This is a genomic window from Psychroserpens burtonensis DSM 12212 (assembly GCF_000425305.1).
GTDB classification, from domain to species: domain Bacteria; phylum Bacteroidota; class Bacteroidia; order Flavobacteriales; family Flavobacteriaceae; genus Psychroserpens; species Psychroserpens burtonensis.
In genome coordinates this window covers 1-115,343 of record NZ_AUDE01000020.1, presented here as the reverse complement: position 1 = coordinate 115,343, position 115,343 = coordinate 1, and the positions used below count along the sequence as shown (strand labels likewise).

The 115,343-nt window shown below is 33.1% G+C and carries 97 protein-coding genes, 2 tRNA genes, 1 other RNA gene and 3 pseudogenes; 74 read left to right on the top strand and 29 right to left on the bottom strand.

The window, feature by feature from the left end:
• The first annotated feature begins 264 nt into the window (after positions 1–264).
• From H593_RS0109800 to H593_RS0109760, 9 genes are all read left to right on the top strand, one after another.
• Entirely contained in the window at positions 265–933 is a 669-nt protein-coding gene (locus tag H593_RS0109800) for a LytR/AlgR family response regulator transcription factor (protein ID WP_245585033.1), read from the top strand.
• A gap of 276 nt (positions 934–1,209) precedes the next feature.
• A complete protein-coding gene (locus tag H593_RS0109795) occupies positions 1,210–2,478 on the top strand; it encodes a TolC family protein (RefSeq protein WP_245585032.1) in 1,269 nt (422 codons plus the stop codon).
• An 11-nt stretch (positions 2,479–2,489) separates the two neighbouring features.
• Positions 2,490–3,551, top strand: coding sequence for an efflux RND transporter periplasmic adaptor subunit (locus H593_RS0109790; RefSeq protein WP_028872293.1), 1,062 nt, complete (start codon positions 2,490–2,492; stop codon positions 3,549–3,551).
• Between the two features lie 5 nt (positions 3,552–3,556).
• Positions 3,557–6,604, top strand: coding sequence for an efflux RND transporter permease subunit (locus H593_RS0109785; protein ID WP_028872292.1), 3,048 nt, complete (start codon positions 3,557–3,559; stop codon positions 6,602–6,604).
• Between the two features lie 44 nt (positions 6,605–6,648).
• On the top strand, positions 6,649–7,032 hold the full coding sequence (locus tag H593_RS0109780; protein WP_028872291.1) for a lipocalin family protein: 384 nt from the start codon (positions 6,649–6,651) through the stop codon (positions 7,030–7,032).
• Positions 7,032–8,111: a DUF418 domain-containing protein gene (locus H593_RS0109775; protein ID WP_028872290.1), complete on the top strand. Its 1,080-nt coding sequence runs from the start codon at positions 7,032–7,034 to the stop codon at positions 8,109–8,111. Before H593_RS0109780 ends, H593_RS0109775 begins: the two co-directional genes overlap by 1 nt.
• 568 nt (positions 8,112–8,679) lie before the next feature.
• Positions 8,680–9,078 (top strand): lipocalin family protein, encoded by a 399-nt coding sequence (locus tag H593_RS0109770; RefSeq protein WP_028872289.1) that lies wholly within the window; start codon positions 8,680–8,682, stop codon positions 9,076–9,078.
• 2 nt (positions 9,079–9,080) lie between these two features.
• A complete protein-coding gene (locus H593_RS20000) occupies positions 9,081–10,154 on the top strand; it encodes a hypothetical protein (RefSeq protein WP_028872288.1) in 1,074 nt (357 codons plus the stop codon).
• 202 nt (positions 10,155–10,356) lie between these two features.
• Entirely contained in the window at positions 10,357–11,409 is a 1,053-nt protein-coding gene (locus tag H593_RS0109760) for an alpha/beta hydrolase family protein (RefSeq protein WP_028872287.1), read from the top strand.
• Positions 11,410–11,971: 562 nt separating this feature from the next.
• Here H593_RS0109760 and H593_RS19995 read toward each other — a convergent pair.
• Positions 11,972–12,943 (bottom strand): annotated as a pseudogene (locus H593_RS19995) (IS110 family RNA-guided transposase).
• A 441-nt stretch (positions 12,944–13,384) separates the two neighbouring features.
• On the opposite strand from H593_RS19995, the gene H593_RS0109745 reads away from it, so the two are divergent.
• The 3 genes and pseudogenes from H593_RS0109745 to H593_RS21610 all read left to right on the top strand — a co-directional run bounded on the left by H593_RS0109745 (position 13,385) and on the right by H593_RS21610 (position 16,444).
• Entirely contained in the window at positions 13,385–14,131 is a 747-nt protein-coding gene (locus H593_RS0109745) for an IS3 family transposase (RefSeq protein WP_028872284.1), read from the top strand.
• A 334-nt stretch (positions 14,132–14,465) separates the two neighbouring features.
• Entirely contained in the window at positions 14,466–15,269 is an 804-nt protein-coding gene (locus H593_RS0109740; RefSeq protein ID WP_245585031.1) for an adenylate/guanylate cyclase domain-containing protein, read from the top strand.
• Between the two features lie 167 nt (positions 15,270–15,436).
• Positions 15,437–16,444, top strand: a pseudogene (locus tag H593_RS21610) (IS30 family transposase).
• A 214-nt stretch (positions 16,445–16,658) separates the two neighbouring features.
• Here H593_RS21610 and H593_RS0109725 read toward each other — a convergent pair.
• Complete coding sequence (locus H593_RS0109725) at positions 16,659–17,411, bottom strand: LytR/AlgR family response regulator transcription factor (protein WP_028872282.1); 753 nt, start codon at positions 17,409–17,411, stop codon at positions 16,659–16,661.
• A gap of 4 nt (positions 17,412–17,415) precedes the next feature.
• Positions 17,416–18,486 (bottom strand): sensor histidine kinase, encoded by a 1,071-nt coding sequence (locus tag H593_RS0109720; protein WP_028872281.1) that lies wholly within the window; start codon positions 18,484–18,486, stop codon positions 17,416–17,418.
• Between the two features lie 264 nt (positions 18,487–18,750).
• On the opposite strand from H593_RS0109720, the gene H593_RS0109715 reads away from it, so the two are divergent.
• Both H593_RS0109715 and H593_RS21520 read left to right on the top strand, forming a co-directional pair.
• Positions 18,751–21,129 (top strand): TonB-dependent receptor, encoded by a 2,379-nt coding sequence (locus H593_RS0109715; protein WP_028872280.1) that lies wholly within the window; start codon positions 18,751–18,753, stop codon positions 21,127–21,129.
• Positions 21,130–21,963: 834 nt separating this feature from the next.
• Positions 21,964–22,416: a transposase gene (locus tag H593_RS21520; RefSeq protein ID WP_211224957.1), complete on the top strand. Its 453-nt coding sequence runs from the start codon at positions 21,964–21,966 to the stop codon at positions 22,414–22,416.
• A 477-nt stretch (positions 22,417–22,893) separates the two neighbouring features.
• On the opposite strand, the gene H593_RS0109700 is transcribed toward H593_RS21520, so the two are convergent.
• Together H593_RS0109700 and H593_RS0109695 are read right to left on the bottom strand one after the other, a co-directional pair.
• Positions 22,894–22,967, bottom strand: a tRNA-Arg gene (locus H593_RS0109700).
• Between the two features lie 8 nt (positions 22,968–22,975).
• A tRNA-Pro gene (locus tag H593_RS0109695) sits at positions 22,976–23,050 on the bottom strand.
• Between the two features lie 122 nt (positions 23,051–23,172).
• Here H593_RS0109695 and H593_RS0109690 point away from each other — a divergent pair.
• The 14 genes from H593_RS0109690 (at position 23,173) to H593_RS0109625 (ending at position 36,008) form a co-directional block, all read left to right on the top strand.
• Positions 23,173–24,279: a PQQ-dependent sugar dehydrogenase gene (locus tag H593_RS0109690; RefSeq protein ID WP_028872278.1), complete on the top strand. Its 1,107-nt coding sequence runs from the start codon at positions 23,173–23,175 to the stop codon at positions 24,277–24,279.
• On the top strand, positions 24,276–24,728 hold the full coding sequence (locus tag H593_RS0109685; RefSeq protein WP_028872277.1) for a c-type cytochrome: 453 nt from the start codon (positions 24,276–24,278) through the stop codon (positions 24,726–24,728). The genes H593_RS0109690 and H593_RS0109685 overlap by 4 nt, the downstream gene beginning before the upstream one ends.
• A gap of 51 nt (positions 24,729–24,779) precedes the next feature.
• Positions 24,780–25,388, top strand: coding sequence for a uridine kinase (gene udk, locus H593_RS0109680; protein ID WP_028872276.1), 609 nt, complete (start codon positions 24,780–24,782; stop codon positions 25,386–25,388).
• A gap of 2 nt (positions 25,389–25,390) precedes the next feature.
• Positions 25,391–25,693, top strand: a complete 303-nt coding sequence (locus H593_RS0109675) for an FtsB family cell division protein (RefSeq protein WP_028872275.1) — start codon at positions 25,391–25,393, stop codon at positions 25,691–25,693.
• Positions 25,686–27,047: a methylmalonyl-CoA mutase subunit beta gene (locus tag H593_RS0109670; protein ID WP_028872274.1), complete on the top strand. Its 1,362-nt coding sequence runs from the start codon at positions 25,686–25,688 to the stop codon at positions 27,045–27,047. The genes H593_RS0109675 and H593_RS0109670 overlap by 8 nt, the downstream gene beginning before the upstream one ends.
• An 11-nt stretch (positions 27,048–27,058) precedes the next feature.
• Positions 27,059–27,715, top strand: coding sequence for a hypothetical protein (locus H593_RS0109665; protein WP_028872273.1), 657 nt, complete (start codon positions 27,059–27,061; stop codon positions 27,713–27,715).
• 5 nt (positions 27,716–27,720) lie between these two features.
• Entirely contained in the window at positions 27,721–29,841 is a 2,121-nt protein-coding gene (scpA, locus tag H593_RS0109660; RefSeq protein ID WP_028872272.1) for a methylmalonyl-CoA mutase, read from the top strand.
• A 625-nt stretch (positions 29,842–30,466) separates the two neighbouring features.
• Entirely contained in the window at positions 30,467–31,231 is a 765-nt protein-coding gene (locus H593_RS0109655; RefSeq protein WP_028872271.1) for a ParA family protein, read from the top strand.
• The gene (locus tag H593_RS0109650; protein WP_028872270.1) at positions 31,231–32,130 is read left to right on the top strand and encodes a ParB/RepB/Spo0J family partition protein; all 900 of its coding nucleotides are present in this window, start codon (positions 31,231–31,233) and stop codon (positions 32,128–32,130) included. Before H593_RS0109655 ends, H593_RS0109650 begins: the two co-directional genes overlap by 1 nt.
• Positions 32,120–32,716, top strand: coding sequence for a DUF5683 domain-containing protein (locus H593_RS0109645; protein WP_028872269.1), 597 nt, complete (start codon positions 32,120–32,122; stop codon positions 32,714–32,716). Before H593_RS0109650 ends, H593_RS0109645 begins: the two co-directional genes overlap by 11 nt.
• Before the next feature lie 3 nt (positions 32,717–32,719).
• The gene (dapB, locus tag H593_RS0109640) at positions 32,720–33,421 is read left to right on the top strand and encodes a 4-hydroxy-tetrahydrodipicolinate reductase (RefSeq protein WP_028872268.1); all 702 of its coding nucleotides are present in this window, start codon (positions 32,720–32,722) and stop codon (positions 33,419–33,421) included.
• Between the two features lie 64 nt (positions 33,422–33,485).
• Entirely contained in the window at positions 33,486–35,060 is a 1,575-nt protein-coding gene (gene lepB, locus H593_RS0109635; protein ID WP_028872267.1) for a signal peptidase I, read from the top strand.
• Between the two features lie 19 nt (positions 35,061–35,079).
• On the top strand, positions 35,080–35,700 hold the full coding sequence (locus H593_RS0109630; protein ID WP_028872266.1) for a WbqC family protein: 621 nt from the start codon (positions 35,080–35,082) through the stop codon (positions 35,698–35,700).
• Positions 35,700–36,008 (top strand): DUF6122 family protein, encoded by a 309-nt coding sequence (locus H593_RS0109625; RefSeq protein WP_028872265.1) that lies wholly within the window; start codon positions 35,700–35,702, stop codon positions 36,006–36,008. Before H593_RS0109630 ends, H593_RS0109625 begins: the two co-directional genes overlap by 1 nt.
• Positions 36,009–36,259: 251 nt before the next feature.
• On the opposite strand, the gene H593_RS0109620 is transcribed toward H593_RS0109625, so the two are convergent.
• The 8 genes from H593_RS0109620 to H593_RS0109585 all read right to left on the bottom strand — a co-directional run bounded on the left by H593_RS0109620 (position 36,260) and on the right by H593_RS0109585 (position 42,879).
• Positions 36,260–37,282 (bottom strand): endonuclease/exonuclease/phosphatase family protein, encoded by a 1,023-nt coding sequence (locus H593_RS0109620; RefSeq protein WP_028872264.1) that lies wholly within the window; start codon positions 37,280–37,282, stop codon positions 36,260–36,262.
• 5 nt (positions 37,283–37,287) lie between these two features.
• Positions 37,288–38,163: a rhomboid family intramembrane serine protease gene (locus H593_RS0109615; RefSeq protein ID WP_028872263.1), complete on the bottom strand. Its 876-nt coding sequence runs from the start codon at positions 38,161–38,163 to the stop codon at positions 37,288–37,290.
• Positions 38,160–38,912, bottom strand: a complete 753-nt coding sequence (locus H593_RS0109610) for a rhomboid family intramembrane serine protease (protein WP_028872262.1) — start codon at positions 38,910–38,912, stop codon at positions 38,160–38,162. The genes H593_RS0109615 and H593_RS0109610 overlap by 4 nt, the downstream gene beginning before the upstream one ends.
• A gap of 6 nt (positions 38,913–38,918) precedes the next feature.
• Entirely contained in the window at positions 38,919–40,778 is a 1,860-nt protein-coding gene (gene mutL / locus H593_RS0109605; RefSeq protein ID WP_028872261.1) for a DNA mismatch repair endonuclease MutL, read from the bottom strand.
• Positions 40,778–41,065 (bottom strand): hypothetical protein, encoded by a 288-nt coding sequence (locus tag H593_RS0109600; RefSeq protein ID WP_028872260.1) that lies wholly within the window; start codon positions 41,063–41,065, stop codon positions 40,778–40,780. The genes mutL and H593_RS0109600 overlap by 1 nt, the downstream gene beginning before the upstream one ends.
• Positions 41,066–41,068: 3 nt before the next feature.
• The gene (locus tag H593_RS0109595) at positions 41,069–41,290 is read right to left on the bottom strand and encodes a hypothetical protein (protein ID WP_028872259.1); all 222 of its coding nucleotides are present in this window, start codon (positions 41,288–41,290) and stop codon (positions 41,069–41,071) included.
• A 298-nt stretch (positions 41,291–41,588) separates the two neighbouring features.
• A complete protein-coding gene (gene ribH / locus H593_RS0109590; protein ID WP_028872258.1) occupies positions 41,589–42,071 on the bottom strand; it encodes a 6,7-dimethyl-8-ribityllumazine synthase in 483 nt (160 codons plus the stop codon).
• Between the two features lie 34 nt (positions 42,072–42,105).
• Positions 42,106–42,879, bottom strand: coding sequence for a tetratricopeptide repeat protein (locus H593_RS0109585; RefSeq protein ID WP_028872257.1), 774 nt, complete (start codon positions 42,877–42,879; stop codon positions 42,106–42,108).
• Between the two features lie 120 nt (positions 42,880–42,999).
• On the opposite strand from H593_RS0109585, the gene recF reads away from it, so the two are divergent.
• The 11 genes from recF (at position 43,000) to H593_RS0109530 (ending at position 54,025) form a co-directional block, all read left to right on the top strand.
• Complete coding sequence (recF, locus tag H593_RS0109580) at positions 43,000–44,079, top strand: DNA replication/repair protein RecF (RefSeq protein ID WP_028872256.1); 1,080 nt, start codon at positions 43,000–43,002, stop codon at positions 44,077–44,079.
• A 162-nt stretch (positions 44,080–44,241) separates the two neighbouring features.
• Positions 44,242–44,679 carry a hypothetical protein gene (locus H593_RS0109575; RefSeq protein WP_028872255.1) on the top strand — a complete coding sequence of 146 codons (438 nt, stop codon included), beginning with the start codon at positions 44,242–44,244 and terminating at the stop codon, positions 44,677–44,679.
• A 51-nt stretch (positions 44,680–44,730) separates the two neighbouring features.
• A complete protein-coding gene (locus H593_RS0109570; protein ID WP_028872254.1) occupies positions 44,731–45,027 on the top strand; it encodes a DciA family protein in 297 nt (98 codons plus the stop codon).
• A 19-nt stretch (positions 45,028–45,046) separates the two neighbouring features.
• On the top strand, positions 45,047–45,859 hold the full coding sequence (locus H593_RS0109565) for a metallophosphoesterase (RefSeq protein ID WP_028872253.1): 813 nt from the start codon (positions 45,047–45,049) through the stop codon (positions 45,857–45,859).
• Positions 45,860–45,921: 62 nt separating this feature from the next.
• Entirely contained in the window at positions 45,922–48,336 is a 2,415-nt protein-coding gene (locus H593_RS0109560) for a penicillin acylase family protein (protein WP_028872252.1), read from the top strand.
• Between the two features lies 1 nt (position 48,337).
• Positions 48,338–48,691: a hypothetical protein gene (locus H593_RS0109555; protein ID WP_028872251.1), complete on the top strand. Its 354-nt coding sequence runs from the start codon at positions 48,338–48,340 to the stop codon at positions 48,689–48,691.
• 196 nt (positions 48,692–48,887) lie between these two features.
• A complete protein-coding gene (locus H593_RS21605; RefSeq protein ID WP_390620525.1) occupies positions 48,888–49,058 on the top strand; it encodes a DUF6090 family protein in 171 nt (56 codons plus the stop codon).
• Positions 49,059–49,861: 803 nt separating this feature from the next.
• Positions 49,862–50,560 carry a DUF2268 domain-containing putative Zn-dependent protease gene (locus H593_RS0109550; RefSeq protein WP_028872250.1) on the top strand — a complete coding sequence of 233 codons (699 nt, stop codon included), beginning with the start codon at positions 49,862–49,864 and terminating at the stop codon, positions 50,558–50,560.
• Between the two features lie 369 nt (positions 50,561–50,929).
• Positions 50,930–51,709: an alpha/beta hydrolase gene (locus tag H593_RS0109545; protein WP_028872249.1), complete on the top strand. Its 780-nt coding sequence runs from the start codon at positions 50,930–50,932 to the stop codon at positions 51,707–51,709.
• Between the two features lie 58 nt (positions 51,710–51,767).
• On the top strand, positions 51,768–52,220 hold the full coding sequence (locus H593_RS0109540; RefSeq protein ID WP_211224956.1) for a nuclear transport factor 2 family protein: 453 nt from the start codon (positions 51,768–51,770) through the stop codon (positions 52,218–52,220).
• 1,016 nt (positions 52,221–53,236) lie between these two features.
• Positions 53,237–54,025, top strand: coding sequence for a PhzF family phenazine biosynthesis protein (locus H593_RS0109530; protein ID WP_028872247.1), 789 nt, complete (start codon positions 53,237–53,239; stop codon positions 54,023–54,025).
• Positions 54,026–54,089: 64 nt separating this feature from the next.
• On the opposite strand, the gene H593_RS0109525 is transcribed toward H593_RS0109530, so the two are convergent.
• Positions 54,090–55,067, bottom strand: a complete 978-nt coding sequence (locus tag H593_RS0109525) for a hypothetical protein (protein ID WP_028872246.1) — start codon at positions 55,065–55,067, stop codon at positions 54,090–54,092.
• A 242-nt stretch (positions 55,068–55,309) separates the two neighbouring features.
• Between H593_RS0109525 and H593_RS0109520 the strand changes: the two genes are divergently transcribed.
• Complete coding sequence (locus H593_RS0109520) at positions 55,310–57,565, top strand: FUSC family protein (RefSeq protein WP_028872245.1); 2,256 nt, start codon at positions 55,310–55,312, stop codon at positions 57,563–57,565.
• Positions 57,566–57,788: 223 nt separating this feature from the next.
• On the opposite strand, the gene H593_RS0109515 is transcribed toward H593_RS0109520, so the two are convergent.
• Positions 57,789–58,208 (bottom strand): nucleoside-diphosphate kinase, encoded by a 420-nt coding sequence (locus H593_RS0109515; RefSeq protein WP_028872244.1) that lies wholly within the window; start codon positions 58,206–58,208, stop codon positions 57,789–57,791.
• Between the two features lie 273 nt (positions 58,209–58,481).
• Between H593_RS0109515 and H593_RS0109510 the strand changes: the two genes are divergently transcribed.
• Genes H593_RS0109510 through H593_RS0109500 form a run of 3 tightly spaced genes read left to right on the top strand, consistent with a single transcriptional unit; the run spans position 58,482 to position 61,274 of the window.
• Positions 58,482–59,498, top strand: coding sequence for a DHH family phosphoesterase (locus H593_RS0109510; RefSeq protein ID WP_028872243.1), 1,017 nt, complete (start codon positions 58,482–58,484; stop codon positions 59,496–59,498).
• Positions 59,498–60,040 carry a gliding motility-associated peptidyl-prolyl isomerase GldI gene (gene gldI, locus H593_RS0109505; RefSeq protein WP_028872242.1) on the top strand — a complete coding sequence of 181 codons (543 nt, stop codon included), beginning with the start codon at positions 59,498–59,500 and terminating at the stop codon, positions 60,038–60,040. The genes H593_RS0109510 and gldI overlap by 1 nt, the downstream gene beginning before the upstream one ends.
• A 34-nt stretch (positions 60,041–60,074) precedes the next feature.
• Positions 60,075–61,274 (top strand): peptidylprolyl isomerase, encoded by a 1,200-nt coding sequence (locus H593_RS0109500; protein ID WP_051229687.1) that lies wholly within the window; start codon positions 60,075–60,077, stop codon positions 61,272–61,274.
• Between the two features lie 82 nt (positions 61,275–61,356).
• Here H593_RS0109500 and H593_RS0109495 read toward each other — a convergent pair whose 3' ends face one another.
• Positions 61,357–62,820 (bottom strand): aminoacyl-histidine dipeptidase, encoded by a 1,464-nt coding sequence (locus H593_RS0109495; protein WP_028872240.1) that lies wholly within the window; start codon positions 62,818–62,820, stop codon positions 61,357–61,359.
• A 536-nt stretch (positions 62,821–63,356) separates the two neighbouring features.
• Between H593_RS0109495 and H593_RS0109490 the strand changes: the two genes are divergently transcribed.
• From H593_RS0109490 to H593_RS0109480, 3 genes are all read left to right on the top strand, one after another.
• The gene (locus H593_RS0109490; RefSeq protein WP_028872239.1) at positions 63,357–64,427 is read left to right on the top strand and encodes a DUF3810 domain-containing protein; all 1,071 of its coding nucleotides are present in this window, start codon (positions 63,357–63,359) and stop codon (positions 64,425–64,427) included.
• A 132-nt stretch (positions 64,428–64,559) separates the two neighbouring features.
• Positions 64,560–67,622 (top strand): amidohydrolase family protein, encoded by a 3,063-nt coding sequence (locus H593_RS0109485; RefSeq protein ID WP_037051973.1) that lies wholly within the window; start codon positions 64,560–64,562, stop codon positions 67,620–67,622.
• A 10-nt stretch (positions 67,623–67,632) separates the two neighbouring features.
• Positions 67,633–68,943, top strand: a complete 1,311-nt coding sequence (locus tag H593_RS0109480) for an amidohydrolase family protein (RefSeq protein WP_028872237.1) — start codon at positions 67,633–67,635, stop codon at positions 68,941–68,943.
• A gap of 83 nt (positions 68,944–69,026) precedes the next feature.
• Here H593_RS0109480 and H593_RS0109475 read toward each other — a convergent pair whose 3' ends face one another.
• Positions 69,027–69,830: a DUF6503 family protein gene (locus H593_RS0109475; RefSeq protein ID WP_028872236.1), complete on the bottom strand. Its 804-nt coding sequence runs from the start codon at positions 69,828–69,830 to the stop codon at positions 69,027–69,029.
• A gap of 116 nt (positions 69,831–69,946) precedes the next feature.
• Entirely contained in the window at positions 69,947–74,350 is a 4,404-nt protein-coding gene (locus H593_RS0109470; protein ID WP_028872235.1) for a DUF7619 domain-containing protein, read from the bottom strand.
• Positions 74,351–74,550: 200 nt separating this feature from the next.
• Between H593_RS0109470 and H593_RS0109465 the strand changes: the two genes are divergently transcribed.
• The 17 genes from H593_RS0109465 (at position 74,551) to H593_RS21245 (ending at position 93,607) form a co-directional block, all read left to right on the top strand.
• A complete protein-coding gene (locus tag H593_RS0109465; protein ID WP_028872234.1) occupies positions 74,551–75,351 on the top strand; it encodes a TrmH family RNA methyltransferase in 801 nt (266 codons plus the stop codon).
• A 184-nt stretch (positions 75,352–75,535) separates the two neighbouring features.
• Positions 75,536–76,768: a M48 family metallopeptidase gene (locus tag H593_RS0109460; protein WP_028872233.1), complete on the top strand. Its 1,233-nt coding sequence runs from the start codon at positions 75,536–75,538 to the stop codon at positions 76,766–76,768.
• Positions 76,769–76,874: 106 nt separating this feature from the next.
• The gene (locus H593_RS0109455) at positions 76,875–77,195 is read left to right on the top strand and encodes a hypothetical protein (protein WP_147231862.1); all 321 of its coding nucleotides are present in this window, start codon (positions 76,875–76,877) and stop codon (positions 77,193–77,195) included.
• A gap of 24 nt (positions 77,196–77,219) precedes the next feature.
• Complete coding sequence (locus tag H593_RS0109450; RefSeq protein WP_028872231.1) at positions 77,220–77,603, top strand: hypothetical protein; 384 nt, start codon at positions 77,220–77,222, stop codon at positions 77,601–77,603.
• A 48-nt stretch (positions 77,604–77,651) separates the two neighbouring features.
• Positions 77,652–77,972: a hypothetical protein gene (locus H593_RS0109445; RefSeq protein WP_028872230.1), complete on the top strand. Its 321-nt coding sequence runs from the start codon at positions 77,652–77,654 to the stop codon at positions 77,970–77,972.
• A gap of 30 nt (positions 77,973–78,002) precedes the next feature.
• Positions 78,003–79,151, top strand: coding sequence for a leucine-rich repeat domain-containing protein (locus H593_RS0109440; RefSeq protein WP_028872229.1), 1,149 nt, complete (start codon positions 78,003–78,005; stop codon positions 79,149–79,151).
• An 89-nt stretch (positions 79,152–79,240) separates the two neighbouring features.
• A complete protein-coding gene (locus H593_RS0109435; protein ID WP_028872228.1) occupies positions 79,241–81,445 on the top strand; it encodes a RelA/SpoT family protein in 2,205 nt (734 codons plus the stop codon).
• 108 nt (positions 81,446–81,553) lie between these two features.
• Positions 81,554–82,009, top strand: coding sequence for a Fur family transcriptional regulator (locus H593_RS0109430; protein WP_028872227.1), 456 nt, complete (start codon positions 81,554–81,556; stop codon positions 82,007–82,009).
• A gap of 7 nt (positions 82,010–82,016) precedes the next feature.
• On the top strand, positions 82,017–83,288 hold the full coding sequence (locus H593_RS0109425; protein WP_028872226.1) for an adenylosuccinate synthase: 1,272 nt from the start codon (positions 82,017–82,019) through the stop codon (positions 83,286–83,288).
• Between the two features lie 310 nt (positions 83,289–83,598).
• Positions 83,599–85,404: an OstA-like protein gene (locus H593_RS18850; protein ID WP_051229686.1), complete on the top strand. Its 1,806-nt coding sequence runs from the start codon at positions 83,599–83,601 to the stop codon at positions 85,402–85,404.
• Positions 85,404–86,585, top strand: coding sequence for an aspartate aminotransferase family protein (locus tag H593_RS0109415; RefSeq protein WP_028872225.1), 1,182 nt, complete (start codon positions 85,404–85,406; stop codon positions 86,583–86,585). Before H593_RS18850 ends, H593_RS0109415 begins: the two co-directional genes overlap by 1 nt.
• Before the next feature lie 169 nt (positions 86,586–86,754).
• Positions 86,755–88,161 (top strand): tetratricopeptide repeat protein, encoded by a 1,407-nt coding sequence (locus H593_RS0109410; RefSeq protein ID WP_028872224.1) that lies wholly within the window; start codon positions 86,755–86,757, stop codon positions 88,159–88,161.
• An 83-nt stretch (positions 88,162–88,244) separates the two neighbouring features.
• Positions 88,245–89,213: a DUF368 domain-containing protein gene (locus tag H593_RS0109405; protein WP_028872223.1), complete on the top strand. Its 969-nt coding sequence runs from the start codon at positions 88,245–88,247 to the stop codon at positions 89,211–89,213.
• Positions 89,213–90,229, top strand: a complete 1,017-nt coding sequence (locus tag H593_RS0109400; protein WP_028872222.1) for a DUF368 domain-containing protein — start codon at positions 89,213–89,215, stop codon at positions 90,227–90,229. Before H593_RS0109405 ends, H593_RS0109400 begins: the two co-directional genes overlap by 1 nt.
• The gene (locus H593_RS0109395; protein ID WP_028872221.1) at positions 90,226–90,966 is read left to right on the top strand and encodes a shikimate dehydrogenase family protein; all 741 of its coding nucleotides are present in this window, start codon (positions 90,226–90,228) and stop codon (positions 90,964–90,966) included. Before H593_RS0109400 ends, H593_RS0109395 begins: the two co-directional genes overlap by 4 nt.
• 79 nt (positions 90,967–91,045) lie before the next feature.
• Positions 91,046–93,313: a DUF349 domain-containing protein gene (locus H593_RS0109390; protein ID WP_028872220.1), complete on the top strand. Its 2,268-nt coding sequence runs from the start codon at positions 91,046–91,048 to the stop codon at positions 93,311–93,313.
• 144 nt (positions 93,314–93,457) lie between these two features.
• Positions 93,458–93,607, top strand: a complete 150-nt coding sequence (locus H593_RS21245; RefSeq protein WP_245585029.1) for a Cif family virulence factor — start codon at positions 93,458–93,460, stop codon at positions 93,605–93,607.
• Positions 93,608–94,101: 494 nt separating this feature from the next.
• Here H593_RS21245 and H593_RS0109375 read toward each other — a convergent pair whose 3' ends face one another.
• The 6 genes from H593_RS0109375 to H593_RS0109350 all read right to left on the bottom strand — a co-directional run bounded on the left by H593_RS0109375 (position 94,102) and on the right by H593_RS0109350 (position 99,742).
• Positions 94,102–94,650: a 1-acyl-sn-glycerol-3-phosphate acyltransferase gene (locus tag H593_RS0109375; protein ID WP_028872219.1), complete on the bottom strand. Its 549-nt coding sequence runs from the start codon at positions 94,648–94,650 to the stop codon at positions 94,102–94,104.
• A gap of 1 nt (position 94,651) precedes the next feature.
• A complete protein-coding gene (locus H593_RS0109370; RefSeq protein ID WP_028872218.1) occupies positions 94,652–95,734 on the bottom strand; it encodes an iron-containing alcohol dehydrogenase family protein in 1,083 nt (360 codons plus the stop codon).
• Positions 95,735–95,780: 46 nt separating this feature from the next.
• Positions 95,781–96,401, bottom strand: a complete 621-nt coding sequence (locus tag H593_RS0109365) for a CatA-like O-acetyltransferase (protein WP_028872217.1) — start codon at positions 96,399–96,401, stop codon at positions 95,781–95,783.
• A complete protein-coding gene (locus tag H593_RS0109360) occupies positions 96,401–97,105 on the bottom strand; it encodes an HAD family hydrolase (protein ID WP_028872216.1) in 705 nt (234 codons plus the stop codon). The genes H593_RS0109365 and H593_RS0109360 overlap by 1 nt, the downstream gene beginning before the upstream one ends.
• Entirely contained in the window at positions 97,106–97,834 is a 729-nt protein-coding gene (gene kdsB / locus H593_RS0109355; RefSeq protein WP_037051970.1) for a 3-deoxy-manno-octulosonate cytidylyltransferase, read from the bottom strand.
• Between the two features lie 480 nt (positions 97,835–98,314).
• Positions 98,315–99,742, bottom strand: coding sequence for an ATP-dependent DNA helicase (locus tag H593_RS0109350; RefSeq protein WP_028872214.1), 1,428 nt, complete (start codon positions 99,740–99,742; stop codon positions 98,315–98,317).
• 204 nt (positions 99,743–99,946) lie between these two features.
• Here H593_RS0109350 and H593_RS0109345 point away from each other — a divergent pair, with 204 nt between their 5' ends.
• The 5 genes from H593_RS0109345 to H593_RS0109325 all read left to right on the top strand — a co-directional run bounded on the left by H593_RS0109345 (position 99,947) and on the right by H593_RS0109325 (position 103,560).
• On the top strand, positions 99,947–100,687 hold the full coding sequence (locus H593_RS0109345) for a hypothetical protein (RefSeq protein WP_037051969.1): 741 nt from the start codon (positions 99,947–99,949) through the stop codon (positions 100,685–100,687).
• 4 nt (positions 100,688–100,691) lie between these two features.
• A complete protein-coding gene (locus H593_RS0109340) occupies positions 100,692–101,495 on the top strand; it encodes a DUF3822 family protein (protein ID WP_028872212.1) in 804 nt (267 codons plus the stop codon).
• Positions 101,495–102,028 carry an RsmD family RNA methyltransferase gene (locus H593_RS0109335; protein WP_028872211.1) on the top strand — a complete coding sequence of 178 codons (534 nt, stop codon included), beginning with the start codon at positions 101,495–101,497 and terminating at the stop codon, positions 102,026–102,028. The genes H593_RS0109340 and H593_RS0109335 overlap by 1 nt, the downstream gene beginning before the upstream one ends.
• Before the next feature lie 233 nt (positions 102,029–102,261).
• Positions 102,262–103,023, top strand: a complete 762-nt coding sequence (locus tag H593_RS0109330; RefSeq protein WP_157588811.1) for a hypothetical protein — start codon at positions 102,262–102,264, stop codon at positions 103,021–103,023.
• Positions 103,024–103,029: 6 nt separating this feature from the next.
• Positions 103,030–103,560 (top strand): nuclear transport factor 2-like protein, encoded by a 531-nt coding sequence (locus tag H593_RS0109325; protein ID WP_028872209.1) that lies wholly within the window; start codon positions 103,030–103,032, stop codon positions 103,558–103,560.
• 71 nt (positions 103,561–103,631) lie between these two features.
• Here the strand turns inward: H593_RS0109325 and rnpB are convergent.
• An RNA gene (rnpB, locus tag H593_RS20005) (RNase P RNA component class A) lies at positions 103,632–103,953 on the bottom strand.
• Positions 103,954–104,038: 85 nt separating this feature from the next.
• Between rnpB and H593_RS0109320 the strand changes: the two genes are divergently transcribed.
• The 5 genes from H593_RS0109320 (at position 104,039) to H593_RS0109295 (ending at position 108,010) form a co-directional block, all read left to right on the top strand.
• A complete protein-coding gene (locus H593_RS0109320) occupies positions 104,039–104,284 on the top strand; it encodes a hypothetical protein (RefSeq protein WP_028872208.1) in 246 nt (81 codons plus the stop codon).
• 192 nt (positions 104,285–104,476) lie between these two features.
• Positions 104,477–104,986, top strand: a complete 510-nt coding sequence (locus H593_RS0109315; RefSeq protein ID WP_028872207.1) for a hypothetical protein — start codon at positions 104,477–104,479, stop codon at positions 104,984–104,986.
• 126 nt (positions 104,987–105,112) lie between these two features.
• A complete protein-coding gene (dnaX, locus tag H593_RS0109305; protein ID WP_028872206.1) occupies positions 105,113–106,852 on the top strand; it encodes a DNA polymerase III subunit gamma/tau in 1,740 nt (579 codons plus the stop codon).
• A gap of 10 nt (positions 106,853–106,862) precedes the next feature.
• Positions 106,863–107,426 (top strand): hypothetical protein, encoded by a 564-nt coding sequence (locus tag H593_RS0109300; protein ID WP_028872205.1) that lies wholly within the window; start codon positions 106,863–106,865, stop codon positions 107,424–107,426.
• Positions 107,427–107,428: 2 nt separating this feature from the next.
• Positions 107,429–108,010, top strand: a complete 582-nt coding sequence (locus H593_RS0109295; RefSeq protein ID WP_028872204.1) for a MiaE family protein — start codon at positions 107,429–107,431, stop codon at positions 108,008–108,010.
• Between the two features lie 54 nt (positions 108,011–108,064).
• On the opposite strand, the gene H593_RS0109290 is transcribed toward H593_RS0109295, so the two are convergent.
• From H593_RS0109290 to H593_RS0109275, 4 genes are all read right to left on the bottom strand, one after another.
• The gene (locus H593_RS0109290) at positions 108,065–108,595 is read right to left on the bottom strand and encodes a porin family protein (protein ID WP_028872203.1); all 531 of its coding nucleotides are present in this window, start codon (positions 108,593–108,595) and stop codon (positions 108,065–108,067) included.
• A gap of 161 nt (positions 108,596–108,756) precedes the next feature.
• Entirely contained in the window at positions 108,757–109,662 is a 906-nt protein-coding gene (locus H593_RS0109285; RefSeq protein WP_028872202.1) for a Ppx/GppA phosphatase family protein, read from the bottom strand.
• A gap of 1 nt (position 109,663) precedes the next feature.
• Entirely contained in the window at positions 109,664–111,715 is a 2,052-nt protein-coding gene (gene ppk1, locus H593_RS0109280) for a polyphosphate kinase 1 (RefSeq protein WP_028872201.1), read from the bottom strand.
• A complete protein-coding gene (locus H593_RS0109275; protein ID WP_028872200.1) occupies positions 111,712–112,200 on the bottom strand; it encodes a SixA phosphatase family protein in 489 nt (162 codons plus the stop codon). Before H593_RS0109275 ends, ppk1 begins: the two co-directional genes overlap by 4 nt.
• Positions 112,201–112,683: 483 nt before the next feature.
• Between H593_RS0109275 and H593_RS18840 the strand changes: the two are divergent.
• Positions 112,684–115,343: pseudogene (locus H593_RS18840) on the top strand (hypothetical protein); the annotation flags it as partial.

The following is a 115,343-nucleotide window of genomic DNA, read 5'->3' as shown; positions in this document are numbered from 1 at the left end:
ATTTGCAAAAGAGTACAATTTCCCCACCTCAAGAAATAATAATATATTTACGACATCAAAAAGTAATTCATAAAAATTGACTTGAGACGAATTAGAAAATACATACAATCTGATATTGACATAAATTCTACAAATAGAAAATTTTATCTTGTTGCATTTTCTGTTTTTACAGCTTTTGTATTTCTCAATTTTTTTGAACCTTTTGGTTTATATTATGAAGAATCGACTACAAAGGAAGACGTCTTTATTGAATTATTCATAGCAATGACTTTAGCTTTTGTTGTATTGCTATTATCTCAATTTGTTGTTAGAGTTTTACTTAAACTAAATAGTTTTACTATTGTTTCCTTGTTTTTTTGGTTTCTTTTGGAAGCAGTCTTTGTTGCGTCAGTTTGGTTTGTCTTTGAAGTTTTAGATCAGGATTTTACAGGAAATCTTATAACTGTTTGGTTTGACAACCTTTTGGCTTATGTGTTAATTATGCTTCCACCTTATTTCTTATATGTTAGTTTCATTCACATTAAAGATGTCATCAAGAATTTAGAAAATGAAAATAGTACACATAAATCAGTAGAAAAAAATTTACCGGATATTACCCTTAAAGACGAAAACGAGATTATAAAATTAGTTTTAAAAACAGAAAACCTACTTTTTATACAATCTGCCGATAATTATGTAGAAATTAATTTTTTAGAAAACGGGGTACTATCAAAGTCTTTATTAAGAAACTCTATAAAAAAATTGGAACCTACTTTTATAAATACTCCTATTATTCGTTGTCATCGTTCATTTATTGTAAATACCAATAATATCGAACTTGCAAAAAAGACAGCATCAGGTTTTAATTTAAAACTAAATCAGGTTTCAGAACTAATAATTCCTGTATCGAAAAGCTACATTTCTGAATTTAATAAATGCAGCACAAAGCCGTAACTTGCTGTTTATCAATTAGTGGTGTAAATAACCTTTTGCCCCAACTAATGGGGTAAGCAATTAAATAGCCCAAAGATTACTTTCTTATCCCTGTATTTTAGCCTTAGACCCTTTAAATTTTTTTGTGCTTTTTTGCATTGCACCTTTGCATTGTTTTAAACTTAACAATGTGAACAAATGAAATTATTTAGTATTCAAGAAACCCTTAGTAAAAGCTTATTAATTTTTGCGATAAGTTTTATTTCACAGTTTTCTTTTTCGCAAAGCAATGTAACAATGTACAATTTAGAAACATTTGTGAATACAGTTCGTGAAAATAATCTGCAATTAAAAATCTCTAAAAATGAGAGTCGAGTTGCAGACTTAGCAATTAAAGAGGCTATGTCGGCATTATTACCACAAATAAATGGACAAACTGAAGTAAAACGAAATTTAAACGACCAATTCATCTTTTTTGAGGCTCCGGATTTTGGAAATATTGACCCTGTTACAGGGGAAGTTCCTCAAGTAATACAAAGATTCAAAACGAATTTTGATAACGAGTTTCAAGCTAATATTTTGTTAGAACAAAACTTATTTAGTCTTAAAAGTATTTACGATTTAAAATCTGCACGACAGTTTTCTAACATTGGGAGATTGCAAAACCAAGACAAGATAATTAAGATAATTGCAGAAGCTAAAAAAGCATTCTTACAAACTATATTAATTAAGAATGTGTATCGAGTGAGTCAAGAATCAGAGTTACTTGCCAAAGAAAACTACTTAGCGGCTAAAAATAAATTTGAAAATCAATTAATATCTGAATTGGATTTGTTACAAGCTAAAATACGCTGGGAAGAAGAGTTGCCAAAATTGCTACAAGCAAAAAGAAATTATTTAATCCTTTTAGGAAATTTGAAAATAATTGCAGGCATAAATCCAACAGACAGCTTTGTAATTGACTACGATCTAGTAGCTTATGAATTAAAAGAGGGCGCCGTAAATTCAAATGATGTAATTGGCAATAGGATTGACTACCAATTACTGGAGGCCAATAATTATCTGCAAGAATTAAATATAAAAAATAAGCAAGCGGAGTATTATCCAACATTAAACCTAAGAGCAGGTTACAGTTATTTTAGCAATGCAGATAATTGGTCCATTAACGATAATCAGAATAAAATTGTATACACAGCGGTAACATTTACGGTTCCAATTTTTTCGGGTGGTTTTAGAAAATCTCAAATAAGTAAGGCAAAGATATTATCCAATATTGCTTTACTAGAAAAACAAGAAGCCAAATTGAGTATGACCATCGAAATTCAAAATCTAGAATTGAAATTATCAGAAGAATACAAAACCATACAGGTGGCTACCTCTAAAGGAGAAACAGCAAAGAAAGCTTATGAAATCGCTGTTGAAACAGCAAAAAGCGGTTTAATATCTCAACTCGATTTAAGAAGAATAAGTAACGATTATAACAGGGCTGAAATACATTTATACAGCAGCATTTACAATTATAAGTGCACACAGATTGATTTTAACAACGCAATAGCGAACTACTAAAAAAATAACAGATGAAAATATTTACGTTAAAAACCTTTAATTCCGCATTGCTATTGCTTGCGATTTTTACAATATCTTCTTGCAATGATGTAAAAGAAGAACCGATAGCAGAACTAGAATTTCCTGTTGAAGTTGAAATTCTAAAAAACAAAGAAAGAGTTCGTCAGATTGAATATTTTGGAATAGTAAGCTCTAAAATAATGAACTACAGCTTTCTGACTCCAGGGAGAGTAAAGTCAATTTTTGTCAGTAAAAATCAATTTGTAAAAAAAGGCACTAAATTGATGCAATTAGAAACAAAAGGTTTCAGTTTAGCATTGAATGCAGCTAAGAACCAAGAAAAACAAGCTGAAAGTGCGTATTTAGAAGCAGAAAAATATTATCAAAATCTTCATAAAGTATTTAAATTAGGCGGGATATCGGGAACAGATATCGAAAAAGAAAAATTAGACCGTGATATAAAATATAAAGATTGGGAACAAAGTAAAATTAACATTGATGCAAAAAATGAAGATTTTAAACAAACAACACTTATTGCTCAAACCAACGGAATTGTTTCTGATATTTTACCAAAAGTTGGAGAACTTATTGATGCAGGAGCAGAAACAATAATTATTCAAGGCAAAGGATTATTTGCAGAAACGGCATTATCACAAAAAGATTTGGAGATTGTTAAAAAAGGCACAAAAGTAATTATTGAAATAAAAAACAAAAAAGTAAATGGCGAAGTAAATTATATCGCTACACTTCCCGATTTTCAGACTTTTAGACATACTGTTAAAATTGATTTCTTAAATAATAATTCCGTAAAAGCAAATATAGGGCTTACCGCAAAAATATATTTTGAAACCGACACACTTCAAGGAATTTGGATACCCATAAAATATATTTCAAATAATGGGCAAGACTTTGTGAATCTGTCAGAGAACAACAGGTTAAGAAAAAAAGTAATTCAAATTATTGATTTTTCTGGGGAGGAGGTTCGGGTTTCTGGCCTAAAAGAAAACGATAAATTAATTACTAAAGGTGCGGCAAGTATTAAAGAAGGTTACAAAGTAAAAATTGTTAAATAGAAATCATGAATAAAACAAATAAAAATTTAAAAACCTCGTTTCTTTCAGCTCCAATAAAACAGAGCAAGATTACCTTGTTTATTGCATTTGCTGTTGCCATTGTTGGCTTCTACTTTTACACTCTTTTACCAAAACAAGAAAACCCAGATATTGCAGTGCCTGTTGCCATGATTACGACCATTTACCCTGGTGCATCGCTAACAGATATTGAGCAACTTATTACAAATCCAATTGAAAATGCGGTTAATGAGATTGCAGGTTTTGATAAAGTGGAAAGTTATTCGTTTAATAGTGCCTCTATCGTTGTTGTATCTTTAACAAATGACGCTGAGGTAGAAAAATCGTGGCAAGAACTCAGAAGAGTTATAAGTGATATTGATAGTAGTATTCCGAAAGATGCGTATAAACCATATATAGATACAAAACTGATTGAAACCGCTGGAATGATCATCAGTTTTTCAGGCGAAAACTACAATTATGAACAATTATCGGCCTATGCCGAAGTTTTTCAGAAGCAACTCTCTAAAGTTGACGGAGTTACTCGTTTTGAACTGGTTGGGAAAATTCCACAAGAAATTGAAATTAAGATTGATATTGCTCAACTTCAGAAATATCCAATTTCGATAGAAAATATAGCAGAAATAATAAAAGCGCAGAATGTCTCCTTTCCGGCTGGAGCAATTAAAACCACAAATGGCCAGATAAACGTGAATATTACTAGCCCATACGGAATTGTAAAGGATATTGAAAATACTATACTCTATACGTCTACAGAAAATGGCAGTTCTGTTTGGCTTAAAGACCTCGCTACTGTAAAAATATTAGAAAGTAAAGATGTAAAATACAAAACCAAACAAAATGGAAAAAATGCGGTTTTACTGGCAGGTTTCTTCAAGTCTGGAAAGAATATTATTCCAATAGGTAAGGATGTGCGACAACGAATTGAAAGCACAAAACAAGATTTCCCTAATGATTTAATTATTGATGAAATCTCTTTTGAGCCAGAAAGTATCGACAAATCAATTACTGATTTTATGATGAATCTTTTGCAGGGTATTGCTTTTGTGATGATTGTGGTTTTTATTGCTTTGGGTTTTAGAAATGCAATTATTGTTTCGGTGGCTATTCCGCTTTCAATACTTATCAGTTTTATTGCCATGTGGGTTTTCGATTTAAAGGTTCATCAAATATCTACCACAGCTTTAATTATTGCTTTGGGTTTGCTTGTAGATAACGCCATTGTTGTGGTAGAAGCAGTGCAAGAACACCTCAATAAAGGAAAAGATAAATTACAAGCCGCATATCTGGGTGCAAAAGAAACTGCAAAACCAATACTTTCGGCAACATTAACTACTATTGCGGCTTTTTCACCTTTATTATTTTTACCAGGTGCTGCTGGGGATTTGTTAGGTGCCATACCAAAAATTGTAATTATTTCCTTAATTGCATCCTATTTTGTGGCAATGCTAGTCATACCAGCCTTAACCGTATTATTTGCACGAAAGTCTAAAGAGAAAAAAGTAAGAAAAAATTATTTGCGAATGTTTTTTATTAGTTTTTTAGACAAAGCTTTGACCTATAAAAAGGCAACACTTACCATTAGTTTTGTAGTATTAATGTTAGCTTTTATATCCGTGCGGTTTCTTAATGAGGAATATTTCCCGCCAGCAGATAAGCAAACGCTTTATATTGATATTTCTGGTGAAAGTTTCAGTCTTGAAAATACAGAAAATATTGTTGAAAAAATAGAACATATTATACAACAACAACCCGAAACAAAATCATACACTTCTTCTATAGGCAAACCTTTACCCCGCTTTTATCAACTGATGGAAGTAAATGTGCAATCGTTGGAATATGCACAAATTAAGGTTGATTTTGATATGGATAAGAGCGAAAATTTTACCAACAAAAAAGAATTGGCAGCCTATTTACAAAATCAATTTAACGAAAAAATTATAGGAGCTTCTGTGCAAACCCGCTTATTAAGCTTGTCGGGTTCTGGGGGTGGCGCGGTGCTACTCGATATCTCGAGCGATAATATTAATAGAAATATTGAAGTTGCAAAAATGATAAGAGACACAATTCGAAACCTTGAAGGAGCCTATAAAATTGGGACGAGCGTAAGTAATGCGAAATACGAATATGTAGCCGATATTGATTTCAATTTAGCAGCGTCGTTAGGTTTAAGCCAATACGACATTCAAAAGCAGATTAATTTGGCGCTGATGGGCAGCGAACTGACAAAATATAGGAAAAACGGAAACGAATTCCCTGTGAACATCTCAGGTGATATATCTTCTATCTCCGAGCTTGAGAATTTGGGAATTGTCTCGTCACAAACACAACAAAAAATCTTGCTAAAACAAATAGCAGATATCAAAATTGAGAAGAAATATCCTGTAATTAGACATACTAATAAGGAACGAAACATAAGCGTGTTTTGCGATGCAAAAGAGGGCTATAGTCCTACCGAAATTGCTGATATAATTGAGTTTGAAATATTACCAAAACTAGATACAACCGGAACGGATATTACCTTTAACGGAGAGCGAGAAGCATCAAAAAAAGATTCTGGAAATATGGGCTTTGCTGCACTTGCTGCAATATTCCTTGTCTATATTATTTTAATGATTGAATTTAATTCATTTGCACAACCTTTTGTAATACTACTCACTTTGCCATTGGCATTTATTGGTTCAATTGCAGGTTTGCTTGTTACTAGTCAGCCCTTTTCGTTTACCGCAATTTTAGGAATTGCCAGTTTAATAGGTATTGTTGTAAACGACGCCATATTGCTCATTACATTTATTAACAGAGCCAAAGAGCAAGGAATGAGTATTATCGAAGCGAGTAGAGATTCATCTAATCAGCGATTTGTTCCAATTATGGTCACAACCGCAACTACCGTAATGGCGCTGATTCCACTTTCGCTATCGGGCAACGAAATGTTTGTTCCTTTAGCAGTAGCACTTATGTTTGGTTTAATTGTAGCAACAATTTTAACATTGGTGGTGATCCCTGTTTTATTTACCGTTTTAATTAAGAAATAGACGCATCGAGCTATTGCATACAAATCTTTTATAAATCTTATATAATGAAGAAAATACTATTAACACCTGTACTCCTTATCTTTTTACATATCAGTGGGTTTTCGCAAACTGTAAACAAAGAAACACTTTCTAAAAAGTGGTATCTCGAAAAGTATGAAGTTATGTGGGTTGATTACCAACCTGATGAAAAAGAAAAGAAGGATTATATTTTGCTGAAAAGCGATATGACTTATGTGAGTGTGGATGAGGGGACAAAAACAGTAGGAAAATGGACATTCAATACTGAGAAAAACTACTTTACTATGTATAACAATAAAGGAGATGGCATAAAAGTCATTGTTGATAAGTTATCAGTGAATAGGATGGTTTTGAATATTGACATTAAAGAAATGGACGGTGTAGATATTCATTATACAACAAAAGAATAATGGCAAGAGAAACGCAGCGCATTTTAGGGTACGATTTTGCAAGAGGCCTTGCTATTATTGGAATGATATTTGTGAATTTCAAAACCGTAATGGTCGCCGAAACTGATGCTTATTTGTATCAGTTGGTAGCATTATTATCGGGCAAAGCAGCGGCTCTTTTTGTAGTGCTTGCGGGCGTTGGTATGACTTTAATGTACCGAAAAGCAAAAAACGATGCGGGCAAAATAAGAAAAGCAAAAATAATCCTACTAAAAAGAGCTGCATTTCTGTTTATTGTAGGTTTGAGCTATTATTCTATTTGGCCTGCTGATATTTTACATTATTATGGTCTTTATGTACCAATAGGAGTTTTGTTTTTATCAGTCTCACGCAAATGGCTGATAATAATAAGTTTTCTGTTAATAATAGCTTATTCTGCTTCCGTGTTATTTTTTAATTATGATACAGGTTGGGACTGGAATACTTTAGAATACACAGATTTTTTTACCGTAAACGGATTTTTTCGCAATTTGTTTCTGAACGGCTTTCATCCGGTTTTCCCTTGGATTGCTTTTCTACTAACAGGGATTTGGATTGGAAAATTAAATTTTAATAATACAAAGATAAGAAAGCGAGTAACCCTATTTTCTTTTACGCTATTTGTTGTTTTTAAAAGTATTTCAATATTTTTAATTGACGCTCTAAATCAATTATGGCCAACACAGGCCTCCAACATAACTCATCTTTTAGGAACAACACCAATGCCACCGCTGTTTTTTTATATGATTACAGCTTCTAGTTTAGCAGTTTTTATTATTTCAATATCAATATACATTTGTAATAAATTATCACATACCCTTTTTATAAAGCAGATGGTAAGCACAGGACAGCTTTCATTAAGTAATTACTTCTTTCACGTTATCATAGGAATGCTTGCTATAAAATTGTTTTTTAAAAAATTAGAGGCTGCATTTTCTATTGAATTTACCGTGGTTTATGCGATTGTTTTTAGCGTTGTAATTATATTTTTTTCTCATATTTGGCGCATGAAATTTAAAAAAGGCCCTCTGGAGTATATCATGCGGAAAATTACAGGATAAAAGCTAGTTTACTGCCAATGCTTTTTTTTAATCTAAAAAACTTCACTTGCTAGTCTTCGGTTGTTGCGTTCGTATTTTGCTCGAAAGTGAGTGAATGAATCGAGAACACTAATAAACCTCATTATATTCTCGGAATATAATGAGGTTTTTTTCAGGTGTTAGTATTCATTCTTTTTCAATGATCACGTACCATACGCTATTAATGATTCCTTTAGCCACTAAATTTTGAACAGGCTCGTTTTCGCGATTAAAATATCAGAAACTATAAATTTAAAATATCCAGCATGCTCTTTTTAGATTTTATCTACTAATTTTTTACAAGAAAAGTAGTAATCACGATAGTGTTAGATAGTATACAGAACTCGTTTATGTATAATTAATTATTTTAAGGTATATTAAATAAAAAACCTTTGTTAACAACTGTTTATGAGTATATTACATGTATTAAGAGTGTGTTCCCGATAAAGGAAGACACTTTTTTTTGCTTCACATTATAGGGAGAATCACTTTATTCTTTATTGCAAAATATCTTTGCCCCACAATTCGTAAACAAATAAAAACAATACCAATGAAAATTTATATCTGGACGCTTATCATTACTAACTTTTTAATACTGTCTATAGTGGACAAAACACCCATTCAACAGAGTGAAACAAATATGCTATTCAATACCTGGTTTCTAGATACCTATAAAATCGAAAGCATGGAGTTCCCACCCAACAAAAGGGAAAAAGGCGATTATATTCTTTTTAAAGAAGACATGACGTATACATCAACATCAGAAGGCAAAGAAGAAGAAGGAACTTTTATCCTAAATACAAGCGGTGGTTATGTGTTAATGATCGATGAAAAAGGGGATAAGATTAAAGCTTACATCATCTCAATATCAAAGAATTCCTTAGTACTGAAGTATGATATTGATGAAATTAGTGATGTCGAAGTACATTATAACAATTTAATAAAATAATTATGAAAAAAATAATAAACATTTTAGTAGTATTTTTTAGTTGTGCCGTTTGTTTTTCGCAGACAACTATAGATTTAAAAAAAGTTCCATTCGAGATTGCAAATCAGGATTTTTATATAGATAAGGTTATCGATAATCGTCTGGAGCAAGACCTTGGAGTTATAGAAGAGAGTTCTAATAAGAAAGTGAAATTGCGTTTTGAGAATGGTACTGCAACAACAATCCAGAACTTTATGGATGTCGTCCTGCCTAAAACAGGTGACAGAGCTCCGATTACTTTAAAGGTTAATCATTTGAAAATTGAAGAAGCACAAACAAGTATAGAAAATAGAAAGGCAAGAGTTTATGTTGAACTCTATTTCTATGCAGAAAACGGAGAAGAACTTTATAAAATCGCTCATTATGAAGAACAGGATTTTCCAGTTTCGGGTTTAACGGAAATCTTTGAAACCCACGAACAAAGAATCCGAGCAGCATTGGAATATTGCTTATGGAGCTACATCAATGCACAAAAAGAAAATACAACTGATAGTTTTACAGAAGATGGAATGCTAGATAATGCGAGTTCCCCTAAGGACGCATCCACTTTTGAAACCTATGTTCCTTTAGGTAAGTGGTTCAATATGCTAACCTATAAAAGAATGACGGATAAATATAATGAGGGTTGGAATGTTTCATATACTGGATTTTCAGATAATGAAAAAGACTTTATTATTCCTTTTGTAATCGGTTTTGGTCAATCTAGGGCTAAATCAAATATAGTACGAGAGCGTGGGTATAGCTTTGCTGATTCGTATGTCTTAGGTTTTGGATTCAATGGTTATATCAAAATAACACCTGGTGTTTATTTCGATCTTGGTCTAAGTGTACCTGTTGGAGTGGAAGTGTTAAGAGATTTAGAAAACAGAAAATCAACTAATTTTTTAATAGGTCTTCGTGCTAATCAAGGCGTGAAGATAATTCCTTGGAAAGAGTATGGAATCGTTATTGGAGCTGGTCTCTTTCAACAATGGCAGACGTCTAAAGTGATCAATAGAAACTTTGGGTTTGCATTGGAATTAGGAGTTAATTTTTAATTGAATTGTATTTCAGAACGCAAAAGTAGCAATACACAACTAAAATTAAAACAATCATACAATGAGTTTAACAAGATTAATATCCTTATTTAAAGGTTCTCAAAATACCTACTTAAGCCAAAACCAAACTTTAGCCACAAGCAGAAGAATCACTTTAAATGAGTGCTCCTAAAAAGTTACATTTATTACTTAAATTTATACAATGAATAAAATATCAAAAATAATTATCGTCATAATTTTACTCCTAGTTGCCACTAATTTATTGTGGGGGAAAACGAATTATCAAAGTCAAGTTATCCATTTTCAATTTCAATCAGACACCATTGAAGGAGTCGTGAATTTACCCAAGAAAAAACACACCCTTGGAGAGAAAACCCCATTGGTTATCTTCGTTCATGGCGACGGAGAACTAGGACGTGATGCCTACGGCTATTACGAACATATTTGGAATGAATTAGCAAAAAAAGGGATTGCAAGTATGTCTTGGGATAAAAAAGGGATCGGGCAAAGTACAGGGAAATGGCTTAATCAATCTATGGAAGACCGAGCAAATGAAGTAATTGCCGCTATTGACTTTATCAAAGCAGATCCTCGTTTTGATTTTTCTTCTATTGGATTAATAGGCTTTAGTCAAGCAGGATGGGTAATGCCGAAAGTGGCTAGCTTATCAGATTATCCTGATTTCATTATTAGCGTTTCCGGCGCAATTAACTGGAAACGACAAAGCAACTATTTAACTCGAACAAGAATGGAGTTGGAAGGTGCTAATAAAGAGGCGATTGAAGTAGGGGTAAGACAAAATGAAATTGATTTTACTATTTTTAATGCTACGAGTACGTATTCCGACTATGTAGCATACCAGAAAGAAAAATGTAAAAATGAACAAGAAGAGGACTGTGACTTTATGAACGAAGAGCGATTTTATTTTGTCAAAAAAAATATTTCAAGTGATGCAGAGCAAGATTTAAAAAATATTCGATGCCCCATTTTTGGTGTATTTGGTGCAGAGGATTTGAATGTTGACTTTGAAGAATCTTATCAAACTTATGAGCGTATTTTTTCAACAAATAATACTGATAATTACCAATTAAAAATATATCCAGAAGCAGAACACGGCCTATTGAAAAGTAAGCACTTTAGTGCTATGCATCCAGGGATTGGTTTTTTAATTAAATTAGAATTATTTGGAAAGCGGGCATTCGTCAAAGATGTTTTAAGTGATATTAGTGCGTTTGTAATTCATAATTCGAAGTAATATTTGAGGAGCATATATAATTAATATTTTTATCCAGGGGATCTTATTTGAAATGACGAACTATTTTCAATCTAAAATATAAGTTTAAACTGCTATTCGAAACATTTTTAAAATAATTAAGTAACCTAGTTCTCCTAGGTCACTTTTTATTTTTTTACCGATAAGTTTCAAGTGTTTTTTAATGGTGTAAGCAACTGCTGATAAGTACATTTGCTTATTGTGCAAGCAGTATTTTTAGTCATCGGAATAAACTATTTAGTATAAGGAATCTGTTTACAATAAATGGTTCTATTTCATTAGCTGTTTGTTTTGATAATTACAGTATGGATTTTCTTTAAAAAATAGACTTGGGAAAGTTTATAAAAAACGAACAGTGTGTGGAGTTTTAAAAAATGCGGAATTACTCAATCAATGGGGATTGAAAAACTTTGAGTAGTAAAACAGAGGAGAAATTTACTCAAAAACTGTAATACACAAAATGGGATTTTGCCGAATAATAGAATCTCTGAAAAAACAACGAAATACTAACAAAGTACTGTGCTAAAAAACAAGTAAAAATCCATTAATTTTTCACTAACGTACTTTTATATGTTGCATCAAATATTAACCCTGATTTAGCAATTGCAAAGGCCTGTTTTAATAGCTTATTGCATACCGCAATTAATGCTAGTTTTTTACGCTTTCCTTTGGCTACTATTCGATCATAAATATCTCTGCAAGCTTTGTTATATTTACAAGCTGTAAAACTGCACATAAATAATAAATTCCTAAGTTTTTGATTCCCCATTTTACTAATGCGAGGTCGTCCTTTTACGCTACTTCCACTTTGTCTAATCACTGGTGTTAGACCTGCATAACTACACAATTCACTAGCACTTGAAAAACGCTCAAAACCACCAGTTAAAACGATTAACATAATAGATGTTTTTCTACCGATTCCTGGTATCGTTTTTATGCGAGTGAATAAATTTTTATGTGTCTCTTTTACTAAAAATAACAACTTCGCTTCTAAGTTTTATTTCTCTTTATCGAGTTGTTTTAAACTACGATTTAGGGACCTAACAACAGCTTTACTTGGCTCTCCTAAAACAGATTCACCATGTAGTTTATTCTTTAGCATAGTGCTCTGCTTTGTATACACAGAAAGGACTCTGGTGATTTGAAGACACTCTTGTACTTCTTTAGAACTACCTTGCCAGAGCTTTAATTCTACTTGCTCTGCGTAAGCGCAAATAAGTTTAGAATCGCTCTTATCTGTCTTTATCTTAGAGAGTCGCATTTGAATAAAACGTTTTACTGACAATGGGTTTTCTACTGACACTTTTTTACCGTTTTCAAACAAGTAATAAGCTAACTGATAGTGATAATAACCTGTAGCTTCCATAACACAATGACTATTACAATTCAAGAGTTTTAAAAACTGCTTAAAACCTGATAACTTGTTTTTAAACTGATAATAGTTTCCTTCTGAATCTGTAACGTCAAAAACCAAATGACTAATGTCAATACCAAAATATTTAATATCTTTATTCATAACAAAATGTTTTTAATGAAAGGACATACTACGCGAGTTTCAACGACTTAAAATCGAGGTCTAAAAGCCTCACAGAACTGTACGAAATCTGTGTAGAAAAGAGAGGGGATTTTCAATGTTGACGAGATCTAAAGTCTTCACGGACTTCCTACCTTTGATTTATTTGCTAACTTTAGTGCTTAAACCACGCAACTCCTATGTTTGTAAAAGAAGTTAATTCATATATAAATTTAGCAATAATAAAGTGAAAAAGTGAGAGTACACACAACTAAATAACTCTAGAAGTATATTGTTGGTTAGAAATCACCTCACTTTTTTTATATCTTTTAGAGTTTGAACAGAATGTAAGGAATAATTTTAAAAAGTTATATCCAGAATATCCAACTAGGAGAAAAAACGAGGAAAGATAGTCACTTTATATGCTATAAAAAATCATGTAAAATGAAAGAAGTGGAACAACAAGTTATGAATATCGTAAAGAAAAGACGCAAATCCCTTCCTAGAGAAGGTGTAGTACTTAAGCTAATGAAATTCTTAAAACAGGACTTTGAAAAACAACAAGTAAAAGTGGGACGAGACTTATTATTTAATATCCTTAGAGAGCATAATATGTTAACCCTTAGAAAGAAATACAGTGCGAGAACAACTAACTCGCACCATCGTTTTTATAAGTACAGTAACATTATTAAAGATTTAGAAGTTACAAGGCTTAACCAAGTTTGGGCTTCGGATATTACCTATATCAGAACCATAAAAGGATTTTGTTACCTGGCTCTCATTACTGATATGTATTCAAAAAAAATTGTTGGATACGACCTAAGTGATAGCCTGGAGTTAAAAGGATGTCTGAGAGCGCTTAATAAAGCTATATATCAAGCCAAAGACATTAAAGGACTCGTACATCATTCGGACAGAGGAATACAATATTGTAGTAATGTATACACACAAATACTCAAAAGAAAAATGATTAATATAAGTATGACTGAAGAGAACCATTGTTACGAAAACGCAATGGCTGAACGTGTCAACGGGATATTAAAAGATGAGTTTTATATCGACCAGGCCTTTATGAACGTAGCACACGCTAAAAGAGCAGCAAAAAATGCAATCAAATTATATAATGAAGTAAGATTACACTTATCTTTAAACTTTAAAACACCTAATATGGTATATAAATTAACAGTGTAAATTCAATTTTAACCTGTAGCCGTATTTCAGGGCAAGACATTAGATGAAATTATCCCCACAACTAAAGATGAACCTCAACAAAGTAGCCGTAATTACGGTTGGCTACACTTTAATAAATATATTCATCTTTTTTTTTAATTATGCATTAATCAATTCCCCATATTCCCTCGGTCCTTCACCTCTATTCAATTTTAAAAGTTATTTTCTAGCAAACATATTAGTCGGGCTAATTGCCGGAGTACTTGGAGGGATCATACTTGTTTCTGTAAATAGCCAATTGTTCAGGAGAAGATCTTTCAAGTTTGCCAATCTCACAACGCTCGCGGCTTATGTCTTGATCTTTGCTCTAGTTAACGTGGTTACCACATTTACAACTGTATTAGCAGAACATGGATTCTCTGGAGTTTCATATGACGCAATAAAAACAGCTTCGAGATTCATTCTTAATCCGACCTTAATTACAACTTTTATTTTGTGGGGTGCTGTCACACTTTTAACCGTATTCCTATTAGAAGTCAATGATAAATTTGGCCCTGGTATATTATTAAAATTCCTCTTAGGAAATTACCACCAACCAAAAAAAGAGGAAAGAATTTTTATGTTCATGGACATGCGTTCTTCAACTACTATTGCTGAGGAAATAGGCAATGTGAAATATTTTAATTTACTGAATGATCTATTTGCTGATGTGACCAATACGATTCTTAATAATGAAGGGGAGATATACCAATATGTTGGAGATGAAATTGTAATCTCTTGGTCGATGAAAAAGGGTGTGCGAAAGGCAAATTGTCTTAATTGTTTCTCACAGATTCAAGAAAAACTTGTTGATTTAAGGCCTATTTACGAAAAGAAATATAATGTTATGCCAGAATTCAAGGCAGGTATTCATTACGGCTCTGTCATGGCAGGTGAAGTTGGTGTTATTAAAAAAGATATCATCTATTCTGGAGATGTACTAAATACCGCTGCCCGAATTCAGGAACAATGCAATAAATACAATGTAGACATCTTGATTTCTAAGGAGACTTTTGATCTTATTTCTGATACTGACAGATATCAACTAATCCCTTTGGGAAATATTGAGCTTAGAGGGAAGAAGAGAAATATAGACTTAAACACCATAAACATAATCTGATTCTTAAATTTGGAAATACAGAGGTTAACATGATGTATAAGCAATGGCCCAAATATCGGATATGAATAAGGGCCACTAACCATGCGTTTATCATGACAAATAATTTAAATAAAAATAGCTGAATTCAAGAACTTAACGCAACAAATCTAAAATTATAGATTTGTAAAATGGAAGTAAAAAAACATAGACGAATTACCCGTAAAGAAAGAGTGCAAATTGAGACGCTGTTAAATGAAAAAAAAAAATCAAAATCCTACATTACTAATACACTAAAAAGAGCGCGTTCAACAATCTCCAGAGAAGTGAATAAATGGGTGCAAAGTAAAGAAGACATTTAAGAGGCTGACCTAGCATATTGGTGTGCTAAAGAAGATTATTTGAACAAGAGAAACCTTGATAAAATAAGCACCTATTCTTTACTGAAGTTTTTGTTTATAAAGGACTTTTATCCAATTGGACTCCTGAACAAATATCTGGAATACTTAAATAACTTTACCCAAATGATCCGATAATATCGATTTCACATGAAGCTATTTATAGACATATTTATACTAGACCACAAGCAAGCCTAAATAAAAAACTAATGAAACTTCTAGTACGTAAAAAAAAAACAAGACGCAGACCCTCTAGAAAAAGTCATGATGGCGGATCTAGGATTATAAACCAAGTTAGTATTGACAATAGACCAGCGCATATTGAACTAAGAAATGAAATTGGACATTGAGAGGGAGATTTAGTCATCGGAAAAAACAATAAAAGTGCAATTAGAACTATTGTAAAACGTAAAACTAGATTCACTTTAATCATTAAATTAGCATTTAAAAAAACAGATGAAGTAGCTGAATAATTTTCTAAAAAAATAAATAAATTGAATCCTATGTATAAAAAACCATGACTTACGACAACGGTATTTAAATGACTAGACATGAGAAAATTACTAAAAATACAGGTATATAAATATACTTTGCGCACACGTATTCTTCTTGGGAAAGAGGAACAATGAAAATACATACAGACTCATTAGAAGGCACTTCCCAAGAGGAACTAATTTTAGCAAAATTGACTTAAAACAACTACAAACTATTCAAGAAAAACTCAACAATAGACCACCTAAAATTATAGGGTATAAAACACCCAAAGAAATGGTGGGTATTGAACTGAAAATTGTAGTGTAATAACATCAAAAAACACAAACGCTTTATTACGTTAGAGCATTGAATCCAAGCTAATCTTCTTTTATTTTTTCCTTCTAAAAATTTTCTTTAAAATGTAATGGAATGCGCTTTGCCCGAAGCGACGATAGGAGTGAAATTGCAATATGTATGAAATGGAATTAACTTTTAATTTTATTCATATTTTATGCTTTTTAATTGTGAATAAATTACTTTTTTAAGTGTCTAACCATTTTTTAAAATTGGTTGTTCGTTCTCTTGAAACGATTATTTGTTCTTCTTGGTTCGGTATTATTTTTATTGATAATCTACTATTAAAATAGGAATGAATTTCTTTAACAGCTTCAACAGAGACCATATATTTTCGATTTATTCTAAAAAAATGAATAGGATTTAATATCTCTTCTAATTGATCTATAGTGTATTCAATAGGGAATTTTCTACCTTTTTTATTTAGTAAAAATATGACTCCATTATCTGCCATAAAATAGGCAATATCTTCAACATTAAAAGTGCTGAACTGATTACCAACCTTAACCATAAATCTTCTCTTATATTCTTTTTTAAATAAGTGCCTTATCGCTTCAATATCGGTTAACCTATTGTTGCTTTTTTCTATTGTATTGGTGTATTTCTGAAGTGCTTTTTGAAGTTCTTTTTTATCTATCGGTTTTAACAAATAATCAAGTCCGTTATATTTAAAACCTCTAATGGCATATTCATTATAAGCGGTTGTGAAAATTATTGGTGGATGATTTTCTAACTGATCAATAATATCAAAACCATAACCATCATTTAACTGAATGTCTAAAAAAATAAGATCAGGTAATTCATTATTTTTAAACCATTGATGGCCACTTTCTACAGATGAAATTTGTGCTAATATTTCACAGTTAGGAGCTAATTCCTCAATTAAATTTCTTAAACGTCTAGAGGCGATATCTTCATCTTCTATAATTACGGCTGTCATAGTATTAAATAGTTAAAGTGGTTTCTATAGCTTGTTTCAAATCTCCAGAAAGTAAGGGCATGCTTACTTTAAAAGTATGATTACTATTCTCAATAATTACTTTCTCTCTGGTATAAAAAGCATATCTGTTTTTAATATTTTTAAGACCGAGCTGTGTTGATTCTTGAGAATCTAGTCTTTTTTTAAGATTGTTTGTAATTAGTATTCTATTGTGATCTATATAGATTTCAATTTTTATAGGTTTTTCTTTAGAATAGTAATTATGTTTTAAGGCATTTTCTACCAGCATTTGTATCGATAAAGTGGGTATCAATTTTGTAAGGTGTATTTTATGTATATCTGTGTGGATAGTTATGGCCTCATTATGTCTTACTTTCATCATAAAAATAAAAGAATCTAAAAACTGCATTTCTTTATCTAATGTTACTAAATCTTCTTCTTTATTATCTAGAATATAACGATAACAAGAAGCTAATCCACTAACAAAATCTGATGCTAAATCTCTATCTTCATAAATTAATGATGTTAACGTATTTAAGCTATTAAAAAGAAAGTGTGGACTTATTTGACTTTTAAGAGATGAGTATTTAGAATTTATTACCTCTTTTTTTAAAGCCAACATAGAAAGTTCAAGTTTTTTTTTATCACTAGATATCCAAAAAAACTGGTTTAATCCTGCAAAAACAACCGTCAACCCAAATGCTCTGAGCATGTCTATTTTAAAAACACTCCAAGGCTCTTCTGTTTCAATATTATAAAATATATTGATTTCAAAAAGCCATACGTAGTAGATAATACCAGAAATTACAATCAAAACTAAAACCGTAATTATTAGTATTTTACCGTGTATTAATAGCTCATTGGTGATTTTTTTTTTTTTTGCTTTTCGTATCAAGTAGTCATTTGTTTCCCATATAGACATAAACAATACAAAAGAGGAAACATAATAAAAACCTCTTTTGATATTTATTAAACCATCAGTAAATGCATTATCAATAAATAATAAAATAATGAGAAAAACAATGTTAACCACTAAAAACCGTACCCCTAATTTCTTTAAATAACCTTTAGACATTGTGTGTGTATGTGTTTCATTTTTGGTTGCTTTCAAATATAAGACAAATGCTAGATACTATTTAATCATAAATATTTAGTTGTTAAAGTTCCCTTCAAACTGATGAAATCTTTAGTTCAGTTGATTTTTTGTTAAAATAAACACAAGAACTTTATTAAAAGGGTAATTCTACAATCCAAATCAAAAAAGTTACACTTCATAATTATTGTCTTTATTATAGCATAGAAACTTCGGAGATTTGAAAAAAATAAAAATAAAAAAATAATGAAATTAATTAAGTTTTTAGCATTGATGATATGCGCTGTATCATTTGCACAATCAGGAGTCATTAAAGGACGTATTTTAGATAAACAATCAGAACTTCCCTTGATGGGAGCTAGTGTAGAACTATTGGGGTCTGAAACACCTAGAGGTGTAATTACAGACTTTGACGGGTATTTTACATTAACTGAGATCCCTGTAGGTAGAAAAGCCATAAGAGTAAGTTACATTGGCTATGAAACCAATACAATTCCAGATATTGAGGTGAGTACAGGAAAAGATGTAGATATTACTGTTGCACTAATCGAGTCTTATGCCAAACTTGATGCTGTGGTACTCACTAGCAGTACAAACAAAATAAAATCTTTAAATAAATTTTCGGCAGTCTCAGCACGTCAATTTGGTGTAAAAGAAGTTGGAAGATATGCTGGTGGAAGAAGTGATGTTGCACGATTGGTAAGTAATTTTGCAGGTGTAGCTTCACCAGATGATAGTCGTAATGATATCGTAGTTCGTGGTAATTCTCCTACGGGGCTTTTATGGCGCGTAGAAGGTATTCCTATTCCAAGTCCCAATCATTTTTCGGCCTTAGGTACTACAGGAAGCCCAGTATCTGCATTAAACCCCAATCTTCTTAAAAATTCAGACTTTATAACCTCTGCATTCCCTGCCGAATATGGTAATGCAATTGGAGGTGTTTTTGATTTGGGTTTTAGAAATGGAAATAAAGATGAGTATGAGTATTCTTTTCAGATGGGAGCATTCACTGGTTTAGAAGCAACGGCAGAAGGGCCTTTGAATAGAAAAAATAACGGCTCGTTTTTGGTGGCTGCAAGATACTCGCTTATCGGACTTATAGGAGGAGCAGGTACAAGCGATACACCTAATTATAGTGATATTTCATTTAATCTTAATTTAGGAAAAAGTAAACTTGGTACGTTCTCTATATTTGGAATCATGGGTACATCAAGCATCGATTTAATTGGTGAGGATTTTGATGAAGAGGACCTTTTTTCAGCAGAAGATGAAAACTCTTATGTGTCTTCTAACATTGGTGTTTTAGGAGCTAAGCATTTACTGAGCATTGGCGAAAAATCGTATTTAAAAACAGTCATTGCAGGCGCATCCAATAGCAGCGATTTTGAAGAAGACCGTATTATTGATTTGAATACCGATAATGAAAGGATTATAAGATTTGCAGAAAATAACAATGAAGAAACTAGATTAACATTTTCAACATTATTCAATACTAAAATCAACAATAAATTAACCCTTAGAACAGGGGTATTATTAGAGAATTTCTCAGCAGATTTAGATAGAAAACAGAGAGATGAACAAGAAGATTTAAACGATGATGGAGATCCTGATTTAGTAACCATTAGAAGTATTAACGGTAGTTATAATGTATTTCAACCCTACATTCAAACGAAATACAGATTGACTGAAAAATTGACCCTAAATACAGGAATACATGCCATGTATAGTGATCTTAATAAACAGTTTGTTGTAGAACCAAGAGCATCTATGTCTTATAGAATACACCCTAAACATACAATAAATTTAGGGTACGGTCTTCATCATCAAAATATAGCCACACCATTATTATTTCTAAATGAAGAAGTAAATGGAGTGATCACAAACCCTAATGAAAATTTGGATTTTGTGAGAAGTCAGCACTATGTTTTAGGCTATGATGTTAAAATTGCACCTAACTGGAGAGCAAAAATAGAAACCTATTATCAAAAAATAGATAATGCTGCTATAGACGAATCCCCATCTAGTTATTCTTCGTTAACTGAAGGAGCAGACTTCACCTTTTCATCGGATAATACAGATTTAGTTAGTTCAGGAACTGGAGAAAACATAGGACTGGAACTAACCTTAGAAAAATCATTTAGCAAAGGATATCATGCCATGATAACAAGTTCTTTGTTTGAGAGCACCTATAAAGCTAGTGATGGCATCGAACGAAGCACCCCTTTTAATAGTGGTTACATCGTTAATTTTTTAGCAGGAAAAGAGTTTAAATTTGGAGAGAATAAGAAAAATATTTTTTCTATCGATGCTCGTTTTGTGACCTCAGGAGGAAATCGTTTTACTCCTGTTAATTTATTAGCTTCGCAGAATGAAGGGTCCGAAATTTTACAAGATGATTTAGCGTTTAGTGAGCAATATGAAGATTACCTGAGACTAGATTTAAAATTTGGAGTAACGTTTAATAGTAATAAGAAAAAAACATCTCATAAATTTTACATAGACTTCCAAAACCTTACCGATAGAGATAATGTTTTTGTTAGAAGATATAATAGAGGTACTAGTAACGTTGAACAAATAAATCAAATTGGCTTTTTCCCTGATTTTGGTTATCGCTTTCAATTTTAAAAACTTTAGTGTCCGATTAAACATATTTAAAAGCGGGATTTCTTAAAAATATTTCCCGCTTTATAGTACTTTGGTTTTGCTACAAAACCAAGGCTATGAATAAAAGCACTCACTTTAGCGTACAGCACATAATAAAGCAGTTATTAAACTTGATTCCTGCAAAAATAATTAGTCGGACAGCTGAATCCTTTGACAGTGATCGCTACTAAAAGACCTGTAAAACCCACGAACATCTAGTTCCCATACTATACGGTGTATGAAGTGGTGTGAGTTCACTTCGAGAGCTATCAACAGTGATGCTTGCGTGTGAGGGCAAACTCAGTCATCTCAACCTTAAAAGTTTTCCAAAGTGAAGTACATTATCCGATGCCAATGCAAATCGCAATAGAGAAGTCTTTGCAAGTAGCTATTATACACTACTGGGTAAGTTTGCAAAAGATTTATCGGACAGTAGCTCGCTTCGTTTGCCTATTAAACCTCTCAAAATAGTTGATTCTACCACCATCAGTCTATTTGATAATATTTTGAAAGGTGTCGAGCGTAACACTATAAATGGTAAAAAGAAAGGTGTATTAAAATACATACAATGACCAACGCAATGGAAGACGTTCCTTGTCTGTTACGTTTCAGTAGCGTGTCCACGCATGACCGTACATTTCTTAAAGAACTCGACTTAAAGAAAGGGTCATTTGTTGTTTTGATAAAGCTTATGCTGATTATAAGCAATACTTTGAATGGACATGCCAAGACATTTATTTTGTGATACGTCAAAAAGAGAACGCCTTCTATAAAAGCATATCCGAGTTTGACCCACAGCAAGGTACGTGAGACAATATACTTAAGGATGAGACTATAACCGTAGAGAAAAATGGACAGACCATAGAACTACGCCGCATAGCCTATTGGGATGGCATAAAGAAAAAGATATATGGATTCATATCAAACTACTTTCTTTTGAGTCCGGAAAAAATATGTGATATCTACAAGTACAGATGGCAGATTGAAATGATATTCAAGAGACTAAAGCAGAACTTTCTACTGAAATACTTCTTGGGAGACAACCAGAACACCTTAGAGATACAGATATGTGATGGACTGACCTTACAGTTATTGATGATTGTAGTACAAAAACAGGTGAAAAATAACAGGGCATACTCAAATATGATCTCGATGGTAAGATTACACCTAATGAGCTATATTGAACTGTTCAGTTTTATGGAAAACCCAACTCAAAAGTGGGATGATCTAACCAATAAACCACCAGATATTCAGTTGAATCTTTTCTGATAGACACCATGCTATTTTAAAACAGAAAATAGTAACCTAAATATAAGCGATACAATAGCAAAAAGCTAAATGTTGTATTTTTGTCGGACACTAATATTTTAAAAACTTAAAAAATGTACAAGTAGGGTATTTCATTTTTCAAACAATTTATAGACCTAGAAGAAAAGGATATTCTTCTTATTAAAAAGTTGACAACAGTAAAACATTTTTCGAAAAATGAATTTATTTTAATACAGAGAAAGGTATGTGATTTTGTTGCCTTTATAAATAAAGGAGCGTTATACTAATTTGATTAAAGACAAACCAAAAGTGATACAGTCTATACCTCAATATATGATTGCATCTTATTTAGGCATTACTCCTAAGACTTTGAGTGGAATGCGAAGACGTTTAGGAAAAACTTAATGACTAAAACTATAACTGTTATAAGTATCTCTAAACAACAAAACCCAGCGTTACCGCTAGGTTTGTGAGTTGTGAGCCCTGCAGGATTCGAACCTGCGACCGCCTCCTTAGAAGGGAGGTGCTCTATCCAACTGAGCTAAGAGCCCTCAAAAAGTCGGGGTGGCAGGATTCGAACCTGCGGCCTCCACGTCCCAAACGTGGCGCGATAACCGGGCTACGCTACACCCCGAATTGGTTATCTCATACTTTGCGAATAATGATAAGTTCCCAAAATTTCGAGGTGCAAATATATGTATTTTCTTTAAAATTTGACAACTTTTATTACTAAATTTATACATAAAATTTTTTTTGATGAAATTTCTACTACAATCGGTATTCATTAGTGCTTTTCTAAGTTTTTTTGCTTGTGCACAAGACAAAAACCCAATTAACAACGAACATTCTTACGAACTCATTGTATCAGAATTAATTAACCCTTGGAGTTTTGTTTTTTTACCAGATGGATCTATGTTAATTAATGAAAAAGAAGGGCAGATTATTCACTTTGAAAACGGAATAAAAACGGATATAAAGGGAGTTCCTAAAGTTTATAATCGTGGCCAAGGTGGATTGCTTGATATAAAATTACATCCTAAGTATGAAGACAATCCTTGGGTTTACCTCACCTACTCGTCTTCTGAAGGTGAAGAGAAAGGTGGTCATACAGCTTTAATGCGTGCAAAACTTAGTAAAGATTCTTTAGTAGAAACACAAGTACTCTATAAAGCAACTCCAAATACTACAAAAGGCCAGCATTTTGGTTCTAGAATTGTATTTGATGATGATGGATATTTGTTTTTTACAATCGGAGAACGTGGTAATCGAGATGAAAATCCGCAAGATTTAACGCGAGACGGTGGTAAAGTATATCGCTTAAATGATGATGGAACCATCCCAAATAATAATCCGTTTATTGCTGTTGAAAACGCAAAAACTGCAATTTATTCTTATGGGCATCGAAATCCACAAGGGATGGTAATTCATCCCAAAACTAGAGAGATTTGGACGCATGAGCATGGCCCTAAAGGTGGAGATGAAATTAATATTATAAAACCGGGTAAAAACTACGGTTGGCCCATAATTACTTACGGTATAAATTATATTGGAACAAAAATCACTGATGAGACCAGCAAACCAGGAATGGAAGACCCTTTACATTATTGGACGCCTTCCATCGCTCCAAGCGGAATGGAGTTTATCTCTAGCGATAAATACCCAGGCTGGGACTACAATCTATTAGTTGGGTCTTTGAAGTTTCAGTATTTAGATAATTGCTATATAAAAGATGGCAAAGTTGTTAAGGAAGAGCGCCTATTAAATGGATTAGGTCGCGTGAGATCAATAAACCAAGGACCTGACGGCTATATTTATGTTGGCATAGAAAATTTAGGAATCGTAAAACTTATTAAAACAAAATGATGAGAATAACATATATCATAATAGCACTTCTACTGGTGTCTTGCAATTCTTCGGAAAAAAAGGAAGAGCTGTCAAAAGTTACTATTTCCGAAGAAAAAATCACGGTACAAAACTCTGCTCTTAAAGAAAGCATGACTCGTGGGGAAACTGTTTACTCTAATTTTTGCATAACTTGTCATTTACCTAATGGTAAGGGTGTGGCTAAAATATTTCCGCCTTTAGCAAAGTCTGACTACTTGATGACTAAACGTAGGGCTAGTATAAAGGCTATTAAATATGGTCAGTCTGGAGAAATTATTGTTAATGGTCAAAAATATAATAATGTGATGTCTCCACTAGGGTTGGAAGACGATGAAATTGCAGATGTTATGAACTATATTACAAATAGTTGGGGTAATTCTAACGATAAATTAATAACTGAAAGTGAAGTTTCTAAAATTGAACCTTGATATTATATCATAATTACTAAATTTGCTCTATTAAAAATAGTCTATAAAAATATGCTTATTATTGGAATTGCAGGTGGAACGGGTTGTGGAAAAACAACAGTTGTAAATCAAATACTTAACGAATTACCTGAAGGTGAAGTTGGTATAATCTCTCAAGACTCGTATTATATGGACACTTCACATTTGAGATACGATGAACGGGTGAAAATTAATTTTGATCACCCAAGGTCTATCGATTTTGAATTACTTGAGAAGCATCTAAGAGAATTAAAGGCTGGCAATTTCATAGATCAACCAGTCTATTCATTTGTAAAGCATAATCGTACTGGAGATACAATTAAAACGAACCCTAGAAAAGTAATGATTGTTGAAGGTATTTTAATACTTACAAATCCCGAGTTACGTAAAATGTTTGATATTAAAATTTTTGTTCATGCAGATAGTGATGAACGTTTAATTAGACGTTTAAAGCGCGATATAACCGAGCGTGGACGAGATATAGATGAAGTGTTAACACGTTATCAAACAACCTTAAAACCCATGCATCAACAGTTTATTGAACCAATGAAAGAGTATGCAGATATTATTATACCAAACAATAAGTACAACACAGTAGCTGTAAATATAGTGAAGACCATTATCAACGAAAAACTCAATTAACGATCAAAAAGTTTAGAAACATATTTGTCATTGTATTTGCCATTTTCGCCGTATGGATGCTTTTTTTTGATTCAAACTCATTATTGATTCATCAAGAACTTAATGAAGATATTACTGATCTTGAGGACGAAAAAGACTATTACAGAAATGAAATACAAAAAGATGATAAGGCCATTAAAGAATTAAGTACCGAAGAAGGCATTGAGAAAATGGCTCGAGAGAAATACTACATGAAGAAGGAAAATGAAGACATTTATATTATCGAATATGAAGACAGTCTAAAATTAAAAAGGAAGGATGAGTAAAATACTATTCAACAATTTTAAAGAGGTGTCCTCTAAACAGTGGAAACAAAAAATCCAAGTTGATTTAAAAGGGGTAGATTATAATGATACACTAATTTGGTATACAACCGAAGGTATTGACGTAAAACCATTTTATCATGCCGATGAGTTTGAGCAAAAATTTAAACCGTCAAATACAAAAGCTAGTGAGTTTAAGATTTGTCAGTCCATTTTTGTTGCTCATGTAGAAAAATCTAATGCCAAGGCTATAGATGCCATTTCTAGAGGAGCAGAGACTATAGAATTTATTATTCCTACGGAAGATGTTTCAACTAAAGACCTTCTAAAAGGCATAGACCACGCTTCTACTCCAATTAATTTTAAGTTGCTTTTTTTATCTTCGGAATATGTAAAATCCATTCCAACAGATCATAACATAACAATCCAAACCGATATTATTGGTCATCTTGCAAAAACAGGAAATTGGTTTAAAAATATTAAAGACGACCATGAACAATTTGAAGCTATCGTAAAATTGACCCATTCATTTTGTGTTCATAACAGTTTGTATCAAAATGCTGGAGCAACAATGGTACAGCAACTAGCTTACGCATTAGCGCATACCAATGAGTATTTTAATTATTTAGATCCTATTTTAAGTGAAACTGATAAAAAAAATGTGACGTTGACGTTTCAGGTATCGGTTGGAACTAATTATTTTTTTGAAATCGCAAAACTAAGAGCGTTACGTGAACTCTATCAATCGCTTTCTAATGAATATGGTTTTAATACTAATTGTGAAATTAGTGTAACGCCAACGAAACGTAACAAAACCATCTATGATTACAATACTAATATGTTGCGCACAACAACAGAGTGTATGAGTGCAATATTAGGTGGTGCCTCTAGCATAACAAACTTAGCTTACGACAGCCTTTATCATAAAGACAACGAATTTGGAGAGCGTATAGCAAGAAACCAATTACTTGTTTTAAAAGAAGAAAGCTACTTTGATAAGGTTGACAATCCTGCAGATGGTGCTTATTATATTGAATCTTTAACCACTCAATTATGCGATAAAGCTTTAGAATTATTTAAAGATATTGAAGCAAATGGAGGGTTTCTATCACAACTGAAAATAGGCACTATCCAGAAAAAAATAAAAGAAAGTGCGACTAAAGAGCAAAACCTTTTTGATTCTGGTGACACTGTTTTATTGGGTACAAATAAATACCCTAATCCTAAAGATAGAATGAAAGCCAATTTAGAAATATATCCTTTCGTAAAAACGAATCCAATTAAGACATTAATAGAACCCATTATAGAAAAGCGTCTAGCCGAAACATTAGAGCAAGACCGATTAAAAAACGAATAAATAATACAATCATGACATATAAATTAGTACTACTAGCCTTATGCTTATGCCTATTTAACTGTAAAGAAGAGGCAAAAACAGAAACAAAAGTAGTAGATTTTGATTACAAATTTCCAAGTGTACAAAAGCTTGTTGACTGTGAAGGCGTTGACCATGCTTTATTCCAAGAAGCTATGCAATCTTTTGAAGAAGACATTGCGAATTTCTATACTCCAGAGCAACCTGTCATGTCCCGTGCATACAGTCTGTTTGTGAGTCAGGCAATTTCTAATAAAGCAGATTACTCAGCAATGGTTTCAGATCATTCTAAAACAGTACTAGAAGCTTTAAAACAAGATAAAACGCTCTGGATCACAAACCCAGATGGTAGTAAAGTAAATTTTAATCATCCTATATTTGATTGCATTGGTAATCAAATTAAAGATGAGCCTTTGCGTAAGACATTCAAGGCCTTGATAGACACAAACAGCATGAGTTTAAGGATGTTTAGTGGTCAACTAAGACGTCAAACATTTGGAATGAAAGATGACAAATATTTAGCAACATATGTAGCTTTAGAATTATTCTACGGAAAATTTTATGACAGCGATTTAAGTGCTGATGTATCAAAAAAGGCTGACACTCCAATAGAAAACGAACATTCAGAAAATGATGGTCATAACCATTAATATTTATGCGCAAAAACATACAACATATAACTATAAAGTCAGCTCCTACAGATCCCAAGTCAACATCTAAAACGACTTTTAAAACGGCAGAAAATATTGATATAAAATCCTCATATTCAAAGGAAGACATTTTAAATTTAGAGCATTTAAATTTTGTTGCAGGTATTGCACCACACCTTCGTGGACCTTATTCTACGATGTATGTTCGCAGACCTTGGACAATTCGTCAGTATGCAGGTTTTTCTACTGCCGAAGATAGTAATGCCTTCTACAGAAGAAATCTTGCTGCTGGTCAAAAAGGATTATCTGTTGCGTTTGATTTAGCAACTCATCGAGGTTATGATTCAGATCATGAACGTGTTGTAGGTGATGTTGGTAAGGCTGGAGTAGCTATAGATTCGGTTGAGGATATGAAAATTCTCTTTGACCAGATTCCACTAGATAAAATGTCAGTGTCGATGACTATGAATGGTGCTGTTTTACCAATTATGGCGTTTTATATTGTTGCTGCAGAAGAACAAGGCGTTGATCCAGTTCTTTTAGCTGGAACAATTCAAAACGATATCCTTAAGGAGTTTATGGTGAGAAACACATACATCTATCCTCCTTCACCTTCTATGAAGATTATCTCAGATATTTTTGAATATACGAGTAAGAATATGCCAAAATTCAATAGTATTAGTATTTCAGGATATCACATGCAAGAAGCTGGTGCAACTGGCGATATTGAACTGGCGTATACCTTAGCTGACGGACTTGAGTACATTAAAAAAGGATTAGAGGCAGGCATGGATATCGATACCTTTGCTCCTAGATTATCTTTCTTTTGGGCTATCGGAATGAACCATTTTATGGAGATTGCTAAAATGCGTGCAGCAAGAATGTTGTGGGCCAAATTAGTGAGTCAGTTTAATCCTAAAAACGAAAAATCATTAGCATTGCGAACGCATAGTCAAACTTCAGGCTGGAGTTTAACCGAACAAGACCCCTTTAATAATGTAGCTAGAACAACAATCGAAGCTACTGCTGCTGCTTTTGGTGGCACACAGAGTTTGCATACAAATGCTTTAGATGAGGCCATTGCATTGCCTACAGATTTTTCTGCACGTATCGCAAGAAACACACAAATATTTTTGCAAGAAGAAACAGGCATAACTAAAACAGTTGATCCTTGGGCTGGAAGTTACTACGTTGAAAAACTAACCCATGACATTGCTCAAAAAGCCTGGTCTTTAATTGAAGAAGTTGAAGAGCTTGGCGGAATGACCAAAGCCATAGAGGCAGGAATTCCTAAGCTAAGAATTGAGGAAGCTGCAGCTAGAAAACAAGCACGAATAGATTCTAATCAAGATGTCATTGTTGGCGTCAACAAATATCGATTAAAAGAAGAAGATCCTATATCTACTTTAGAAGTGGATGATCAAACTGTTAGAATCGGGCAAATTAAACGCCTAGAACACATAAAATCAACAAGAAACTCAGGCGCTGTTAGTGATGCACTTTTAAAATTAACTAAAGCTGCTCGCTCAGGACAAGAGAATTTATTAGCTTTAGCAGTAACTGCAGCGAAAGAACGTGCCACTTTAGGAGAAATTAGTGATGCTCTTGAAGACGTATTTGGACGCTACAAAGCACAAATAAAAACATTTTCGGGAGTGTATAGTAAAGAAATTAAAGACGACAAAAGCTTTAAAAAAGCAAGAGAGCTTGCAGACCAATTTGCAGAACAAGATGGTCGAAGACCTCGTATAATGATTGCTAAAATGGGACAAGACGGTCATGATCGTGGTGCAAAGGTTGTCGCTACTGGTTATGCAGATGTTGGCTTTGATGTTGATATTGGCCCCTTATTTCAAACACCCAAAGAAGCTGCTAAACAAGCCGTAGAGAATGATGTTCATATTCTAGGCGTATCATCCTTAGCTGCAGGACATAAGACATTAGTACCTCAAGTCATAGAAGAACTTAGAAACTATGGTCGTGAAGACATCATGGTGATTGTTGGAGGTGTCATCCCAAAGCAAGATTATCAATATTTATTTGATGCTGGAGCGGTTGCTGTTTTTGGACCTGGAACTAAAATTAGTGATGCGGCGATTAAAATTTTAGAGATATTAATTGATTAGTTATCCAATGAATGCATCAATACCTGCGAGAAGGTAATGCACTCGCTTTATTTGTAAAACCCTCTGCTGTTTTTATGAGATTACTCATGTTTGTTTTGAGCTTCTCACTATTAATTTTGCCTATTGGAGGAATGATAAATTATCATTTCTGAAGGAAAAGGAATCCATGTAGGCTATTTTATGACTATTTTCGTCTTTGGCTTAATGGGTTTTTATATATTATGAATTGCGCTTTGGAATACCTATGGTAGAGAGGAAATTATAATATATAAAAATAATTGCTCTTATGCCGCAAACTACGGTTGGTTTAAAGATGGGATAAAAACTAAGTATTTCAATGCCATTAGTTTTGCAAAAAAACCAACTGGTCATATTGAAGATAATACGTATACACTTATAATTAAGGACGTTGACACATAAAATGATATGATGTATGTCACAAAAATGCCAAAAGAATAATTAGAAAAATTAATTCCTGAATTAAAATTGAACATTCAATTCTTGTTCAATTTCAAAGTCAAAATTTGAAGAACTATTAACAACTTCAATTTTCAAAACTCACAAATAATCGTATTTTTACGTCGGGGATATTTTAAATCTCTATGTCATAAAACCAAATCAATTAATGGGTAAGATCATTGCAATTGCCAATCAAAAAGGAGGTGTTGGTAAAACAACAACTTCTGTGAATTTAGCAGCATCGCTAGGGGTTCTAGAAAAGAAAGTATTACTTATAGACGCAGATCCTCAGGCCAATGCTTCATCTGGTCTTGGTATTAATGTAGAACATGTTGAAGTTGGCACCTATCAATTATTAGAACATACCGCCACTGCAGAACAATGTATCATTGCAGCAAATTCACCAAACGTAGATATTATTCCATCTCATATTGATCTTGTCGCGATTGAAATAGAACTTGTAGATAAAGAGGAACGCGAATACATGCTTAAAAAAGCAATTACGCACCTAAAATCATCGTATGATTATATTTTAATTGACTGTGCGCCTTCTCTTGGATTACTTACCTTAAACGCTTTAACTGCAGCCGATTCTGTAATTATTCCTATTCAATGTGAATATTTTGCATTAGAAGGCCTTGGTAAACTTTTGAATACTGTAAAAAGTGTTCAAAAAATCCATAATAAAGATTTAGATATTGAAGGGATGTTATTAACCATGTTTGATCAACGTTTACGTTTATCTAATCAAGTGGTAGAAGAAGTTCAAAAACATTTTAGCGATATGGTGTTTGATACCATCATTCAAAGAAATGTACGATTAGGAGAAGCTCCTAGTTATGGAGAAAGTATCATCAAATATGATGTTAGCAGTAAAGGCGCCACAAATTATTTAAGTTTGGCTAAAGAAATCATAAAGAAAAACGCATAATGGCGAAGGCAACAAAAAAACAAGCACTTGGTAGAGGTTTATCAGCATTGTTGAAAGACCCTTCTAATGACATACAGTCTGCTCAAGACAAAAACGCTGATACCATTATTGGTAACATCGTAGAATTAGATTTAGGTACTATAGACCTCAATCCATTTCAACCACGTACCAATTTCAATGAAGAAACGCTAAGAGAACTAGCCTCTTCTATTAAAGAACTTGGTGTCATACAACCCATTACAGTACGTAAATTAGAATTCAACAAATTTCAATTGGTATCTGGTGAGCGACGTTTTAGAGCATCGAAACTCATTGGGTTAACTACAATTCCTGCCTATATAAGAATTGCTAATGACCAAGAGTCGTTAGAAATGGCATTAGTAGAAAACATTCAACGCCAAGATTTAGATCCTATAGAGATTGCACTCTCTTATCAGCGTTTAATTGATGAAATTGCTTTAACTCAAGAGCAAATGAGCGAGCGTGTTGGTAAAAAACGGTCAACAATTGCAAACTACCTGCGTTTATTAAAGTTAGATCCTATCATTCAAACTGGGATGCGTGACGGATTCATTTCAATGGGTCATGGACGAGCTATGGTCAATATTGAGGACCCGAATAACCAATTAGATATCTACGAGAAAATAATTGCAGATAAATTATCGGTTAGAGCAACAGAACAACTGGTTAAGAATTACCAGAATCCGTTAGCTAAAAAAGCGACCGAAGCTCAAGAGCTACCTAAATTTGTTAAAAAAGGCATAAAGGAATTTTCAGAATACTTTGGGCATAAAATTGGCGTTAAATTGTCAAAGAATGGTAAGGGACAAATAACAATTCCGTTTCATTCTGAAGAAGATTTTAACCGTATAAAAAAACTAGTTGAAAGTGCTAAATAAATTGGTCTATAGCAGTCTTTTCTTTCTCTTTTTCAGTAGCATAACATTTGCACAGGACGACAAAAAAGCTGAAGACGTAGATACAGGCTTAATGGTTGTTCAAGATACTATTAAAACTAAAAGACGAGCTTTCGATGTACTGGCACCGTCAAAAGCGGCCTTCTACTCTGCTATTTTACCCGGTTTGGGTCAAGCTTACAATAAAAAATATTGGAAGGTTCCTTTGGTCTATGCTGCTATTGGTATTCCTACCTATCTATTCATTACCAATGATCGAGATTTAGGCTTATATCGTGATGAATATAAAAGACGTTTGGCAGGATTTGATCAAAGTAGGGACGGTGCACCTTATCCCAATGTTTCAAACGATGGTCTAATACGTGCTCAACAACAATTGAGGCGCAACAAAGAATTAGCCTTACTTATAGCTATTGGTATGTATGCCTTAAATATTGTAGATGCCAACGTTGATGCACATCTATTGCAATTTAATGTGGACCAAGATTTATCATTGCGTCCACATTTTAAGTACAATGAAATGGAAAACAACACCAATTTAGGTCTAACTCTTAATTTCAAATTCTAAAGTATGAGAATTGCACTCTTAGGCTATGGAAAAATGGGAAAAGCTATAGAAACTATCGCTATACAACGTGGTCATAGTATTACGCTAAAAATGTCTAGTGCTACGGAAAGTTTTTCACTCCAAGATTGTGATATCGCCATAGACTTTAGTCTCCCATCTTCAGCAGTAGCAAATATTTCCAAATGTTTAGAGGCAGGAATTCCAGTGATTTCAGGAACTACTGGTTGGCTAGACGATTACGACAAAATAGTTTCTCTTTGTGAATCTACTAAAGGCACCTTTTTATACGCCTCAAACTTCAGCTTAGGTGTCAATATATTTTTCGAACTCAATAAAACTTTAGCGGCATTAATGGCTAAGCTTCCGAAGTATAAGGTAACTGTTGAAGAAATTCATCATACTCAAAAATTAGATGCGCCTAGCGGAACTGCGATTAAACTCGCTAACGGAATAATAGGTAAAACTAATTACGAAAAGTGGACATTAGATACGCCAAAACAAAATGAGATTGGTATTTTAGCAAAACGTATTGAAAATGTTCCAGGAACCCATGAGATAATTTACAAATCTGAAGTCGATAGCATTCAAATTAAGCATACTGCACACAGCAGAGAAGGTTTTGCTTTGGGAGCTGTAATTGCTGCAGAATTTGTACATGACAAAAAAGGAATATTCACAATGAAAGACGTCTTAAATATTAGTTAATATCACAGATTGATGTAACGTTTTCGAAGACTTTTCAACTCATTAAAGAAATTAAACTATAGACATGACAATGACACAATGGTTAATATTTATTCTAGTCGTCCAAATCCTTCATGGACTTGGGACTTGGAAACTATACGTTAAAGCTGGACGTCAGGCATGGGAAGCGTTTATTCCTGTGTATAACGCGATTATATTAATGAAAATAATTCATAGATCTTGGTGGTGGACGATTTTATTGTTTGTTCCTATTGTTAACTTAATCATGCTCCCTGTAGTTTGGGTTGAAACAGCTAGAAGTTTTGGAAAGAATCAATTCCTTGATACTTTTTTAGCAGTTATTACTTTAGGTTTTTATAATTTTTATCTCAATTATGGAACAGAGGTCAAGTACGTTGCCGATAGAGATATTAATCCAAAATCAAGTTCTGGTGACTGGACAAGCTCTATATTATTTGCTATTGTTGCAGCAACCATAGTACATACGTATTTTATTCAACCCTTTACTATTCCAAGTTCATCTTTAGAAAAATCATTATTAGTGGGTGATTTTTTATTCGTAAGTAAGTTTCATTATGGTGCAAGAATACCAATGACAACAGTTGGAACACCTATGGTTCATGATACGATTCCTGTAGCCAATGTTAAATCATATTTGTTTGATGACAATTTTGAAAAGCGCAGCACCTCATGGAAAAATAAATTACAGTTGCCTTATATGAGGATTCCTGGATTTGAAAATATTGAGCGTAACGATATTGTTGTTTTTAATCAACCTGCAGATACGCTTCTAAATATGAACGATTTTAATCCAGATCGTAATTATTATAAGCCAATAGACAAGAAAACAAATCTTGTTAAGCGCTGTGTTGGTGTTCCTGGAGATTCACTAGAAGTTAGAAATGGATATGTCTATATCAATGGCAAACGAAACGAATTGCCAGATCGTGCTAAACTTCAGTTTGCTTATCAAATTGAATTAAAAGGAACTTATAGTGGTGAACAAATTTATGATGGTTTAAAACGCTATGATATTACAGATGTCTATCAAATTGGTCAAACTACGTTGCTTATAGAAGCTACAGTTGAAGCTGCAGCAAAAGCCAAAAATCATCCAAACGTTGGAAGTATCACAAGAAGCGAAACTCCAAGAGGTATTGACTACAAGTCCTTGTTCCCGAGGGCTGCTGGTTATGACTGGAGTTATGATAATTTTGGACCTATTTATATTCCGAAGAAAGGAGAAACTGTAGAATTAACAATGGAAGTACTTCCCTTGTATAAGCGCCTCATTGGAGAATACGAGAGAAATAGCGTTGTCACTAAAGGTAATCAAATAATCATTAATGACCAACCCGCAACATCCTATACATTTAAACAAGATTATTATTGGATGATGGGAGACAATAGAAATAATTCTATTGATGCTCGTGCTTGGGGTTACGTTCCTTTTGATCATGTCGTAGGTAAACCTGTATTTATTTGGATGAGTTGGGATGGTCTTAAAAATCCACGCTGGAAACGTTGGTTTACGACTGTTGGTGGATCTGGAAATCCCGTGTCTTATTTAATTCCTTTTTTAGTTTTATTAGCTGCTTGGTTTGGTTTTAACACATGGAGAAAGAAAAAGAAAGCATAAATAGCTTTTTTAATTAAAGATGAAAACATTAATTCATCCTACATATCTTCCAAACGTAGCGCATTTTGTTGCTATGATGAACGCTAGTGAGCTTGTATTTGAAGTTTGTGATAATTATCAAAAGCAAACGTATCGCAATCGTGCTTCAATTTATGGCGCCAATGGAAAATTAGATTTAAATGTCCCTGTTATCTACACACAAAAAAACCGACAACTTTATAAAGACGTTAAAATTTTCAATATTGACGACTGGCAAACCCAACACCTAAAATCTTTAGAGTCGGCCTACAGAACATCCCCTTTTTTTGAATTTTATATTGATGATCTAATGCCTCTATTTACTTCGGAAGCTGACACGATTATGGATTATAACTTTACATGTTTAGAGCTTATATTTGAGTGCTTGCAACTTCCGCTTGAGTATAAAATTACAGAAGAATTTGAACCAGAACCAAAATATGTCATTGACGCTAGGTTGCTAGCAAATAGTCGCAAGGAGATACCGCAGAAATTCAAGCCTTATGCACAAGTATTTGACAATAAACACAAATTTTTAAATAATCTAAGTATTCTAGATGTCTTATTTAATGAAGGTCCAAATACTGAATTATATCTCAAATCTCAAACTATTGATTTGTAATGCTACAAACGACCATACACTATAGCATCCATTTCTTAGTTCCTATCCTTATAGCGCTACTCTTTTTTAGAGAACATTGGAAAATAGCGTCAATAATTATGTTAAGTGCTATCATAATTGATCTCGATCATTTACTCGCGAATCCTATTTTTGACCCAACACGATGTAGCATTAATTTTCACCCACTTCACTCCTATTATGCCATTGGTATTTACATCATTCTAACGTTTATAAAGAAAACAAGAATTATTGGTTTAGGGCTACTTATTCATATGCTGGCAGATTGGGCAGATTGTTTAATGATGTAAGACTATGACCTACTTGGTATTAGTTATTTATACAGAGGCTCAAATAATATCATAAAATTTCATAAAGAGTATGGGTTACTTTTAGAATTGACTAACACAAAAGGTTTAAAATTTCCGAAGGACATATTTATATGCAATGGAACGTACTTTCGGGTAATATTTAAATGAATAGGTGATACAACTCCGCAAAACAAATACCCAACGAAACGTTTTAACGTGCAAGCGTAAAAACTAAAATCTGCGACCGCCAACTATTTAACCTTCACTTTTGCCATCACAGGATAATGGTCACTATACTTAACATCAAATGTTTTAAAGGCATTGATTTCAAAGGTATCGTCGACTAATATAATATCAATACGAACAGGGAAAAATTTAAAATCAAACGTTCTTCCAAAACCATTTCCTGCGTGTTCAAAAGCATCTTGCATATCACCTTTAATCTCGTTATAAATATAAGAATATGCTGTATTATTAAAGTCTCCAGAAATGATTGTTTTATACAGACATTTATTTTTGTGAACTAAAAACTGCTCTGCTTGTGACTGTTGCTTTTTAAAGGTCCAGCTTACCCGTTTAAATAAGTTCTGTGAATTTTCTTTTGAGAATTCCTCAGCATTTGGATCAATACGAGAAGACTCTAAGTGCAGATTATAAACTCTAATCGTATCTATTCCTTTTACGATATCTGCAAAAATAGCGTTGTTTGATGTATTAGGAAATTCTATGGACCCAGAGTTAATGATTGGAAATTTGGTATAAATCGCCTGACCATTCCTAATCTTCTTTCCTGATAGTTCAATGTGTTTATAGGGATACATCTCTAAGTCTATCTCCTCATCAGGTCTGAATTCCTGCATACAGAGTATATCTGGACTATTTTCTAAAATAAATGAAGACATATTCTCTTTTAAATTGGGATCATCGATCCAATCAAAAAGATTAAATAAGCGCACATTATAATTCATTACAGAAATATTCTCGCTATCGTCCACATTTTTAGAAGATGTGAACTTATATAACGACAACACATAATTATAACCAATAGCCAAAACTAGAAGCGATAGTAATAGTTGTTTTTTGACTTTTAATAACCAATAAATAAGAAATAGAATATTAAAGATTATTAAAAACGGAACTGCTAGGCTTAAAACGGATAGGAATGCAAATTTTTTAGGCTCAACATAAGGTAAAATATAAGATAAGAGTAATGCAAATGCTATCAATGAATTGATAAGGAATATGAACTTCTCAAATAGCTTAAGTTTACCCATAGACGTTATTTCTTCCCTGCATTAAATAAAAATGATTTCTCTTCTTTAGTTAAACTTTCATAACCACTTTTACTTATTTTATCTAAAATGAGATCTATTTTCTTTTGTGTATTAAACGCGTCAAAATCTTGCTTCTTGTGACCCGCAAAATCATTTTTCTTATTTCTATGTACTGTTTTTAAAGACGTTTTATTATTAAACATATCAACAATACGATCTGTGAATTTCATAAATCCAGAGCCAATATCATTGCCTTTTAAGAGTTGTGTAGCGTAAAGGTAACCTAATAAACTGCCTCCTAAATGCGCGACCTTACCGCCTTGATTAGCTCCAAATAAACCAATCACATCAAATAATACAATAGCAGCCCCTATTTGCCACAGCTTTATAGATAACGTAAAGAAGCGTGTTTCCCTATGTGGCATATAGGTACATAAAAAAATCAAAAGCGCGTTTACTCCTGCAGATGCTCCTACTAAAGAGCCAACTGTTGAAGACCACGACTCAGGTAGAATATTGTACACGACTAAAAATGACAACCCTCCTGCTAAGATTCCTAAAAAATAAATATTAAGAGATTGTTTAGATGGAAACAAATTAACCATGCTACGAGACACAAAATACAAGACAACCATGTTAAACAACAAATGAAAGAAATCATAATGTGTAAATCCATATGTAAAAATAGACCAAGGCGTCACAATAAAGTCAAGGAAACCTTTGGGTAACTCTAACCACGATAATGTATAAAATCTTGGGATTTTAAGAATCATTTGTAGTAACCAACCAATGAAGAAAACCAAAACATTAACTGCCATGATTTTTTCAAAAACATTTAGGTTTTTGAGTTTGTCTTTAAAGTCGTTATTTAATGAAGTCATCTATCCCAACGGTTTTTATTAAACTGTGTTTTTTTCCAGTACCACATGATAAGGAAACCTGTAATCGCACCACCAACATGAGCCATATAAGCTGTATTACTTGGACTAAAGAAAGACTGTCCAGAGACTGCAGAAATAATATCAAGCAGTATAATCCCAGGAATAAAGTACTTTGCTTTTATAGGTATAGGCAGAAATATCATCATCAACTTAGCATTGGGATTCATCATCCCAAAAGCTGCTAAAACTCCCATGATACAGCCCGAAGCGCCTACCATACTGGCATTGTAAGCACTATAAGCACCTCGAAGTAAATTCAATTGAGAACTAGATACTTGAACTACTGACTTATTGGTTGTAAACATTTCAATTAACTGACCGTCAGACAAACCAGAAGCTATTAATTCGGAGTACGCAGGTAGATAATTAAAATAGTAATAGCCTAATTGAAAAAGCATTGCTCCTAAACCTGCCGATATATATAGAAATAAAAAGTTCTTGGACCCTAATTGTGTTTCCACAGCTGTACCAAACATCCACAAAGCAAACATATTGAATAAAATATGAGTTACGCCACCATGCATAAACATATGTGTAATTATTTGCCATGGCTTAAACAAATCGTTCTCTGGGAAATATAGTGCGAACCATTGATAAAATAACTCACCTCCACCAATAGCGAGCGTACCAATAAACATCACTACATTTATAATAATCAAATGCTTTACTGTATCTGTAATACCTCTCATCATAAGTTATATAAATTTTTTATCAAAGTCATCTACACTCATTGTGATAAACGTGACTTTATTAGTAGGAGAAACCGTTGGTTCTTTACAAGCAAATAAACTATTTACTAAATGTTCTTGTTCTAAACGTGATATGCTTTGTCCTGTTTTAATAGCCAAACTCTTAGACATTGATTTTGCTAACAAATCTGTTGCACTAAAATTACTATCTGGTACCTCTTGCTCAACATCACTTATAAGCTGCTCTAAAATAATAGAGACTTCACTTTCAGGAACATTGATTGGCACTCCCGTAATCTCAATAATAATATCTTTAAATACTGAAAACACAAATCCTGTATGTTCTAAATCTTCTTTTAAATTTTGTAGTATTTCCATTTCCGTAGAAGAAAATTCTAAACGTAAAGGAAACAGTAGTTGCTGACTTACAGCCTCTTTTACCGTGAGATGTTTAAGAAACCCTTCATACAAAACCCGTTGATGCGCACGATGTTGATCTAAAATCATCATCCCAGATTTTATAGTACTAATAATATATTTATTGTGTAATTGATATGTAGTTTGTTTGGTCTCTAATTGCTTATCATCATCAAATAAAGACGGGGTCTCCGGCTGACTTTCAAACTGTACTTCACTAAAATCGTTTTCGGTTTTTGTGCCTTTAGATTCTAATCCAACATACAAACTTTCCCATTGTGAAGTAGGTTCCTTTTTATAACTTGACGACAATCTATTAGACCTGCTCTCTATTTTTTCTGCTTGAAATGGGTTAAAAGAACGATCGACTTCTACCGTTGGAGTGGATGCTCTTTTGTTTTCAAAATTATAAGGTGTATCTAAGTTTCTATCGCGATCAAAGTCTAAAACAGGTGCAATATTAAACTGTCCCAAACTATGCTTAACAGCAGAGCGTAAAATGGCATACAATGTATGTTCGTCATCAAACTTAATTTCTGTTTTTGTTGGATGGATATTAATATCTATACTTTTAGGGTCAACGGTTAGATTTAAGAAGTAAGTAGGATGACTTCCTTCTTTCATTAGGCCTTCAAAAGCAGAGTTTATAGAATGATTAAGATATGGACTTTTTATAAATCGGTTGTTGACAAAGAAAAATTGTTCAGTTCTAGTACGTTTCGCGAATTCGGGTTTACCCACAAATCCCGAGATTTTTAAAACCTCTGTTTCTTCTTCAACAGGAACCAGTTTTTCGTTTCTTTTATTTCCGAAGATATTTACCACACGTTGTCTATAATTACTTTTTGGCAAGTTAAAACTTTCGCTACCGTTATGATACATTAAGAATTCAATATCTGGATGCGCTAAAGCTACTCGATGAAATTCATCAACAATATGTCTGAGCTCTACATTATTAGATTTCAAAAAATTACGACGTGCAGGAATATTAAAAAATAAATGCTTTACACAAAGTGAAGTACCTGTTGGTGTCACTGTGACCTCTTGATTTTTTATCTCACTACCTTCAATTTCTATAAGTGTTCCAAGTTCATCTTGCTCTTGTTTTGTTTTTAATTCTACATGAGCAATGGCAGCAATACTAGCCAAAGCCTCACCTCGAAACCCTTTGGTATTGAGACTGAACAAATCTTGGGCAGAACGTATTTTGGATGTCGCATGACGTTCAAAACTCAATCGAGCATCTGTGGCTGTCATGCCCTTACCATTGTCAATGACCTGTATTAAGGTCTTGCCGGCATCTTTTACAATAAGTTTTATAGTTTTTGCATCGGCATCAATAGCGTTTTCAAGTAATTCTTTTGCAACCGATGCTGGTCGCTGCACAACTTCACCTGCTGCGATTTGATTAGCAACATGGTCTGGTAACAATTGAATGATGTCTGCCATTAGCTTTCAATAGAGAATATTGATAAATCAAAATCTATGATAAACAAAAAGACGAGAACTAATGCAGCAATTATATATAAGATACGACGGTTAGCACCTGTTTTATCACCATTATATTTAAAATCGTCAATTGCACTTCCAAATTTATTTTTTAAACCTTTATTATCACCAACTGTGACTCTGTAATCGTCAAACTTGTGTTTTAATTCGAAAGGATTTCCTTCGCCTTTATAATAACGTGGCTGATAACTATATTTTTTATTCTTCCGTGTGTTTAAAACTCCCATAATCTATGCTGTTTCGTATTGAGTTAGAAAATATAATAATGCAACTATCATACCTAAAAAAACGAGTAATAAAGGTAACGAAATTACCCGCTTACTTTTATGCTTGCCTTGCCTTTTAACAGATTCCCACTTCATTTTAAGCTGAACATCATCAATAGATGAAACTTTTTCGCTTCTTGGCGTGTAATTAAAACTTCTACCTTTACGTTGCTTAAATAAACTCACTACTTAACTTGTCTTAGTTTGTCAAAAGTACAGAATTTACTAGGAAAATAGGGATTTGGAGTGCTAAAAATTGTTAATATTTGCTTCGTAAATTTTAAATCAATACACGACATCAAACCACGTGAGACCTAGCTGAGATATTAATTATAAAATCATGTAGACTATTTAAAATAAAGACACTTTCAGCCTAATAGTAGCGTTAGCATCTCATTGACTTTGCCAGAAAACTTGAGAGTTAGAGTGATTTCATGTATAGAGTAAGAGTGAAAATCTGAAAACCGCGACTGAAAACGAAGTACTACCTTCCGCGTAATTCTGCCATCTTTATAGCAGCAATACCAGCTTCTGTTCCTTTGTTACCATGCTTACCTCCAGAACGATCTAAAGATTGTTGCATTGTATTATCAGTAAGCACACAAAAAATAACTGGAGTATCAGAGTTTAGATTGAGTGCTTTGATACCATGAGTCACACCTTCACAAACAAAATCAAAATGCTTGGTTTCACCTTGAATCACACAACCAATGGCAATAACCGCATCGACGGTTTGCTCGATCATTTTTTTACTTCCGTAAATCAACTCAAAACTCCCAGGAACACCCCATGTGATAATATTCTCTGGTAAAGCACCACAATCTATTAAGGCCTCTTGTGCTCCTTTTAAAAGTCCGTTGGTGACGGTATCATTCCACTCAGAAACAACAATCCCAAACCGAAAGTCTTTCGCGTTTGGGACTGTGTTTTTATCGTAATGAGATAAATTATGATTTGCAGTTGCCATAGTGCATTCTCCGTAACATCGGAGCTCTATTTAATTATTTACTCGATTCTGCTCTACCAATAAAGGTATCAATATTTTTTGCTTGATCTGACGTTTTAAAATCAGATTTAATTCTCATGTAATATTTTAAAGCTTTATCACTTTTACCTAATGATTGTGCAACATTCGCCGCTTTTAAAAGATACATTGGTGTTGTATAGTCATTAGTTGATGCAGCGATTGCCTTTTCATAATATTCTAAAGCTTCTGGTAATTGTTCTAATTGAACAAAGGCATCTCCCATTCCTCCTTTAGCAATTGGTCCAAGAACGGCATCATCGGTACTAAAATCACCTAAATACTTAACAGCATTCGTATAATCTTTAGTATTTAAATATGCCATACCAGCATAATAGTTTGCTAAATTTCCAGCAGGAGTCGTTCCATATTGGTCAACGATATCTGTTAAACCTAATTTTCCACCACCACCTGTAAGGGCTAAATTATATAAAGAATCTTTGCCTACTCCATCCACAGCTTCATCAAAATATTTTTGAGAAGAGTACATTTCATTCATTGCTTCTTCAGCCTTAGGCTCAGCAATAAACTTATTATATCCTAAGTAACCTAGCATAATCACTGCTGCTACACCAATAAGGATAAAAATTCCTTTTTGATTTCCAGCAACCCAATCTTCAGCTTTATTAGCTCCTTCATCCAGTGTATTAAACACTTCTGCTGTTGTAGAATCTTGCTCTAAAGCATCTAACGTTTCACCTTTTTCTTTGGTAGCTTTTGGTTTATATCCTCGTTTCTTATATGTTGCCATGGTTGTTTATTTGTGGCGCAAAAATAAAATTTTTATTGGGATTTAAAAGGTAAATTATTTGTTATTTTTACTTCCGCGTATATTTAGGACGCCCAAATACCCATATTCCCCTTTACTTTTATGATTTTAAACACTTTAAGCTTAGTTAATTATAAAAATTTTGAACAACAGAATTTCGAATTTGATGCTAAAATTAATTGCTTTGTCGGTGCTAACGGTGTTGGTAAAACAAATGCCCTTGATGCAATCTATCATTTATCCTTCGGAAAAAGCTACTTTAACCCTATTGCATCTCAAAACATTAAACATAACGAAGACTTTTTTGTTGTAGATGGTATTTTTGATAAAAACGACAAAACCGAAAAGGTTGTCGTGTCTCTAAAACGTGGACAAAAGAAAATGATCAAACGCAACGGAAAGGCGTATGAAAAATTTAGTGATCATATTGGTTTAATTCCTTTAGTTATAATTTCACCTGCAGATCGTGATTTGATTATTGAAGGTAGTGAAACACGCCGAAAATTCATTGACAGTGTCATATCACAAAGTGATAAAGTCTATCTCAGTAATCTAATTAATTACAATAAGATTTTATCACAACGTAATGCCTTATTGAAATATTTTGCACTTAATAACACGTTTAATGTACAAACACTTGACGTTTATAACGAACAACTGCACACTTATGGAAGCGAGATTTATAAAACCCGCGACGAATTTTTAAATACATTCATTCCTATTTTTAAAGCACGGTATAAAGCTATTAGTAATGATAATGAAGAAGTCAATTTAAATTACAAAAGCGATTTGTTTGACGATGATTTAAAAAGCTTATTAGCAAAAAATATTAATAAAGATAAAGCCTTACATTATACAAGCGTTGGAATTCATAAGGATGATCTTAATTTTGAAATTGAAACCTATCCTATTAAAAAGTTTGGAAGTCAAGGTCAGCAAAAATCATTTTTGATTGCTTTAAAACTGGCACAATTTGATTTTATAAAAGAACAAAATGGTGTTACTCCTCTCCTATTATTAGATGATATTTTTGATAAACTAGATGAGAATCGCGTTGCTCAAATAATTAGTTTAGTTGATAATGAAGATTTTGGTCAATTATTTATCAGTGATACTCATGCCGAACGTACAGAACATGTGATAAAGCAAATTCACCAGTCTTATAAAATATTCAAGCTTTAAAATTTAAAAATTTCGATATAAAAATTCCAAAGGCTTATTGAGATATTATTGTATTTTGTTTTTTAACTTTGGACTGTTAATATATCTTATAGATGTAATTTCTACAGATACCGTTCTTGATGGCGCACGGAATTTGTACTTTAATTTTTGAAATTTGGTGATATGATGTACAAAAGACTTTCTTTACTAGTTATAACATTACTGTTATTTAGCTGCTCAAACGATCCTAATACAATGATAAATCATCTTAATGGGTATTGGGAAATTGACGAAGTAACTTTGAGTGATGGCACAAAAAAAGACTATAATTTCAATGATACGATAGATTATATTGAGGTTTCAGATAGTTTGTCTGGTTTCCGAAGAAAACTAAAACCAAATTTATTTGGAACTTTTGAAACGTCTAGAAGTGAAGAAAATTTCAGTATAAAAATAGATGATGACAGTCTTAATATTTATTATACAACACCTTATTCAAAATGGAAAGAAACCATTTTAAATGCCAATGAAACCCAATTGATAATACTCAATAACACCAATAAAGACGTCTATATTTATAAACGTTACGAATCTTTAGATTTAGATTTTGATACCAAATAACAATTTTTTAGTAATGAATAATAAGATTTCCGATAACTTCGGAAAATGAACATGGCAAAGCGACACAACGAAAATTTACCAATTAGCGATATCCTCAAAGAGTTTGTAGAGAAAAATAAATTACAATCTGGCTTGGACAAAGTAGATGTTAAAGATGCCTGGGCAAAAATGATGGGAAATGGTGTGAATAATTATACTACAGATGTTTCATTGGACAGAGATGTTTTATATGTGGCTTTAAGTTCTAGCGTACTTCGTGAAGAATTAAGCTACGGAAAACAAAAAATTGTGGATATGCTTAATGACGCTATCGGTAAAAAAGTGGTGAGTAAATTGGTGCTCAGATAAAGCTATTTATTTTTTATAAATGTCAAAATTATCCAGAAGAAAATTTGTTAAAAGAACGTTACTAGCAACTATCGGTTTAGTCTTTTTAGACGGCTTTTGGTTTGAAAAATATGTTATCGATTGGAACTATTTCGATATTTCTAAACCTAAAAATAACAAGATAAAGATTATTCAAATATCAGATTTGCATTTTGAGACACTGCGATATTTCCACAAATCAATAGCAAAAAAAATAAATGATCTAAAACCTGATCTGATTTTTATAACTGGTGATTCTGTTAATAACACAGATAAAATTGACGCTTTAGATACGTTTTTGCAATTAATCGATAATACTATTCCAAAATATGCGATTACAGGCAATTGGGAATATTGGGGAGAAGTTGATTTAGTTAAATTGGAAACTATGTTTTCAAAAAATAATTGTGAGCTTTTAATTAACGAGAGCCGAAGTATCACTATTAAAAATCGTACAGTTTCAATTATTGGTATTGATGATTTTGTTGGCGGTTATCCTGATTTCCAAAAAGCGGTCACCAACTTAAAAAACACTGAAACTAATATTGTCTTAACGCATTGCCCACAACACAGAGATACGATTGCGGTTGAAAAAGCAGACTTACCTATTGATCTTGTTTTATCAGGACATACACACGGAGGGCAAATTTCTTTCTTAGGTTTTGCTCCAATTACACCTCAAGGTAGCGGTAGATATCTAAAAGGGTGGTATACTGAAAATGAACCTATAATGTATGTTTCAAAAGGAATTGGAACAAGTGCCATACCAATTCGATTTGGTGCTAGAGCTGAAATGGTTGAGATTGATATCTAAACCTTAAATAACAACAATAATAATCGTAAATATCAGTAATTTAGTAGACTAACCCCAACCATATGAAATACCTCAAACTCGTCATAACTTTTGTAGTCACAATTGTTATTTTCTATGTATTTAACACAAAATTAGGTTCGATCCCTCCTATTGGTAAATTCTTAGATCCTGCAGGTGGAGTTTGGCAAAATGATCAAGAAGAAACTATCGACGGAAATGTCAATATCCAAGGTTTGTCTGCTCCAGTAACCATTCATTATGATGAACAATTGATTCCTCATATTTTTGCTCAAAACGATTTAGATCTATACAAAGCACAAGGCTATATCACTGCAAAACATAGGTTATGGCAAATGGAATTTCAAACACATGCTGCTGCAGGACGTGTCTCAGAACTTATTGGAAGCGCAGGCTTAAATTATGATCGTAGTGAACGCAGACGAGGAATGGGATTTGGTGCAGAAAAAGCACTAGAAAAAATGCGAGAAAATCCAGAGGCTATAAAGTTCTTAGAAGCCTATCGTGATGGTGTAAACAGTTATATAATATCCTTAGATGCTAAAACATTTCCTGTAGAATATAAGCTATTAGATTATGAGCCAGAAGCTTGGACCACAAAAAAAACCACGCTACTATTAATGTATATGACAAAGATGTTAGCTGGTGGAGACAATGATTTAGAATACACGAATATGTTGCGCAAATTCGGAAAAGAGCGTTTTGACTTACTATTTCCAGATTTTTTTGATGTTAATGATCCCATTATTCCAAAAGAAACCGATTGGAGTTTTATTGATGTAGAGATCACTAAAACTCCTGAAGGAGAACTACCGTTGGATACCATACCGCAAACCATAGAAAAACCAAATCCAGATAATGGCAGTAATAATTGGGCAGTTTCTAGAGCAAAATCGACTACTGGAAATCCCATTCTTGCCAACGATCCACATTTAGGCTTAAACTTACCTTCCATTTGGTTTGTTATGCAGTTGAGCACACCAGAGTATAATACTATGGGAGCGACGTTACCAGGTGCTCTAGGCGTTATTTCAGGATTTAATAATCATATAGCTTGGGGAGAAACTAACGCGACTCGGGATGTTTTAGATTGGTACAAAATTGAATTTAAAGACACCACTAGGACACAGTACAAATATGATAATCAATGGAGAAACACATCAGTGCGTATTGAAGAGATTAAAGTAAAAGGTGCTGCAACGGTTATCGACTCTGTAATTTATACGCATCATGGACCTGTGACTTACGATCATAATTTCATGAGTGATAACGAAAAATCTGGTTATGCTATGAAATGGGTTGGTCATATTGGAGGCAATAATCAGGGTGCCTTTTTAGCGTTGAACAAATCAAAAAATTATGACGATTATGTCAACGCATTAAAAGGATATACAGCACCCGCTCAAAACTTTGTTTTTGCCTCTACGGAAGGTGATATTGCTATTTGGATTCAAGGTCTTTTTCCTAATAAGTGGAAAGGTCAAGGTAAATTTCTATTGGATGGTTCTAATCCAGAACATGATTGGCAGAGTTATATTCCGCAGGCATTTAATGCACACACTAAAAATCCAGAACGTGGTTTTGTGAGTTCGGCTAATCAACATCCTGTTGATAAAAACTATCCGTTTTATGTATTTAATGACGGTTATGAAACCTATAGAAATCGTGTGATTAATGATTTCTTTAATTCAAAAGATAAATTTTCAATAGATGATTTTAAAGCGCTTCACAATAATAATTATAATTTAAAAGCCGCTGAGTTATTGCCTTTTATGTTTGATTCGATGGACGATAGTTTAATGACCTCCGAAGAAAAGGAGATTTATACCCAAATCAAAGCTTGGGATTTTAATAACGATATAGAAAAATTAGGTCCGAGTATTTGGTCAAAATGGTACTCCAAATTATACCATTTAACTTGGGATGAATTTGATACCGAAGAGGAAGCATTGATGTCACCATATGCCTATCAGACTATTTATTTGATGAAAACAAAACCGGAGAATGAATTTATGGATATTGTAGAAACTCCAGAGAAAGAAACGGCTCAAGATTTGTTTTTATTGTCATTTAAAGATACTGTAAAAGAGCTCATGGAATGGAAAGCTAAAAATGGTGACTATAATTGGCAAGCTTATAAAGGCACTCATGTTGGTCATCTACTTCAGGGTTTACCTGCTTTTTCGAGATTTGATTTACCTATTGGTGGTGATCGCAATATTGTCAATGCGGCTTCTGCAACTCACGGACCATCGTGGAGAATGATTGTAGAAATGAGTTCGCCTCCTAAAGCTTTCGGGATTTATCCTGGTGGACAATCTGGTAATCCAGGAAGCGCCTATTACGATAATTTTATTGATGATTGGGCAATTGGCAAGTATCATGAATTAAACTTCTTGCACGATGCTAAGGCTACAGATCAAATTATAGGGACACAAACGTTAACACCAAGTAAATAATATGAAGACTAACATTATAAACTTTGTCATCACAATAATTTTAGCAGTACTCCTATCGCTCTATTTACCTTGGTGGTCTGTTATGGTTGCAGGATTTGTATCTGCACTATTTTTTAGTCTGAAAAAGGCTGCTGTATTTTTTGTGCCTTTTCTAGCTGTATTTTGCTTTTGGGCAATCTATGCCTTTATCGTAAGTAGTGCTAATGATTTCACTTTGGCTAAGAAGATAGCCGTACTCCTTCCTCTTGGTGGTAATCCTCATGTATTGATTTTGGTGACTGGATTAGTTGGTGGATTGGCCTCTGGTGTTGCTGCAGTGTTTGGTAAGCAACTTGTTGGTTTGGTTAGGAAGTGATTGAAAAAGACAATCATCACTTCAATAAATCATGTGTAAAAATCAAAGATTTATTATATTAGCGTCCTAATTTGGATATTTACAGTTGGGTATATCCGATTGTTAGCCTTCACTAAGACTAACTAATAAGATTCCCTCGTTCCCGAGAAATAAATATGATAAGGCTAGTAAATATGTGCTTTATGCTATTGGATAAATTTTTCTTGTAGTTACCAAAATTTTTATAGCACTTCACATAAGTAATTGGAATACTGATCATAAAAATGAGGCCATTCAAAACTCATTACTTAAGAAATTAGATATAGAACTGCAATCAAACATCTACCGCTTAAATTTTATGTCTGTTAAATTTGAAACTATTTTTTAAAATAACATGACACATTATTGGCCAGTATTAATGCGTAAAATGTTGAACTATATTTAAAAGAAGATTATTATTCATAAAGTACATTTAACTTTAGCAGTTCTGCTTATGAGCAAATGAAAACTACAGAAAAACCCTAGGCCCTAAACTCTAACTATTTGCCAAATACCATTACGCCTAATTACAAACTTTACGAAAGATGAAATTACTATATACTGATAGGAAATGATTAGGTGAGAAGTAATATTATTAGTGATGTCAATGAAGGAATCACAAAAGACAATTCATCTTTGTACAAAAAAGTTTAGAAAACCTTATAAGACGTATTGATGCTATTAGTATTAAATCAAACAATTTGAAAGACTGAATTAAGAAGGGTTTAGAGAAATAAAAAAATTAAGATGATTTGAACATATAATGCTTTATGGCCAAATTACGAGCAGTATAAAGAAAAGCCAACAACCTGTATAATCAAATGCTTGTTAAATGTGTACTCTTAAGATGCTATCAAATTCACCTCTGGTTAATTTTATTTTACTAATTTAGATGCTAGCCAGGGCAACTAAACGTAAACCACACGTTAATCTCACTTGTAACAATTCAACGAATCAGTCATCATCTCTTAAAGCAATAATTACCCATGAATAAAAGTAGTAAAATCATTTTATTGACATTTACATTGTTGTCCAGCTTAGTTTCATGCTATGGACAAACAACTTCAGACAAAATTATTTTCCTAACAGACTACTATGAAACTTTCGTTGACGAATTAAATGCAGACGATAAAAAAGTTGACAGCATTTATAATGAAAAGGTACTCACTCCTAATCTATAACAAATACTTTAAGAAAAGTGAGTATTCTGCCATTTTTAAGGACTTTATCGCCTCTCCTATAAACAACTTCTTCGAACTAAAACAATCAATTGATAGAATTTCGATAAACAAAACAACAATTGAAAACAAAATAATTGGGGCAATAAATAAGAGTCGACTATCTATTTTCAACGAAAGTTTGACCATTTATGTCCTTCCTGTAAACCCAAATTTTAAGCAAGTCGTAGCAGGAATGAGTGGTATAATAGGTTTGATGGCAGGTTCAAAACAAATCATTTTGACAATTGAACCAGATATTTTAGGATGGGAAAGCATGCTTGAATATGCAGTTGCTCATGAATTTAACCATGCATACTGGACAAACTTAAATTTTGGAAAATCAACCAATTGGACACTGCTTGACTACTTGGTATTTGAGGGAAAAGGCGACTGTTTCGCCCACTCACTTTACCCTAGTGTAATAGCTCCTTGGACCATGGCATTAACTGAAAATCAAATTTCAGATTTATGGAATACTATTGAGCCAAACTTACAAAGCAAAGATATTGGCCTTCAAACGGAGATTATGTTTGGATCAAACAATTACCCTGTTTGGAGCGGTTATTCTGTTGGCTATGATATTGTGAGAACAGCCTTAGAAAACAATAAAAATCTTAAAGCAGAATATTGAACTAATCTTGAAGCTGTCAATATTTTAAGAAAAAGTAAATACAAATAGAAACAACCACTAACAACGTGAATATTTAATTGCTTGTTATGCGTATACTCGAAAAATCCTCCAGATTTCCCTATGATTCATTTTCTTTGACTAATTTAGTTGCTAACCAAAGCAGCTAACCATACATCATACGTACTAATTTCTCTTTTTAAAGGAAAGTAAATAATTACTTTATGCTGACATTTAGTTAGCGGATAAAAGACTATAACAAATGATTTAATACATTTGTTATCAATATATTACAAAAATATTATTCAGAATTGGATTAAGCAACAGAGTCCTTAAATGATCAACAGAGGAGTAACAAAAAATTAAATTCAGATGAAGGCATTTTTAAAAATTTTGACACTTGCGATACTTTTTGTTTCTTGTAGTTCTAATAATGAAGGAATAAACAGTAACTCTTTAACAGAAAGTTTCCTTTTAAAAGGAGTACAATATGGCTCGGAATCTAGACAGTTCCTTGATATCTATAAAGCTGAATCAGATTGTTCAACGCCTGTTTATTTTGATGCTCATGGAAATGGTGGCAATACCTATATGCCAAACTCAATAATAGAAGATTTGAATGCCCAAGGTGTCTCTGTTATTGCATGGGAATCTCTAACTTCAGTAAATACACCAAGCGAAGTAGAAACGGGATGGAATGATGCAGAACTTATGTTTGAATGGGTTATAAATAATGCTGAAGAATTCAACCTCGACACGTCCAACTTTATTATTGGAGGTTCTTCTCGTGGAAGCATTATCAGCTGGAAATATGGACACCAAGAGAGCCCAAATATTAAAGGGTTTTATTTTTATAATGCACTTCCTGATGGTACTTGGACAGATCCTAATTGGTGGTCTCCAACAGACGAAGTAAATATATCATCAGCACCAATTTACTTTGTTTATGGTAGAGAACCAGGATCATCCGAGAACCCAATAAACCCAGATGCACATGACCCAGAAAACGGTATAATAATTATAAACAAGTATCAAGCCTTAGGCATCGGAGACAGAACGGCGCTAGTGCACAGTATAGGTGATAGTAACAATACAGATAAATATCAATTTCTTGTTGATTTCGCATTGTCTGTTATCAGCTCTTGCCCATAATTGACTCTAAAACATGGCTAAAATAAATAAAAACGAGCACCAACAAAGTATAGAATAAATGAAAAACACGAAACACCTCCTTTTTATAGTTCTTTACCTTTTTATGTGCACATCAGAACTATTATCGCAAACTAATGAAGAGCAAATATTAGCAATTAGAGAGGCTTCAAATCTAGCTCTTAAGTCACACAACGAAGAAGTAGTGCTTTCATATCTAACAGATGACGTTTTGACAACAACGGGAAATGGAAATTTATTGTCTGGAAAAAAAGCATTAGAAAAATATATTTTAGATGGCGGAAAAAGTAAAATATATCTGGTTCGCGAAACAAAAGAACTTATAGTTAATGAAAAAATAGGATTGGCTTGGGAAACTGGAATTTGGAATGGATACCAACCAGAAAAAAGTGATGAATCTTTAGTCAATGGGAAGTATTCAGCCATGTGGATTAAAACGTCTAATGTATGGAAAATAAAATCTCACCTATTTGTGACGCTAGGTTTAAAGTAAAGCATTATCATCTGAAATAATATTAAGTTAATGGCTTAAAAACGCAACAAACCATTCACCAATAATTATAATCCCGACTTACTACTTGAAAACTAATAACTAATATTAGTGTTTCTTGTAGCCATAAATTGATTCGAAATTAAGAGATGAATAATTTATCCTGTTTTAGGTACTCCTATTAATTAGCATCGATGACGAAAAAAAATTAATTAAATACCTTCTCGAATTTGCAGTAATTATTCTTAGTATTAAAGAGTCCTTCTGGCTAAATCTAAAAAAATTGCTATTGGAGCAATTCCGAAGAACATTCCAATGTGCTTCCCTCTAAAGTTTCAGTGTTTGACCAGTTTACCTCCTCGCCCAAAAGCGTCAATAATGGTCTATTTAATTTCAGTAAAGCCAGTCAAATAGTTTAAGTGGTAAGCTTTGCACTCATCAATTCCAGCCAGATTAACTTCAACTGTTACTATAACAATATCCTTAGTAAAGTTTTGTTAATTCATTACAGATGTATCTCCACCTAAATAGGAGGCCCCTTCCTTGTGATGCATTTTTAAATCTCTTTCGAGCTATTTATCAGCATCAATTACTTGTTTTTCACCACCGTTTTTCGAAGTACAGTCGGCAACCATAATGACCAGAAACAAGAACAATATATTTTAATTATTAACGCCTTAAATAAAATTAGAAATAAAAATAGCTCCCCTCTACGGAATTATAAAGTTAAGTTTATACATCATATAAGTTAACAACTTTACTTTTGTAAATTAACAATTAAGTGATGAAGAAATGATCTAGATGTTGGGAGAAAAGAAGAAAAAAGATAAGCAACTATCGAAAATCATTAAGGATGCAACTATTGACGGGGTACATATTCATATAAGTTTATAATTTATTACTAGTTTTAGCCTGCTTGGAAAACTTCTTTGGAATTCTCTTTGGTTAATTCCATTTTAGCTAAATTAGTTGTTTAAACAACTACCAAACGCGAACTACAATTACGACCTTCACGAGACATGAAATTAGACCTTTATCAAATAGACGCATTTACTAATACTGTTTTTGGTGGAAATCCAGCTTGTGTAGTGCCTTTAGACGAATGGTTATCAGACGACTTACTTTTAAAAATAACGAGAGAAAATGCGGTTGCAGAAACTGCATTTTATGTTGACAAAGGAGATAAAATACATTTACGATGGTTTACTCCAGAAATTGAAATGGATTTATGCGGTCACGCAACTCTTGCAACTGCCCATTGTTTAAAATCAATTTTAAATTATCCTAAAGACAAAATTATATTTGAAACCTTGAGTGGAGACCTCACTGTTTTCATGCAAAATGATTTCTATTTTTTAGATTTTCCATCAAGAATGCCCTTGATTTCTAAACTACCTGAAATAATAGAAAAATCACTAAACATATTACCAAAGGAGGTATTTAAATCAAGAGATTACGTCTTAATTTATGATTCTCAAGAAGATATAAAAAACATCAAAATTGACAGACAAACATTTGACCAAATAAACCTAAATCCAGGTGGTGTTATTGTCACGTCTAAAGGTAATGATTGTGATTTTGTATCACGGTTTTTTACACCTCAAGCCTTAATTTTAGAAGATCCAGTGACTGGTTCAGCTCATTGCTCTTTAATTCCATTTTGGTCAAAGAGACTTAACAAAAAAGAACTTTCTGCTATGCAAATCTCTGATAGAGTTGGAACATTAAACTGTCAAGATAAAAACGATAGAGTCATCATTAGTGGTCAAGCGAAAACGTATTCAATAGGCACTTTTTGGATTGACTAAAAACCATAACTAATTTGCGTTAGATCATAATAGTGCTGCTAATTCTTTTAGGCTTGATACATTATTAATTAGAAATTACTTTTAGCACTTTTCTTTTATTAGAGCTTTCGATAATAATAAATTGTAATTTATTATCATTAAGCTCTAATGGTATTGGTAAGGCGTCTTGGATTTCATACTGATTTCTAAATAGTTCTCGACCTTGTAAATCATAAACACTAATTATAGCTAACTCATTGATGCCTTTTATAAACAACTGACCATTTACATAATAACTAGTAATCATACTAAATGACTTAGCTAATGTACTTAGTACAGCGTCACAACCAGGTAAAGTGAGGTAGCCCGTAAATGTTATAGCATCAGAACCTTCTGTTCCAATAGCAATTCCTTCACCATAACCTTCGTCTGAGGAATACGCTGTATTACTAACATAAAGTCCTACAAAATTGAACTCATTTGGACTAGTTAGTCCAAGATCTTCCCAATTAAAACTGAACTCGTAAAAAGATTGTGTATTCGATTCTAAAGTAGAGTTAACAGACGTCACAAACTCTAATTCTCCTTCTCCTACAGCGCCTGTACTTGGTATGGACCACAAACCGCCAGAATTCATATCTAAAGCCACAGCATAAGAAGCTTCAAAACCAGCTGGAAAATTGACAATACTTCCATTACCAAAAGCATTACTATTTGATATTGCAATAGTTTGGTCGTTGGTGTCATCATCAACTGTAAGATCAATTTCATTGCGCCCAGGGGCACCTGTATCTATATATAAAACGAAAATATCGTTTATTTCATTACCGCTAGTAGTCATGGCAAATATTATTGGATTACTGAATTCGCCAGTGAATAAAAAATGGCCTTCGCCCACAGCTCCTCCAAATCCTGAATTTCCGTTTGCTTCGCATGTTGGTGGTGGTTGGGAAAACATAGAACTAGCTATCAATAGGGTTAAAACTATTATAATTTTACCATTAAAACCATAATTATGTTGAGAGAATAGTTCCTGCCAAATACGTCTAAAAACTTTGATCATAAATAATTAATTATAATTTTAAAGATACACAATTAATAAACCTTAAAATTCCTTACTAAAAAAGTGATTCATTCTCCTAATAGCTTTCCGGATCAAAAAGACAAAACTTAAGAAAGCTTCTACAACATAATTTCACACTAGACATTTTCTTAAATATACAACTCAAACCACAACTAAAACAATTTTAGTAGACCGTACTTTAGCTCAATTACTCTAACTTTGCAATCAAATTGTAAATCCAATTGAGAGAAAAATTAAAACAGTTAGAATTATTTTTAAAAAGTTCCAACTTTGATCGAGGTATTCGACTTGGTGTTGGTATTGTTGTACCCTTTGGTGTCTTATATTTTTTAGGCTATTTCGAATATGCTCCTGCTGTTGTTGTCGGTACTTTTTTAAATGCACCAGGCGATATTCCTGGAAGTATCAAACGTAAGGTCAATGCTATATTAATCAGTATTGGTTTAACGATGGTTATTACAGCGATAATACTATTCTCAAAACCTTTCCTACTTCTTCTGCTAATCGCTCTTATAGTCATTTCCTTTATCGTATCCCTAATTTCTGTTTATGGTTTTAGAGCGTCTTTAGTTTCCTTTTCTGGCTTGTTGGCCATGGTATTGGCATTTGCTATTCAAAAAGAAACACCACAAGAGATTTTAATTCAGGTGGCACTAATGGGCGTTGGTGGTCTTTGGTATTTAGTCGTTTCCTTTGTTTTTCAAAAATTAGCGCCTAAAAAAGATCAGAATCAATTATTGTCTGATACGCTCCTACTTATTGGTGAATATTTAAAATTACGTGCCAAATTATTAACAAAGAAAACCAAGCGTGATAAACTTCTCAAACAAATTTTCGTACTTCAACACCAAATCAATGAGAAACACGAGACACTTCGAGAAACTCTATTTACCGAACGCAAACGCTCAGGACGTTCTCGTTACGAAGAAAAGCAACTATTAATTTTTCTCTCTTCTATCAATATCTTCGAATTGATAGAAGCAACACATTTGGATTATAAAATGATCGATGAGATTTTTGGCCATCGAAAAGAATTCCTAAAAGCTTCTAAGACGCTAAATAAACTTATGGGTAACCATCTTATACGTTTATCTGAATTATTGATTCAAAATGATAAAATACCAAACAATGATACTTTAATAAAAGCATTATCAAGAGCCAACGAATCTATCACAAACTATATCAATACTGTCAAATTACCTAAAGCTCGTGAAGGTGCCTTATTATTAAAAAACCTATACGATTATCAAGAACAATTACTTCTAGAAATAAGAGCTATTAGACGTGCTATGGAGAATGTCAAAGAAGCCTCCAAAATATCTTTAAGAAGACAAGATTCGAGTCAGTTTTTAACGCTCCAAGAATACAGATTAAATGTGTTTATTCAAAATTTAAGCTTGGATTCTAAACTATTTAGACATTCATTGCGCTTTACCATTGCTATTATCTTTGCATACCTTCTAGGCTTCTTTTTTGATATACAAAATACCTATTGGATTCTGCTAACCATTGTTGTAATTATGCGACCAAGCTATGGTTTAACGAAAGTGCGCTCTAAAGATCGTATTATCGGAACATTCATTGGTGCCGCTGTTGCAGTTGGTATTGTGCTGATTACTCAAAATGTAGTGGTTTACTCCATATTAGCGATAGGTTCATTGGTATTGGCTTTTTCACTGATACAGCAAAATTATAAATCTGCCGCTGCATTAATCACCATTAGTATCGTCTTTGTATATTCCTTTATCAATCCCAATGCCTTTGAAGTCATTCAATATCGCGTCATCGATACGATCATTGGCTCTACTATCGCTGTCGTTGCGAACTATGTACTTTTCCCAAGTTGGGAAGCTGATAATCTAACTCAGGTGCTTCTCAATGCATTAAAAATGAACAGAAAATATCTTTTGGCAACCCGAGAGTTATATCAAGATACATCTAAACATAAACTCTCTTATAATGTGGCTCGGAAAGATGCTTTTCTTGCTATTGGTAATTTGAATGCTGCCTTCCAACGTTTAACTCAAGACCCAAAATCAAAACAGAAAGAGTTTCAGCTCATTTATGAAATTGTAACGCTTAATCAAACTATGATTTCGGCAATCGCGTCTATAGGTAATTTTATAATCAATCATAAGACTACTCCTGCTTCAAAAGAATTTCATGTCCTTATCGAAAAAATTTCTAATACGCTCCAAATGTCGTTCGATAGTGTTGACCCATCTCACATAAAGACAAAAGACGCTGAACAAATTGCTGAAAATGCACAAGAGAAGTTGTTAAGTAAATACCAGCAATTATCAAATTTACGAGATGAAAGTATCAGACAAGGTAACATTGAATTGGATACTGAAACACTTCATGGTCTTCAGGAAGCCTTTTTAATTGCCAACCATATGAATTGGTTACAGTCCCTCTCAAAAAACCTAAAGAAAACGACGGAACGGTACCGCATCTCTTTGGTTGATGGACAGTAGCAATTTTAGCTTTGATTTCAATAAATTGATTTGGCCTAATAAGTAGTTCAACATGTGTTTGTAAGTTGTTTAGATATTCTTATTTCCCATACTGAAAGCTTTAGACTAAAGAATCAAGTAGTTTTTTATACTGAAACTACATTGTTTTTGAGAACCGCTAAGCCTTGAACAAAAAAAGCGCAACCAAGGGTTGCACTTTCAATATAGTATAGAAAACTTCTAATTAAAACATCTCTCTACCAGCAAAATGGAATGCGCCTTCAATAGCTGCATTGTCATCACTATCACTTCCGTGAACTGCATTTTCTCCCATAGAAGCTGCGTATAATTTTCTGATTGTACCTTCTGCTGCATCTGCAGGATTAGTTGCACCAATAAGCGTTCTAAAATCTTCTACTGCATTATCTTTTTCTAAGATAGCGGCAACAACTGGTCCTCTTGTCATGTACTCAACTAATTCACCATAAAAAGGTCTTTCGTTGTGAACCTCATAAAATGCTTGAGCATCTTGGGTTGTCAAATGCGTTAATTTCATTGCTACGATTCTGAAACCAGAAGCAGTGATTTTTTCTAAAATTGCACCAATATTCCCCTTTTCAACAGAATCTGGTTTAAGCATTGTAAATGTTCTATTTGTAGCCATTTTAATATTTTAAATTTTGTGCAAAAATAAGGTATTTGTTTATATACACAAATCAAAGTTAGAACTCATTCATAATTTAATTAAATGACGACCTCACTTCGTACTAAAGTCTATTTTCTTTAAAAAATAAATGCATAATTCGTCTTAAAAAATCCAGATTGTCTTAAAGACACCTGTGATATTTTTGAAACCTAGCAGGATAACTATTCATTTTTCACGGAAAACGGACATAGGTTAAGAAACCTAAACTGAAAAAACCTATTTTTGTATTCTATGAATAAAGAAGACATCAACAGTATAAAAGAACTCTTAAGTTCACCAAAACAAATTGTAATAATTCCTCATAAAAACCCAGATGGAGATGCTATTGGCTCTACACTTGGTCTTTTACATTATTTAAAACAATACAATCATAACGCCCTAATAATTGCCCCTAATGATTACCCTGATTTTCTAAAATGGATGCCAGGAGAATCTTCTATTCTAAAATATGATCATCAAAAGGAGGCCTGTGATGCACTGCTCATTTCCGCAGAAATAATTTTTACTTTAGATTTTAATTCTCTAGGAAGAATTGGTAGTATGCAAGACGCCGTTACTGCTTCTAAAGGTTTAAAGATTATGATTGATCATCATCAACAACCAGATGATTATGCAACCTACACCTATTCTGATGTTGCCATGTCTTCAACTTGTGAAATGGTATATAATTTTATTGCTATGTTGGATGACACTGATACAGTGAATACTGATATTGCAACCTGTTTATATGCAGGAATCATGACAGATACCGGTTCATTTAGATTTTCATCAACGACAAGCGCAACTCACAAAATCATTGGAATTCTTATTGAAAAAGGTGCAAATAACGCTCAAATTCATAATAATATTATGGATACTAATAGTTATGAACGTTTGCAATTATTGGGCAAAGCACTAAGTAATTTAAAAGTCATTCCAGAATACAAAACGGCGTATATTACATTAACTCAAGAAGAACTTAATACCTTCAACTTCAAAAAAGGAGACACCGAAGGTTTTGTAAACTATGGTTTGTCTCTAAAGGGTATTATTTTTGCAGCTATTTTTATTGAAAGTCACCAAGATGATATCATCAAAATCTCGCTACGTAGTAAAGGTGATTTTTCGGTTAATGAATTGTCTAGATCACACTTTGAAGGTGGAGGACACACCAATGCTGCAGGCGGAAAAAGTGATTTAAATATGAGAGACACCATTGACAAATTTATTAGTATCTTGCCTCAATATAAAAAAGACCTCAAAGCCTAATGAAGTATATAATTCTTCTCATAATCAGTATTACATTTAGTAGTTGTAAAACTCCAGAAGCTCGCAAACCAGAATCGGTTCAATCTGGTTCTTTCTATAAAGAGTCTGCTGCTCGAAGTAAAAAGTTGAACGCAAAAGAAAGTGGCAAAATCGAAGCTATAATGTCTCAAAATCCTGAATATGATTATGTGGCTTCAAATAGCGGGTTTTGGTACAGATATCATACTAAAGTAGAAATAGACACCACTACTGCTAGTTTTGGAGATGTAATTGATTTTAATTACAATGTGAAAGACCTCGACGGTAATACCATTTATTCTGAAGAAGAGTTAGGCGCACAACAATACGTCATGGATAAACAAGAAATCTTCACAGGTTTACGCGAAGGTTTGAAACTAATGAAACCAACAGAGACTGTAACTTTTCTATTCCCATCACAAAAAGCATATGGCTATTATGGTGACAAGAATAGAATTGGAACAAACATCCCTTTAATAGTAAAAGTAACCGTAAATAATATAACACAAAAAACCAGTAATTAGAATGAAATTGATTAGCAAAACACTCCAAATTTTTATGCTATGTTTAGTAGTAACTTTGGTCTCATGTAAGGAAGAGTATCCTGATCTAGAAGACGGACTCTACGCGGAAATAGTTACCAGTAAAGACACGATGATCGCTAAATTATTTTACGACAAAGTGCCTGTAACTGTTGCAAACTTTGTAGCATTAGCAGAAGGTAACCATCCAATGATGGGTGACGAATTTAAAGGAAAACCATATTATGACAGCCTAACATTTCACCGTGTTATGGATAAGTTTATGATTCAAGGCGGTGATCATACTGCTACAGGTGGTGGAAACCCGGGATATAAATTTACAGCAGATTTTGACGCTTCATTAAAACATGATAGAGGCGGACTTTTATCTATGGCAAATAGTGGTGGGTTTAACACCAACGGAAGTCAGTTTTTTATAACAGAAGTACCTTACCAAAGCTTAGATGCTTTTGATGACGATGGAGAATTGAAACCTTGTGATCAACCAAGAGTAAGCTGTCACTCTATATTTGGAGAACTTGTTAAAGGAATTGAAGTTCAGGATGCCATTTCAAATGTAGCGGTTGATCCTAGATCTAAAAAACCTCTTGAAAATGTTTACATCTTAAAAGTGAATATTATTAGAAAAGGTTCTGCTGCAAAATCATTTAATGCTCCAAAGGTATTTGAATCAGAATTACCAAATGTAGAAGCAGAAATCAAGCAAATACAGGACGATAAGAAAGGAAAACTTGAGCAGGAGAAAAAAGAGCGTGATGAGAAAATGGCAACTGCTTCTGCGGAGACAAAATCAACTTTAAATGAATACACTACAAAAACTATTGCATTGGCTTCTGGTCTTAAAAAACATATATTAACAGAAGGTACTAACGCAAAACCAAAACCTGGAGATTCTGTAAGAGTATATTACGAAGGGTACTTCACAGATGGTCGTTTATTTGATAGTGACAGAGTTGAAATCTCAGAAAAGTATGGTATGTTTAACCAAAGACGTGCAGATGCTAATCAATATGGTCCAACAGCAATGTGGGTGAGTCCTAATGCTCAAATGATACCTGGTTTTAAAGAAGCTTTAGCAACTTTAAATATTGGTGAAAAAGCATTCTTTTACTTACCATCACATTTGGCTTATGGAGAGCGGGGAAACAGAGGTATTCCTCCAAATACAGATTTAACCTTTATCGTTGAAATGGTTGATGTGATAGAGAAAAAATAATAGTATAAATCACCCATACATTATATTAAAAAAGGCGGTTTCAATATTGAAATCGCCTTTTTTAATATAATAGATATACTTATTATTTCTTTGGAATGTTCTTCAATATCTCAAGAACAAATGTCCAATACTTTTGAGCCGAAGAGATCTGTGCACGCTCATCTGGTGAATGTGCTCCTTTGATATTTGGTCCAAAACTAATCATATCCATATCAGGATAATTAGTCCCTAGAATACCACATTCTAATCCTGCATGACACGCAGCAACATGCGGCTCTTCTCCTCCATTCAAGTCTTTGTAAATTGGCACTAATACTTTTAAGATATCAGAATCCATATTTGGTGTCCATCCGGGATAATCACCAGATAATTCTACTTCACACCCTGTTAATTCAAATGTAGCACGCAACATATTTGCTAAATCCCATTTAGAACTCTCAACAGAACTTCTGGTTAAACATCCAACCTTAATAGCTCCATCTTTTACAATCACACGCGCCACATTATTTGACGTTTCTACCAAATCTTTGATATCAGCACTCATGCGGTGCACACCATTTAAAGCTGCATACAATGCTCTAGTCAATCCTTCTTGAACTCCTAAATCCATGATTTGCTCTGGAGTCTCAATTTGTGACACTTCAATAACCATATCAGGTTCCATGGTTTTGTATTCTTTTTTAATTTCGTTAGCTAGATCATTTATTTCAGCAACAAAAGAGTCTTTATGAATAGAATCAACAGCAACTATCGCATTACTTTCTCTAGGAATCGCATTGCGAAGACTACCACCATCAATTTCAGAAATACGTAAACCAAAATTCTCAAAACCATCAAACAAAACTCTGTTCATGATTTTATTAGCATTTGCTAAACCTTCGTGAATTTGCATTCCACTATGGCCACCTTGTAAACCTTTTACAGTGACTTTAAAACCAATTTTAAACTCAGGCGTTTCTTCTTGCTCATACGTTCTAGTCGCAGTAACATCGACACCTCCAGCACAACCTACACCAATTTCATCATCTTCTTCTGTATCTAGATTTAAAAGAATTTCACCGTTAAGTAAACCTCCTTTTAATCCCATGGCACCAGTCATTCCTGTTTCTTCATCAATAGTAAACAACGCCTCGATAGCTGGATGAGCAATGTCTGTACTTTCTAAAATAGCCATTATGGTTGCAACACCTAATCCGTTATCTGCTCCCAGTGTAGTCCCTTTTGCCTTTACCCAATCACCTTCAACATGCATATCAATACCTTGAGTATCAAAATCGAAAACAGTATCATTATTTTTTTGATGCACCATATCTAAATGCGATTGCATCACGATTACTTTTCTATCTTCCATACCTGCTGTCGCTGGCTTTCTAATAATGACGTTTCTTACGTCATCCTCCATCGTTTCTAAACCTAAGCTTTCTCCAAAGTCTTTCATGAATTTAATCACGCGCTCCTCCTTTTTAGAAGGTCTAGGAACTGCATTTAAATCTGCAAATTTATTCCAAAGGGCTTTTGGTTCTAGTTGTCTTATGTCTTCGCTCATATAAAATATATAGTTTAAAATTAAGTAAGATTTTAAGTTTTTTCACTTCGGAAACATCAACTCAAACATCTATTTTGCAAAGTTACGAATTGTAGTTCAACTAGACTAGTTTGAGTTAGCTGGTTTTAGAATCTTATTGTGGGAGATTAGTTTACAAGTCAGCTAATATGAGCATATGTTCCGTAAAAAATGAATTGAAGCGAAGGGTTAAACAAAAATCGTAACAAGATTAAATGATTTCGAAATTAAAAAACACACGGTGTTGACAAGATCAATCTAATTACCCTTACTTCTTATTTTCGTGCCAAAGTGAAAGAAGTTTTTAGGAATATGCGGTTCCGTTTTAATTTTTTTGGTTCGTTTTTTTATCAAGAAAAAATGAATGCAAGAAATTAGATCACTAAACAAAACAATCACTCTAGCTACTCCTGATTGCAGTGATATCCTTTTGGTACAAAAGATTAAGCGAAAAGCAGGAAAAAAAAATCGTTAAAAACTACAGGGATAAGGTTCTAAAAAATACCTATTTTTGAATCATGCTCAAATACAAAAAGCTCATTATCGCCTTTTCTATTATTCCTCAGATTTTCCTTCTGAAAATTTTAGCACACTACCCTAATTTTGTGGAGTCTGTCTATAGTCATGGAATTTATGTTTGGATTTCTAAAGCGATGCGCTATGCCTTTGGTTGGTTACCTTTTTCGGTTGGCGATGTGTTATATACGCTATTGGGTTTGTATATTTTGAGATGGTTGTATTTAAATCGAAAACGAATTATCAAGGATACCAAGCGTTGGATGTTGGATATACTATCTGTAATTTCGATTGGTTATTTCGCTTTTCATATTCTTTGGGCTTTTAACTACTACCGTTTACCACTCCATAAATCTTTGGGAATAGATCAAGAATATAGCACCATCGAATTGGTAAATTTAACGAAGCAACTCATAAATAAAACCAATACCCTACAATTACAACTCGCTAAAACAGATTCTACTAAAGTGGTTATGCCCTATTCTAAAACTAAGATTTTAAAAATGGTGCCTGATGGTTATGATCTACTTTCAAAAGAATTTCCATATCTAGAATATCAACCGAGAAGTATTAAACGATCGTTATATAGTATACCGCTAACATTCATGGGTTTTTCTGGATACTTAAATCCGTTTACCAACGAAGCTCAAGTTGATGGGTTGATTCCTGCCTATAAATTCCCAACAACTGGAAGCCATGAAGTCGCACATCAATTAGGTTATGCAGCCGAAAATGAAGCAAATTTTATTGGTAGTATGGCTGCAATGCATCATCCAGATGCTTATTTTAATTATTCTGGATATGCTTTTGCTTTGCGTCATTGTTTAGGAGAATTATACAAACGAGACCTCACTTTATATGAAGAATTATTGCCCCAACTTCATAAAGGGATTTTAAAAAACTACCAAGAAGTAAGAGACTTTTGGGATGGCTACGAAAACCCCTTAGAACCCCTTTTTAAAACGACTTATGACAGCTTTTTAAAAACCAACAATCAAGCAGGCGGTACGGAAAGTTACAGTTATGTTGTTGCCCTTTTAGTGAACTACCATAAAGAGCATCCTATGAAGTAATACCCTATCTACTGCGATTGTTTTAAAGTGGAGGTGGTCTATGACTTCGGAAATGTTAAAACTTTATATTTTGTCTATTGATATGTTGTTAATTTTTATCTTTAGAAAGAATTATTAATCAACCACCTTTATATGAATAAAATCAAGTACGCAATAGCGTTATGCTTTTGCAGTTTTGCATTATTTGCACAAGACTATTTCCCCAAGAACGATGGTGTAAAAACCAAAAACACAAGCTATCAAGCCTTCACAAATGCCAAAATTTACGTGACTCCAACTCAAATTATTGAGAATGGAACACTATTAATTAAAGATGGTAAAGTCGTAGCTTCTGGTAATGAAGTGAGTATCCCTAAAAATACAATTGTAGTAGATTTAAAAGGTAAAAGTATTTACCCTTCATTTATTGATATGTACTCTACATTTGGTGTCAAAAAGCCAGAACGTGCATCTGACCAAGGTAGAAGCCCACAATATGGCCCAAGTAGATCTGGATTTTATTGGAGTGATCACGTCATGCCAGAGAACAGCGCTATTGATAAATTTGAATTTGATGGGAAAATAGCAAAAGAATTAATGAAAGCTGGTTTTGGTGTCGTGAATACTCACATTGAAGACGGTATCGTTCGAGGAACAGGAACTTTAGTTGCTCTTAATCCTGACGATGGAAACGGATTTCGAATTATAGATCCAAAGTCGGCTCAATACTTTTCATTCAGCAAAAGTGTTGCTTCCAGGCAATCATACCCTGGTTCTATTATGGGAAGTATGGCTTTGCTACGCCAAATGTATAATGATGCAGATTGGTATGCTAAAGGAAACAGTAAAACCAAAGACTTATCTTTAGAAGCCTTGAACTCTAACAAAAGTTTGGTTCAGATTTTTGGAGCTGGGAGTCGCTTGAATGCTATGAGAGCCGATAAGGTTGGAGATGCATTCGGGATTCAATATGTTATCCTTGGTGGTGGCGACGAATATGAACGTATCGCAGATGTAAAAGCAACAAACGCATCTTATATCATTCCTATAAATTTTCAAAAGGCTTACGATGTAGAAAATGCTTTTTTAAGCAGATCTTTATCAATAAGTGATATGAAAGCCTGGAATCAAGGGCCTGCAAATGCAAAGATATTAGCAGAGAACGGAATAAAATTCACGTTTACATCTCATGATTTAAAGTCCCCTAAGACATTCATGCCTAACCTTATTAAAGCTGTTGAATACGGTCTTTCAAAAGAAAAAGCATTAGAAGCGTTAACGACTGTTCCTGCACAACTATTAGGGAAATCTTCAGAAATTGGTTCACTCCAAAAAGGGTCTTATGCAAATTTCTTAATTACATCGGGTGATATTTTCGAAAAGAAAACCAAGCTTTATGAAAACTGGGTTCAAGGACAAAAAACAGTTCTTGAAGATATGAATACTCAGGATCTCACAGGTGACTATGAATTTAATATAGCAGGTGAAACCTATAAAATGACCTTAAAAGGAACACCTAGCAAATTGAAATCTGAAATTACTAGCGACGGACAAAAAAGAGGATCTAAAGTGTCTTATGCCGATGATTGGATCAATATTTCAATGACGACAAAAGATTCTACTGAACAAAAATTCATTCGATTAATAGCAAATGCTTCCAACGGAAACACACTCAACGGAAAAGCAGTCTATCCAGATGGTAATGAAATGACATTCTACGCTAAGAAAATAGATAAACCAGAAAAGTCTTCCAAAGAAAAAGAAGAAAAAACTAATAGTGCTGTCAATACTGCTGATGATGCTGATGCTGCTGATGCTGCTGATGATGAAAAAGAAGTTGACGGTGAAGAATCAACGACTGCAAAAGAAATCATGCCTATCACCTATCCAAATATGGCATACGGTTTTGCAGAACTTCCAAAAGCAGAAACTTTACTTTTCAAAAATGCTACCGTATGGACCAATGAAAAAGATGGTGTTTTAGAAAATACAGATGTGCTTATTAAAAATGGAAAGATTTCAAAAATTGGTAAAGATCTTTCAGATGGAAACGCTATAGTTATTGATGCTACAGGTAAACATTTAACGTCTGGTATTATTGATGAACATTCGCATATTGCTGCCTCTTCAATTAATGAAGGCGGACACAACTCATCTGCCGAGGTCTCTATAGAAGATGTAATCGACGATGAAGATGTTGATATTTACAGAAACCTTGCAGGTGGTGTAACTTCTATTCAAATACTGCATGGATCCGCAAATCCTATTGGTGGACGTTCTGCTATTATTAAATTGAAATGGGGAGAATCTGCTGAGAATTTAATTTATAATAACAGTCCAAAATTTATAAAATTTGCTTTAGGTGAAAACGTGAAGCAATCCAATTGGGGAGACAACGCGAGAAATAGATTTCCACAAACAAGAATGGGAGTTGAACAGTTATATATCGATTATTTCACAAGAGCAAAAGCTTATGATGCTTTAAAGAAAAGCGGAAAACCATATCGTAAAGATATTGAAATGGACGTTATTTCTGAAATTCTAAACAGCCAACGTTTTATCTCTTGTCATTCTTATGTACAAAGTGAAATCAACATGTTAATGACAGTTGCCGATAAATTTGATTTCAAGATTAACACCTTTACACATATCCTGGAAGGTTATAAAGTAGCAGATAAAATGGCTAAACATGGTGTAGGTGGATCAACCTTTAGTGATTGGTGGGCTTACAAATATGAAGTTAATGACGCCATTCCATATAATGCTGCTATTATGCATAATGCTGGTGTTGTTGTTGCTATTAATAGTGATGATGGTGAAATGTCTAGACGTTTAAATCAAGAAGCTGCAAAATCTGTTAAATATGGAGGTGTTAGTGAAGAAGATGCATGGAAATTTGTGACCTTAAACCCTGCTAAATTATTACACATAGACGATCGTGTTGGAAGTATTAAAGTTGGTAAAGATGCCGATGTTGTTTTATGGACAGATCATCCAATGTCAATTTATGCAAAAGCTGAAAAAACCATTATTGAAGGTGTGACTTATTTTGATTTAAAACGTGACGAAATGATGCGTTCTCAAATTAAGAAAGAGAAAAGTGAACTCATCAATGGTATGATGAAAGCTAAAAACAAAGGCTTAAAGACACAACCGATTAAAAAGAAAGAAAAGGATCAAATGCATTGTGATTACTTAGACCATGCACAACACTAAATCAAGACCTATGAAAACACTCAATATAAAATTATTATACTTTACTTTACTTAGTTTTTCTGTAAGTATTGCACAACAAACACCAGCTCCTAAACAAAGCAAAACTATTGCAATAACAGGCGCTACAGCTCATATTGGAAACGGCACTGTCATTGAAAACAGTATTATCATTTTTGAAGATGGCACCCTTAAAACTGTTACTGATATGACACTAGTTAAAATGGACCTTACTGGTATGGAAGTCATGGCTGCCAATGGTAAACATGTCTATCCTGGATTTATTGTACCAAATTCCACATTAGGATTAGTAGAAATAAGTGCCGTGAGAGCTACAGATGACGTTTCTGAAATTGGATCATGGAATCCACATATAAGAAGTTTAATTGCCTATAATACAGAATCTAAAATCGTTGAATCTATGAGACCTAATGGCGTTTTATTAGGGCAAATAACACCTCGTGGTGGACGTATTTCTGGAACCTCTTCTATCGTTCAATTTGATGCTTGGAACTGGGAAGATGCGGTTGTAAAAGAAGATGACGGTATTCATATGAATTGGCCAAACAGTTTTTCTAGAGGTCGATGGTGGTTAGGAGAAGATCCAGCGATGAAAGTGAATGACAAATATGACGAACAAGTCACTGAAATTAAAGATTATTTTAACGCTACAAAAACGTATATGGTTGGTGATAAATCGGCAACACATTTACCTTATGAGGCTACTAACGGATTATTTAACGGTTCTAAAACCTTATACATCCATGTAGATGACGAAAAAGGAATAACAGATGCCATTAACTTTTCTAATGCTAATAAGGTGTCTAAAATGGTTATCGTAGGTGGTTATGAGGCCCACAAAGTTGCTGATATGCTTACACGTAATAATATCGCTGTTTTATTGCAACGTGTGCACAGCAGACCAAGTCTAACCGATGATGATTATGATATGCCTTTTAAATTGGCAAAATTATTAACAGATAAAGGTGTGACTATTGCTTTAGAAACTAGCGGACAAATGGAACGTATGAATTCCCGTAACCTTCCTTTTTATGCAGGAACGACTGTTGCTTATGGCTTAACTAAAGAACAAGCACTGCAGCTCATTACCCAAAACCCAGCTAAAATTTTAGGGATTGATGACACCTATGGAACTTTGGAGGTTGGAAAAAGCGCTACCCTATTTATTAGTGAAGGAGATGCATTAGATATGAGAACCAATATCTTAACCCACGCGTTTATTGATGGGAGACTACTGAGTCTAGAGACACATCAAACCGAATTATGGAAACGTTATTCTAAAAAACTAGAAACAGAGAATTAAAATTAAATTATTTATTAAAAAACCTGTCAAGTTTAAACTTGACAGGTTTTCTTTTATGAGTTACAATATCTCTAAAACGAACTCTATTTTATTCGTTCTGCATTTGCAGGCATAGCAAAGGATGACGCACCTTTTGAAGATTGCGTTAATACAACGTTTGTAAAATCTAAATGGTTACGTTTTGTCGTTGGTAAATTATTTTCAACATTATACCAAGTCAAACGTTTTGGTAATTTTAATCCGTTGACTGTTTGCCAATCACTATATTTTATGAAATGCCATTCCTTACTTTTTTCACTAGTAAAGAAAGTCACTGTATATCCCAACCAAGCCATTTCTCCAGTAGTTGGATTGTAATATAGAATATATTCATCTTCTGGTGATTCTCCTACTCCACCTTCATAAGAAATTTTAATTCCAGGATATGCTTTACCTTCAAACCTTAAGGGATCAACATCCTCATAGATAATACCATCGTCTGCTAAAATAAAAGGCATTGCATAGAAATAAAACATCAAATTATAATAAAACTTAGGGTTCCCATCATAAGCCGTTTTATCCTTATTCTGTAACCATACAACTTCTCCATCATACCCAATAGTATGCTTTGGCATTTCAATTATAGAATATCTATTATGTAAATCTGTAGTCGTGATTTCATCACCTGTTTCTTTAGACATTGTGAATTTTAAGGTATTCATTTTTCTCCAAGGGTCAATTCCACCATGTGCATTCATTACATTGGTAATATTTTCTGGATAAGCACTTGTAGTGACATCTAAATTCTCTTTAGAATAATCTATGAATTCAACGGTTTCTGGAGTTTTATTGTCTTTGCAAGACGTAAAAACTATGAATGCTACTATTACTAAACTTTTAAATGTCATTAATCGTGTGTTTTTAGTTGTTTGTTATTCCCTAACAGAAGACGAAGATAACAAGAAATGCTTACAAAAAAAGCCTCAATAATTTCCTGAGACTTTCCTGAATTAATTGCACTAGCTTATTCTATAATCAATTTTTTAACTCGGCTTTTATTATTTGTATTTAGTTTCACGAAATAGAGTCCGCTTTGTAAATCTGTAATATCTAATTCGAGATTATTTCCTTCGGAAATGTACTGTTCTAAGATTCGCTTTCCTTGGAGATCAATAATATGGACTGTTACATTTCCGAAGTGGTTAGCATTTAAGCGTATCGTCACTTTATCTTTTGCAGGATTTGGGAACATATCAAATGCCATGAAATTTGCATCTCCAACAGATAAATTATCTTCTACGAATACGGTATCAAATTGATTGGTAATTACAGGTGCATTAAAGTCAAAGAAAATGGCTGCTGTATTTGGGATGATATCTCCAATACTATACCCTGGATTTGGCTTAATTCTAAAGTAAACAAAACCTTGACTACCTTCTACATCATCTTGCTCTGCCGGTAAGTTGATATCTTCAAAGAACCACTCTAAATCAGTATCTGTTCTTGTGACCACATAATCATGACTTGATCTCAACATCTGGAATGTTGCTGCATCTAATTGACTATTTAAAGCATCATCTATTCTAACAAAATCTGCTTCAAATGTTCCTAAATTCTGGAAACGAATAGTATAATACAACCACTCATCTGATGCTGCAAAATCATCATAGTTTACTCGAGGACCATGAGATTCTCTTTTATCGTTTGGATCCCAAGAACCAACAACCAACTCAGATAATGTTGAGTAGTTATTGCTAGCCACTAAATCATTTGTATCTGTAACATAGTTTGCAGTATTAGTTACAATCTCACCTAGTTCTACTTCTGCAGGGCTAGTAAATGAAATCTGAATAAACTCTGCCTCTCCAGGTAGAAGGTTTACAAAATCTACTGTAAAACCTGTGGTTGTAGTGTTAATAACATAGTTAGGATTAACAAATGCTACACCATTATAAATAAGTTGCGGATCTGCAGTAAATTCTATACTACCAGAAACTATTGTTGTAAAGCCTAAATTTTCAAATACTAAATAATTAATATGATTAAATCCTGGTCTTGGTGGTGCTCCAAAGTTAATAAGATAAACCGCTAAGTCTTCACAACTTTGTTCTTCTACAACCGCAAAATCTAAAACTTCGGTAGTGCCATTAGCGACACTAATATTATCAAATACACTTGTTGCAATATCATAACATGGTAAAGACTCTTCATATAAATTAAATGTAATATCGTATAGATCTGTCTCACTAGTACTCAATATTTGAAATGAGCCAGTTGAAGAATTTACGGTATTGATATTTCCGTCGTTATTCTTTTCGTAAGTAAAGTAGCCGTTAGAGAAACTAAGCTCTAATCCATCAAAAATGGTATTTGCATTAGCATCTACAAAAGCGTTTACTTCAATTATTCCTACTGAAGTTGAGCAATAGACATCAAAATCAAACTGAATTGTACAGCAATCATTTCCTCCTGCACAACTCACCGTATTATCTGAATCAAAAGCTACAGTAATCGTTACTCCTGTGGATGTATAAGTCAATCCAGAAAAATCTCCATTATTTCCATAAGGCAAGGTTGGATTCATTATAGTGCCATCTGAATCTAATATGGTGATTTCATCAAAATTAACTTCGGTAGTTCCTGCATTAAAGAAAATAGTTAATGGTTCTCCACTATCGCTTTGAAAACTAAATTCTGAAGTATCATCATCATCGTAGCAATACATCGTATTTACGCCTCCCTCATCACAAACCACAGTTTGATTTGGATTAGCTCTAGTTGTAAAACTTTCTTCGTTACAATCTAAGGCATCACCATTAGCATTGTATGCTGTAATGGTTACATAATATGTTGTTTCATAATCTAACGTTCCAACATCATAAGCTAACACATTACCTACATCTTGATTATCGATAACTTCTGTACCGTTTGAAGTAATACCAACCGTTAATTTATAACCAGCCACTAAACCAGAAGCGGCAGTCCAAGTCAAATCTGTATTTTCATTGATATCAATATCTCCATTGACGGGAGTTGTTAAAACTGACGTACAGTTTGGTACAGCAGTCAAATCAACACAGCTCACATCATAATCTATAGGTGTGTAATTTTCAGTTGAGCAAGCGAAAACTTCATCAGAGTCTACATAAATAGTAAGTGTATCTCCTGAAGACATAAATGTTAATCCTGTAAGATCTCCATCATGACCATATCCAGAATATAACAAAGAACCATCTGTATCTAATACCGTTAATTCATCCCAAGTATTTTCTACTTGACCAGCATTAAAAACCACTTGTACTGGAAAACCATCTGCACTTGCATATGTGTATTGTTCTGCTGAATTAAGTTCATAACAATACGTGGTATTTACAGGACCTTCTGCACAATCAATAGTTGTTGGGCAATTCTCTGAAATAAGATCAAAAGCCCCAAAAGCGAAACATTCATCAGTAAGGTTACCTACTCTTATATACACTGTTTGAGGGTTTGATGTAGCCGTATATAGATCTGGATCAGCAAGTGCATTAGTTTGACTAAATACGTTACTGAAATTATCATAAAACGCAATATTGTAATTATTTGGATCTAATCCGTTTAATACATCTGGAATGATACTCGTTAAATCAAAAACACCATTAGTACCACATGACACTAAAGTTTGTGGTGCAGTGATATTTGCAGCTTCACCTAAATCTACTTGAACTTCTGCAAAACCGGTACAACCTGTTAACGTATCTGTAACAGTCACTGAATATAATCCAGCTTCAAAAACTACAATTTCTGGGTCTATTTGACCATCGTTCCATAAATAGTTAAATCCTGCTCCAGATCCTCCATTTACAAATGGCGTCAATACAATTTCGTTACCAGAACAAACTGTGTAAGGACCATTAAAGTCTACTTGCGGATTTAAATTAAAATTCACAAAAATATTTTCAATCGTATTATCTCCAGTTCCAACCTCTTCTACTCTAACAAAAATTGTTGCCGAATTACCACTAATGGCAAAACTACTAGGATTAGTAATCGGGTTTGTTTGGGAATCTGCTTCTGCCTCAGTTAAGTAATATTCAAATATGAAATTTGAAGTATCTTCACCGTTAACCAAAGTCGTTTCTTCTACTGTTAAATCTACATCCACAGGAATATTAGGATCATCAGCACATATATTTAGAATGGAAGATGAAGATGATACACAATTGATATCAACAATAAGTTCTAATGGTGATACAGTAGCACAGTCTCCAACGATAGAACTTACTCTAATATAAATCACTTGACTAAGTTGAACAATATTGTTATATGGCGAGATAAGTGAGTTTAAGTCATTAAGCGCATCAGCTTCTGATTCATGAAACGTAACAACTAACGTAGGATTATCAACAGCACCTATAATTTCTAACATTTGACTCTCTAAATCGAACGATGCAAAACCATCGTCATCATCATCACAAACTATAAACGAATCTGGAGTATCTACTTGAAATGTTGTTAAAATAACTTCTGCTTCATCAAAAGACTCGCATCCATCTGCTGTAAAAACTTGTAATTGATAATAGCCTTGTTCAACAACTTCTAATATAGAAAACGTTTCTCCTACTAGAATAAAACCATCTACATACCATTGGTATTGAAAATCTGGATTATTCAATAAAGAATCTAAAATAATACTTCCACCTTCACAAATTTCATAAAGATCTAGTAATTCTGGTTGGGGAGCCACATTAACGAAAAGAGTAAACGAGGTTTGTTGCACATTACCAGTTGAAAGATTAATGACACTAACATAAATCAATTGTGGGTTGACTGTATTGGCATAAGGGCTAACAAGCGCATTAGTCATGTTATCTGCATCCTGCTGTGTTACGTAATACGTTACTATATAATCACTTGGGGATAAACCAGATAAAATTTCTTGATCTTTTTGTGTTAAGTCAAAATCATAAAAACCATCAGAGTTTTCATCACACACAAAATAATCAGTAGGTTGATTGATTTCAAAATCTTGCGTTTCGCAAAATACTTCAGCAGTCCAACCCATAGTTGTACCACTAGCGTCACTGGTAAAATTAATAGTTAAACATCCAGAAGCGTTATCTGCTGAGATAAACCCAGGATTATTTGTTCCTGAATACGTCCCAATTAATGGACTATCGGCAGATGCACCATCATAAATACTCAATACATCAAGATTTGCTTGTGTTGAGAATTCACTAAAGTTTATCGTCACTAACTCTCCATCAGTTGGTGGACATAATGTTAATGTCAAATTTTCGTTGTTACCATAATTAGAAGTAACATCTCCTGTATCTGTTAAGACAAAATCACATTCTGTCCAAGCACCATCTTGCATAACAAGATTTTGGGCATTTGTAAGAAAAGAAAAGAAGAGAACAATTAGCGGAAAGAGTAATTTTGATTTCATAAATAAGTGTTTGATTGGTTGTTATAAGTTACAAATACATATCAAAAAGACAATAGATTCGTATACTAGTATAACATGTATGTTTTTAATTTTCCTACCCTTTAATAAAATATGTATTAAATTCTATACCAAGATTAATGCAGAATATGTTTGATAAAATGTAAATTTGTTAACTCTTAAATATCTTGAATTTTAACACAATGCACTATAAAGAAATTTCGAGCACACAAAACCAACTGATAAAACAAATTCTTGTTTTAAAAGACAAATCTCGAGAACGCAAAAAAACGGGTCTTTTTATTATTGAAGGTCAGCGTGAATTAGTATTAGCAGTAAAGGCTAATTATAAGATTACGTCTGTTTTGTTTTATCCAGAATTAATATCTCCAGAGGATTTAGAGGTTCTCATTTCTTCGGAAATTGAACGCATCAAAATTTCTAAAGATGTATTTGAAAAATTGGCATATCGCAGTTCTACAGAAGGCATAATCGCTATTGCTGAAATGAAACAGCATAAACTACAAGATTTAAAATTTCCGAAGACAAACCCCTTAATACTCGTTGCCGAAGCTCCAGAGAAACCTGGGAATATTGGAGCCATTCTTCGCACTGCAGATGCTGCTCATGTAGATGCTGTGATTATTGCTAACCCAAAAGGTGATTTGTATAACCCAAATATTATAAGATCTAGTGTTGGTTGCCTGTTTACCAATCAAGTTGCTGTTGGTGACACTGATGAGATAATTATATTTTTAAAAGACCATAAAATTTCTATTTACAGCGCTATTTTACAGGAAGCAGTCAATTATCACGAACAGGATTACACACAATCAACTGCAATTGTGGTCGGCACAGAAGCCGATGGATTGAGTGACTCATGGCGAAAAGCCTCTACTCAGAACATTAAAATCCCAATGCAAGGCGAAATTGACAGTATGAATGTCTCTGTCGCAGCAGGAATTTTGATTTTTGAAGTTAAAAGGCAACGTCGTTTTAATTAAGTCCATTTTATTGAGAGTTTTAATGGACATGAAAATTGTACAGCACTTGGATAGCTTCGCATTGTACTTTAAACGACAATATATTTTCAATTCAGCACTGCATAATGTGACAATAGAAATTAAATATAACTTAGTCTCTATTGAAGACAAATAGCGATTATCTTTACAATTGTAAAACAACGATATGACTTACATAACTCTTTTCTACATCATCATTTTTATAATTAGTATCAATTTCGTTATTGACAAGGTTTTAGATTACCTCAATGCAAAAAATTACGATAATCCAGTTCCTATTGAATTAGAAGATGTCTATGACGATACCGAATATAAAAAATCACAAGCCTATAAAAAGACCAATTATAAATTTGGGCTTTGGAGTTCTTTGTTTTCTTTAGTGCTCACTTTAGGGTTTCTCTTTTTAGACGGATTTGAATACGTAGATAACTTCGCTAGAAGTTATAGCGAAAACCCAGTTATCGTTGCTTTAATTTTCTTCGGGATAATTATGCTTGCCAGTGATTTGATGTCTACACCCTTTAGTTATTATAAAACCTTCGTTATTGAGGAACGCTTCGGATTTAATAAAACCACTAAAAAAACATTTGTCCTTGATAAGATTAAAGGCTTGATTATGATGGCTGTTTTAGGTGGTTTGATTCTAGCACTCATCATTTGGTTTTACCAGCAAACACAAGAGTTGTTTTGGCTTTATACTTGGGGAATTGTGACACTTTTCACAGTACTCATGAATCTGTTTTATTCTAAATTAATTGTTCCACTTTTTAATAAACAAACACCTTTAGAGGACGGCACTTTGCGTGATAAAATTTCAACTTATGCATCATCGGTTGGTTTTAATCTTGATAAGATATTTATCATTGATGGTTCTAAACGCAGTACAAAAGCCAATGCTTACTTTTCTGGTTTTGGAAGTGAAAAAAGAGTGACACTTTATGATACCTTAGTTAAAGATTTAGACGAAGAAGAGATTGTGGCCGTTTTAGCCCATGAGGTTGGACATTATAAAAAGAAACATATTGTTTTTAATTTATTGGCATCTATTGCTTTGACAGGGGTAACACTTTATGTATTGTCTGTATTTATTTCAAATCCGTTATTATCAAACGCACTTGGTGTTGAGATCCCAAGTTTTCATGTGGGATTAATTGCTTTTGGGTTGCTCTACTCGCCTATTTCTGAACTCACAAGTTTAGTAATGAATCAACTCTCATGTAAATTTGAATACCAAGCAGATGATTATGCAAAAAACACATACAGTGCAGAACCTTTAGTCTCTTCTCTTAAAAAATTATCCAAAAATAGTTTGAGTAATTTGACGCCTCATCCTGCCTATGTGGCGATGCATTACTCCCATCCTACGTTGTTGGAGCGGGTTAAAAATTTAAGGAAATAGCAATCGGTTTTTATTAGCATTATTTCTTAATTTTTTAAAAAAAGTAATGTCTTACGCAACCTTTTTATAATTTTTGCATCTTTTAATGGAGCAAATACCAACCGCTATGAAAATAACTACTAAACTATTCTTCCTTTTCTCATTGACATTGACACTTCAAAATTGTGAAAAAGAAGATGATGGGTCTCAAAATGATAATAATGATCCAAATTTAGAAGCTAACGATCTTATATTTCAATCTGAAAACTTTGGAAACACAACCACAGGAAACTTTATTGGACTCGTCACAAACGAATCTGGTAAGAAATTATCAAACGTTCAAATTACCGTTGGTAATGTCATTACTTCTACAGATCGTAATGGGCTATTTATTCTAAACGATGTAGAGGTTTTTGAAAATTTCGCTTACATAAAATCCTATAAATAAGGTTATATCAATGGGTCTAGGGTTGTGATTCCAAAAACAGATGGTGTAAACAGATTAGACATTGTATTGTTAAAAAAAGAAGTTACTGCTGTGATTAACTCTGGTGAGAGTTCTATAGTAACTGAACCTAATGGTATTAAAGTACGGTTTCTAGGAGATTTTATAAATCAAGATGGTAATCCATACTCAGGACAAGTAGACGTTGTTTTAGATTATATTAGACCAAATAATACTGCCACTTTTACTAGAATGCCAGGAGGTCTATTTGCACAAACGACTGAAAATAATGCTGTAATTTTAGAAACTTACGGGATGGTTTCAGTGAATTTATTTTTACCATCTGGCGAAGAATTAAATATAGATGAAAATAGTTCTGCAATTATAGAATTTCCTGTAGATTTTAGCTAAACGGATATCGCTCCAGAAACAATACCGCTTTAGTATTTAGATGAAGCTGTGGGCTATTGGAAAGAACAAGGTGAAGCTTTTAAAGTAGGTAATAAATATTTTGCAGAGGTTAATCATTTTACATGGTGGAACTGTGATTTACCTTTAGACTATGTAAATCTATGCTTTTCAATTACTTCAGGTACTTCTGAAGCCTCTACTCCATACTTAGTATTGATGAAACGCAATAGTACCGATCAAATTATTTATTTTGGAAATGTGCAATCAATTGATGGAGCACAATGTAGATTAATACCTCAAAATGAAGAAATCACATTATCAATTTATAGCACTGGAGGTAAATGTAATAATCAATTGGTACATGAATAAGTATTAGGTGGTTATAGTTCTGACTCTAATGTGAATATTTCATTTTCTGAAGAATTTCAAACGACAACAATTACTGGAGCAGTTACAAATTGTAATGGCACACCTCTAACTAAGGGTTATGTTTTCGTTGATCAATACAATACAATTAGTATTACTGATGGCATTATTAATATAGGATTACAACATTGCATGATAACGACAACACAGATTCAAATTTTTGATTTTGAGACTAGTCAATGGACTATTTCAAACGAGATCACATTAAATGGAGAAACCATAAATCTTGGATTATTAAGTACATGTGAAGATGTTGGAGGAATATTCAATGGAGATGTTACATTAACAAGTCAAACAGAGGTTAATGAATTTGGTCAGTTCAGTTTTATAAGTGTAAATGGTGATCTTCGTATTGCGGATGATGCTGGAGATATTGTTGATTTAACTCCATTAGAAACTTTAACAACTATTACTAGTCTTATAAGTGTTTTTAGTAATGAAAACCTAGAATCTCTTAATGGGCTTCAAAATCTTGAAACTATAGGAGGCAGATTATTTATTGGGAGCAATACTTCGCTAACGACATTATCTGGTTTAGATAGCTTAGAAAGTGTAACTGATTTATCAGTTATTGATAATCCGATATTAATATTATTAGAAGGTTTTAGTAATATCTCTAATATTACTGGTCGTTTTATTCTAGAAAACAATGATATGCTTACCTCATTAAATGGATTGGAATCCATTACATCGTTAACAAGCATATTATTAAAAGATAACGACCAATTGGCGCTAATAAACGCTTTAAGTAATTTGTCAAGTTTAAATGGACTCGCAGTTTATAATAACGATGCTTTAATTACACTTATTGGATTAGAACAAATCACAGAACTATCAACACTTTGGGTTGCAAATAATGAGGCTTTAATAGAGCTGTATGGTCTAGAAAATTTGACAACAGTGACCGCCAATCCTGTTTTTCCGTCCATATTGATAGGTTTTGGGATTTTTAGTGATACTGTTGACCCAGGTCCAAACCCCAACTTAACAGATTTTTGTGCACTAGAAGGTTTGTTTGCAAATGGAAACGGTTTGTCAATCCAAGAAACCATCCAAATTGATAACAATGCCTACAACCCTTCACCACAAGATATCGCTGATAGTAATTGTAGTCAGCAATAAAATAATAATTCAATGGGTTTTGTAAACTTCTTAAAACAAAACCCCTAAAACTCATTGCACATTACATATGTTATTCTTACTTTAGTTCTATGACAGAGGAAGCTATAGAAAAAGAAAATGCAGAGATTGCAAAAGCCTACAAAAACCTCCTTAAAGTAAGTTATCAAACACTTACAAAAGAGGATAAAAAACTCATTCGCCAAGCGTTTGAAGTGGCCTTAGATGCGCATAAAGACCAGCGACGTAAGTCTGGAGAAGCTTATATTTTTCATCCTATTGCTGTGGCAAGAATTGTGGCGAGTGAGATTGGATTAGATGCCACAAGTATTGCTGCTGCCCTACTCCATGACGTTGTTGAGGACAGTGCAGATTATACAAAAAATGATATTGCACGTCTCTTTGGAGAAACTGTTGCTCGCATTGTTGATGGCTTAACAAAGATTTCATCATTGAGCAAAGAGACAGATGTGTCTACCCAAGCAGAGAATTTTCGTAAAATGTTATTGACCCTTAATGATGATGTACGTGTTATCATTATTAAAATTGCAGACCGTCTCCATAATATGCAAACCATGGACTCGATGAGACTTGACAAGCAAGAGAAAATTGCTTCAGAAACCTTATACATCTACGCGCCTTTAGCCCACAGAATAGGGTTGTATAATATCAAAACCGAACTTGAAGATCTCGGTATGAAATACACTGAGCCTGAAGTCTATAATGACATCTTAGAAAAGATGCAGGAAAGCAAAAAGGAACAAGATGAATATATCAAAGCCTTTTCTAAAGTTATTGTAGATTCTTTGGATAAAGAAGGTTTAAACTATGACATTAAAGGCCGACCAAAATCTATTTATTCCATTAGAAAAAAAATTGTGAAACAGGGTGTAGATTTTGATGAGGTCTACGACAAGTTTGCGGTTAGAATTATTTATAAATCAGATATTAAAAACGAAAAGTTCCTTGCTTGGAAAATTTATTCTATTGTAACAGATCATTTTACACCTAACCCAACTCGTCTTCGCGATTGGATTTCATCACCTAAATCAACCGGTTATGAGGCACTTCATATTACGGTAATGGGTCCAAAAAACAGATGGGTAGAAGTACAAGTTAGAAGCGAACGAATGAATGAAATTGCAGAGAAAGGCTACGCTGCACATTATAAATATAAAGAAGGAAATACAGAAGATGCTCTGGACACCTGGATTAATAAATTACAAGAAGCCTTAGAAAGCAACGAAACGAATGCTGTCGATTTTGTGGAGCAGTTTAAGCTCAATCTCTATTCAAAAGAAATATTTGTATTCTCACCCAAAGGAGATATAAAATCTTTACCTAAAGGAGCTACACCTCTTGATTTTGCATTTAGTGTACATACTCAAGTTGGTATGAAAACTAAAGGCGCAAAAGTAAATGGCAGACTCGTACCATTAAGTCACGTGCTCAATAGTGGAGATCAAGTTGAAATTTTAACTTCGGAAACGATAAAACCAAACCGGAACTGGCTGGATTATGCAACAACCGCTAGAGCACTGAGTAAGATAAAATCAGCGCTTAAAGCAGATAAAAAAGACGCTGCAGAAGAAGGCAAAGAAATCCTTAGACGAAAACTCAAACAACTCAAAATTGCATTGGATGAGAAATCAGTTAACGAAATGGTTACTCATTTTAAATTAAAAACAAGTTTAGATCTCTTTTATCGCGTTGGAATTGGCACTATAGACAACCCAATGCTAAAAGACTACGCGTCGTCTAAGAGCAATATGTTTATGAATTATATTAAGAATAAAATTCGTAAACCTTCAGTTGCACCAGATCTTGACAAAGACGAGATTACATCAAAATATGACCAGCTGGTTTTTGGTAAAGAAGAAGAAAAATTAGATTATAAGTTATCGACCTGTTGTAATCCTATTCCTGGAGATCCAGTATTTGGGTTTCTAACGATAAATGATGGAATTAAAGTTCATAAAAAAAATTGTCCAAATGCCCTAAGCATGCAATCTAATTATGAATATCGCGTCATGATAGCCAAATGGATAGATTCTTCTCAAGAAGTGTTTGCAACTCAAATAAAACTATCGGGAATTGATGACTTAGGATTAGTAAACAACATAACACAAGTCATCTCTTCTAATATGCATGTCGATATGAAAAGTATTAGCTTTGAGTCTAATGATGGTATTTTCACAGGGAAGATAAACGTTGTTGTTCCTAATATTACGATACTAAAAAAACTCATTGATAATTTGAAAAAAATTAACGGAATTGATAAAGTAAATAGAATTTAAAAATCAAAAAAACCAATGTGCTTTTTTTGGCAAAAATTTATAATTTATTTGGTGTAAAAATGTGTAAATTTGAAGCCTGATGAATTGAAAACTCAACACGAGTTAAAAATGAGTGAAAAAACAGCACAGACTAACCAAGAGATTGTAAAAAACGTTTTTACAAAATTCCTAGAAGATAAAGGCCATAGAAAAACTCCTGAACGCTATGCAATTCTTCAGGAAATTTATGATAGTGAAGAACACTTTGATATAGAATCTTTATATATCAAAATGAAAAATAAAAACTATCGTGTAAGTCGAGCGACCCTTTACAACACCATTGAAATTTTAATGGAGTGTGCTTTGGTTAGAAAGCATCAGTTTGGCCAAAACCAAGCGCATTACGAGAAATCTTATTTTGACAAACAACATGATCATGTTATAATGACAGATACTGGTGAAGTCATAGAGTTTTGTGATCCTCGCATTCAATCTATCAAAAAAACCATAGAGGAAGTTTTTGATATTTCTATCTCTAACCATTCTCTTTATTTCTACGGAACAAAAAACAAACCAACAAACTAATTACACAATGGCAGTAGATTTACTACTAGGATTACAATGGGGCGACGAAGGCAAAGGAAAAATTGTTGATGTACTCACCTCAAAATACAATATTATTGCTCGTTTTCAAGGAGGACCAAATGCAGGTCACACTTTAGAATTTGACGGAATTAAACATGTATTAAGAACGATTCCTTCTGGGATTTTTCATAAAGAGTCTATGAATGTTATTGGTAACGGTGTCGTCATTGATCCTGTTGTGTTTGTGCAAGAATTAGACGGATTAGACCAGTTTAAGTTAGACTACAAGTCAAATCTAATTATTTCTAGAAAAGCACATGTAATTCTTCCTACGCATCGGTTATTAGATGCTGCATCAGAAACCTCTAAAGGTAAAGCTAAAATTGGCTCTACTCTAAAAGGTATTGGTCCAACATATATGGATAAAACTGGTCGTAACGGAATTAGAATTGGCGATCTAGAATTACCAAATTGGAAAGAAAAATATAGAGCTTTAGCAAATAAGCATGAAGCCATGATTGGATTCTATAATGTAGATATTCAATATGATTTAAAAGAAATGGAAGATGAATTCTTTACAGCTGTAGAGCGTTTAAAAGAATTACAATTCATAGATAGCGAAGAGTATTTAAACCAAGCCTTAAAAGCTGGAAAGCCAATACTAGCAGAAGGTGCCCAAGGTTCATTATTAGATATTGACTTTGGAACATATCCTTTTGTTACATCATCAAACACAACTGCTTCTGGAGCATGTACAGGTTTAGGTGTAGCACCAAACAAAATTGGTGAAGTATTTGGGATCTTCAAAGCATACACAACTCGTGTAGGTTCTGGCCCGTTTCCTACTGAATTATTTGACGAGGTTGGTGCAGAAATGGCTCGTATTGGTCGTGAGTTTGGTGCCGTTACTGGAAGACCAAGACGTTGCGGTTGGTTAGATTTAGTTGCACTTAAATATGCTTGTCAAATTAATGGCGTCACACAGTTAAGTATGATGAAAGGGGATGTCCTTTCTGGATTTAAAACCTTAAAAGTGTGTACTACTTACAAATACAAAGGGCAGACTATTACGCATTTGCCATTCAATATAGAAGAAGAAAACGTCACTCCTATTTATACAGATTTTAAAGGCTGGAAAGAAGATTTGACAAAAATGCGTGAGGTGTCTCAATTTCCTTCGGAATTGAATGCATATATAGCATTTTTAGAAAAAGAATTAGAGATTCCTATTACTATTGTTTCTGTAGGACCAGATAGGACTCAGACTATTAATCGATAGTATTTAGAATTAAACATAATAAGCACGAGATATTAGTAAAATAATATCTCTTTTTTTTTAAAAGGATTTCACGAATTAGTACAGGTTTATGCGCTTATAAATTCTAGATAAATTATGAGTCTCCAATAGTAACGCCTACCTCTCTCTAGAAAAGTTCAGCGCTAAACTATTTAATTAAAATTTATCTATAAATGTCTGTTAAAGCTCGGTGTTTCTAAACGCGACAACCAGCCAACATCAAAATAATCTACTAAAAATCTGTTAACTCAGATATTTCCGAAGAGATAATAGCTATTTTTGAGCAAATTATATGACCTTGCATCTTACGCTTAGATTTATACTACTCATTATATGTTGTTTTTCAACAGCACTCTCCAATGCGCAGCCACCAAAGAAAATTTTTATAGAATATTCTGGTTTTACGGTTAGAGACTCTTTAAAAGGAGAAAACGTTACCACTTTTGTTCGTAGTAATCAAGGTCAAATTCATATCGTTCACGAAGGGATAGACATGTGGTGTGACAAAGCCTTGTATTATCAAAATGAAGACTTCATTGAAGCGTATAGTAATGTGAGAATGAAGCAAGGTGATACGATCAATATGACTTCAGATTATGTAGAATATAGTGGTATTACACAATTGGCAATTGCAGCTGGAAAGGTGGTCTTAACAGAACCACAATCTACGCTAACCACAGATACACTATACTTTAATCGCTTCACACAGCAAGCGTTTTATAATAGTAGAGGGAAAGTGGTTAGAGATTCATCGGGTACGATTACAAGTCAAATTGGTCGATATGATATGAACCAAAGTAAATATCGTTTTCTTAAAGATGTGGTGTTGGTAAATCCTAAATACACTCTAGAAACAAATCAGCTCGATTTTTATTCTGAAAATGGCCACGCTTATATGTATGGTCCTTCAACCATTATTGGTGAGGCTAGTAAAGTCTATTCAGAACGTGGATTCTACGACACTAACAACGATATTGGACATTTTATAAAAAACTCTAAAATTGACTACGATAACCTACAAATAGAAGGTGATAGTTTATATTTTGATAGAAAGCGAAGCTTTGCCTCTGCGGATAATAATATTACAATTACTGATACTGTTAATAAAACTATTATCAAAGGCCACCACGGTGAAGTCTTTAGAGATAAAGATTCTCTGTTTATAACAAAACGAGCTTTGGCAATAACCATTCAAGAAAACGATTCGTTATACATTCATGCAGATAAATTAATGGTTACAGGCGAGCCTGAACACAGAATTACAAGAGCTTATTACAATGCAAAGATGTTTAAAAGTGATATGAGTGGTAAAGCAGATTCTATCCATGCAAATCGTGAATCTGGTTTGACACAGCTTATTAATATCAAGCGATTTAATACTGGTGATGCCTTTTCAATCAAAAGAAAACCTTTGATTTGGAATTTAGGTAATCAAATGTCTGGAGATTCTATACATCTAATTTCTAATGTAGAAAAAGAAGAATTAGACTCTTTAAAAGTATTCAATAATGCGTTTCTAATTAGCAAAGACTCTTTAGGTAGTGGTTTTAATCAAATTAAAGGTCAGCGGTTAATTGGTTTATTTGAAAACAATGAACTCTATAATGTTGATATTATCAAAAATGCAGAAATCATATTCTACAGTAGAGATGACAACGACACCTTAGTTGGAATTAATAAATCTAAATCTGGAAGCATCAATCTACAATTTGATGGACCATATAAACTAGTAACACTTGTTAATCAGGTAGATGGCGAGATTTATCCGGAACCCCAATTTCCGAAGAATGCTAGACTATTTAGAGGATTTGATTGGCGAGGCGACGAGCAACCCAAAAGTGTTGAAGACCTATTTAGTGATGATCCACCACTGATTCTCCCAATAATAAAGGGATTAGAACCTTATATTGAAGATGAAGAGTTTATTGATGAAGCACTATTAAAGCGTATTGAAGAAGCGGGTAAAAAAGATAAAGACGAAGTCAATAAAGCTGGTAGACAACTCCCTACACCACTCAATACATCTAAAACAAAAACGAAATCCCTTCAAAAGATAAATAGAACATTTAACAAACCTTTGATTAAAAAAGGCAATTAATGACATCAGACTTTTTCAAATACCAAGCACAAACTACTCCTCACCCTCTGGCTATGACGATTTCTCATGCGGAAGGTTCTTATATTTATGATACCAACCAAAAAGCATATTTAGATTTTGTTGCAGGCGTATCTGCTTGCAGCTTAGGGCACAGACATCCAAAAGTTATTGAGGCTATTAAAAATCAATTGGACAAGTATTTACATGTGATGGTTTATGGGGAATATATCCAAGAACCTGCAGTAGAATTAACCAAATTAATGGCGAGTCATCTTCCTAAGCCATTAGAAAAAACATATTTAACAAATTCTGGGACAGAAGCTATTGATGGTGCATTAAAGCTCGCTAGACGAGTTACTGGTAGAAGTGAAATTATTGCTGCACATCACGCTTACCATGGCAATACAATGGGAGCTTTGAGTGTTATGGGATTTGAAGAACGCAAACAAGTATTTAGACCATTAATTCCAGATGTGAAGTTTATAACGTTTAATGCACAAGAAGAGTTATCACAAATTACCACTAAAACAGCTGCGGTTATTTTAGAAACTATTCAAGGTGGTGCTGGTTTTATAGAACCCAAAGATGGTTATCTAGAAAAAGTTAGAAAACAATGTGATGCTGTTGGTGCTTTGTTAATATTAGATGAGATTCAACCTGGTATTGGACGTACAGGAAAATTATTTGGTTTTGAACACTACAACTGTGTTCCAGATATTTTGGTTACTGGTAAAGGCCTAGGCGGCGGAATGCCAATTGGAGCATTTACATCGTCTTCAAAATATATGGATTTACTTCAGGATAACCCGAAACTTGGTCACATAACAACGTTTGGTGGTCATCCTGTTATTGCGGCTGCTGCTTTAGCAACATTAAAAGAAATTACAGAGAGTAATCTAATGTCTCAAACTTTGGAAAAAGAAGCCTTGATTCGTCAACATTTAAAACATCCTTTGATTACAGAAATTCGTGGACGCGGTTTAATGTTAGCTGCAATTACTCAGTCTGCAGACATTACAAATGAAGTCGTTTTAAAATGTAAAGATGAAGGTTTAATTCTGTTTTGGTTGCTTTTTGAACCTAAAGCCATTAGGATATCGCCTCCTTTAACAATCTCAAACGATGAAATCATCAAAGGATGTATGATAATAACTCGTGTTTTGGATTCTATTTTGGTATAAAATACCATTCAGATTAGGTAGGTTAATAACCTAATTTTTAGTAACTTAAACAACAATACTTTAATAATTAGTATAACTGTTAACTATTTTGTTAAAAACATTAAACTAAAAAAACAAAACCCAACCGTGATAACTGTACATTTATTTAAACAAACAATTCTACTTGCTTATGGAGTTTGGTCTACCGGAAGACAATTATAATATATCGCTTAAAAAGTTTGAATCGATGCTCAAAACGAATACTGTTTTGTTCTTTGATTCAGATGAATTTGAAAACATTATTCATCACTATTTAGAAATAGGGAAAATAGCGTTGGCAAAAAAAGCTATTAAATTAGGTCTTGACCAGCATCCCACATCTATAAACTTAAAGTTATTTCAGACTGAAATTTTTGTCTTAGAAAATAAATTTGAGGAGGCTAATAAGACACTTGAGGCACTTCATATCTTAGAGCCGACTAACGAAGAAGTTTATATTCAGAAAGCTAATGTGCTATCGAAACAGGATGAGCACGAAAAAGCGGTAAATACCTTATTGATTGCTTTAGATCTAGCTCCAGATGATGATGAGGGTATTGGCGATTTATACGCTTTAATAGGCATGGAGTATTTGTTTTTAGATCAATTTGAAAATGCTAAAATATATTTCAAAAAGTGTTTAGATATTGACTTAGAAGATTATTCGGCGTTATATAACGTTATCTATTGTTATGATTTTTTGGATGAGAACGAGGATGCTATTACATTTATAAATGCATACTTGGACAAAAACCCCTATTGCGAAGTCGCTTGGCATCAATTAGGACGCCAATATGTAACTGTAAAAGAATTAGACAAAGCGCTAGCAGCTTTTGAATTTGCTATTATCTCAGATGATAGTTTTGTTGGTGCTTATCTTGAAAAGGGTAAGGTTCTAGAAAAGAAAAAACAATATCTCGAAGCAATAGAAAATTATAAAATCACCTTGGCTTTAGATGAGCCAACCTCATTTGCCTTACTTAGAATTGGTTACTGCTACGACAAATTAGAGAAATATGATTTAGCTGTCCAGTCCTATTACAAAACTGTACATGAAGATCCTTTATTGGATAAAGGTTGGATTGCAATTACCAAATTCTATAACAAACAAAAGAACTATCAAAAAGCTTTATTTTATATTAATAAAGCAATAAATATTGATAGTGAGAATGCCATCTATTGGAAACTCTATGCCCAAATTAACTGGCGTCTTAACTTTCTTGAAGAAGCAGAACGTGGTTATAAAAAAACTTTAGATTTAGGTAATTATGAACTCCAAACATGGTTATCTAGAGCAGATATTCTTATTGCTTTGGGTGAATTTGAAGCTGCTATTTTAAATTTAATTCAAGCAGCAGAGTTTCATCCGGAAACAGCAGAAATTGAATTTCGCTTGGCTGGTTTAAATTTCACACTTCATGAGCATAGTAAGGGTCATTATCACCTTAAAAACGCAGTACTCTTAAATCACGAATTTGGGTACATCATGGAAGAATTATTCCCAAAAGTAATGCAAAAACCTACAGTGAAACAAATTATTCTACAAGCTAAAAAGTAGTTTATTTAACTCGTTTATTTTTTTCTTAATTTAAAAAAATATTTAGTACTTCATACCTTTACTGCTGTTATTCTAATTCAATTATGCAAAGACAATTTAAAGATTACTTTTTCGTCACTCTTAAAGGAATCGCAATGGGTGCTGCAGACGTAGTACCTGGAGTCTCAGGTGGTACAATCGCTTTTATATCTGGTATTTACGAAGAATTAATTGAGAGTATCGATAACGTTAATTTTGGATTTTTGAAATTATGGAAACGTTACGGATTTAAAGCAGCATGGAATTCTATTAACGGCTCTTTCCTCCTTGCACTATTCTCTGGTATCGCTATTAGCATTTTATCCTTAGCCAAACTTATTAAGCATTTGTTGCTCAACGAACCCATATTATTGTGGTCTTTCTTTTTCGGTCTTGTATTAGCCAGTATTTTATATATTGGAAAGCAAATTAATTCTTGGTCTCCTAAAATTATCTTGGCTATCATCTTTACATCTATCGTCTCTTACTTTATAACGCTTGCAGAACCTTTTGCGTCGCCAGACAGTCCTTTTTATTTATTGTTTTGTGGCTTTATTGCTATTATCGCTATGATTCTACCAGGTGTTTCCGGAGCTTTTATATTACTTATTCTTGGCGCTTATGAAACCGCAATAAATACTGTAAATAATTTAATTGAAGGAGTGACCACCATGAACTTAGATTTATTAAAGGATGCCTTATTAAAGTTCTTTTTACTAGGCCTTGGCGCCATAGTTGGTCTCAAAGTATTCTCCAAAATTTTAAATTGGATGTTTAAAAATCATAAAAACTTAACTTTAGCCATTCTAACTGGGTTTATGATTGGATCGTTAAACAAAATATGGCCGTGGAAATTAGTTACGAAAAATAGAATAAATTCTGAAGGATTAGAAGTTACCCTTTTAGATGAAAGTATACTCCCTAATCACTACGTTGGAGATAATCAAATACTTTTAGCTGTTGTATTTATCGTTGTTGGTTTTGCTCTAATTCTCATTCTAGAAAGTTTAGGAAAGAAAAAAGAAACCGTGTAATGCAAAGCACAAGAACTCTTAAAGACCGCGTTTTCTTAGTCATCAAGGGACTTGGTATGGGTGCTGCCAATAAGGTGCCCGGTGTTTCTGGAGGTGTTGTTGCCTTTGTAGCTGGTTTCTATGAAGAGTTTATCTATTCGCTTCAACGTGTTAACAAGACTGCGCTAAAACTGCTAGTAAATGGTAGATTTAAAAGTTTTTACAGATACATTAATGGTAGGTTTTTGAGTTTATTATTCCTTGGAATGATTGTGAGTTACTTTAGCGTCTCCAAAGTTTTAGACTATTTTCTTAAAAACCATGAGCTTTATGTTTGGAGTTTATTCTTCGGAATGATTATAGGGTCTATCTATTACATTAATAAAGATTTTAAAGACTGGAATTTTAAGAGTATTATGTCACTAGGTATTGGAATTAGCTTAGGTATTGCCATAAGTTTTCTTAATCCTGCAGTAGAAAATGACAATCTCTTCTTTGTTTTTTTCTGCGGAATAATAAGTGTTGCTGGTATGACACTTCCTGGTTTTTCAGGATCATTTATTCTCATACTTTTAGGTAACTATATTTTACTACTTGTAGATTCTGTAAATGCACTGTACGATACATTTTCAGAGCTCATTACTGGAGATTTTAGTTTCGTGCAAAATGAAGTGCGACTAAGGCTTTTAAAGGTACTTAGTATCTTTACCCTAGGTTCTGTCGTTGGCTTAGTTTCGTTTTCTCATGTATTAAGTTATGTTTTAAAACATTACAAAAGCATAACGACGGCATCAATTATTGGTTTTATCGTTGGTTCATTAGGTGTTGTTTGGCCTTGGAAAAAAACAATTTTTAAAGTTCAGGATAATGGTAACTTTATTTTAGACTCTAGAGGTGAAAAAATCATATTAAATTATGAGCGTTTATTACCTCAAAATGAGTCACAAACTTACATTGCTATTGGTTATATTATCTTAGGTATCATCGTTGTACTTGCCTTAGAACGCTATGGTCAACGCACAATAAAAAACATATGAATAGATTAGGTTTAATAGGTAAAAACATTTCATATTCTTTCTCTAGAAGCTACTTCACCAAAAAGTTTGAAGCGCAAAAACTACCGTTTACTTATGAGAATTTTGATTTGAATCATATTTCAGAATTTAAACAACTCTTTACTAAAGAGCATAACATTGTAGGACTTAGTGTTACTATACCCTATAAAGAAGACATTATTCCATATTTAGATAGCTTAAATAAAAAAGCTAAAGAAATAGGTGCTGTGAATACCATAACAGTCGATAAAAAGGGACTATTAAAAGGATATAATACAGATTGCTTTGGGTTTAAGAAATCCATACAACCCTTCTTAAAACCACATCATAAAAAAGCCTTAATACTAGGTACTGGAGGTGCTTCAAAAGCTATTGCTTATACTCTTAAGCGTTTAGATATCACGTTTGATTATGTCTCTAGAACAAAAAAACCAGGGGTCATGTTTACTTATGAGACGCTAACTTCTGAAATGTTAAGTAATTATACTATTGTTATAAACTGTACACCAATTGGCACACATCCTAAAATTGATAACTGTCCAGATATTCCTTATGAAGGGATTACCAAGAAGCACTTATTATTTGATTTAATCTACAATCCCACTGAAACAAAATTTTTAAAATTAGGCAAGGAACATGGTGCTGAGATTTGCAATGGAATCAAAATGTTAGAATATCAAGCAGAAAAGGCTTGGAAAATATGGAATTCAACCTTTTAACAGGTCTAAACAACAAGTTCTTTTTTGTAAATTAACCTCATGTTAGTATATTAGCCATCTAATATAAAAACATTGAAAAATGTCTGAGAATGATAACCTGCAAGAAGCAGATGGAAACAAAGAATTAAAATCTACTGAAACGCCTCAAACTCCAGAAAGTTCATCTGATGCGAGTGAGACTATTTCCGAAGACATCAAAACAACCACAGAAGACACTGCTGAGAGCGTGACAGAAACTGTTGAAGAGATTACCGAAGATGTCCAAGAGGTTGTTGAAGAAGTAGCTGAAACTTTAAAAACAGTGACTGAAGATGTAAAGGAAGTTACTGAAGAACCTATTGACATCGTAACAGACACTTTAGAAACGATTACTAAGGATGTAAAAGAGGTTACTGAAGAACCCATTAAAAAAGTAGCTGACGCTTTAGAAACAATTACTGAAGAGGTAAAAGAGGTTGCTGAAAAACCGGTTAAAGAAGCGGCAGATACTTTAGATACAACCACTGAAGATGTAAAAGAAGTTTTAAAACCATCTGAGGTTGCTAAAAAAACAGATGCACATGTTGAAGAAATTGAAGAGTCCAATGCAGAAGACGCAGAAGATGAAGAAAACGCTGAGCGTCATACGTTAGAATCTAAAGACTACCATACGATGTCTATGGAGCAACTATCAATTGAATTTGAACAGCTCGTAAAAAACCAAAAAGTACAAAATATTAAAACTCAAGTTGAAGATATCAAATCTGAATTCAACGCTAAATTTGATACGTTATTAGACGAAAAAAAGGAAGAGTTTTTGAGTGAAGGCGGCAACGAAATTGACTTCTACTACGCTTCTCCTATTAAGAAACAGTTTAACAACGTTTTTAAAACCTATAGAAATAATTTAGGGGCTTATCATAAGCAACGTGAAAATAATTTAAAGGCTAATCTAGAAAATAGATTGCATATTATTGAGCAAATAAAAGGATTGGTTAATGATGAGGAAAATATAAATACCACCTATAAAACTTTTAAAGACTTACAAGAACAGTGGCGCAGTGCTGGGCCAATACCAAGAGATCGCTACAATAATGCTTGGAATTCTTACCATCACCATGTTGAGATTTTCTATGATGTTTTGCATTTAAATCGCGATTTAAGAGATTTAGACTTCAAACATAATCTAGATCAAAAAACTAAAATTATAGAACGTGCCGAAGAATTGGCTGCAGATGATAATATCAATCGTTCATTTAGAGAGTTACAGGTACTACACAAACTTTGGAAAGAAGAATTGGGACCTGTTTCCAGAGAATATCGTGATGAAGTTTGGGAGCGTTTTAGTAACGCAACTAAAATCATACATGACAAACGTCAAGGTTATTACGCAAGCTTAGATAAAATTCGTGAGAAAAACTTAGAATTAAAAGAAGAGATTATCACTAGGATTAAGGAGGTATCGGGAGACACTTCTAACGCACACAGTGCTTGGCAAAAGAAAATAAAATCTGTTGAAGCATTAAGGGAAGAGTTTTTTAATGCTGGTAAAGTGCCCCAAAAATCAAATGAAGCCACTTGGTCTAAATTTAAAGATGCCGTTAGAACTTTTAATCGTCAGAAAAACAATTTCTATAAGAGTCTCAAGAAGGACCAATATGATAATTTAGAGAAGAAGAAAGCTTTAATTCAAATTGCTTTAGACAATAAGGACAGTGAGGATTTGGCAACTACAACGCCTTTGATGAAGAAAATTCAAGGTGATTGGAAAAAAATTGGTCATGTTCCAAGAAAAGATAGTGACAAAATTTGGAAGCAGTTTAGAGGTGCTTGTAATGCTTATTTTGATAGATTAAATTCACAACGAGATGAGGCTAATAAAGAGCTCATGGTCGCTTATGAACAAAAAAACACAATGCTTGCAGAGGTTAACGCTTTAGAATTGTCTGGTGATTCCACAAAGGACATCGTGACCATTAAAGAAAAGATTGCAGCATGGAAAGCCATAGGGCACGTACCTTCTAACAAACGCTATATTGATGGAAAGTTTAATAAAGCGCTTGACGGTCTATTTGGCAAATTAGATATGGATAGAGCAAAACTTGACATGATCAAGTTTGAAAATAAGCTTGAGAGTTTAGCACAACCAGGTGACAATAGATTACTAGACAACGAGCAAAACTTCATCAGAAAGAAGATAAGTGATATTAAAGGTGAAATCATTCAATTAGAAAATAACATGCAATTTTTCTCAAATGTTGATGAAAGCAATCCTTTAGTTAAAGAAGTCTTTAAAAACGTTGATAATCAGAAAAAGAGTCTTTCTACATGGGAAGATAAATTGAGAAAGATTAAGAGTATGTATTAATTTTTTTTTTACTTAAAACACAAAAAGACCATCATCGCTGATGGTCTTTTTTATAGCAATAATAAGTAATTGATCACTACGACTCTATTTATGTAAATAGTAAGGATATGGCTTTAGCAGATGAATAATTACTAACTTTATTTCATGAATTTAACTATAGAAAACTTTTACAGTGCATTTAAAAATAAAGACGCTGTGTCTATGGTAGCATATTACCACGATGATATTATTTTTGAAGATGCTGCATTTGGAATTTTGAAAGGAGAACATGTAAAAATATGTGGCGCATGTTAATTGCTTCTCAAAAGGAAAAAATTCAAAAATTGAATACTTTGAGATCACTACTCAGGGATATATGGGGAACGCCAAATGGTATGCATGTTATAATTTAAGCAAAACGGGAAGACCTATTCATAATAAAATAGTGGCACATTTTGAGTTTAAAGATGATGAAATGATAAGGCATACAGATTACTTTAATTTGTATAGTTAGTCAAAACATGCCTTTAGTATAAAATATTTTTTGTTTGGAGGCATCCTGTTTTTTAAGAAAAAACTCAATCAACAAACCAATCAATTACTCACAAAATTTGAGAATAAACTGTTGTAGTTTTTTTGTACTTGAGGTGCTACATACAAAAAAGCCACTCAATTAAACTAAGTAGCTTCTGTAATAATTAATTCTGTTTCTTTTTAGGGACCTTATGTTTACTTTATGTTTCAGTATTAATTACACCTAACATAAATCAAAAGGTATGCCAAAGTGATGATTTTAGTCTATAATCTGATTAAGAATACTCAGGTATTTTACCAATAACATCTTTAAAAAATGCTTTCATAAAAGCAAAATCGGCCTCGATATCATCTGTAGGATAAAAAGGCTCTGAAATATTGTTTTGTTTATTTTTAAAATCCAAAGTAAACATGATTATGGGCACATTTGCAGTTTTGGCGATGTAATAAAAGCCAGTTTTCCACTGTTCGACTTTTTTACGAGTACCTTCGGGAGCGAGCGTTAGCCTAAACTCATCTTTTTCATCAAATAATTTTGAAATGGCTTCAACCTTATTTTGACCAGAGGTTCTATCTAAGGCAGCACCTCCGATGGCTCTAAAATAATAACCAAAAGGCCAAGTGAATAATTCTTTCTTACCAACAAAGTTTGTCTTGATACCTGTTATTTTCCGAAGAAAAAGTCCGATAAAGAAATCATGCCAACTCGTATGAGGAAAAGCGATGATAACCGCTTTCTTAACTGTATCCTTTGAGAAGTTAAAATTGCCAATGATTTTCCAACCTAATATCTTAAAATATATAAACTGAGCTATCCATCTCATATTACATTTTTTGATATAAAGCTTTCAATTTATCTCTTGTAATAATCTGTTTCCAGTTTTTACCAATAGCATTTTCCCATAAAGGCTCTAAACTTAATGCGACATCAATCATTATATCAAATTCATCATCTCCTAAATTTGAACAAATCCCTTGAGGTATGAAAATATTATGCTTTTTCCTCATGGCTTTGTACATCGCAACGCCTTCTGGGTAATACTCCTCTAAATGTTCAAATACAATACAATTACCAATCCCATGCTTGATACCTAATAAGTACCCTAGCCCATAACTCATAGCATGCGCTACTCCGACTTGTGAGTACGCAATACTCATACCACCATGCCAAGAAGCCATCATTAATTGATCTTGAGAATCTTCATCTGACAAGGTATCTTCTAAAAATATTTCTTGGCAAAGCTCCAGTGCTTTCTCGCCATAACTTTGACTAAATGCATTTAAATAGGTTCCCTTTAGAGATTCAATACAGTGGACAAAACAGTCCATACCTGTATAAAACCATTGCTCTTTTGGAACGCCTACTGTCAATTCTGGGTCTAATATTACTTGATCAAAAGGTGTGAAATCACTGTTGATGCCTAACTTTCGTTGTGGTCCAGTTAATATGGTTGTTCTAGATACTTCGGCACCTGTACCAGATATAGTCGGCACTCCTACATGGTAAATGGCAGCATTCTTTACGATATCCCAACCTTGATAATCTTTAGCTTCACCTTCATTGGTAAGCATTATAGCTACTGCCTTAGCCAAATCCATAATAGTGCCTCCACCGATACCTATAATACCAGAAGGTCTATCTTTATGATTTAATATAATTTGTTCAACCATCTCGTCCACCTGAGAAGTTTTAGGTTCTTCTTTGGTCGACACAAATACCAATTGATCATTATAAGCCAAAGGTAATCTCGATGTGATTAAAGGATTTCCTTTAAATACATCATCTACCAGAAATATAAATGGAGCAGTAGTGTTTACTCGTTTAGGTTCAATAATATCACCCAATTGATTAAAACTGCCTCGTCCAAAAACTACTCTGGACACCATAGGATAATTTTTATAACTCATCTATTCTTCTTCTTTAACAAAAATAAAAACATAGTTGGATTTATCTTTATTTATTTAAATAATGTTGGAATTTTTCAGCAAATAATCCAACATGATAACCATCTACTAACGCATGGTTTACATTTATAGACACGTTCATCATTAATCGACCTTCAAAATCCTTTACCGCTTTACTAAAAGCTAATTTTGGTATGGAATCTTCATGTCCAGAAATTGGTTCTTTGTGACCCGAAAAATTAACCCAGGGCATTGCTGAGCAATGAATACATTCTAAATCATTACGCAAAGGAAACAAAGCTCCTGTGGTTTCAATTCTATTTTTTTCTGAAATTATATGTTCCAAAAACTTATCTAATTCTTTATCAAATTCTATATATGAAAACCCGAACGTTAAATCTGATCGCATTAATGTTGCTGATACATTAATAGTTTCATATTTAACAACCTGATTGTCTTTTATTCTTAGTTTTAATTCATCTACATCATTAATCGCTTTCATGCAATCGTGCATATACTTTCCAAAGAAAGAAACATCATGAGTCTTTGCGAAATCGTATGCCTTACTAACATCAACTGGAAAACTAATTCCAAAATAAGGATCTTTAAGTGTTCTAAAATGATCGTAATGTTGCTTACGTTTCCAAGTGTTTATATCGATAACTTCCACTAATTTAATATCCTTTTTAATTCTAATAAATGCGTTATCGTTTTATATGCTCTATTTTTAATCTCTTGTTCATTAACCTGCTCGTGTAACCATGTGGTATGAAAAGGTATATGGATGGCTTCTGCTCCAATATTCACTAATGGTAAAATGTCTGATTTTAAAGAATTTCCAATCATTAAAAACTCTGACGGTTTTATATCCAGATGTGCTAATACTTTTGAATAATTGACCTCTTGCTTATCACTCATGACTTCTATATGGTGAAAATATGAGGTTAAATTAGACTTTTCTAACTTTCGTTCTTGATCCAACAGATCGCCTTTGGTTAGCACTATCAATTTATATTCTTTGGATACATGTTTTAAAGTATCCTCAACACCATCTAACAATTCTACAGGTGCATCTAGCATATCTTTACCGATATTCAATATTTTGGTAATCGTCTCATTTGACACTGAATTATTTGAAATCACTACTGCCATTTCAACCATTGAGAGCACAAAACCTTTTATTCCGTAGCCATATAAAGGAAGGTTTTCCATTTCCTTTTTAAACAGCTCTTGGTCAACTTTGTTAGCCGTTTCATAAGGCGCCATTAATTTAGCAAACTCTAATTCGGCATCACGAAAATAGGTCTCATTCACCCAAAGTGTGTCGTCTGCATCAAAACCGATGACTTTTATATGTTTGTAATTTTTATTCAATTATTTCCAAAGTTTTTTTGCACGTTCTAAATCTTCAGGCGTATCAATTTCAACACCTTCAACCGTAGTTTCTACCATTTTGATTCGCTTACCATATTCCAAATATCTAATACACTCAATTTTCTCGGTAGCTTCAATAAACTGCATTGGGAGTTTATAAAAATCTAGCAAAGCTTCTTTTCTAAATGCATAAATACCTTTGTGTTTAAAATACCGAGCTCCAGCTTCTTTATCTCTTGGATATGGAATAGGACTACGAGAAAAATACAAAGCAAAATTATTTTGATCAACAATAACCTTGACCGTATTTGGGTTATTGATTTCATCCCAATCATGAATTTCTACCATTAAAGACGCTAAATCAATCTCTTTGTTATGATCATCTGTGAATGCCTTTAAAACTTTTTCTAAACTCTCTCGCTCTGTAAAAGGCTCATCACCTTGAACATTTACAACGATATCAACATCTAAACCTGCAACAGCTTCTGCTATACGATCACTACCAGATTGATGTTCTTTTACACTCATAATGGCTTTTCCTCCATTTGAAGTAATCTCATCAAAAATAATATTACTATCTGTCACGACATAAACTTCATCAAAAAGTTTGGTTGCTACAGTAGCCTCATAAGTCCTCAAAATGACAGTTTTCCCCTCTAAATCTTGCATAAGTTTAGCTGGAAAACGTGACGCACTGTATCGTGCAGGAATCATAGAAATTATCTTCATTTGAACAAAATTAGTGGAGTATCAAAAATAAAACTTTAATACCATTTAACTGCTGAAATCATTATAAAATAAATTGATGCTTTTTTCCTTTATATAAAATAAAAATAAGTACCTGACTGCTGGCAGTCATGTAATCTTCATTAGTTACGGTTTCTTTTTATGTTGAAATAAAAATAAAAAAAAGGGCGTTTTTTTTATGGCTTACTCTGGAGCTAGATAGTATGAACCCTAATCTAAGACGCTTTGTAATTCACATCGATTAAAATAAAAAGGGAGAGTAAGCGCAAACACGTATGCGAATACTCGCAAATTAACTTATTTCGATAAAACAATGCATAGATATATACTTATAGTTGTGTCTGTTGTGAAGCATTAGGTCTTAACCCTTCAGGACTTTAAAGTTAAAATTTTGAAATCTTCCAATTTCCGAAGAACATATTAGAAGCAATTCATTGATGACAATCGAACTACGCCTAGTGATCAATCCTCTTCAAAAAATTCATCTTTAAAGCCAATAAGATACAATTTATCCTGAGCTCTGGTAATTGCAGTGTAGAGCCATCTCATATAATCTCTATCTATTCCATTTGGCAAATAGGGCTGCTCAACAAAAATGGTATTCCATTGTCCACCTTGTGATTTATGACATGTGATCGCATAAGAAAACTTGACTTGCAAGGCGTTAAAATATTTATTGCCTTTAATTTTTAAAAATTTTTTATATTTAGACGTTTCATCTTCATAATCTTTTTGAACTTCTTGATACAACCTATTACTCTCTTCGTAAGGTAATGATGGTGTTTCTGCTTCAATAGTATCTAATAGAAGTACGGTTTCAAAGGGTTTCATATTAGGATAATCAACCATTTGCACTTTTACTTCTGCGAACCGAAAATCATATAATGTTGAAATTGAAAAAATCTCTAATACCTGAATGATATCTCCATTAGCAATAAAACCAGCCTCAGAGTTTGGTTTCACCCAGAAATAATTATTTTTCACAACCATCAAAAAATCACCTACCGTAAGTTCGTTTTCGTTAAACAGGATACGGTTTCTTATTTGCTGGTTATACAAATTAGCTCGTTTATTACTTCGTACAATAATTGCTGTATCCTCATGACCATTTTGACCATATGAATCATTAATAGCGTCCATGACTTCGTGACCATCTATAAGTCTTACAATATCATCAAAACCATTTAAGTTAAATGTAAAGGACTCGTAAAAATCATGCTCAATAGCCTCACGAATTCTAGTGGCATTACTTAAAATACCAGAATCTTGATTTTGCCTCACCACTTCGTCAAGCTCAATACTAGTTACGTTTTTATCATAGTTTAACTCTAGTAATCGTTGGTCTAGTGCTGGAGATAAATCTGATTTCACAGGAGGCAACTGCGCTTTGTCACCAATAAGTAACACCTTACAATTATGACCAGAATACACATAACTCATCAAGTCATCTAATAAAGATGAGCTTTCAAGGTTTTTAAAATCTGATGGTACATCTGGAATCATTGAAGCTTCATCGACAATAAATATAGTGTTGCGATGTTTATTAGGTTGCAAAACGAATTTTACACCTCCGCCTTGATCTTTCTTCGGAAAATAAATCTTTTTATGAATTGTAAAGGCTTCTTTTTTAGAATAATTTGAGATCACTTTAGCAGCGCGACCAGTTGGAGCTAAAAGAACAGCACTTTTTTTCGTTTCCCATAAATTAGAAACTAAAGTACCTGTGATACTCGTTTTTCCCGTTCCTGCGAACCCTTTTAAAAGATATAATGCATTGGGAGAATCATCAAATATAAAATTTGATAACTGCTCTAAAGCAATAGTTTGTTTTAATGTTGGCTTAAATGGAAACTTATGAATAAGTAGTTTATAAAAATCTGATGCGATCATCTAAAGAATTGATATGCAATTAAATTGCAAGATAAGGTTTAATGCTGAACTGTTTTAATAACTTCACAATACAAATTTTGTTATATATTATGAAAGTTATTTTATATCTTTCAACCTTAATTGAATTTTTTCTACAATGTTTTAACCATAAAAAAAAAATTGTAGATTTGTAACACTCCTTAACAAAATAAAAAAACACTAACTATGTTAAAAGTAATTCTTGTAGTTGTTGGCCTAATTGCACTAACAATTGGTATCGTTTGGCTCATCGATAAATTTGTACCTAAAAAACTAAAACCAGTACTCAATATAGCACTTTGGGTATTAATTGTCTTTTTAGGGTATTTAACGTTCATGTCTGTATATGGCGAGATTAAATTTAATAAGCTTAAAGATGATCGTTATAAAGTGGTTATTGCGAAATTAAAAGATATTAGAGACGCTGAATTAGCTCACAAAACCGTGACTGGAAAGTTTACTGATGATTATGGTAAACTTGTTAATTTCATAGAAATAGGGAAATTCACAATTACTCAACGTAGAGACACAACTGTTATTGATGAAGAATTAACAAAACGATTTGGTGGTGTAGAAATGACTAAATCATTAATTTTGATTGATACATTAGGTTATGTTTCTGTGAAAGATTCTCTGTTTGGTGCAGATACGCGCTACAAAACGATGATGAATCTTCCTGAAGGCATTGGAAAATCTGGAACCAAAATCAACTTAAAAGCCGGGATTTTGCCAGCAACTAATATTCCTATTTTTGAAGCGTCTGTAGATAAGGATGTTATTTTATTTGATCAAGATAAAAACTTGGTAGCAAAAGAAAAGGAAGTCATGTCAGTAGACGGTGTAAGAGGTCCTAAATTACAAGTTGGTTCTATGCAAGAAGCAGACACCAAAGGTAACTGGCCTAAAAACTTAAGTAACAAGGACTAAAGATTTGAAACTAAACAGTATAAAAGCATTGTCCATTCAAATTCGTTTGAGTGGACTTTCTTTTTGTATTTTAAATCGCTCTAATAAAACTATTGAGCTTATTAAACATGTTCATTTAGAAAAAAAGGCAACACCTTATGAATTATTAAATGATCTGAAAAGTTCTATTGAATCTAATAGAGAACTTCAACAACCATTTGACTCTGTTATTTGTATTTATCAAAATGAATTATCTTGTCTTGTGCCTAAAGAATTATTTGATGAAAATCATATGGCAGACTACTTAAAATTCAATGCGAAGATTTTGAAAACAGACTATATAAGTTATGATTGTTTAACTGCTAACGACAGTGTAAATGTTTATGTGCCTTTGATGAATATTAATAACTACATATTTGAAACCTTTGGTAGCTTTGATTACAAACATTCCTCCACGGTATTGATTGACACATTATTGCAAATAATACCAAACGATACAGCGACTACATTACATATTAATGTGAATAGCTCTTCTTTTGAGATTATAGCTATTAAAAACCAAGACCTTATATTTTACAATACGTTCGAATATAGTACTAAAGAAGACTTTATCTATTATATTTTGTTCACTTTAGAACAATTAAAACTAAATCCCGAAACTATCAAAACAGTTCTAATTGGTACTATTAATAAGGATGATGAACTTTTTAAAATTATTTATAAATACATAAGGTTTGTAGCGTTTTCCAAACCTAACTACACTTACATTATTGAAAATAATTTAAATTATAATCATAGTGATTTTACTTTATTAAACAGCTTTAGCTAATGCGTATAGTATCAGGAAAATATAAAGGACGTCGAATTACTGCACCAAAAAAATTACCAATAAGACCAACTACAGACATGGCTAAAGAGTCTCTGTTTAATATCCTTAACAATCAATATTATTTTGAAGATATTTCTGTTTTAGATTTATTTTCTGGTTCGGGTAACATCAGTTATGAGTTTGCCTCTAGAGGTACAGAACAGATTACTGCAGTTGACATGAATTTTGGCTGTATTAAATTTATTAACGAAACGGCAGAGAGTTTTGAAATGTCAATTTCAACTATTAAAAGTGATGTTTTTAAATTCTTGGAAAAAACTAAACAACAGCATACTATAATCTTTGCAGATCCTCCTTATGATTTCCCTACTGAAGAATTTGCTAAAATCCCCCAGTTAGTCTTTCAAAATTCATTGTTAGAAACAGATGGGTTATTAATCGTTGAACATTCTAAATACACAGATTTATCTCATCTAGATCACTATTCTCATTCTAAGGGCTATGGTGGTAACATGTTTAGTTTTTTCAAGTAAATATACCTTATTTTCATTATCAGTATCTCTTCTTTATTTTAAATGTCAAATTATAAGTTTATTTGTAGTTTAAATAATGATTTAATTTTTTTTCATATCTTTATAATGCTTAAAATCTGAGTTTTAACTCATTTTAATACCTATAAATTGTCCTCCAATTTACAGCACTCTACTCTGATATGGTTAATTATTGGCTATTACGCAATCAATATATTAACTAAAATTAATTAATTATGAGAATTTTTAAACACGGATTAATACTCCTATGCACACTAGTATTTGCTCTTAATTTGGCAAATGCACAAGACATGCCAACAATGTTAGCTGTGCACACAGACAATGTCAAATTTGAAATGATGCCTCAATATGAGTCCCTTGCAAAGCAAATGAAAGAGGCGTGTGTAAAGCATAAAATAGCTGATGCTAACTGGACTGCCATAAGTGTTGAAGACGGCCGCTATGTTTACATAACACCCATTAGCAGTATGGCTGATCTAGACAAAAACCCTATGGGTAATCTTTCTGAAAAAATGGGGGCAGAAGCTGTAAAAGAAATGTTAGGAGAAATGGAACAATGCTATGATTCTCATAGCGATTCTGTAGTGCATCGCATAGCAGAATTATCTTTCATGCCTGACGGATATAATACAGATGGGAAAAATCACAGAGAATACCATCTTTTATATTACGCACCAAAAGATAGACAAGCTATGAAAGAAGCCATGGCAAATGTTAAAGCACTATTTCAATCTAAAAATGTCAAGACAGGTTACGATGTATTTCATAGCGGATTTGGCAGTGAAGAAAACTATTATATGGTTGTCATATCTGGAAAAGATGATATTGAAGTTGCACAAAGTGGTTTAGCTAACAAAGAAGCTATGGGTGATGAAGGCCAAGCAACAATGTTTAACGTAATTAAATTAGCAAAGAGGTATGATCAAGTTGAAGCTGAAATAAGACCTGATTTGAGTTATAATCCATCTAATAATTAATTCATTATGAAAAATATAATTTTAATAACACTAACTATTGTTCTGTTCACAGCTTGTCAAAAGCAAACCGAACAACGCTACTTTCCCAATTCTGAAGAAATTAACACTTTAAAAGCTGGAATTGATGCCTATGAATCTGGAGATTGGAACACATGGAGAAGCCATTTTGCCGATACCGCTAAAATTTATGTAAATTCTAAAGATTATATTTCTGTTGATGAAAGAGTGAAAGGCTTGCAAGAATCCACTTCAGTCTTTTTATCATACGGATTTGATAGGGAAGAAGAATATACCGAAATGGTTTTGGATAAAGAAAAAGAAACTTGGGTGTATTATTGGGCGACACACAATGGGAAATTAGCTGCTAATAACAAAGACATATCTTTTCCTGTGCATTTAGCTGTGCAATTTATAGAAGGCAAAATTGTAGAAGAGCATATTTATTTCGATGGAACAGAAATGAATAAGGAAATAGAAGCTTTGGCAGCAGCAGCAGCAGCAGCAGCAGCAGCAGCAGAGGAAACTGCAACTAACTAAAGCTGTTTTTATATAACCAACCACTCCGTTATGAATACAAAAACCCTTTACAAGTTGTAAAGGGTTTTTTATGTTTAAGTAAATCTATAAGCCGGATCCTGTATACTAACGATGATAAATCATGTTAGCATCCTTATCATTTATCTACGTTTACTGTTACCAGCAAACTTTAGCTGCCTACCCTCTAGTATCGCGCGTGTACGCTCAAGCACTAGTTTACATGACATTGCACCACATAGAGTTTACCTGGTTTCACTACAGCATGACCTGTACATACTTTCTGTTGCACTTTTCCTCACCTCGCGATGGATGGCTGTTAGCCACTATGATTGCACTATGGTGTCCGGACTTTCCTCAGAGACGCAAGGTCTCTGCGATAAGGCGAATTACTTAATAGCAAAGTTATAATTAATAGTCTGAAATTTTATTATTAATAATGTTATTATTAGTTGCAATGCCAAATTTTAAAATTTAAAACATGAAAAACATTATATCATTTCTGTTACTTGCTCTTTTTTCAATGTCTTCTATCCATGCCCATATTAGCTTTAATAATTTGGATGATATTTTAGAAATAAAAAAAAGAACTCTTCTTGTGGTTCTTAAAAATGAAAACCCAAAAACCTTAAAAAAGTTAAGTGATAATCCAGAGGAATTAAATAATTATAAAAATTTAATTTCACTGTATAATCAATCTATAAGAGATGCCTTTAAATTAGAATGAAAACTTTCTAAAGAAATTAAATACATTACTTGGGAGGAACTTAATGCAATAAAAAACAATGATTCGCAAAAAATTAAATTTGCATTTTTCAAAAACTTTACCCGACAGGCAAGTCATTTTTCCTTCTGGGGAAGTATTCCAGAAAATACATTTGAAATTGGATTAACTGATAAAAAAATACCTGTATATGCAATGTTATATGCTACAGAAAAGGTTATTAATAACGCAGATGCAACTTTTATTGTTCAACAAATTCAACATTTTTTAAATGGTAGAATTGAACTTAAATCTGGAAATAAGAGTAGAAAAGATCTAAAAAAAGAATTTAAAGCACGGGCTATTAAATTAAAAACCAAAACGTTATTGTTGGATGAACAATTAATAACATCCAACCTTAAAAAGAAAATAAAAACAATTTATCCCTACGAATATAAAATTGTCAGTAAAGAAATAATAGACAAAGCTATTATTGAAAAAATAGAAAATATTGCATATATAAGACCTATTCCAGCTATTCAGATAACAAACACAAGTGGATCAGAGAAAGTTAGTAAACAACTGTATCTGCAATATGTTATAAACTCTTTAAACGGTGAAGTATTAACCTATATAGCTCCTGGAATTAGTATTGGCATGTCTGGAGATGGCAACGGTCAAACTTCACATAGTGATATTAATAAAATCGTAAAAAGTATTAAGTAAAGTCCAGATTTAATATTTTTTGTTAATAACTACTTCCAATTTAAAGCCCCATAATTCTTATTTTTGGGTGTTGAATATCTAACTTTGTTCTTAGTACTAATTCAATATTAATTAGCTCAATAAACATTGGAACACTTCGTAGTATCAGCTCGCAAATATAGACCCGAGACATTCAAGGATGTTGTTGGGCAGCAAACTATTACGAACACGTTATTGAATGCCATTGAAAACAATCATTTGGCGCAAGCACTTTTATTTACTGGCCCAAGGGGTGTTGGTAAAACAACTTGTGCTCGTATTTTGGCAAAAATGATTAATAGTGATGGTAAAGAAACTGGAGAAGAAGATTTTGCTTTTAACATTTTTGAATTGGATGCTGCTTCTAACAACTCAGTTGATGATATTAGGAGTCTAACAGATCAAGTTCGTATTCCGCCACAAGTGGGGAAATACAAAGTCTATATCATTGATGAGGTACACATGTTGTCGCAAGCAGCTTTTAATGCATTTCTTAAAACCTTAGAAGAGCCGCCAAAACATTGTATTTTCATCTTAGCAACTACCGAAAAACATAAAATCATCCCAACTATTTTATCACGTTGCCAAATTTTTGATTTCAAACGTATTACTGTAAAAGATGCTAAAGACTATTTAAAATATATTGCTAAAGAGCAAGGCATCAATGCAGAAGATGACGCCTTACATATTATCGCTCAAAAGGCAGATGGCGCCATGCGTGATGCGCTTTCTATTTTTGATCGTGTAGTTAGTTTCTCTGGAAAAGAGCTCACTAGGCAAGCTGTAACTGAGAATTTAAACGTTCTTGATTATGAAACTTACTTTACAAGCACTGATTTTATTTTAGAGAATAAAATACCTGAGTTATTAATTCAGTTTAATACAACACTATCAAAAGGATTTGATGGTCATCATTATATTGCAGGATTGGCGTCTCATTTTAGAGATTTGCTAGTCTGCCAGAATGAAAAAACGATAGAACTCCTTGAAGTTGGCGATGACACAAAAGCTAAATATTTAGAGCAGTCTAAAAAATCATCTCAAAATTTCCTTCTAAAAGGTATTGAACTCGCCAATGATTGCGATTTAAAATATAAAGGCAGTAGAAACCAGCGACTTCTGGTTGAACTTTGTCTCATGCAGCTTGCCTCTATCACTTTTGATGGAGAAAAAAAAAATAGCAAACATTACATAATTCCGGCATCTTACTTCAAGGCAAAAGGGATTACTCCTATTCCTGTTACGATCCATAAAGAAAAGTCTATTGACGTTTCAAAAGTTTCTCAGGACCAATCTGCAGAGCAAAGCAGTCCAAAGGAAGATAAAAAAGTTGTTAATACTCCTGTTTTAGCTGGAGAACCTCGAGCTAAAACTGATATAAAGAAAGAACACCGCACTTCTGGGTTGTCATTAAAAAGTATTAGAGCAAAAAAAGAACATCAAATACGACAAATGGAAGTTGTGATTGATGTAGATGATTTACCGACGGAAGAATTCACAGAAGAGCAATTTATTGAAACCTGGAATACTTATATTGGAGCACTTCATAAAAAAGGAGAAAAAATAATGGCTTCCATATTAGAAATGGATACACCAAAACTAAAAGGCACAGACATACATCTAGCTTATCCTAATGAAACATTAAAAATAGAATTAGAGAGATCTCAATATCCTTTAATGGAATTTGTGAAGAAAACACTGCGGAATTTCGATTTAAAAATAGTCATTACTGTTAACGAAGAGATCTCTAAAAAATATGCCTTTACAGCCGAAGATAAATACGAAAAACTCAAAGAGAAAAACCCAAATATTGAATTACTAAGACAAACTTTTGGCTTAGATATCTAGAACATTCAACATGAAAAAAATAGTTCTTTTTATTCTTGTAATTTTACTAGTCATCTTAACGTCTTGTGATCATAGAAAAAGTAAAATTGACTGTATAAATGATGCCGTTTCAAACTTTAATAAAAAAGAGAAGTTAATTGACTTAAAATATTATTATCCAGAAAGTTATACTGAAATTAAAACTGATTCTATAATTTCTAAAACATTTAAAGTCAGTGTTAAGAATTATACTTTGATGGACCATGAAATATTAATCCAGAAGTCTATAAAAAACCTAAATAGAACATCTCAATATCATCGTGTTTTCGCATCTGATATCGTTGTTGCTGTTGCAAATAAAATTATTTATAGTAAGCACATTTCCGTAGAAAAATTTAGAGATTTTGAATCCACAGATTTCTGGAATAATGCCACACTAGAACATGTTTGGGTGAATCAAGAACAGTCTGATACTGAAAGATTATCTTTGGGTATATCTATAATGAATCCAAAGAATAATGCCTTTAAATTATATGAAATCTTGATTGACAGATCAGGAAACGAACGTTTAACGTTAATAAAAGACCACAGTTAGTTATGTTAGGATTAAAATTACCTACAGATCCTCGTTGGGTCAATATCGTCGAGAAAAACATTGAAGAGATCCTCACAGATCATGCGTATTGTGAGCAAAAGGCTACGAGTACCGCGATTTCATTAATTGTAAGCTTCCCAGAATATTCAGATCTCGTTACTGAGATGACTGCGCTCGTAAAAGAGGAGATTAGTCATTTTAAAATGGTACATGATAAAATTATAGCAAATGGTTGGGTCTTAGGACGTGATCGTAAAGATGATTATGTGCTTCAATTAATTACGTTTTTCCCAAAAGGCGGGAGTAGAACAACGCAATTGGTACACAGACTTCTATATGCGGCACTTATTGAAGCAAGAAGTTGTGAGCGTTTTAGATTACTCTCTGAAGAACTTAAAGACAAAGAACTCGCAGAATTTTACAGGAAATTAATGGTAAGTGAAGCTAATCATTACACGATGTTTTTAGGTTTTGCTAGACAATATGGTGACCGTAAAGACGTGGATGAAAAATGGCAACAGCTACTTAATTATGAAGCAGATATTATGAAAGATTTAAGTAAAACAGAGACCATACATGGATAATAAAAAAGCTTCAATACAATATTGAAGCTTTTTTATTTTTATATGATATTGTAATTAGATTCTAATTCCGAAGCCAAATTGTATCGTTGTATTTTGTGCTTCTAGATTTGTTAAATCTTTATCGAGAATATTGCTTAAGCCATAATGGACACGAGCATCGACGAATAACTCATCTGTAATCATATACTCTACTCCTCCAACACCAGAAAAAGTAAACGTTGAGAAAACGTCTTGCTCTTCCCAAGATTTTAAACTTACCATGGGTCCTATACCAACAGTGAATTTCTCACCCAAACTAAAACGTGCCATGATTGGCATTTGAATATAATCTGCTCTTAACTCATCTGCTTTTGCTCCTTCTGCAGAATATTGAACCTCTAATTGAATAGAAAACTGCTCTGTCACACCATAATCAACGAATCCTCCAAAGGCAAATCCATTTCTATGCTGGTTACTAAATGTAGGGTCGGGATCAAAATCTAAATTTGAGATATTTAATCCTCCCCTTATACCATAACTAACTTCTTGTGAGAAAGATAACGTTGTTACTATCACAAATAATAGAGTAAGTAATAATGATTTCATTTGCATAAATATTTTAATTAGGCTTCTCGTTTTTAGGAGAATAACCTCAAAATCAGGCTAGCTTTTAGCAAAGATTTGAGACTGTAAATATAGGATGAAATTTAAAATTAAAAAATAAATATTGATTTTCTGAGCTTAAAATGGTTTCAAGGTCTACTTATTTATAAATCAATACTCGATACTGTTTTAAAATAAACACTTTTTATTATTCCATCTGAAAGCCCAATTTTAGGCACATACATATCCTTCGCTCCACTCCACTTCATAGCAGATAAATAGATTCTTGTAGCAGGAATAATAACATCTGCACGATCAGGATTAAGTTCGAGCTCAGTAATACGTTCTTCGTAAGAATACGTTTGAAGTTTATTATAATACGACGTTAAATAAAAGTAGGTTAACGGTTTACCCATTGCTTTACCAGAAATTTTAAATATTTTATTAATGTTACCACCAGAACCGATTAAATCGACAACATCATACCCTTTTGTGTTTGTTTTTATCCAACTCTCAAGCTCTTGCCAAGTCTCTTTTTTAACAATATCATTAAGCAGCCTTACGGTTCCTATTTTAAATGATTTTGATGCTACTGTTTTGCCAAGATGAATCACAGTAAACTCTGTACTACCGCCACCAACATCTACATATAAATACGTTTTATCTTCTTTTATATATGAATTTAAATCGGTAGCAGCGATAATAGCTGCCTCTTCCTCTCCTCCAATAATATCAATATGAATCTTTGCTTTTTTTGAGATTAGTTTAGAAAGTTCGACTCCATTATCTGCCTCTCGCATTGCAGAAGTAGCACAAGCTTTATAGGTAATAACCTTATGTGATTGCATTAATAACCTAAAGGCAGTCATAGTGTCTAACATGCGCTTTTGATTGTCTTCGGAAATCTCTCCATTTAAAAACACGTCTGCTCCAAGTCTAATTGGAACACGAACTAGAGAGGTTTTCTTAAACTTAACTGGTTGTCCTTTTTGTTCTATAATACTGGCAATCAAAAGTCTAACGGCATTAGACCCTATATCTATTGCTGCATATTTTTTAATGGTTAACATACTATGAATTCAGTTTTTCTTTAAAATAATCGTAAAGCGCAAATTGTGCTCTAACTTTAACTTTATTATCTTTTCTATATTCGTTACTTTGAGAACTTTCAATTACTCTAGCCTTTACATTATCACTCCAACAAATATCAAAAACATCTAACAATTCTTTTTTAATATCATCTTGATAAATGGGACAACTTACTTCTACTCTATTTTCTATGTTACGCGTCATCCAATCTGCAGAAGAAATATAAACTTTAGTATCATTATTATTACAAAAAACATACATTCTAGTATGCTCTAGAAATTTATCGATGATACTAATAACTTCAATGTTTTCACTCATTCCTGTAACGCCAGGAACTAAACAACAAATACCTCTCACTATCATTTGAATTTTAACACCCGCTCTACTCGCTTCGTATAACTTGTCAATCATTTTATAACTTGAAATACTGTTTAATTTCAGTTTAATAAATGCTGGTTTTCCATCCTTTACATTATCAATTTCTGTATCAATAAGTGTAAATAGTTTCGATTTCGTATAATGAGGAGATGTTATGATATGTTTATATCTATATATGCGATAATTAGTGTCAAAAAAATTAAACACCATGTTAACATCTTTTAATATTTTTTGATTCGCTGTAAATAAAGTAAAGTCAGTATAAATTCTGGCTGTCGATTCATTAAAGTTTCCGGTACTTATGAATCCGTAACGCTTTGTAGAATTGTCTTCTTCTCGCTCTATAACACAAATTTTACTATGAACTTTTAATCCTGGAACACCAAATAGTAAATTAACACCTTCATCCTGCATTTGCTCCGCATAATCAATGTTGGCTTGCTCATCAAAACGTGCTCTTAATTCTATAACAACAGTTACTTTTTTTCCATTTTTTGCTGCATTAATCAAAGAACTCGCAATATGTGAGATTTGCGCCAATCTATAAATAGTAATTTTAATAGATTTAACTTGAGGATCAAGAGCGGCTTCACGCAAAAACTTAACAACATAGGAGAATGTTTGATAAGGTGTATGGAGCAAATAATCTTTTTTTGAAATAGAACTAAAAATGCTGTTTTGAATACTTAACCCTTTTACTGGTAAAGGAATTATTTTATCATATAATAAATCTGTTCTTCCAAGACTAGGAAACCCCATATAATCTCTCCTATTGTGATAACGACCTCCAGGAATAACACTATCCTTAGATTCAATGCCCATTTTAGACATAAGATATACTAATGTCTCTTCATCAATTGTTTTATCATAAACAAAGCGAACTGGATCACCAATTTGTCTATCTTTTACGCTATCAGATAACTTTTCAATAAAACTTTTACTCAGATCACTATCAAAATCCAACTCACCATCTCTTGTTATTTTAATCATATTAGCAGTAATACTATTATAATTAAAGATATTGAAAATGTCATCCATACAATACCTCAATAAATCATCTAGAATCATTATATAGCTATTATCTCCCGCAGAGGGTAAAACAATAAAACGGTCCATTGATTTAGGAATTTCAATAAGAGCATATTGCTTTTTCCCACTGGTAAGCTCCATTTTTATTGCTAAATAAGCAGAAATATCTTTAAGCACCGGCAATTCTAATAAATCATTTAATATTATAGTAACTAACGCAGGACTAACCTGTTGAATAAAATAGTCTTTTATAAAGTCATGATGGTCTTTTTTAATTGTTTTTTCATCAACAATAAAAATCCTTTCCTTTTCTAGCTTTTCACCAATATTAGCTAATATATCTAAACTTGTACTTTGTTGTTTTATAACAACTTGAGTGATAATTTCAAGAAGCTCAGAAGCTTTCATTCCTAACTCGCTTTTACCACCTTTTCCTGCTTCATCAATTCGCTTTACGGTAGCATAACGTACTTTAAAAAATTCATCTAAATTATTAGAAAAAATCCCTAAAAAACGAAAACGTTCAATTAGAGGGACACTTTCATCAGCAGCTTCTTGTAATACTCTATCATTAAATTGAAGCCAGCTTAACTCTCTATTTATATAACTGTTTTTATCTTTTGTCATTGTTTTAAATCTCTTGGAAAAATCGTAAATCTGGTACATCCTTTATTAATATCACTCCATGAATTAACATCAAAATCAATGACGACTAATCCGCTTGTAGGAAGATTATCAATAAAAGAATCACCAAATATATTGCAAATAGATGTGAAAGCGTGGTTATGGCCAAAAATCATAACATTTTGATAATTTTGGTTTAACTTTTTAATAAAACTAATGACTTGATCTCCTCCAAAATCATACAAATCATTTTCAATTATAATTTTATCATTTTCAATATTCAAATTATTGATAAATATTTTACATGTTGACAAGGCCCTATTGGCTGGACTTGAATAAATGTGCTTTAGCTCTAGATCTTTACATTTAAAGGCTCTTGACACTAATTCTGCATCATTATTTCCTCTATTATTTAGCGGTCTATCTTTGTCGTCAACATTATGTTTACATGATGATTTGGCGTGCCTAACTAGTATAAGTGTTTTCATCCATATCCGATTAAATACATTTTTTATCGATAAAATGTTGTATTATTCCGTTTTAACGAGTATTTTGCGCCCTTTAGCATTTAAATTTGTCAAACGAATTTGTATTTAGTTCATTTGTGAAGTTAAATTAACGCCTTTTAAACCCAAATCAAAAATATATTAATATCCATTTAACACGCATTGGTTAACAATGTTCTTCCCTCAAAATATTTTACACCACTAATTGTGCCCGAGAAGGTTTCTATTAGTTATATTTATTTTTTAAATCGCATTACAAAGTATTTTAACACCTTAATGATGTTCAGTACCAAAGGTAAAACACTAACTTGTAGAGTTACAAAATGTAATGAAGTCAAGTAAGCGTCAAAAGTAAATTACAAATTTATATATAAGCGTTTGTGAAAATTATGAACGATGTATCAAAAATATTAAAACTAAGTCCCAAATTTAACTAGAGATAGTTAAGTAAAATAAAATGTATTTATGAAAACTGCTATTAATCATAATACCTTCAAAAATCTCATTGCTATACTTGCTATATGCTTTGGTCTTTTTGCAAATGCGCAAGTGTTAGATTCTTTCGAAGCGCGTCTCAATGAAACTGTTAAAGGTGATGTTTGCATGATTGCTAACAATGTGCTTTCTAGAACTTCTACACAAAACTATAACGGTAATTCTGGAAATCATTCTTTTAACAATAATGTATTTGTAGATATTGATAATGACAATACTACATTTAATTCTAGTAGTGCAAACCTTGTTAATCCTGAGCCTCATCTCGCATGTTTATCAATGTACAAAGTCTATTTATATTGGGCTGCTGCCGATAGAGAACCTACTAATAATATTAATTCTGAAAATCAACCTAACTGGAACTACAATGATGTGAAGTTAATGTTACCAGGACAAAATACATATACTACTATTACAGCTGACGAGATTGTGTATAGAGGAAGAGATAGAGCTACTCATATCGATAACGATCCCTATATTTGTTTTAAAGATATTACTAACGAAGTCCAAAACTTAGGATCTGCATATGGTAAATATCAAGTTGCAAATGTAGAAGCCAAAACTGGTAGTCTTACAGGTCATGATTTTACAAATATTGGTACCTCTGGTGGTTGGCAAATTGTATTTGTTTATGAAAGCCCAAAATTACCTTCAAAAAATATTAGTTTATACGACGGTTATGCTCAAGTTACGGCATCAAATAATAACTTTGATATTGTCTTTGACGGTTTTCAAACTGTACCAAATGGCAATGTAGATGCAGATATTTTAATTGGCGCTTTAGAAGGAGATAGAGATTTAGGTGGAGACATGCTGCAAATAAGAAATGTTTTAGGAGTCTACCAAGATATTTCTACTGCTCAACGGCTTTCAACAAACTTCTTTAACAGTAAAATCACTGATAGAGGAATCAATTTTATTAATAGAAATCCAGCAAGTTTAAACACTTTAGGCTTTGATGCTAGCATATTTAACTTAGCAAACACTCTAAATACAGCAATTGCTAACAATCAATCTTCAGCGACATTTAGATTAACATCAGACCAAGAGACTTATGGCTTATACCTTTTAGGTCTATCTATTGAAGTTTGGGCTCCGGATCTTGCTCCAATTGATTTAGTTTTAGAGTCTGGGAGTAGTCCTGCAATACCAGGTTCATCTCTAGGTTTTAGTTTTGATATGTTCAATAGAGGAAATGATAGTGCTCAAAACCTAACAGTTTCAGGTATTCTACCTCCACAAATAACAGGTGTCTCTGCAAATAACTTACCATCGGGTATTACACTTGACTATGATATTAATACTAGAGAAGCCCTGTTTTCTTTTGATGATGGCATGCTAGATGTAGGTGATAATATATTGGAAGTTCTATTCGATCTTCAAATTCAAGACGACTGTTATTTTTTACAAACGGATTGTGACTTAGATTTTGAGATTCAGTTTATAGCATCTTATACAGGTGTTCAAAATCCAAATGTTCAAACAACCCTTAGTTCTGCATCTATAAGAGATTGTAATCAAGGAGACCTATTACCTTTAATTATTGATATAATTCAACCTGAAGTCAATTGGGCAACGATACCTAATGCTTTAGATGTTATTATTGATTGTTCTACTACTGACGCTATCAATGACGCACAAAACCTAGAACCCAATACTGATAAGTGTAATTTTACATTAATTAAAACTTCTGGGCCATTTGTTTCAGAGACAAATTGTCCGAGTAATGGTTCTTATACAAATACTTGGTCATTTACAGACGAATGTGGAGTGACTATAGATTCTTATGTACAAACTATCGTTATTCAAGATACAACACCTCCATCCCTATTAGTACCATCAAATACAAATATAGAGTGTAATGATGATACAAGTCCAACAAACACAGGTAATGCAACAGCTACTGATACCTGCGGAAATGTAACTATAACATTCAGTGATGATTTTGTTGATGCTTGCGGATCTACAGAAACAATTACTAGAACTTGGACTGCTGCAGATGATTGTGGAAACACGTCAACAGACACCCAGATTATTACTGTTGTAGATACAACACCTCCAACGATTACAATTCCTCCAAATAAAGTTAGAGAATGTGGAGAAAACACTAATCCCCCTAATACGGGAACAGCAACCGCTTTAGATACCTGTGGAAGTGTCACCTTAAATTATACAGATACTTCTACTACAAATTGTGGTAGCACTCAAACTATTTCTAGAACATGGACTGCCACAGATGACTGTGGAAATTCAGTATCAGAAATTCAAACTATTATCATTGAAGATAATGAAGTTCCTACATTGAGTATGCCAGTGAATGTCATCATAGAATGTAACGAAAGTACTGACCCAACAGATACCGGAAGTGCAACAGCTGTTGATAACTGCGGAGGTGTAACGATCACATTCAGTGATGATTCTGTTGATGCTTGCGGATCTACAGAAACAATTACTAGAACTTGGACTGCTACTGACGAGTGCGGTAATTCAATTTCAGATACGCAAACTATATCTGTGGTTGATACAATTGCTCCGAACTTAGATAACTGTTCTCTAAAAGACGAGTTTATTGAATGTTCTGGTGATGATAATGAAAAACTAGCCAATGACTGGAATGCTATTAACATTGC

Excerpts from the sequence above, each read along its gene's own strand:
- H593_RS0109800 (WP_245585033.1), top strand. The coding sequence starts at position 265 with ATGACTTTAGCTTTTGTTGTATTGCTATTATCTCAATTTGTTGTTAGA.
- H593_RS0109795 (WP_245585032.1), top strand. The coding sequence starts at position 1,210 with ATGTACAATTTAGAAACATTTGTGAATACAGTTCGTGAAAATAATCTG.
- H593_RS0109790 (WP_028872293.1), top strand. The coding sequence starts at position 2,490 with ATGAAAATATTTACGTTAAAAACCTTTAATTCCGCATTGCTATTGCTT.
- H593_RS0109785 (WP_028872292.1), top strand. The coding sequence starts at position 3,557 with ATGAATAAAACAAATAAAAATTTAAAAACCTCGTTTCTTTCAGCTCCA.
- H593_RS0109780 (WP_028872291.1), top strand. The coding sequence starts at position 6,649 with ATGAAGAAAATACTATTAACACCTGTACTCCTTATCTTTTTACATATC.
- H593_RS0109775 (WP_028872290.1), top strand. The coding sequence starts at position 7,032 with ATGGCAAGAGAAACGCAGCGCATTTTAGGGTACGATTTTGCAAGAGGC.
- H593_RS0109770 (WP_028872289.1), top strand. The coding sequence starts at position 8,680 with ATGAAAATTTATATCTGGACGCTTATCATTACTAACTTTTTAATACTG.
- H593_RS20000 (WP_028872288.1), top strand. The coding sequence starts at position 9,081 with ATGAAAAAAATAATAAACATTTTAGTAGTATTTTTTAGTTGTGCCGTT.
- H593_RS0109760 (WP_028872287.1), top strand. The coding sequence starts at position 10,357 with ATGAATAAAATATCAAAAATAATTATCGTCATAATTTTACTCCTAGTT.
- H593_RS0109745 (WP_028872284.1), top strand. The coding sequence starts at position 13,385 with ATGAAAGAAGTGGAACAACAAGTTATGAATATCGTAAAGAAAAGACGC.
- H593_RS0109725 (WP_028872282.1), bottom strand. The coding sequence starts at position 17,411 with ATGACAGCCGTAATTATAGAAGATGAAGATATCGCCTCTAGACGTTTA.
- H593_RS0109720 (WP_028872281.1), bottom strand. The coding sequence starts at position 18,486 with ATGTCTAAAGGTTATTTAAAGAAATTAGGGGTACGGTTTTTAGTGGTT.
- H593_RS0109715 (WP_028872280.1), top strand. The coding sequence starts at position 18,751 with ATGAAATTAATTAAGTTTTTAGCATTGATGATATGCGCTGTATCATTT.
- H593_RS0109690 (WP_028872278.1), top strand. The coding sequence starts at position 23,173 with ATGAAATTTCTACTACAATCGGTATTCATTAGTGCTTTTCTAAGTTTT.
- H593_RS0109685 (WP_028872277.1), top strand. The coding sequence starts at position 24,276 with ATGATGAGAATAACATATATCATAATAGCACTTCTACTGGTGTCTTGC.
- udk (WP_028872276.1), top strand. The coding sequence starts at position 24,780 with ATGCTTATTATTGGAATTGCAGGTGGAACGGGTTGTGGAAAAACAACA.
- H593_RS0109670 (WP_028872274.1), top strand. The coding sequence starts at position 25,686 with ATGAGTAAAATACTATTCAACAATTTTAAAGAGGTGTCCTCTAAACAG.
- H593_RS0109665 (WP_028872273.1), top strand. The coding sequence starts at position 27,059 with ATGACATATAAATTAGTACTACTAGCCTTATGCTTATGCCTATTTAAC.
- scpA (WP_028872272.1), top strand. The coding sequence starts at position 27,721 with ATGCGCAAAAACATACAACATATAACTATAAAGTCAGCTCCTACAGAT.
- H593_RS0109655 (WP_028872271.1), top strand. The coding sequence starts at position 30,467 with ATGGGTAAGATCATTGCAATTGCCAATCAAAAAGGAGGTGTTGGTAAA.
- H593_RS0109650 (WP_028872270.1), top strand. The coding sequence starts at position 31,231 with ATGGCGAAGGCAACAAAAAAACAAGCACTTGGTAGAGGTTTATCAGCA.
- dapB (WP_028872268.1), top strand. The coding sequence starts at position 32,720 with ATGAGAATTGCACTCTTAGGCTATGGAAAAATGGGAAAAGCTATAGAA.
- lepB (WP_028872267.1), top strand. The coding sequence starts at position 33,486 with ATGACAATGACACAATGGTTAATATTTATTCTAGTCGTCCAAATCCTT.
- H593_RS0109630 (WP_028872266.1), top strand. The coding sequence starts at position 35,080 with ATGAAAACATTAATTCATCCTACATATCTTCCAAACGTAGCGCATTTT.
- H593_RS0109625 (WP_028872265.1), top strand. The coding sequence starts at position 35,700 with ATGCTACAAACGACCATACACTATAGCATCCATTTCTTAGTTCCTATC.
- H593_RS0109620 (WP_028872264.1), bottom strand. The coding sequence starts at position 37,282 with ATGGGTAAACTTAAGCTATTTGAGAAGTTCATATTCCTTATCAATTCA.
- H593_RS0109615 (WP_028872263.1), bottom strand. The coding sequence starts at position 38,163 with ATGACTTCATTAAATAACGACTTTAAAGACAAACTCAAAAACCTAAAT.
- H593_RS0109610 (WP_028872262.1), bottom strand. The coding sequence starts at position 38,912 with ATGAGAGGTATTACAGATACAGTAAAGCATTTGATTATTATAAATGTA.
- mutL (WP_028872261.1), bottom strand. The coding sequence starts at position 40,778 with ATGGCAGACATCATTCAATTGTTACCAGACCATGTTGCTAATCAAATC.
- H593_RS0109600 (WP_028872260.1), bottom strand. The coding sequence starts at position 41,065 with ATGGGAGTTTTAAACACACGGAAGAATAAAAAATATAGTTATCAGCCA.
- ribH (WP_028872258.1), bottom strand. The coding sequence starts at position 42,071 with ATGGCAACTGCAAATCATAATTTATCTCATTACGATAAAAACACAGTC.
- H593_RS0109585 (WP_028872257.1), bottom strand. The coding sequence starts at position 42,879 with ATGGCAACATATAAGAAACGAGGATATAAACCAAAAGCTACCAAAGAA.
- recF (WP_028872256.1), top strand. The coding sequence starts at position 43,000 with ATGATTTTAAACACTTTAAGCTTAGTTAATTATAAAAATTTTGAACAA.
- H593_RS0109575 (WP_028872255.1), top strand. The coding sequence starts at position 44,242 with ATGATGTACAAAAGACTTTCTTTACTAGTTATAACATTACTGTTATTT.
- H593_RS0109570 (WP_028872254.1), top strand. The coding sequence starts at position 44,731 with ATGGCAAAGCGACACAACGAAAATTTACCAATTAGCGATATCCTCAAA.
- H593_RS0109565 (WP_028872253.1), top strand. The coding sequence starts at position 45,047 with ATGTCAAAATTATCCAGAAGAAAATTTGTTAAAAGAACGTTACTAGCA.
- H593_RS0109560 (WP_028872252.1), top strand. The coding sequence starts at position 45,922 with ATGAAATACCTCAAACTCGTCATAACTTTTGTAGTCACAATTGTTATT.
- H593_RS0109555 (WP_028872251.1), top strand. The coding sequence starts at position 48,338 with ATGAAGACTAACATTATAAACTTTGTCATCACAATAATTTTAGCAGTA.
- H593_RS0109550 (WP_028872250.1), top strand. The coding sequence starts at position 49,862 with ATGAAAAGGTACTCACTCCTAATCTATAACAAATACTTTAAGAAAAGT.
- H593_RS0109545 (WP_028872249.1), top strand. The coding sequence starts at position 50,930 with ATGAAGGCATTTTTAAAAATTTTGACACTTGCGATACTTTTTGTTTCT.
- H593_RS0109540 (WP_211224956.1), top strand. The coding sequence starts at position 51,768 with ATGAAAAACACGAAACACCTCCTTTTTATAGTTCTTTACCTTTTTATG.
- H593_RS0109530 (WP_028872247.1), top strand. The coding sequence starts at position 53,237 with ATGAAATTAGACCTTTATCAAATAGACGCATTTACTAATACTGTTTTT.
- H593_RS0109525 (WP_028872246.1), bottom strand. The coding sequence starts at position 55,067 with ATGATCAAAGTTTTTAGACGTATTTGGCAGGAACTATTCTCTCAACAT.
- H593_RS0109515 (WP_028872244.1), bottom strand. The coding sequence starts at position 58,208 with ATGGCTACAAATAGAACATTTACAATGCTTAAACCAGATTCTGTTGAA.
- H593_RS0109510 (WP_028872243.1), top strand. The coding sequence starts at position 58,482 with ATGAATAAAGAAGACATCAACAGTATAAAAGAACTCTTAAGTTCACCA.
- gldI (WP_028872242.1), top strand. The coding sequence starts at position 59,498 with ATGAAGTATATAATTCTTCTCATAATCAGTATTACATTTAGTAGTTGT.
- H593_RS0109500 (WP_051229687.1), top strand. The coding sequence starts at position 60,075 with ATGCTATGTTTAGTAGTAACTTTGGTCTCATGTAAGGAAGAGTATCCT.
- H593_RS0109495 (WP_028872240.1), bottom strand. The coding sequence starts at position 62,820 with ATGAGCGAAGACATAAGACAACTAGAACCAAAAGCCCTTTGGAATAAA.
- H593_RS0109490 (WP_028872239.1), top strand. The coding sequence starts at position 63,357 with ATGCTCAAATACAAAAAGCTCATTATCGCCTTTTCTATTATTCCTCAG.
- H593_RS0109485 (WP_037051973.1), top strand. The coding sequence starts at position 64,560 with ATGAATAAAATCAAGTACGCAATAGCGTTATGCTTTTGCAGTTTTGCA.
- H593_RS0109480 (WP_028872237.1), top strand. The coding sequence starts at position 67,633 with ATGAAAACACTCAATATAAAATTATTATACTTTACTTTACTTAGTTTT.
- H593_RS0109475 (WP_028872236.1), bottom strand. The coding sequence starts at position 69,830 with ATGACATTTAAAAGTTTAGTAATAGTAGCATTCATAGTTTTTACGTCT.
- H593_RS0109470 (WP_028872235.1), bottom strand. The coding sequence starts at position 74,350 with ATGAAATCAAAATTACTCTTTCCGCTAATTGTTCTCTTCTTTTCTTTT.
- H593_RS0109465 (WP_028872234.1), top strand. The coding sequence starts at position 74,551 with ATGCACTATAAAGAAATTTCGAGCACACAAAACCAACTGATAAAACAA.
- H593_RS0109460 (WP_028872233.1), top strand. The coding sequence starts at position 75,536 with ATGACTTACATAACTCTTTTCTACATCATCATTTTTATAATTAGTATC.
- H593_RS0109455 (WP_147231862.1), top strand. The coding sequence starts at position 76,875 with ATGAAAATAACTACTAAACTATTCTTCCTTTTCTCATTGACATTGACA.
- H593_RS0109435 (WP_028872228.1), top strand. The coding sequence starts at position 79,241 with ATGACAGAGGAAGCTATAGAAAAAGAAAATGCAGAGATTGCAAAAGCC.
- H593_RS0109430 (WP_028872227.1), top strand. The coding sequence starts at position 81,554 with ATGAGTGAAAAAACAGCACAGACTAACCAAGAGATTGTAAAAAACGTT.
- H593_RS0109425 (WP_028872226.1), top strand. The coding sequence starts at position 82,017 with ATGGCAGTAGATTTACTACTAGGATTACAATGGGGCGACGAAGGCAAA.
- H593_RS18850 (WP_051229686.1), top strand. The coding sequence starts at position 83,599 with ATGACCTTGCATCTTACGCTTAGATTTATACTACTCATTATATGTTGT.
- H593_RS0109415 (WP_028872225.1), top strand. The coding sequence starts at position 85,404 with ATGACATCAGACTTTTTCAAATACCAAGCACAAACTACTCCTCACCCT.
- H593_RS0109410 (WP_028872224.1), top strand. The coding sequence starts at position 86,755 with ATGGAGTTTGGTCTACCGGAAGACAATTATAATATATCGCTTAAAAAG.
- H593_RS0109405 (WP_028872223.1), top strand. The coding sequence starts at position 88,245 with ATGCAAAGACAATTTAAAGATTACTTTTTCGTCACTCTTAAAGGAATC.
- H593_RS0109400 (WP_028872222.1), top strand. The coding sequence starts at position 89,213 with ATGCAAAGCACAAGAACTCTTAAAGACCGCGTTTTCTTAGTCATCAAG.
- H593_RS0109395 (WP_028872221.1), top strand. The coding sequence starts at position 90,226 with ATGAATAGATTAGGTTTAATAGGTAAAAACATTTCATATTCTTTCTCT.
- H593_RS0109390 (WP_028872220.1), top strand. The coding sequence starts at position 91,046 with ATGTCTGAGAATGATAACCTGCAAGAAGCAGATGGAAACAAAGAATTA.
- H593_RS21245 (WP_245585029.1), top strand. The coding sequence starts at position 93,458 with ATGAATTTAACTATAGAAAACTTTTACAGTGCATTTAAAAATAAAGAC.
- H593_RS0109375 (WP_028872219.1), bottom strand. The coding sequence starts at position 94,650 with ATGAGATGGATAGCTCAGTTTATATATTTTAAGATATTAGGTTGGAAA.
- H593_RS0109370 (WP_028872218.1), bottom strand. The coding sequence starts at position 95,734 with ATGAGTTATAAAAATTATCCTATGGTGTCCAGAGTAGTTTTTGGACGA.
- kdsB (WP_037051970.1), bottom strand. The coding sequence starts at position 97,834 with ATGAAGATAATTTCTATGATTCCTGCACGATACAGTGCGTCACGTTTT.
- H593_RS0109350 (WP_028872214.1), bottom strand. The coding sequence starts at position 99,742 with ATGATCGCATCAGATTTTTATAAACTACTTATTCATAAGTTTCCATTT.
- H593_RS0109345 (WP_037051969.1), top strand. The coding sequence starts at position 99,947 with ATGTTAAAAGTAATTCTTGTAGTTGTTGGCCTAATTGCACTAACAATT.
- H593_RS0109335 (WP_028872211.1), top strand. The coding sequence starts at position 101,495 with ATGCGTATAGTATCAGGAAAATATAAAGGACGTCGAATTACTGCACCA.
- H593_RS0109330 (WP_157588811.1), top strand. The coding sequence starts at position 102,262 with ATGAGAATTTTTAAACACGGATTAATACTCCTATGCACACTAGTATTT.
- H593_RS0109325 (WP_028872209.1), top strand. The coding sequence starts at position 103,030 with ATGAAAAATATAATTTTAATAACACTAACTATTGTTCTGTTCACAGCT.
- H593_RS0109320 (WP_028872208.1), top strand. The coding sequence starts at position 104,039 with ATGAAAAACATTATATCATTTCTGTTACTTGCTCTTTTTTCAATGTCT.
- H593_RS0109315 (WP_028872207.1), top strand. The coding sequence starts at position 104,477 with ATGTTATATGCTACAGAAAAGGTTATTAATAACGCAGATGCAACTTTT.
- H593_RS0109300 (WP_028872205.1), top strand. The coding sequence starts at position 106,863 with ATGAAAAAAATAGTTCTTTTTATTCTTGTAATTTTACTAGTCATCTTA.
- H593_RS0109295 (WP_028872204.1), top strand. The coding sequence starts at position 107,429 with ATGTTAGGATTAAAATTACCTACAGATCCTCGTTGGGTCAATATCGTC.
- H593_RS0109290 (WP_028872203.1), bottom strand. The coding sequence starts at position 108,595 with ATGAAATCATTATTACTTACTCTATTATTTGTGATAGTAACAACGTTA.
- H593_RS0109285 (WP_028872202.1), bottom strand. The coding sequence starts at position 109,662 with ATGTTAACCATTAAAAAATATGCAGCAATAGATATAGGGTCTAATGCC.
- ppk1 (WP_028872201.1), bottom strand. The coding sequence starts at position 111,715 with ATGACAAAAGATAAAAACAGTTATATAAATAGAGAGTTAAGCTGGCTT.
- H593_RS0109275 (WP_028872200.1), bottom strand. The coding sequence starts at position 112,200 with ATGAAAACACTTATACTAGTTAGGCACGCCAAATCATCATGTAAACAT.